At 62.6% G+C, this 112,119-nt stretch carries 110 protein-coding genes, 1 pseudogene and 2 riboswitches (1 of these 113 cut by a window edge); of the genes and pseudogenes, 41 read left to right on the top strand and 70 right to left on the bottom strand.

Annotated features, from left to right (window positions below):
* Positions 1–22 precede the first annotated feature (22 nt).
* The 17 genes from era to ASN89_RS26205 form a co-directional block, all read right to left on the bottom strand.
* On the bottom strand, positions 23–925 hold the full coding sequence (era, locus tag ASN89_RS26285; protein WP_046683972.1) for a GTPase Era: 903 nt from the start codon (positions 923–925) through the stop codon (positions 23–25).
* Position 926: 1 nt separating this feature from the next.
* Positions 927–1,742, bottom strand: coding sequence for a ribonuclease III (rnc, locus tag ASN89_RS26280; RefSeq protein ID WP_046683971.1), 816 nt, complete (start codon positions 1,740–1,742; stop codon positions 927–929).
* A gap of 74 nt (positions 1,743–1,816) precedes the next feature.
* Positions 1,817–2,734, bottom strand: a complete 918-nt coding sequence (gene lepB, locus ASN89_RS26275) for a signal peptidase I (RefSeq protein WP_058051300.1) — start codon at positions 2,732–2,734, stop codon at positions 1,817–1,819.
* Positions 2,735–2,737: 3 nt separating this feature from the next.
* Positions 2,738–4,528 carry a translation elongation factor 4 gene (gene lepA / locus ASN89_RS26270; RefSeq protein WP_058051299.1) on the bottom strand — a complete coding sequence of 597 codons (1,791 nt, stop codon included), beginning with the start codon at positions 4,526–4,528 and terminating at the stop codon, positions 2,738–2,740.
* A gap of 303 nt (positions 4,529–4,831) precedes the next feature.
* Positions 4,832–5,077 carry a glutaredoxin family protein gene (locus tag ASN89_RS26265; RefSeq protein WP_058051298.1) on the bottom strand — a complete coding sequence of 82 codons (246 nt, stop codon included), beginning with the start codon at positions 5,075–5,077 and terminating at the stop codon, positions 4,832–4,834.
* Between the two features lie 54 nt (positions 5,078–5,131).
* A complete protein-coding gene (locus ASN89_RS26260; RefSeq protein WP_058051297.1) occupies positions 5,132–6,628 on the bottom strand; it encodes a DegQ family serine endoprotease in 1,497 nt (498 codons plus the stop codon).
* Positions 6,629–6,871: 243 nt separating this feature from the next.
* Positions 6,872–7,207 carry a sigma-E factor negative regulatory protein gene (locus tag ASN89_RS26255; RefSeq protein ID WP_058051329.1) on the bottom strand — a complete coding sequence of 112 codons (336 nt, stop codon included), beginning with the start codon at positions 7,205–7,207 and terminating at the stop codon, positions 6,872–6,874.
* Positions 7,208–7,279: 72 nt separating this feature from the next.
* The gene (gene rpoE / locus ASN89_RS26250) at positions 7,280–7,903 is read right to left on the bottom strand and encodes an RNA polymerase sigma factor RpoE (RefSeq protein ID WP_058051296.1); all 624 of its coding nucleotides are present in this window, start codon (positions 7,901–7,903) and stop codon (positions 7,280–7,282) included.
* Between the two features lie 76 nt (positions 7,904–7,979).
* Positions 7,980–8,489, bottom strand: coding sequence for a hypothetical protein (locus ASN89_RS26245; protein ID WP_058051295.1), 510 nt, complete (start codon positions 8,487–8,489; stop codon positions 7,980–7,982).
* Between the two features lie 151 nt (positions 8,490–8,640).
* Complete coding sequence (gene fabF / locus ASN89_RS26240; RefSeq protein ID WP_034749634.1) at positions 8,641–9,891, bottom strand: beta-ketoacyl-ACP synthase II; 1,251 nt, start codon at positions 9,889–9,891, stop codon at positions 8,641–8,643.
* Between the two features lie 29 nt (positions 9,892–9,920).
* Positions 9,921–10,160 (bottom strand): acyl carrier protein, encoded by a 240-nt coding sequence (gene acpP / locus ASN89_RS26235; RefSeq protein WP_008449912.1) that lies wholly within the window; start codon positions 10,158–10,160, stop codon positions 9,921–9,923.
* Between the two features lie 178 nt (positions 10,161–10,338).
* A complete protein-coding gene (gene fabG, locus ASN89_RS26230; protein ID WP_034749638.1) occupies positions 10,339–11,082 on the bottom strand; it encodes a 3-oxoacyl-ACP reductase FabG in 744 nt (247 codons plus the stop codon).
* A gap of 49 nt (positions 11,083–11,131) precedes the next feature.
* Positions 11,132–12,073, bottom strand: coding sequence for an ACP S-malonyltransferase (gene fabD / locus ASN89_RS26225; RefSeq protein ID WP_058051294.1), 942 nt, complete (start codon positions 12,071–12,073; stop codon positions 11,132–11,134).
* A 93-nt stretch (positions 12,074–12,166) separates the two neighbouring features.
* Positions 12,167–13,165 (bottom strand): beta-ketoacyl-ACP synthase III, encoded by a 999-nt coding sequence (locus ASN89_RS26220; protein ID WP_034749645.1) that lies wholly within the window; start codon positions 13,163–13,165, stop codon positions 12,167–12,169.
* 15 nt (positions 13,166–13,180) lie between these two features.
* Complete coding sequence (gene plsX / locus ASN89_RS26215; protein WP_034749647.1) at positions 13,181–14,248, bottom strand: phosphate acyltransferase PlsX; 1,068 nt, start codon at positions 14,246–14,248, stop codon at positions 13,181–13,183.
* A gap of 210 nt (positions 14,249–14,458) precedes the next feature.
* A complete protein-coding gene (rpmF, locus tag ASN89_RS26210; protein ID WP_034749653.1) occupies positions 14,459–14,641 on the bottom strand; it encodes a 50S ribosomal protein L32 in 183 nt (60 codons plus the stop codon).
* A 202-nt stretch (positions 14,642–14,843) separates the two neighbouring features.
* Positions 14,844–15,341, bottom strand: a complete 498-nt coding sequence (locus tag ASN89_RS26205) for a YceD family protein (RefSeq protein ID WP_058051293.1) — start codon at positions 15,339–15,341, stop codon at positions 14,844–14,846.
* 223 nt (positions 15,342–15,564) lie between these two features.
* On the opposite strand from ASN89_RS26205, the gene ASN89_RS26200 reads away from it, so the two are divergent.
* A complete protein-coding gene (locus tag ASN89_RS26200; RefSeq protein ID WP_058051328.1) occupies positions 15,565–16,173 on the top strand; it encodes a Maf-like protein in 609 nt (202 codons plus the stop codon).
* A 17-nt stretch (positions 16,174–16,190) separates the two neighbouring features.
* The gene (locus tag ASN89_RS26195) at positions 16,191–16,940 is read left to right on the top strand and encodes an SAM-dependent methyltransferase (protein WP_058051292.1); all 750 of its coding nucleotides are present in this window, start codon (positions 16,191–16,193) and stop codon (positions 16,938–16,940) included.
* A 69-nt stretch (positions 16,941–17,009) separates the two neighbouring features.
* Here the strand turns inward: ASN89_RS26195 and ASN89_RS26190 are convergent, their stop codons facing one another.
* The gene (locus ASN89_RS26190; protein ID WP_034749665.1) at positions 17,010–17,927 is read right to left on the bottom strand and encodes a 23S rRNA (adenine(2030)-N(6))-methyltransferase RlmJ; all 918 of its coding nucleotides are present in this window, start codon (positions 17,925–17,927) and stop codon (positions 17,010–17,012) included.
* Between the two features lie 275 nt (positions 17,928–18,202).
* Here ASN89_RS26190 and ASN89_RS26185 point away from each other — a divergent pair, with 275 nt between their 5' ends.
* Positions 18,203–18,631 (top strand): thioredoxin family protein, encoded by a 429-nt coding sequence (locus ASN89_RS26185; protein ID WP_058051291.1) that lies wholly within the window; start codon positions 18,203–18,205, stop codon positions 18,629–18,631.
* A 6-nt stretch (positions 18,632–18,637) separates the two neighbouring features.
* Here the strand turns inward: ASN89_RS26185 and ASN89_RS26180 are convergent, their stop codons facing one another.
* Together ASN89_RS26180 and ASN89_RS26175 are read right to left on the bottom strand one after the other, a co-directional pair.
* Positions 18,638–20,911, bottom strand: coding sequence for a xanthine dehydrogenase family protein molybdopterin-binding subunit (locus ASN89_RS26180; protein WP_058051290.1), 2,274 nt, complete (start codon positions 20,909–20,911; stop codon positions 18,638–18,640).
* 17 nt (positions 20,912–20,928) lie between these two features.
* Entirely contained in the window at positions 20,929–24,045 is a 3,117-nt protein-coding gene (locus ASN89_RS26175; RefSeq protein ID WP_058051289.1) for an EAL domain-containing protein, read from the bottom strand.
* Between the two features lie 261 nt (positions 24,046–24,306).
* On the opposite strand from ASN89_RS26175, the gene ASN89_RS26170 reads away from it, so the two are divergent.
* Complete coding sequence (locus tag ASN89_RS26170; RefSeq protein WP_034749677.1) at positions 24,307–24,813, top strand: DUF1993 family protein; 507 nt, start codon at positions 24,307–24,309, stop codon at positions 24,811–24,813.
* Between the two features lie 105 nt (positions 24,814–24,918).
* Here ASN89_RS26170 and ASN89_RS26165 read toward each other — a convergent pair whose 3' ends face one another.
* Positions 24,919–25,113: a DUF1289 domain-containing protein gene (locus tag ASN89_RS26165; RefSeq protein ID WP_034749680.1), complete on the bottom strand. Its 195-nt coding sequence runs from the start codon at positions 25,111–25,113 to the stop codon at positions 24,919–24,921.
* On the bottom strand, positions 25,113–25,685 hold the full coding sequence (locus ASN89_RS26160; RefSeq protein ID WP_058051288.1) for a DUF1415 domain-containing protein: 573 nt from the start codon (positions 25,683–25,685) through the stop codon (positions 25,113–25,115). The genes ASN89_RS26165 and ASN89_RS26160 overlap by 1 nt, the downstream gene beginning before the upstream one ends.
* A 327-nt stretch (positions 25,686–26,012) precedes the next feature.
* Between ASN89_RS26160 and ASN89_RS26155 the strand changes: the two genes are divergently transcribed.
* From ASN89_RS26155 to ASN89_RS26140, 5 genes and pseudogenes are all read left to right on the top strand, one after another.
* The gene (locus tag ASN89_RS26155) at positions 26,013–27,425 is read left to right on the top strand and encodes a transglycosylase SLT domain-containing protein (protein ID WP_058051287.1); all 1,413 of its coding nucleotides are present in this window, start codon (positions 26,013–26,015) and stop codon (positions 27,423–27,425) included.
* A gap of 103 nt (positions 27,426–27,528) precedes the next feature.
* Complete coding sequence (gene fabI / locus ASN89_RS26150; protein ID WP_058051286.1) at positions 27,529–28,317, top strand: enoyl-ACP reductase FabI; 789 nt, start codon at positions 27,529–27,531, stop codon at positions 28,315–28,317.
* Positions 28,318–28,389: 72 nt separating this feature from the next.
* Positions 28,390–28,667, top strand: a pseudogene (locus tag ASN89_RS29615) (hypothetical protein).
* A 5-nt stretch (positions 28,668–28,672) separates the two neighbouring features.
* On the top strand, positions 28,673–29,230 hold the full coding sequence (locus ASN89_RS26145; protein ID WP_058051285.1) for a helix-turn-helix transcriptional regulator: 558 nt from the start codon (positions 28,673–28,675) through the stop codon (positions 29,228–29,230).
* Positions 29,231–29,571: 341 nt separating this feature from the next.
* Positions 29,572–30,978, top strand: coding sequence for a DEAD/DEAH box helicase (locus tag ASN89_RS26140; RefSeq protein WP_035820280.1), 1,407 nt, complete (start codon positions 29,572–29,574; stop codon positions 30,976–30,978).
* A gap of 87 nt (positions 30,979–31,065) precedes the next feature.
* On the opposite strand, the gene ASN89_RS26135 is transcribed toward ASN89_RS26140, so the two are convergent.
* The 4 genes from ASN89_RS26135 to ASN89_RS29350 all read right to left on the bottom strand — a co-directional run bounded on the left by ASN89_RS26135 (position 31,066) and on the right by ASN89_RS29350 (position 32,654).
* On the bottom strand, positions 31,066–31,524 hold the full coding sequence (locus ASN89_RS26135; RefSeq protein ID WP_034750191.1) for an acyl-CoA thioesterase: 459 nt from the start codon (positions 31,522–31,524) through the stop codon (positions 31,066–31,068).
* 81 nt (positions 31,525–31,605) lie between these two features.
* Positions 31,606–31,974: a hypothetical protein gene (locus ASN89_RS26130; RefSeq protein WP_034749696.1), complete on the bottom strand. Its 369-nt coding sequence runs from the start codon at positions 31,972–31,974 to the stop codon at positions 31,606–31,608.
* 129 nt (positions 31,975–32,103) lie between these two features.
* Complete coding sequence (locus ASN89_RS29355) at positions 32,104–32,241, bottom strand: hypothetical protein (RefSeq protein WP_162995739.1); 138 nt, start codon at positions 32,239–32,241, stop codon at positions 32,104–32,106.
* 239 nt (positions 32,242–32,480) lie between these two features.
* On the bottom strand, positions 32,481–32,654 hold the full coding sequence (locus ASN89_RS29350; RefSeq protein WP_200969130.1) for a hypothetical protein: 174 nt from the start codon (positions 32,652–32,654) through the stop codon (positions 32,481–32,483).
* A 136-nt stretch (positions 32,655–32,790) separates the two neighbouring features.
* On the opposite strand from ASN89_RS29350, the gene ASN89_RS26125 reads away from it, so the two are divergent.
* The 3 genes from ASN89_RS26125 to ASN89_RS26115 all read left to right on the top strand — a co-directional run bounded on the left by ASN89_RS26125 (position 32,791) and on the right by ASN89_RS26115 (position 36,296).
* Positions 32,791–34,023, top strand: a complete 1,233-nt coding sequence (locus ASN89_RS26125; RefSeq protein ID WP_058051284.1) for a glycosyltransferase — start codon at positions 32,791–32,793, stop codon at positions 34,021–34,023.
* A 188-nt stretch (positions 34,024–34,211) separates the two neighbouring features.
* Positions 34,212–35,195, top strand: coding sequence for an EDSAP-1 family PEP-CTERM protein (locus tag ASN89_RS26120; RefSeq protein ID WP_046683953.1), 984 nt, complete (start codon positions 34,212–34,214; stop codon positions 35,193–35,195).
* Positions 35,196–35,303: 108 nt separating this feature from the next.
* Positions 35,304–36,296, top strand: coding sequence for an EDSAP-1 family PEP-CTERM protein (locus ASN89_RS26115; protein ID WP_082654761.1), 993 nt, complete (start codon positions 35,304–35,306; stop codon positions 36,294–36,296).
* Between the two features lie 15 nt (positions 36,297–36,311).
* On the opposite strand, the gene ASN89_RS26110 is transcribed toward ASN89_RS26115, so the two are convergent.
* From ASN89_RS26110 to ASN89_RS26090, 5 genes are all read right to left on the bottom strand, one after another.
* The gene (locus tag ASN89_RS26110; RefSeq protein ID WP_058051282.1) at positions 36,312–37,412 is read right to left on the bottom strand and encodes a nitroreductase family protein; all 1,101 of its coding nucleotides are present in this window, start codon (positions 37,410–37,412) and stop codon (positions 36,312–36,314) included.
* On the bottom strand, positions 37,413–38,282 hold the full coding sequence (locus ASN89_RS26105; protein WP_058051281.1) for a ThiF family adenylyltransferase: 870 nt from the start codon (positions 38,280–38,282) through the stop codon (positions 37,413–37,415).
* Between the two features lie 82 nt (positions 38,283–38,364).
* Complete coding sequence (locus ASN89_RS26100; protein WP_058051280.1) at positions 38,365–39,939, bottom strand: methyl-accepting chemotaxis protein; 1,575 nt, start codon at positions 39,937–39,939, stop codon at positions 38,365–38,367.
* A gap of 122 nt (positions 39,940–40,061) precedes the next feature.
* A complete protein-coding gene (locus ASN89_RS26095; protein WP_010399555.1) occupies positions 40,062–40,259 on the bottom strand; it encodes a hypothetical protein in 198 nt (65 codons plus the stop codon).
* A 95-nt stretch (positions 40,260–40,354) separates the two neighbouring features.
* Positions 40,355–43,198 carry a M16 family metallopeptidase gene (locus ASN89_RS26090; RefSeq protein ID WP_058051279.1) on the bottom strand — a complete coding sequence of 948 codons (2,844 nt, stop codon included), beginning with the start codon at positions 43,196–43,198 and terminating at the stop codon, positions 40,355–40,357.
* Positions 43,199–43,383: 185 nt separating this feature from the next.
* Positions 43,384–43,534: riboswitch (FMN riboswitch) on the top strand.
* A 95-nt stretch (positions 43,535–43,629) separates the two neighbouring features.
* Between ASN89_RS26090 and ribB the strand changes: the two genes are divergently transcribed.
* On the top strand, positions 43,630–44,277 hold the full coding sequence (ribB, locus tag ASN89_RS26085) for a 3,4-dihydroxy-2-butanone-4-phosphate synthase (protein ID WP_046683947.1): 648 nt from the start codon (positions 43,630–43,632) through the stop codon (positions 44,275–44,277).
* Between the two features lie 4 nt (positions 44,278–44,281).
* On the opposite strand, the gene ASN89_RS26080 is transcribed toward ribB, so the two are convergent.
* Positions 44,282–45,652 carry an MFS transporter gene (locus ASN89_RS26080; protein WP_082654760.1) on the bottom strand — a complete coding sequence of 457 codons (1,371 nt, stop codon included), beginning with the start codon at positions 45,650–45,652 and terminating at the stop codon, positions 44,282–44,284.
* A gap of 119 nt (positions 45,653–45,771) precedes the next feature.
* Here ASN89_RS26080 and ASN89_RS26075 point away from each other — a divergent pair, with 119 nt between their 5' ends.
* The 5 genes from ASN89_RS26075 (at position 45,772) to ASN89_RS26055 (ending at position 50,674) form a co-directional block, all read left to right on the top strand.
* On the top strand, positions 45,772–46,647 hold the full coding sequence (locus ASN89_RS26075) for a LysR family transcriptional regulator (protein WP_058051278.1): 876 nt from the start codon (positions 45,772–45,774) through the stop codon (positions 46,645–46,647).
* Between the two features lie 64 nt (positions 46,648–46,711).
* Complete coding sequence (locus ASN89_RS26070; RefSeq protein WP_046684585.1) at positions 46,712–47,527, top strand: MlaE family ABC transporter permease; 816 nt, start codon at positions 46,712–46,714, stop codon at positions 47,525–47,527.
* A 52-nt stretch (positions 47,528–47,579) separates the two neighbouring features.
* Positions 47,580–48,590 carry an MlaD family protein gene (locus tag ASN89_RS26065; RefSeq protein WP_046683945.1) on the top strand — a complete coding sequence of 337 codons (1,011 nt, stop codon included), beginning with the start codon at positions 47,580–47,582 and terminating at the stop codon, positions 48,588–48,590.
* Positions 48,587–49,258, top strand: coding sequence for a hypothetical protein (locus ASN89_RS26060; RefSeq protein WP_058051277.1), 672 nt, complete (start codon positions 48,587–48,589; stop codon positions 49,256–49,258). The genes ASN89_RS26065 and ASN89_RS26060 overlap by 4 nt, the downstream gene beginning before the upstream one ends.
* An 87-nt stretch (positions 49,259–49,345) precedes the next feature.
* Positions 49,346–50,674, top strand: a complete 1,329-nt coding sequence (locus tag ASN89_RS26055; RefSeq protein ID WP_046683944.1) for an ATP-binding protein — start codon at positions 49,346–49,348, stop codon at positions 50,672–50,674.
* On the opposite strand, the gene ASN89_RS26050 is transcribed toward ASN89_RS26055, so the two are convergent.
* From ASN89_RS26050 to ASN89_RS26015, 8 genes are all read right to left on the bottom strand, one after another.
* On the bottom strand, positions 50,671–52,014 hold the full coding sequence (locus ASN89_RS26050) for an HD domain-containing phosphohydrolase (RefSeq protein ID WP_235502088.1): 1,344 nt from the start codon (positions 52,012–52,014) through the stop codon (positions 50,671–50,673). The two genes, ASN89_RS26055 and ASN89_RS26050, sit on opposite strands and share 4 nt — an antisense overlap.
* A complete protein-coding gene (locus ASN89_RS26045; RefSeq protein WP_058051325.1) occupies positions 52,011–53,474 on the bottom strand; it encodes an ATP-binding protein in 1,464 nt (487 codons plus the stop codon). Before ASN89_RS26045 ends, ASN89_RS26050 begins: the two co-directional genes overlap by 4 nt.
* A gap of 14 nt (positions 53,475–53,488) precedes the next feature.
* Positions 53,489–54,328 carry an HDOD domain-containing protein gene (locus ASN89_RS26040; protein WP_058051276.1) on the bottom strand — a complete coding sequence of 280 codons (840 nt, stop codon included), beginning with the start codon at positions 54,326–54,328 and terminating at the stop codon, positions 53,489–53,491.
* On the bottom strand, positions 54,325–54,657 hold the full coding sequence (locus ASN89_RS26035; RefSeq protein WP_058051275.1) for a hypothetical protein: 333 nt from the start codon (positions 54,655–54,657) through the stop codon (positions 54,325–54,327). The genes ASN89_RS26040 and ASN89_RS26035 overlap by 4 nt, the downstream gene beginning before the upstream one ends.
* Positions 54,654–55,520, bottom strand: coding sequence for a response regulator (locus tag ASN89_RS26030; RefSeq protein WP_052755757.1), 867 nt, complete (start codon positions 55,518–55,520; stop codon positions 54,654–54,656). Before ASN89_RS26030 ends, ASN89_RS26035 begins: the two co-directional genes overlap by 4 nt.
* 147 nt (positions 55,521–55,667) lie before the next feature.
* On the bottom strand, positions 55,668–56,132 hold the full coding sequence (locus tag ASN89_RS26025) for a hypothetical protein (protein ID WP_058051274.1): 465 nt from the start codon (positions 56,130–56,132) through the stop codon (positions 55,668–55,670).
* 81 nt (positions 56,133–56,213) lie between these two features.
* Positions 56,214–57,467, bottom strand: a complete 1,254-nt coding sequence (locus ASN89_RS26020; protein ID WP_058051273.1) for a DEAD/DEAH box helicase — start codon at positions 57,465–57,467, stop codon at positions 56,214–56,216.
* Between the two features lie 80 nt (positions 57,468–57,547).
* Positions 57,548–58,606: a DUF4105 domain-containing protein gene (locus tag ASN89_RS26015; RefSeq protein WP_052755756.1), complete on the bottom strand. Its 1,059-nt coding sequence runs from the start codon at positions 58,604–58,606 to the stop codon at positions 57,548–57,550.
* A gap of 165 nt (positions 58,607–58,771) precedes the next feature.
* Between ASN89_RS26015 and ASN89_RS26010 the strand changes: the two genes are divergently transcribed.
* Together ASN89_RS26010 and ASN89_RS26005 are read left to right on the top strand one after the other, a co-directional pair.
* Positions 58,772–59,476 carry a hypothetical protein gene (locus ASN89_RS26010; RefSeq protein WP_058051272.1) on the top strand — a complete coding sequence of 235 codons (705 nt, stop codon included), beginning with the start codon at positions 58,772–58,774 and terminating at the stop codon, positions 59,474–59,476.
* A 40-nt stretch (positions 59,477–59,516) separates the two neighbouring features.
* Positions 59,517–59,873 (top strand): glyoxalase superfamily protein, encoded by a 357-nt coding sequence (locus ASN89_RS26005; RefSeq protein WP_058051271.1) that lies wholly within the window; start codon positions 59,517–59,519, stop codon positions 59,871–59,873.
* Between the two features lie 3 nt (positions 59,874–59,876).
* Here ASN89_RS26005 and ASN89_RS26000 read toward each other — a convergent pair whose 3' ends face one another.
* A complete protein-coding gene (locus ASN89_RS26000; RefSeq protein ID WP_058051270.1) occupies positions 59,877–61,046 on the bottom strand; it encodes a mandelate racemase/muconate lactonizing enzyme family protein in 1,170 nt (389 codons plus the stop codon).
* A 99-nt stretch (positions 61,047–61,145) separates the two neighbouring features.
* On the opposite strand from ASN89_RS26000, the gene ASN89_RS25995 reads away from it, so the two are divergent.
* Positions 61,146–62,060 carry a LysR family transcriptional regulator gene (locus ASN89_RS25995; RefSeq protein ID WP_058051269.1) on the top strand — a complete coding sequence of 305 codons (915 nt, stop codon included), beginning with the start codon at positions 61,146–61,148 and terminating at the stop codon, positions 62,058–62,060.
* Positions 62,061–62,108: 48 nt separating this feature from the next.
* The gene (motA, locus tag ASN89_RS25990) at positions 62,109–62,972 is read left to right on the top strand and encodes a flagellar motor stator protein MotA (protein WP_034749759.1); all 864 of its coding nucleotides are present in this window, start codon (positions 62,109–62,111) and stop codon (positions 62,970–62,972) included.
* A gap of 15 nt (positions 62,973–62,987) precedes the next feature.
* On the opposite strand, the gene ASN89_RS25985 is transcribed toward motA, so the two are convergent.
* From ASN89_RS25985 to ASN89_RS25965, 6 genes are all read right to left on the bottom strand, one after another.
* Complete coding sequence (locus tag ASN89_RS25985; RefSeq protein ID WP_058051268.1) at positions 62,988–63,386, bottom strand: VOC family protein; 399 nt, start codon at positions 63,384–63,386, stop codon at positions 62,988–62,990.
* A gap of 58 nt (positions 63,387–63,444) precedes the next feature.
* A complete protein-coding gene (locus ASN89_RS25980) occupies positions 63,445–64,887 on the bottom strand; it encodes a PLP-dependent aminotransferase family protein (RefSeq protein WP_046683933.1) in 1,443 nt (480 codons plus the stop codon).
* A gap of 10 nt (positions 64,888–64,897) precedes the next feature.
* Entirely contained in the window at positions 64,898–65,482 is a 585-nt protein-coding gene (locus ASN89_RS25975; RefSeq protein ID WP_058051267.1) for a LysE family translocator, read from the bottom strand.
* A gap of 199 nt (positions 65,483–65,681) precedes the next feature.
* Entirely contained in the window at positions 65,682–66,062 is a 381-nt protein-coding gene (locus tag ASN89_RS28855; protein ID WP_152988701.1) for a hypothetical protein, read from the bottom strand.
* A 547-nt stretch (positions 66,063–66,609) separates the two neighbouring features.
* Complete coding sequence (locus ASN89_RS25970) at positions 66,610–68,427, bottom strand: DUF4153 domain-containing protein (RefSeq protein ID WP_152988700.1); 1,818 nt, start codon at positions 68,425–68,427, stop codon at positions 66,610–66,612.
* A gap of 89 nt (positions 68,428–68,516) precedes the next feature.
* The gene (locus ASN89_RS25965; protein WP_058051266.1) at positions 68,517–68,954 is read right to left on the bottom strand and encodes a hypothetical protein; all 438 of its coding nucleotides are present in this window, start codon (positions 68,952–68,954) and stop codon (positions 68,517–68,519) included.
* A gap of 83 nt (positions 68,955–69,037) precedes the next feature.
* Between ASN89_RS25965 and ASN89_RS25960 the strand changes: the two genes are divergently transcribed.
* Together ASN89_RS25960 and ASN89_RS25955 are read left to right on the top strand one after the other, a co-directional pair.
* The gene (locus tag ASN89_RS25960) at positions 69,038–69,421 is read left to right on the top strand and encodes a MerR family transcriptional regulator (RefSeq protein WP_058051265.1); all 384 of its coding nucleotides are present in this window, start codon (positions 69,038–69,040) and stop codon (positions 69,419–69,421) included.
* A complete protein-coding gene (locus ASN89_RS25955) occupies positions 69,408–69,836 on the top strand; it encodes a DUF4952 domain-containing protein (RefSeq protein ID WP_058051264.1) in 429 nt (142 codons plus the stop codon). Before ASN89_RS25960 ends, ASN89_RS25955 begins: the two co-directional genes overlap by 14 nt.
* A 57-nt stretch (positions 69,837–69,893) precedes the next feature.
* Here ASN89_RS25955 and ASN89_RS25950 read toward each other — a convergent pair whose 3' ends face one another.
* The 3 genes from ASN89_RS25950 to ASN89_RS25940 form a co-directional block, all read right to left on the bottom strand.
* On the bottom strand, positions 69,894–70,535 hold the full coding sequence (locus ASN89_RS25950) for a choice-of-anchor C family PEP-CTERM protein (RefSeq protein WP_058051263.1): 642 nt from the start codon (positions 70,533–70,535) through the stop codon (positions 69,894–69,896).
* A gap of 130 nt (positions 70,536–70,665) precedes the next feature.
* Positions 70,666–71,160 carry a ribonuclease E activity regulator RraA gene (gene rraA / locus ASN89_RS25945; protein ID WP_058051262.1) on the bottom strand — a complete coding sequence of 165 codons (495 nt, stop codon included), beginning with the start codon at positions 71,158–71,160 and terminating at the stop codon, positions 70,666–70,668.
* A gap of 32 nt (positions 71,161–71,192) precedes the next feature.
* Positions 71,193–72,428 (bottom strand): MFS transporter, encoded by a 1,236-nt coding sequence (locus ASN89_RS25940; RefSeq protein WP_058051261.1) that lies wholly within the window; start codon positions 72,426–72,428, stop codon positions 71,193–71,195.
* Between the two features lie 100 nt (positions 72,429–72,528).
* Between ASN89_RS25940 and ASN89_RS25935 the strand changes: the two genes are divergently transcribed.
* The gene (locus tag ASN89_RS25935) at positions 72,529–73,329 is read left to right on the top strand and encodes an AraC family transcriptional regulator (protein ID WP_046683925.1); all 801 of its coding nucleotides are present in this window, start codon (positions 72,529–72,531) and stop codon (positions 73,327–73,329) included.
* Here the strand turns inward: ASN89_RS25935 and fliD are convergent.
* The 4 genes from fliD to alr all read right to left on the bottom strand — a co-directional run bounded on the left by fliD (position 73,326) and on the right by alr (position 77,928).
* The gene (fliD, locus tag ASN89_RS25930; protein WP_058051260.1) at positions 73,326–74,711 is read right to left on the bottom strand and encodes a flagellar filament capping protein FliD; all 1,386 of its coding nucleotides are present in this window, start codon (positions 74,709–74,711) and stop codon (positions 73,326–73,328) included. The genes ASN89_RS25935 and fliD overlap by 4 nt on opposite strands.
* Before the next feature lie 229 nt (positions 74,712–74,940).
* Positions 74,941–75,285, bottom strand: a complete 345-nt coding sequence (locus ASN89_RS25925; protein ID WP_268766408.1) for a PilZ domain-containing protein — start codon at positions 75,283–75,285, stop codon at positions 74,941–74,943.
* Between the two features lie 105 nt (positions 75,286–75,390).
* Positions 75,391–76,767 (bottom strand): DNA repair protein RadA, encoded by a 1,377-nt coding sequence (radA, locus tag ASN89_RS25920; RefSeq protein WP_046683923.1) that lies wholly within the window; start codon positions 76,765–76,767, stop codon positions 75,391–75,393.
* Positions 76,768–76,836: 69 nt separating this feature from the next.
* Complete coding sequence (alr, locus tag ASN89_RS25915) at positions 76,837–77,928, bottom strand: alanine racemase (protein ID WP_058051258.1); 1,092 nt, start codon at positions 77,926–77,928, stop codon at positions 76,837–76,839.
* Between the two features lie 247 nt (positions 77,929–78,175).
* Between alr and lplT the strand changes: the two genes are divergently transcribed.
* Positions 78,176–79,438, top strand: a complete 1,263-nt coding sequence (gene lplT, locus ASN89_RS25910; protein ID WP_046683921.1) for a lysophospholipid transporter LplT — start codon at positions 78,176–78,178, stop codon at positions 79,436–79,438.
* A gap of 48 nt (positions 79,439–79,486) precedes the next feature.
* On the opposite strand, the gene ASN89_RS25905 is transcribed toward lplT, so the two are convergent.
* From ASN89_RS25905 to tsaB, 4 genes are read right to left on the bottom strand one after another with little or no spacing between them, the layout of a single operon-like run.
* Complete coding sequence (locus ASN89_RS25905) at positions 79,487–80,425, bottom strand: DUF1853 family protein (RefSeq protein WP_058051257.1); 939 nt, start codon at positions 80,423–80,425, stop codon at positions 79,487–79,489.
* Positions 80,418–81,344, bottom strand: coding sequence for a uracil-DNA glycosylase (locus ASN89_RS25900; RefSeq protein ID WP_058051256.1), 927 nt, complete (start codon positions 81,342–81,344; stop codon positions 80,418–80,420). The genes ASN89_RS25905 and ASN89_RS25900 overlap by 8 nt, the downstream gene beginning before the upstream one ends.
* Positions 81,341–81,838: a ribosomal protein S18-alanine N-acetyltransferase gene (gene rimI, locus ASN89_RS25895; protein ID WP_058051255.1), complete on the bottom strand. Its 498-nt coding sequence runs from the start codon at positions 81,836–81,838 to the stop codon at positions 81,341–81,343. The genes ASN89_RS25900 and rimI overlap by 4 nt, the downstream gene beginning before the upstream one ends.
* The gene (tsaB, locus tag ASN89_RS25890; RefSeq protein WP_058051254.1) at positions 81,835–82,560 is read right to left on the bottom strand and encodes a tRNA (adenosine(37)-N6)-threonylcarbamoyltransferase complex dimerization subunit type 1 TsaB; all 726 of its coding nucleotides are present in this window, start codon (positions 82,558–82,560) and stop codon (positions 81,835–81,837) included. The genes rimI and tsaB overlap by 4 nt, the downstream gene beginning before the upstream one ends.
* A 186-nt stretch (positions 82,561–82,746) precedes the next feature.
* On the opposite strand from tsaB, the gene dapC reads away from it, so the two are divergent.
* From dapC to ASN89_RS25855, 7 genes are all read left to right on the top strand, one after another.
* Complete coding sequence (dapC, locus tag ASN89_RS25885; RefSeq protein ID WP_046684580.1) at positions 82,747–83,976, top strand: succinyldiaminopimelate transaminase; 1,230 nt, start codon at positions 82,747–82,749, stop codon at positions 83,974–83,976.
* Between the two features lie 17 nt (positions 83,977–83,993).
* Positions 83,994–84,821 carry a 2,3,4,5-tetrahydropyridine-2,6-dicarboxylate N-succinyltransferase gene (dapD, locus tag ASN89_RS25880; protein WP_046683916.1) on the top strand — a complete coding sequence of 276 codons (828 nt, stop codon included), beginning with the start codon at positions 83,994–83,996 and terminating at the stop codon, positions 84,819–84,821.
* Between the two features lie 121 nt (positions 84,822–84,942).
* The gene (locus ASN89_RS25875; protein ID WP_058051253.1) at positions 84,943–86,490 is read left to right on the top strand and encodes an FAD-dependent oxidoreductase; all 1,548 of its coding nucleotides are present in this window, start codon (positions 84,943–84,945) and stop codon (positions 86,488–86,490) included.
* A gap of 133 nt (positions 86,491–86,623) precedes the next feature.
* Complete coding sequence (locus ASN89_RS25870) at positions 86,624–86,980, top strand: ArsC family reductase (protein WP_046683914.1); 357 nt, start codon at positions 86,624–86,626, stop codon at positions 86,978–86,980.
* 46 nt (positions 86,981–87,026) lie between these two features.
* Positions 87,027–88,163, top strand: coding sequence for a succinyl-diaminopimelate desuccinylase (gene dapE / locus ASN89_RS25865; RefSeq protein ID WP_058051252.1), 1,137 nt, complete (start codon positions 87,027–87,029; stop codon positions 88,161–88,163).
* A gap of 56 nt (positions 88,164–88,219) precedes the next feature.
* Positions 88,220–89,110, top strand: a complete 891-nt coding sequence (gene prmB, locus ASN89_RS25860; RefSeq protein WP_058051251.1) for a 50S ribosomal protein L3 N(5)-glutamine methyltransferase — start codon at positions 88,220–88,222, stop codon at positions 89,108–89,110.
* A gap of 94 nt (positions 89,111–89,204) precedes the next feature.
* The gene (locus tag ASN89_RS25855) at positions 89,205–91,193 is read left to right on the top strand and encodes an ATP-binding cassette domain-containing protein (protein ID WP_046683911.1); all 1,989 of its coding nucleotides are present in this window, start codon (positions 89,205–89,207) and stop codon (positions 91,191–91,193) included.
* A gap of 40 nt (positions 91,194–91,233) precedes the next feature.
* On the opposite strand, the gene ASN89_RS25850 is transcribed toward ASN89_RS25855, so the two are convergent.
* Positions 91,234–91,716, bottom strand: a complete 483-nt coding sequence (locus ASN89_RS25850; RefSeq protein ID WP_058051250.1) for a chemotaxis protein CheW — start codon at positions 91,714–91,716, stop codon at positions 91,234–91,236.
* Positions 91,717–91,910: 194 nt separating this feature from the next.
* On the opposite strand from ASN89_RS25850, the gene arfB reads away from it, so the two are divergent.
* The gene (gene arfB, locus ASN89_RS25845; RefSeq protein ID WP_034749850.1) at positions 91,911–92,309 is read left to right on the top strand and encodes an alternative ribosome rescue aminoacyl-tRNA hydrolase ArfB; all 399 of its coding nucleotides are present in this window, start codon (positions 91,911–91,913) and stop codon (positions 92,307–92,309) included.
* A 3-nt stretch (positions 92,310–92,312) separates the two neighbouring features.
* Here arfB and ASN89_RS25840 read toward each other — a convergent pair whose 3' ends face one another.
* Positions 92,313–94,172 (bottom strand): flagellar assembly protein A, encoded by a 1,860-nt coding sequence (locus ASN89_RS25840; protein WP_058051249.1) that lies wholly within the window; start codon positions 94,170–94,172, stop codon positions 92,313–92,315.
* A gap of 155 nt (positions 94,173–94,327) precedes the next feature.
* On the bottom strand, positions 94,328–94,612 hold the full coding sequence (locus tag ASN89_RS25835; protein WP_235502085.1) for a hypothetical protein: 285 nt from the start codon (positions 94,610–94,612) through the stop codon (positions 94,328–94,330).
* Positions 94,613–94,980: 368 nt separating this feature from the next.
* Between ASN89_RS25835 and ompR the strand changes: the two genes are divergently transcribed.
* Positions 94,981–95,682, top strand: coding sequence for a two-component system response regulator OmpR (ompR, locus tag ASN89_RS25830; protein ID WP_223278807.1), 702 nt, complete (start codon positions 94,981–94,983; stop codon positions 95,680–95,682).
* 13 nt (positions 95,683–95,695) lie between these two features.
* A complete protein-coding gene (locus ASN89_RS25825) occupies positions 95,696–97,054 on the top strand; it encodes a sensor histidine kinase (protein WP_046683908.1) in 1,359 nt (452 codons plus the stop codon).
* A gap of 132 nt (positions 97,055–97,186) precedes the next feature.
* Here ASN89_RS25825 and ASN89_RS25820 read toward each other — a convergent pair whose 3' ends face one another.
* Entirely contained in the window at positions 97,187–97,666 is a 480-nt protein-coding gene (locus tag ASN89_RS25820; protein ID WP_046683907.1) for an Imm26 family immunity protein, read from the bottom strand.
* 93 nt (positions 97,667–97,759) lie between these two features.
* On the bottom strand, positions 97,760–98,065 hold the full coding sequence (locus ASN89_RS25815) for a hypothetical protein (RefSeq protein ID WP_034750230.1): 306 nt from the start codon (positions 98,063–98,065) through the stop codon (positions 97,760–97,762).
* 142 nt (positions 98,066–98,207) lie between these two features.
* Here ASN89_RS25815 and ASN89_RS25810 point away from each other — a divergent pair, with 142 nt between their 5' ends.
* Complete coding sequence (locus tag ASN89_RS25810; protein ID WP_058051247.1) at positions 98,208–99,365, top strand: iron-containing alcohol dehydrogenase; 1,158 nt, start codon at positions 98,208–98,210, stop codon at positions 99,363–99,365.
* A gap of 67 nt (positions 99,366–99,432) precedes the next feature.
* Positions 99,433–99,530: riboswitch (TPP riboswitch) on the top strand.
* 87 nt (positions 99,531–99,617) lie between these two features.
* A complete protein-coding gene (locus tag ASN89_RS25805) occupies positions 99,618–101,765 on the top strand; it encodes a TonB-dependent siderophore receptor (protein WP_058051246.1) in 2,148 nt (715 codons plus the stop codon).
* Here ASN89_RS25805 and ASN89_RS25800 read toward each other — a convergent pair.
* The 3 genes from ASN89_RS25800 to ASN89_RS25790 form a co-directional block, all read right to left on the bottom strand.
* On the bottom strand, positions 101,762–102,310 hold the full coding sequence (locus ASN89_RS25800) for an AAA family ATPase (protein WP_058051245.1): 549 nt from the start codon (positions 102,308–102,310) through the stop codon (positions 101,762–101,764). The genes ASN89_RS25805 and ASN89_RS25800 overlap by 4 nt on opposite strands.
* Positions 102,310–102,921 carry a nicotinamide riboside transporter PnuC gene (pnuC, locus tag ASN89_RS25795; protein ID WP_046684578.1) on the bottom strand — a complete coding sequence of 204 codons (612 nt, stop codon included), beginning with the start codon at positions 102,919–102,921 and terminating at the stop codon, positions 102,310–102,312. The genes ASN89_RS25800 and pnuC overlap by 1 nt, the downstream gene beginning before the upstream one ends.
* 95 nt (positions 102,922–103,016) lie before the next feature.
* Positions 103,017–103,535 (bottom strand): DUF2867 domain-containing protein, encoded by a 519-nt coding sequence (locus ASN89_RS25790; RefSeq protein ID WP_058051244.1) that lies wholly within the window; start codon positions 103,533–103,535, stop codon positions 103,017–103,019.
* 67 nt (positions 103,536–103,602) lie between these two features.
* Here ASN89_RS25790 and ASN89_RS25785 point away from each other — a divergent pair, with 67 nt between their 5' ends.
* The 3 genes from ASN89_RS25785 (at position 103,603) to ASN89_RS25775 (ending at position 105,470) form a co-directional block, all read left to right on the top strand.
* On the top strand, positions 103,603–104,238 hold the full coding sequence (locus tag ASN89_RS25785) for a TetR/AcrR family transcriptional regulator (protein ID WP_052755754.1): 636 nt from the start codon (positions 103,603–103,605) through the stop codon (positions 104,236–104,238).
* Between the two features lie 40 nt (positions 104,239–104,278).
* Positions 104,279–104,893 (top strand): class I SAM-dependent methyltransferase, encoded by a 615-nt coding sequence (locus ASN89_RS25780; RefSeq protein ID WP_058051324.1) that lies wholly within the window; start codon positions 104,279–104,281, stop codon positions 104,891–104,893.
* A gap of 67 nt (positions 104,894–104,960) precedes the next feature.
* A complete protein-coding gene (locus ASN89_RS25775; RefSeq protein ID WP_152988699.1) occupies positions 104,961–105,470 on the top strand; it encodes a hypothetical protein in 510 nt (169 codons plus the stop codon).
* Between the two features lie 11 nt (positions 105,471–105,481).
* Here the strand turns inward: ASN89_RS25775 and ASN89_RS25770 are convergent, their stop codons facing one another.
* The 4 genes from ASN89_RS25770 to ASN89_RS25750 form a co-directional block, all read right to left on the bottom strand.
* Positions 105,482–106,024, bottom strand: a complete 543-nt coding sequence (locus ASN89_RS25770) for a hypothetical protein (RefSeq protein WP_058051242.1) — start codon at positions 106,022–106,024, stop codon at positions 105,482–105,484.
* A gap of 311 nt (positions 106,025–106,335) precedes the next feature.
* Positions 106,336–107,934 carry a tetratricopeptide repeat protein gene (locus ASN89_RS28850; RefSeq protein WP_152988698.1) on the bottom strand — a complete coding sequence of 533 codons (1,599 nt, stop codon included), beginning with the start codon at positions 107,932–107,934 and terminating at the stop codon, positions 106,336–106,338.
* A gap of 2 nt (positions 107,935–107,936) precedes the next feature.
* Positions 107,937–109,991, bottom strand: coding sequence for a phospholipase D-like domain-containing protein (locus ASN89_RS25755; RefSeq protein WP_058051239.1), 2,055 nt, complete (start codon positions 109,989–109,991; stop codon positions 107,937–107,939).
* A gap of 25 nt (positions 109,992–110,016) precedes the next feature.
* Positions 110,017–112,119: the 3' portion of a type VI secretion system Vgr family protein gene (locus ASN89_RS25750; RefSeq protein ID WP_235502083.1), read on the bottom strand. 591 nt of this gene lie beyond the right edge of the window; the window shows 2,103 of its 2,694 coding nt (coding positions 592–2,694); its start codon lies off the right edge, out of view — the gene reads right to left on this strand; its stop codon occupies positions 110,017–110,019.

Genomic DNA, 112,119 nt, shown 5'->3' with positions numbered 1-112,119 from the left:
GGCGTCGCCCCCGGGTTGCGGATTACTCGTAGCCGTAGGCGCGCAAGCCCGCCTCGTTGTCGGCCCAGCCCGACTTGACCTTGACCCAGATTTCCAGGTATACGGGGCCGCCGAACAGCTTTTCCATATCCAGGCGGGCCTGGGTGGAGACTTCCTTCAGGCGCGCGCCCTTGTTGCCGATAATCATGGACTTGTGCGTATCGCGCTCGACCAGGATGGCGGCGAACACGCGGCGCAGGTCGCCTTCCTGCTCGAATTTCTCGATCAGGACGGTGCTCGTGTACGGCAGTTCGTCGCCGACAAAGCGGAACAGTTTTTCGCGCACGATTTCCGAGGCGAGGAATTTCTCGCTGCGGTCCGTGATGTCGTCCGGTCCGAAGATGGGCTGGTTTTCCGGCAGGAAGCGCTTGATTTCGTTCTGCAAGCCTTCCAGCTGGAAGTGCAGCTTGGCGGAGACGGGCACGATGGCGGCGAAGTCGCGCATGGCGGCGACCTTTTGCGCGAACGGCAGCAGCACGGCCTTGTCTTTCACGCGGTCCGATTTATTGATGACGAGAATGCACGGCACTTCCTTCGGCAGCAGGTCCATCACTTGCTGGTCGGCCGGGCCAAACGTGCCCGCCTCGATCACGTACAAAATCACGTCCGAAGAAATCAGGGTGTTCGTGACGGTCTTATTCAGCGTCTTGTTCAGCGCGTTCGAGTGGCGCGTCTGGAAACCAGGCGTGTCGACGTAGATGAATTGCGCGTCCGGCACCGTCTGGATGCCCGTGATGCGGTGGCGCGTGGTTTGCGCCTTGCGCGAAGTGATGCTGACCTTCGCGCCGATCAGCACGTTCATCAGGGTCGATTTGCCCACGTTCGGGCGGCCCACGATGGCGATATAGCCGCAGCGGAAGTTGTCGGGCATTTTGGTGGCTGTCATGCTAGTGTCGATTCTGTTTAGTGTGAGCGGCGATCGCCGGGGCTGCAGGAGCTGGCGCGTCGTCGCTCTGGATGGTGGCAATGCCGGCCAGCTTGAGCTGGGCGGCGCGCGGTTTGGGCTTGCGGCTGGCGGCAGGCGACTTCAGCAGCGCCTGCTCGGCCACGTCCAGCGCCAGTTTGGCGGCGGCTTGCTCACCGGCGCGGCGGCTTCCGCCACGGCCGTAAACCTGGATGTTCAATTTCGGCACCAGGCATTCGATCTCGAATTCCTGGCTGTGGGCGGCGCCGTGGGTGGCCACCACGTTGTACTGTGGCAGCGAAATTTTCTTGCTTTGCAAAAACTCCTGCAGCAGGGTCTTGGCATCCTTGCCCAAGGTTTGCGGATCGACCGAGTCGAGGATGGGAATGTAGAACGCGCGGATCACCGTGCTGGCCGCATCGAAGCCCGTGTCGAGGAAAATGGCGCCCAGCAAGGCTTCCAGAGTATCGGCGAGGATCGATGGACGGCGGAAGCCGCCCGATTTCAGTTCGCCTTCGCCCAGGCGCAAAAATTGCGACAATTCCAGCTTTTGCGCGATTTCATACAGCGACTGCTGCTTGACCAGATTGGCGCGCAGGCGCGACAGATCGCCTTCATCGATGGACTTGAAGCGTTCGTACAGGATGGAAGCGACCACGCAGTTGAGGATGGAGTCGCCGAGGAATTCCAGCCGCTCGTTATGCAAACTGCTGTGGCTACGATGCGTCAAGGCTTGCTGCAACAGGCCAGCATCCTGGAACGTATAGCCTAAACGGGTTTGCAATAGCTGAAGATTCATTGTTGTTTCTGTGTCATCTGAGTAATTCGGCTGGCCGCCGCGCGGGGAATCGGCACGGCAGCCATAGGGACGGCCTAGTGTATGCCGCCCACACGTTTCGGATTGCTGAAGTTCATCCACACGAGGAAAGCCTTGCCGACGATGTTTTCGTTCGGCACGAAGCCCCAGTAGCGGCTGTCCGCGCTATTGTCGCGGTTGTCACCCATCATGAAGTAATTGCCTTGTGGCACTACACACGTAAAACCGTCTTCGTTGTAGTCGCACGCATCCTTGTGGGGGAAATCCTTCACTTCGCGCAAGTTCAACGTTGGAGCAGGCTCGTCGTTGAGGATGCGGTGGCTCACGCCCGTCAGGTTTTCTTCCAGCTGCTTGTGGTAGACGGTGCTTTCATCGTCCAGGTAGTCGTCCAGCGGCGTGTACGCCACTTCCTTGCCGTTGACCGTCAAGCGCTTGTTTTCATAGGTGATTTTATCACCGGGCACACCGATCACGCGCTTGATATAGTCTTGCGACATATCTTTCGGATACTTGAACACCATCACGTCACCGCGCTGCGGATCATTGACTTCAATGATGCGCTTGTTGACGATCGGCAAACGAATGCCATAGGTGAACTTGTTCACCAGGATCAGATCGCCCACCAGCAAGGTCGGCACCATCGAGCTCGACGGGATCTTGAACGGCTCGTACAGGAACGAGCGCAGGCAGAACACGAGCGCGATGACGGGGAAGAAGCTGCCCGAATACTCGACCCAGGTCGGCTGGCGCAACAGGGCCGCCTCGATGCTGGCCCGGCTGCCGCCCGCATCGGACTTGATGCCCTCGGCGGCCAGCTTGGACTGGCGCGCATCGAATTCAGCCAGGGCGCGGTCGGCCGCCTTGCGGCGCTGCTTGGACAGATAAAACACATCCAGGCACCAGACCAGCCCCGTCAACACCATCAGCACAAACAGGATTAAAGCGAAATTTCCTAAAATCACTTGCAGGTTCATTGATTAACCATCCACTTGTAAAATTGCCAGGAATGCTTCTTGCGGGATCTCCACGGAACCCACTTGCTTCATGCGTTTCTTGCCCGCTTTTTGTTTTTCCAGCAATTTTTTCTTGCGGCTGATGTCGCCGCCATAGCACTTGGCCAAGACGTTCTTGCGCAAGGCTTTTACGTTCTCGCGCGAAATGATGTTCGCGCCGATAGTCGCTTGGATGGCCACGTCGAACATCTGGCGCGGGATCAGTTCACGCATCTTGGCGGCCACCTGACGGCCACGGTACTGGCTGTTCGAACGGTGGACGATGATGGCCAGCGCATCGACTTTTTCGCTGTTGATCAGCATGTCGACCTTGACCACATCGGCCGCGCGGTATTCCTTGAACTCGTAATCCATCGAGGCATAGCCGCGCGACGTCGATTTTAGGCGGTCGAAGAAGTCCAGCACGATCTCGGCCATCGGCATTTCATACACGAGCTTGACCTGGCGGCCGTGGTAGCTCATATCCATCTGGATGCCGCGCTTGCCGATACACAAGGTGATCACGGAGCCCACGTATTCCTGCGGCATGTACAGATTGACCGTGACGATAGGCTCGCGCACTTCCTCGATGCGCGAGGGATCGGGCATCTTCGACGGATTGTCGACGTTGATCATGGTGCCGTCGCGCTGGATCACTTCGTACACCACGGTAGGCGCCGTGGTGATCAGGTCCATGTCGAATTCACGCTCGAGGCGCTCCTGCACGATTTCCATGTGCAGCAAGCCCAGGAAGCCGCAGCGGAAGCCGAAGCCCAGCGCCTGCGACACTTCCGGCTCGTACATCAGGGCCGCGTCATTCAGTTTCAGCTTTTCCAGCGAGTCGCGCAGCGCGTCATACTGGTTCGCTTCCACAGGGAACAGGCCGGCGAACACTTGCGGCTGCACTTCCTTGAAGCCAGGCAATGGCGCAGCGGCAGGACGGTTGGCCAGGGTGACGGTGTCACCCACTTTCGCCGCTTTCAATTCCTTGATGCCGGCGATGATGAAGCCCACCTGGCCTGCCGACAATTGCGGCAAGGATTGCGAACGGGGAGAAAACACGCCGATGTCTTCCACCAGCTGCACCGAATCGGTGGCCATCAGGCGAATCTTGTCTTTCGGTTTCAGGGTGCCGTTGATGACGCGCACCAGCATGACCACGCCCACATAGGCGTCATACCAGGAGTCGACGATCAGCGCCTGCAGCGGCGCCTCGGGGTCGCCCTTCGGTGGCGGCACCTTGACGATCAGTTGCTCGAGCACGTCCAGCACGCCGAAGCCCGTCTTGGCCGAGCAATGCACGGCGTCACCGGCGTCGATGCCGATCACGTCTTCGATCTCGGCAATCGCGCTCGGTGGGTCCGCGTTCGGCAAGTCGATCTTGTTCAGGACGGGCACCACTTCCACGCCCAGGTCCAGCGCCGTGTAGCAGTTGGCCACCGTTTGCGCTTCCACGCCTTGCGACGCGTCCACGACCAGCAGCGCGCCTTCGCACGCCGACAGCGAGCGCGACACTTCATAGCTGAAGTCGACGTGGCCCGGCGTATCGATCAGGTTCAGGTTATATATCTGGCCATCGCGCGCCTTGTAGTGCAGGGCCGCCGTTTGCGCCTTGATGGTAATGCCGCGCTCGCGCTCCAGATCCATCGAATCGAGCACCTGCGCCTCCATCTCGCGGTCGGACAAGCCGCCGCACAATTGAATGATGCGGTCAGCCAGGGTCGATTTACCGTGGTCAATATGGGCGATGATGGAGAAATTGCGTATGTTGTTCATTAACTAATATATGTGCGAGTGACGACACTGCTTAACAGGAATCAAGGGGATCATGCCCGGGCCAAACCAGGCACCCCGCTCATGATGAAAAAAGCGCTCCGAGCAGGACATCTGCATGCCCAAGCGAGCGCTTTTGAAGCGACAGAAGCTGCTGCCTCGGACAGTAGCTTTTTCGACCTCCCCATTTTACCGGATTTCAGAGTAGAAAGCCCGTCTTATGAGGCCGGCACCGGGGCAAGCCGACATTTTCAGCTGTTTTCAGCACCAGAATGGTGCAATGCAGTGTCAATATTGACAATCAAACTACACCAGGCAGCGCCGCACGGCCGCCTCGTCAAGGAAATAATGGCAGAGCTCAGGCTGCGCCAGGTCGCCAAACAGCACCGGCACCAGCTCGTCGAAACGCGCCAGCAGCGAGGCGTCGGGCGAGGCATCGATATCGATCACGTCCACCGTGAACGGTTTTTCGGGCGGCTGCAGCAGGAGCAAGGCGTCCAGCATGTCCTGGCAAAGGTGGCAATAAATGCGGGAATAGAGGGTAAAGTGCATGGCGGGCAGGATACCGCATCCCGGCCGCGGCCGGAATGCGGGATGATCACATGGTTACTTCGCCGACGGGCGCAGCGAAACGAATTGCGCCGTATCGCCACGGCGCACCAGCATGGCCGACGTCTTCTTCGGATCGAGCTTGGCGACCAGGGCATTGAACTGTTTGGCATCTTTCACGGCAACGTTATTCAGTTGCAAGATCACATCGCCAGGCTGCAGGCCGGCCAGGGCCGCCACCCCATCGGCCTCGTCGACCAGCACGCCCGCGTCGATCTTCAGCTCCTGTTTCTTCGCGGCCGGCACGTCGCTGACCTTCAATCCCAGTGCATTGACGGCTTGCGCTTCCGGCTCCTTGGCGCTCTTCTTCGCCGTTTTCTCGCTTTCCAGCTCGACGACGGTGACGGGGATGTCCTGCTGCGCACCCTTGCGCCACACGGTCAGCGTGGACTTGCCGTTGACGGCGGCGCCACCCACCAGGCGCGGCAGGTCGGAAGAGCGCTCGATCTGGGCACCGTTGAATTTCAGGATGATGTCGCCCGGCTTGATGCCCGCCTTGTCGGCCGGACCGCCCGGCTCCACCATCGACACTTGCGCGCCCTTGGCATTCGGCAAGCCCAGCGATTCCGCCACGTCCTTGCTCACTTCGCCGATCTGCACGCCGATACGCCCGCGCACGACTTTACCCGTCTTTTTCAGCTGCTCGCCCACGCGCATGGCTTCATCTATGGGCACGGCGAACGAGATGCCGTTATACGCGCCGGACAGGGTGGCGATCTGCGAATTGATGCCGATCACTTCGCCGCGCATATTGATCAGCGGACCGCCCGAGTTGCCGGGGTTGACGGCCACGTCGCTCTGGATCAGGGGCAAATAGTCGCCCGTGTCGCGCGACTTGGCGGAAATAATGCCGGAAGTCACCGTGTTTTCCAGGTTGAACGGCGAGCCGATGGCGATGACCCACTCGCCCACGCGTATCTTGTTGGAGTCGCCGATGGTCAGACGCGGCAGATTGCCGCCTTCGATTTTCAGCAGCGCCACGTCGGTACGCGCATCGGCGCCGATCACCTTAGCCTTGAATTCGCGCTTGTCCGTCAGGGTCACGTAGACTTCATCGGCGCCATCGACCACGTGGGCATTGCTCAGCACGTAGCCATCGGCAGAAATGATGAAGCCGGAACCGACGCCGCGCTGCACTTCCTGTTCCTGCGGCACGGCGCGGCGGCCGCCGCGTGGCGCCTGCTGGCGCGGTGTCGGCATGGCGCCGCCAAAGAAGCGGCGCAGGAACTCCTGCATTTCCTGCTCATCCTGGCTGCCGGCACCGGGGCCGCTCATCTTCAGGCGCTCGGTGGTGCGGATATTCACGACGGCCGGGCCGACGGCGTCGACCAGGTCAGAAAAATCAGGCAGTTTCACGGCCGGCACGGCGGCCTGCGCCTGTGGCGCCAGGCCCAGCATGGTGGGAGCAAAAAAAACGCCAGCCGTACCGAACAATAAGGCGGAAAGTGTCTTCACTGAAAACGACTTGCTGGCAGCACACATGTTTTTTTTCATGGAATGGATCTTCTCGAATATATAAACGGATCAAAACGGGGATCAGGCGATTTCCTGCTGCATGCTTGGCCGTCACGACGACATCCCAGGGGCAAACCCACCTGGCAGCGTGCATGGCAAACAATGCAACAATATATCGCAAAAGCAAGATATTGCCTGCGCACAGTGTCAATCGTACCGAAGGCCAGTGTCAAGGGGGCGACGGGGACGTTAAGCCTGGTATAAGATGGCGCAGCGGCAACGCTAACGCTGCGCCAGCGGTCCCGCTTCCAGCGGCTCGGCTGTGTTCGGCGGCACGATGGCGGCGGACAAGGGCAGCGACGGCTCCGCAGCGGCAGCCGGCCCCTCTGGCGCCGCCTCGGCGGCCAGGCAACTGGCCAGGCGGGCATCGAACTGGGCGCTCAATGCATGGCCGTACTGCTCCGAGCGCAGCACGTCACCGATATGGCGATAGGCATCCCAGGCCTGCCGTCCCTCATCCGTATCGAGGGCGGCAAAAGCCAGTTCGAGTTCGCTCGCCGCCAGCTCGCCATCGGCCAGGGCGGAAATAGTCTCGTGCAATCGTGTGTGCGTATCCATGATGGGTCCTGCCATTTCAAAAGGATCGGTGCGGAAACCGGACGCAGCCATGCCAGCCTCATACTCCCCAGATTACCAGCGCTTGTCAATCGGCATGTCCAGCAACGGTTTCAATTTCTCCGCAATCACTTCGCGCGCGCGAAAAATCCGGCTGCGCACGGTGCCGATGGGGCACGCCATGATTTCCGATATTTCTTCATAGCTCAGGCCCTCGATCTCGCGCAGCACGATGGCGGTGCGCAATTCGATGGGCAGCACATCCATGGCCGCATTGACGGTGGCCGCAATCTGCTTGCTGGCCAGCACCGATTCCGGCGTATTGTTGTCGCGCAATTTATTGCCATCATCGAAGGACTCCGCCTGCTCGGCGTCGGTATCGCTGGACGTAGAGGCGCGGCGCCCCTGCATGACAAGATAATTCTTGGCCGTATTGATGCCGATGCGGTACAGCCAGGTATAAAAGGCGGCATCGCCGCGAAAATGGCGCAGCGCCCGGTATGCCTTGATAAAGGTTTCCTGCACCACATCTTCGGCCTCCGCCGGGTCATGCACAAGGCGCGACACGAGGCGCATCAAGCGGCGCTGGTATTTCGATACCAGCACATCGAATGCCCGTTTGTCGCCAGCCTGCACCCGCTCGACCAGTAACTGATCATACTCGCGCTCTGTCCTCACGCCCAATGCCCCTGTAGTCATGCAGCGTGGGCGCCTGTATGGATATAGAGTTGGCCCGCTGCAAGAAGTTCAGTGTTCGCCCCACATTTATTCTTCCCTACCCCCGCGCCGCGATGGCCCGGCACGCCACGGCCAACGGGCGGAAGGCGGCGCAGCTGCTGCCGCGCTGCACCAGCACATCCGCGCGCCGCCCTGCGGCATCTGCCAGGCACAGCACCAGCAGCGCCGGCCACAACGTCGAGCCCGGCAACAGGCGCAGCCCCGGGGGCACCAACGGCGCCGGCCCAGCCGGCTCCGCCACCCCGTTGGCACCCATCCCCGACGCCCCGCCACGCTCCAGATATACCGCCAGCCGCAACTGGCCAACCGGCGAAATATCAAGCGTCTGCGGCTTTCTGCGCTTGCGCAGCAAAGCAAGCAAAAACATGCCGCCAACCGCACTCAACAGCGCACCGCTCGAGCCCAGCGCATACCCGCCCACCATCTGGCTGTGGCCAAGGCCGGGGCCGGACAGGGCCGCAACGCGCCACGCGCCGCTCAAGGGCCAGGCGGCCAGCAAGGCGCACAGTCCCAGCACCGCTTGCAACAGGCGCAAACAGACAGGCATGCGGATGACAGCCGCTACTGCAATTGACATACTTCATGGGAGAAAAAAGGCGCGCCGGCAACATGCCGGGCAAATTCAGGCGCCAACGAACGTTGGCGCCGAATCAGCGCTCACTACAGTTTGACCGTAGCGAGCGCTTGAAAGTTCCTGCTTATTTCGCTTTACCGAAAATCAGCGTGCCATTCGTTCCGCCGAAGCCGAACGAATTCTTCACTGCATAATCGATCTTCATATCCCGCGCCGTATTGGCACAGAAATCGAGATCGCAAGCCGGATCCTGGTTGAAGATGTTGATGGTCGGTGGCGACACCTGATGGTGCAATGCCAGGACCGTAAACACCGCTTCCAGACCGCCCGCGCCGCCCAGCAAATGGCCCGTCATCGACTTGGTCGAGTTGACAACCAGATTCTTGGCGTGCTCGCCGAAGGTGCGTTTGATGCCCATCACTTCCGCCACGTCGCCTTGCGGGGTCGACGTGCCGTGCGCGTTCAGGTACTGAATCTGATCCGCGTTCAAGCCAGCGTTGTTGAGGGCCGCGATCACCGATTTGCTGCCGCCGCTACCATCTTCCAGCGGCGAGGTCATGTGATAAGCATCTGCGCTCATCCCGAAACCATGCACTTCGGCATAGATCTTGGCACCACGGGCCACCGCGTGCTCGTACTCTTCCAGCACCATGACGCCAGCGCCCTCGCCCAGCACGAAGCCGTCGCGGTCGGTATCCCACGGACGCGATGCCGTTGCCGGATCGTCGTTGCGGGTCGACAAGGCACGTGCCGAAGCGAAACCGCCCAGGCCCAGTGGCGACACGGTCGATTCAGCACCGCCGGCGATCATGACGTCGGCATCGCCGTACTCGATCATGCGCGCTGCGGCACCGATGCTGTGCAAACCGGTGGTACACGCAGTAACGATCGCCAGGTTCGGGCCCTTCAGACCATATTTGATCGAAAGGTTGCCAGAAATCATGTTAATGATCGAGGCAGGCACGAAAAATGGCGAGATACGGCGCGGACCGCGCTTTTCGTACTCGGACTTGGTTTCCTCGATCAGCGGCAAGCCGCCGATACCGGAACCGATGATCACGCCGATGCGCTCGGCGTTTTCTTCGGTCACTTCCAGGCCGGAGTCCTGCATCGCCTGGATGCCCGCAGCCATGCCGTAATGGATAAAGGTATCCATGTGGCGGGCTTCCTTACCGGAGATATACTCTTCGATATTGAAGCCTTTGACTTCACCAGCGAAATGCGTGGTGAATGGCTGTGCATCAAACTTGGTAATCGTGGCAATGCCGGATTTACCTTCAATGATTGCGCCCCACGCCTCGGCAATAGTATTGCCGACAGGTGAAACGCAGCCCAGGCCGGTGACAACAACACGACGGTTTTTAGAACGGCTCAAGCGATTCTCCTGAAGTCGGTCAGACAGGCTTAGGCCTTGACGTGTGCAGTGGCGTAGTCGATCGCCTGTTGCACGGTGGTGATTTTTTCAGCTTGTTCGTCAGGGATTTCCATTTCGAATTCGTCTTCCAGGGCCATGACCAGTTCCACGGTGTCCAGGGAATCGGCGCCGAGATCGTCGACGAAGGAGGATTCGATTTTGATGTCTGCTTCTGCAACGCCCAGTTGCTCAGCGACGATTTTCTTAACGCGTTGTTCGATATCCGACATGTTATGGCTCCAAAGTGTGTGTTACGGAAAGTGCGCGCATTTTATCAGGTTTGCGCGTCCGAATACTAATTTCGGTGTCTGCTGCTAATTCGACCGAAGCTGCTGCTAAAAGATGCGATTATAGACAAAAACGGCCGTTGAATCATGCCACAAACGCCCGTCCCGTCTAGCTTTCACATCAATTCATGTACATCCCACCGTTCACGTGCAGGGTCGTGCCCGTGATATAGGCCGCTTGCGGCGAGGCCAAAAAGGCCACGGCCGCTGCCACGTCTTCCGGCTTGCCCAGACGGGACAGGGGAATTTGCGTCAACAGGGCCGCGTGCTGCTCTTCGCTCAGCGCCTTGGTCATGTCGGTATCGATGAAGCCCGGCGCGATGCAGTTCACGGTAATGTTGCGGCTGCCGATTTCGCGCGCCAGGGCGCGGCTCATGCCTTCCACGCCGGCCTTGGCCGCCGCGTAATTCATTTGCCCCGGATTGCCCGACGACGCCACCACCGACGTGATATTAATGATACGCCCAGTTTTGGCTTTCATCATGCCGCGCAACACGGCGCGCGACAGGCGGCCGACGGCCGACAGGTTGGTGGAAATGACGCTGTCCCACTCTTCATCCTTCATGCGCATGGCCAGCTGGTCTTGCGTGATGCCCGCATTGTTGACCAGGATCGACAGGCTGCCGTAGGTTTTCTGCACTTCGTCGACGACGGCCGCGCAGCGCGCCGCATCGGTGACGTTCAGGACCAGGCCCTTGCCCGTCACGCCTTCGGCGGCCAGGTAATCGGTGATCGCTTGCGCGCCGCTTTCCGAGGTGGCGGTGCCAACGACGGTAGCGCCCTGTTTGCCCAGTTCGGTGGCGATGGCGCGGCCGATGCCGCGCGAGGCGCCCGTGACCAGCACGACTTGATTTGCTAAATTCATGAGTATCCTTAAGAGCAAGCGCGGCAGGCAAGCTGCCGCGATCTGATGTTTATTTGAGCTGCGTCAAAATGCGTTCCAGCGATGCCTGGTCGACGATGGCGTCGCCCACCAGCACGGGATCGATGCGCTTGGCCAGGCCCATCAGGACCTTGCCCGGACCGCATTCGATCACTTGCGTGATGCCGTCGGCCGCCACTTTTTGCATGGTTTCCACCCAGCGCACGGGGCTGGCCGCCTGGCGCACGAGCGCATCCTTGATGCCGGTCACATCGTTGACGATGGCCACGTCGACGTTGTTGATCAGGGCGATTTGCGGCGCCGAGAACGTCAAGCCGGCCATGTATTCGCGCAAACGGTCCGAGGCCGGTTTCAGCAGCGACGAGTGGAATGGCGCGGAAACGGGCAGCTTCATGGCGCGCTTGGCGCCCTTGGCCTTGGCCAGTTCGCAGGCGCGCTCGACGGCAGCCGTATGGCCGGCGATGACCACTTGCGCTGGCGCATTGAAATTGACGGGCTCGACCACCAGGGCCGGGTTTTCCGCCGCCGCTTCCGCACAGGCGGCGCGCACGTCGTCATCCGATAGGCCCAGCACGACAGCCATCGTGCCCTGCCCCACGGGCACGGCTTCCTGCATGGCTTGCGCGCGGAAACGCACGAGCGGCACGGCATCCGTGAACGAGATGACGCCGGCGGCGACCAGCGCCGAGTATTCACCGAGGCTGTGACCGGCCACGACCGTCGGCACGGGACCGCCGGCCGCCAGCCAGGCGCGATAGAACGCTACGGCCGCCGTCAGCATCACCGGTTGCGTATTGGTGGTGAGATCCAGTTCTTCCTTAGGACCTTCGGCGATCAGCTTGCCCAGGTCGAATTGCAGGGCATCCGACGCTTCGGCCACGGTCTGCGCAACCACGGGGTTGCCGGCGAAACCGTCGAGCATCGCAATCGCTTGCGAGCCTTGGCCTGGGAAAACAAATGCAAATTGTGTCATATCGACTCCGTTTTTTACTATTTATTCAGAGAACCAAATGCAACTGCTGGGGTACGACCCGGCGGGTCGGACCCCGAAATCAGCCTTCGGCCATCACATCTTTGCCAGCACGGCGCCCCATGTAAAGCCGCCGCCCACGCCTTCCATCATGACGTTGTCGCCCTTCTTGACACGGCCATCGCGCACGGCGATGTCGAGCGCCAGCGGGATCGAGGCGGCCGAGGTATTGCCATGCTGGTCGACGGTGACCACCATCTTTTCCAGCGGCAAGCCGAGTTTCTTGGCCGTACTGTTCATGATGCGGATGTTCGCCTGGTGCGGGATCAGCCAGTCGATCTGGTCCGATGTCATGTTGGCGTGTTCCAAGGCTTCGTGCGCGACTTTTTCCAGCACGGACACGGCCAGCTTGAACACGGCCGGGCCATCCATGTACAGGAAGGCGCTACCGTCGAGCGCGCCGCCAGCCAGGCTGCCCGGCACGCTGAGGATGTTCGAGTGGCGGCCGTCCGCGTGCAGCTTGGTGGCCAGGATGCCCGGCTCTTTTGACGCCGTCATGACGATGGCGCCGGCGCCGTCGCCGAACAGCACGCAGGTGCCGCGGTCGTCGAAATTGAGGATGCGCGAAAACACTTCGGCGCCGATCACCAGCACGTTCTTGTGCATGCCCGACTGGATGAAGCTGTCGGCCGTGGCCACCGCATACACGAAACCGCTGCAGACGGCTTGCACGTCGACGGCGGCGCAGTTGTTCGTGATGCCCAGCTTGTTTTGCACGATGCAGGCCGTGCTGGGGAAGCTGCCGAAGAAATCGGGAGTCGAGCTGGCGACGATGATCAGATCGAGGTCGTTGCCGTTCAGGCCAGCCATTTCCAGGGCCTTCTTGGCCGCCTCCACGCCCAGGTCCGAGGAATTTTGCGTTGGCGCCGCGTAATGGCGCGCCGAAATGCCGCTGCGCGAGACGATCCATTCATCCGACGTCTCGATGCCCTTGGCGGCGAGCTGTTCGGTCAAGTCCTGGTTGGTGACGCGCTTCTCCGGCAGGTAGCTGCCGGTACCGATAATTTTGCTGTAAGTTTTGCTAAAAACAGTCATGCAAGTACCCGTCCACTAAATGGTAGAGCTTGTTGATGTAGGTTCATCCGGAACTGGCGTGCGCGGCATCAGCTCGGCGATCATGCTGGCCAAGTGCGCTTGCACGTCATTTTTTGCCGCATCAAAAGCGCGGCGCAAGGCCCATTCGAAGGAATAGGCATCGGCGCTGCCATGGCTCTTGAAGACGAGGCCACGCAAGCCCAGCAGGCTGGCACCGTTGTAACGCGAAGGATTCAAGCGGTTGCCGATGGCTTTCAGGGCCCCGCGGGCGATCAGCGCGCCCAGCATGGTGATCGGATTGCGCTTGAATTCGGAAGTGAGCACGTCTTTCATGAAGCGCGCCAGGCCTTCGATGGCTTTCAGGGTGACGTTGCCGACGAAACCGTCGCAGACGACGATGTCGGTCGTGCCCTTGAAGATATCGTTGCCTTCCACGTTGCCGTAGAAGTTCAGCGCGCCACGCTCGTGGTCGGCCTGCAGCAGCTTCGAGGTGAGTTTCACCACTTCATTGCCCTTGATATCTTCCGTGCCCACGTTCAGCAAGCCGATCGTCGGGCGTTCGATGCCTTCCATGGCGGAAACGAGCACGGAACCCATGATGGCGAACTGATGCAAGTGATGCGGTTCGCAATCGACGTTGGCACCCAGGTCCAGCATGTAAGTGGGGCCGTTCTTTTGATTCGGCAAGATGCTGCAGATGGCAGGGCGGTCGACGCCGGACATGGTTTTCAATACATAGCGCGACACGGCCATCAGGGCTGCCGTATTACCGGCGGAAACGGAGGCTTGCGCCACGCCGTTCTTGACCTGTTCGATGGCCACGCGCATGGAGGAGTCCTTCTTGCGGCGCAGGGCCACTTCCAGAGGGTCGTCCATGGTAACTTGTTCGGAGGCATGCAATACCGACAGGCGCGGATGCGTGTCGGCTTTATGTTTCTTCAGTTCGGCACGGATCACGTCTTCCAATCCAACAAGGATCAGTTCGGCTTCAGGCTCATGTTTTACGAAGGAAATTGCTGCGGGGATAGTAACTGAGGGACCGTGATCTCCGCCCATGCAGTCGATAGAAATTTTGATTGTCATTTGTGTTGATTCAATACCGCTGCGGGCGTGCGGCAAGATGTGAATCGGACTGGAGCATATGCAGGGTGCAGCATGTCATGCACAGGCCTGGACAGCGTGATTCAAAATGACGGGTGTGCAAGATGAATTGCAGCCGATAAAAAAGAAGAAGCGGCGCCACGCCGAATAACCACGCAACACCGCTTTCATCTTACCCAACAAAAACGTCGATTACTCGTCGTTTTTGGTCTTCAACACTTTACGGCCACGATAGAAGCCGTTAGGGCTGATATGGTGACGCATGTGTGTTTCGCCGGTAACTGGCTCGACGCTCAATTGCGGCGCGACCAGGAAGTCGTGCGAACGGTGCATGCCGCGCTTGGAAGGGGTTTTCTTGTTCTGTTGAACTGCCATGATGACTCCTAATACATAAGTTCTAAAATTTTAGCACAATCGATTGGCAAATACATGCGAATCGAGTATCCCAGCGGCAAAGACTACCCGAAAATAGCCCGGACCGACATCGTTTATTACAATTACATTTCACTACACTTGCCATACTCGATTACAACACGCGTTTGACACGTTCTTTGATGGGGAAAACCCCTTTACCACTTTATTCTGGCTTCAAGTCTTTCAGTGCCGCAAACGGCGACTTCTTTTCAGTCTTGAGAGCATCGAGCTGCGCCGTATCGGGGCAGACGTCGTGTTTGGGTACCTGCGGCAGGGCCAGCAAGGCTTCATCTTCGATCAGGGCCGCGGCATCCATGTTGCGGCTGCCGACGATCACGTCGATCGATTCATCGTTGATGATTTCTTCGATCTCGTCCGCGTGCTCGTCATCCTTGCCCAGCATCAGAGTGGTCGTCGAATCTATTGCGTAAGCATACGGAGTCAGGCAGCGCTGGCAAACCAGCTGAACGGTGCCGTTGACCGACAAGGTCAGTTGTGGGTAGCCCAGCTTGCTGGTGCCGCCGACGATTTTCCAGGCGATCTCGCCGGAACTATCTGCACAATCCTTGGTCAACCGGGTCATTTCAGCGACAGGAGTTACACCCTCGCGGCTCCCGCTGATACGACAAAAATCAAAGGCGTCGATCACAAAAGCATCCATTGGTAGAAAATTTCCCCGGAAAACCTGCGATAATAACAGGGTTTTTAGCACGGAGTCAAAGGCTAAGCATCTTTTTTGACGCAATCATTGCCATCAACATGACAACTTCATCAACACCGTCATGCCGCATGGAGCCTCAGTTATGGGCTCTGCGCCTTGGAATTTGCGTGAAATTCCACTGACATCGACCAGCGCGGCCATGCCGGCCGCCATCCACTACCGAATGATACCAACTTCCGCCCCATCGCGCTTGATTCTTGCATCGAGTTCGACCTACCGCAAGGAATTGCTGGAACGCCTGCGCCTGCCTTTCGAGGTGGCCGTGCCCGATCTCGACGAAAGCCCCCTGCCGGGCGAAAGCCCCAGCGCCACGGCCCTGCGGCTGGCGCAGGCCAAGGCGCAGGCCGTGCTCGACCGCTATCCTGGCAGCCTCGTCATTGGTTCCGACCAGGTCGCCACACTCGACGGCGCACAGATCGGCAAGCCCGGCAACCATGCCAATGCCTTGCTGCAACTACAAACCATGCGCGGGCGCCAGACTGTGTTCCACACGGCACTGTGCCTGCTCGATGGTCGCCAGTCGCCCGCCGTAGCCCAAGTGGAAGATATCCAGACCCTCGTCACCGTGCGCGACCTGCCCGACGCGGAACTGGACGCCTACCTGCGCATCGAGCAGCCATACGATTGCGCCGGCAGTGCCAAGAACGAAGGCCTGGGCATCGCCCTGCTCGAACGCATAGCCACCACCGACCCGACCGCCCTGACCGGCTTGCCGCTGATCGCCCTCACGGGCATGCTGCGCAAGGCAGGCGTGGCGTTTTTCACCATTTAATTACCGACAAGAAGAATATGACCGGCACCCTGTACCTGATCCCCAACCACCTTGGCCTGTCCGACGGCGCAAGCGACCCGCTGGCCCACATCATTCCAGAGCAAGTACGGCAGATCACGTCGCAGCTCGATTATTTCGTCGCGGAAAACGCCAAGACGGCGCGCGCCTTCCTGAAATTGATCGGCAACCAGCATCCGCTGGCCAAGCCGCTGCAGGAAATCACGATTTCCGAACTGAACGTGAATACCCCGGCGCAAGCGCTGGCCGGCTTGCTGGCGCCGCTGCTGGCGGGACGCGATGCGGGCCTCGTGTCGGAAGCGGGCGTGCCCGCCGTGGCCGACCCGGGCGCCGACCTCGTGCGCCTGGCGCATCAGCACGGCATCAAAGTGCGTCCGCTGGTGGGCCCGTCATCGATCCTGCTGGCCGTGATGGCCAGCGGCTTGAACGGCCAGAGCTTTGCCTTCAACGGCTACCTGCCTACGGACGCGGCACTGCGCGCCAAGCGCATCAAGGAACTGGAAAGCCGCTCGCGCAATGAAAAGCAGACCCAACTGTTCATCGAAACGCCGTACCGCAACGCCGCCATGCTGGAAGCCCTCGTGGCGCAATGCGCGCCTTCGACGCTGATCTGCGTCGCCACCGACCTGAGCCTGGACACGGAAAGCGTGCAGACGTGGAATGGCGGACAGTGGAAGAAACAATTGGCCGCCGGCAAGGCGCCCGACTTCCACAAGAAACCGACCGTGTTCCTGTTGCTGGGACAGTAATCGTTCTCCCATAAAAAACGCCACGGTCGACTGCACTGTGGCGTTTGCATTATTTCACTACGACAATCATTACACGCGACGGGTACCAGTATTTTTCTGTCCGCCCTTGCCCGTTTCCAATACAAACTTCGCGCCATCGTCGCGGCCCAGCACCTTCACCAGGTAGGGCATGACTTCGCGCAGCATCGGCTCCAGGGTGTACGGCGGGTTCAGGATGAACATGCCGCTGCTGTGCAAGCCGAAACCGTCAGGCGACGGGGTGTTGACCGTCAGGGTCACGTGCAGCCAGTCCGAGCTGGGCAGCTGCTTGAGCTTGTCGGCGAACTGGCGCGATTCCATGCGCTGCAGCACCGGGTACCAGACGGCATACATGCCCGACGGGAAACGCACGAGGGCGTCGGCCAGGGTGTCCTTGACCTTGCGGTAGTCCATCTTGTCTTCATACGGCGGGTCGATCAGCACCAGCGCGCGGCGCGATGGCGGCGGCAGCAGGGCTTTCAGGCTCTGGAAGCCGTCAGCCTTGGTGATGAGCACGCGCTTGCCGCGCACGGTCGGACGCTCGCCCTGGGCCAGCGCATGCGCCTCGACCTTGCGGAAGTTGTCTGCCAGAATCTTGGCATCGGCAGGATGCAGCTCGAACAGGCGCAGACGGTCTTGCTCACGGCTGACCTTGTCGGCGCAGTACGGCGAACCCGGGTAGTAGCGCATCTTTCCGCTCGGATTCATTTCCTTGATCAGTTTCATGTACTCGGCCAGCGAGGCAGGCAAGTCAGTACGGTCCCATAGGGGCGCGATGCCCGTTTCGTACTCGGCGTTTTTCGAGGCATAACCACCGTCGAGCGCATACACGCCCGCGCCGGAATGGGTATCGATATAACTATAGGCGGTATCTTTTTGATTCAGATATTGCAACAACTGAATCTGCACATAATGTTTCAACACATCGGCGTGATTACCCGCGTGAAAGGCGTGGCGGTAACTCAACATAAGCTGGCTAATTCCATAATAAAAATAAATAAAGGCGGGAGCGCTGACACCGGGCAGGGCATGAAAACAGACTGGAGGGGTCAGGCTGCGGGGCCAGGAAACAGCATGGACCAGCGTAATCAGCGCGCAATTACCAGCATTATCCACCAGAAAGGTGGATTGCATCAAAAAACACGGCTAAACAAGCCCATGCATTCCCGGGACTGGCGTCGCCGGGCGCGGTAGAATACGCGCATCGGGCGCCCGCGCCCATCCGCCTACCAATAGAAACGACCATGCACAGCCTGACCCTCACGACCGATAACCGCGCCGACGTCGCGGCAACCCTGGCCGGCCCGCGCTGGACGGTGGCCTGCCTGTGCGCGCTGTGGTGCGGCACTTGCGGCAGCTACCGCGCCACGTTCGAGGAACTGGCCGCGCGCCACCCGGACACCGTCTTTGTCTGGATCGACATCGAAGACCAGGCCGACGTGGTGGGCGACCTCGACATCGACAACTTCCCCACCCTGCTGATACAGCGCGAAGACAACGTGGCCTTCTTCGGCACCGTGCTGCCGGACGGCGGCCTGGCGCACCGCATGGTGCAGGCGCAGCAGGCGCTCAGCGCCGAGGAACTGGCCGCGCTGGCCAGCAGCACGCAGGAGCGGCGCGACTGGCAGCGCGACTGCAATCTGCGTCACATGCTGGCCGCCACCCTGGCCTGATCCACATCAAGCCAGGCGCAGCGGCAGGTTGCGCAGCCTTTTCCCCGTCAGACTGAACACGGCGTTGGCAACAGCTGGCGCAATCGGCGGCGTGCCCGGTTCGCCCACGCCTTCCGGATGCTCGGCGCTGGCGATGATGACGGTTTCCACCTCGGGCGTTTGCCCCATGCGCAGCACGGGATAGTCGTGGAAGTTGCCCTGCTCGACTTGCCCCTCCTTGAAGGTGATCTCGCCGCCCAGCGCCGCCGACAGGCCGAACAGCACGGCCGACTCCATCTGCTGGGCGATGATGTTCGGATTGACGGCGATGCCGCAATCGATGGCGCACACGACGCGCTGCACGCGAATTTCGCCGTTTTCCACGGACACCTGCGCCACTTGCGCGACGATGCTGCCGAACGACTGGTGCAAGGCCACGCCATGCGCATGGCCGGGCGGAGGAGTTCCGGCCTTGGCAACTGCCGCATCGAGCACGGCCAGGTGGCGCGGATGCCGCACCAGCATGGCGCGGCGGAAGGCGATGCCGTCCTGCCCCGCCGCGTGCGCCAGTTCGTCGATAAAGCTTTCCTTGAAAAAGGCGTTGTGCGAATGCCCGACCGAGCGCCAGTAGCCGATGGGAACAGCGCTATCGGCGATCACGTGGGCGATGCGCTGATTGGCGATTTCATACGGCATGTCAAATTCGCCTTCGGCCGTCGTCTTGTCCGGCCCCGCACCGGGCAGGCCGAAATTGCGGTGCAGGTACTGGTGCGTGATGGAGCCGCTGACGGATTTGTTGTCCCAGGAAGCGATGCGGCCATGTTCGTCGAGGCGGGCGGCAAAGCGGGCCAGCGCGGCGGGACGGTACATATCGTGCTTTGTGTCCTGCTCGCGCGTCCACACCAGCTGCACGGGCGCGCCATCGCACTGCAGCGCGATGGCCACGGCTTGCGCGATCATGTCCACTTCCAGGCGGCGGCCGAAACCGCCACCGAGCAGCAGCACTTCGATGCTGACGTCCTTCGCATCGACGCCGGCCACTTTCGCCGCCACGTCGACGGCGATGCCAGGCGCCTGCGTCGAGGCCCACAGCATCACCTTGCCATTTTTCACCTGCGCGGTGCAGTTGACGGGTTCCATGGCGGCGTGCGCGAGAAACGGCGCGCGGTACTCGGCGCTGACCTGTCGCATGCCCTGCACGGCTTTGCTTTCCACCTCGCCGCTGGCGTGATACGCATAGCCTGCCTCACTGTCGAGCAGGCGGGCAAACTCCGCGTAGACGGCGGCGCTGGACAGGTTCGCCTGCGGTCCAGCCTTCCACTGCGTCGGCAAGGCGGCCGCCGCCTGCTTGGCCCGCCACCAGGTGTCGGCCACCACGGCGGCGCACGAGACGCTGCGCCGCGCCAGTTGCGGCGTCAGGTCCAGCACCTTTTTCACGCCGGGCATGGCGAGTATGGGCGCCGCGTCGAACGCGGACAGGGTATCGCCCAGGCGCGGCGGCAGATGCAGGGCTGCATACAGCATGCCGGGCGGACGCGCATCGATGCCGAAACGCGCGCTGCCATTGACTTTCGACGGCGTGTCGCGGCGCGGCGCCGGCTGGCCGATCAGCTTGAAATCCTTGGGCAGTTTCAGCACGGGCGTGCCGGGGTCGATGCTGGCGGCGCGCTGCGCCAGGCTGGCGTAGCTGGCGCGCCGGCCGTCCGGGTGGATCACTGCGCCATCCTGCGTGCGGCACTGCGCGGCCGGCACCTGCCACAACGCGGCGGCGGCGCCTACCAGCATGGCGCGCGCGGAAGCGCCCGCCTCGCGCATGGGCCCCCAGCCATCCTTCACGCTGGACGAACCGCCCGTGACGATCACGCCCAGTTCGCGCGCCGCCTTGGCGACCGTCCACTGCGCCAGCGCCTTCAAGCGTCCCTGGTCGTCCGGATGGAAAGGCAGGCTGTCCTTGAGCATGGCGACATTGCCGAAGATCTTATCGTTCGGCGCCTGGATCAGTTTGACGCTGGCCAGCGGCACGTCGAGCTCCTCGGCCACCAGCATCGGCAAGGCCGTATGCACGCCCTGCCCCATCTCGCTGCGCGGCATGGCCAGGAGGACACTGCCATCAGCTTGAATAGCCAGCCAGCCGTTCAAGGCCACGGCGCCGTCGACCAAAGGCAGCGGCGCGCTGCCATGCAGGCGCTGGCGCGGCGGCAGCACGCCCCAGCCCAGCACCAGGGCGCCCACGCCGGCCACGCCGAGACCCAGGCCGCCGAGCAGGAAACGGCGGCGCGACGTGTTTTTTTCTGCGGCCATGGAATACCCTTTATCAGTTAATGATCGATCCAGCGCTCCAGCATATCCTGAGCCAGCACCGGACGGCTATAAAAATAACCTTGCGCCAGCTTGCAGCCATGGCGCAGCAGGAAGGCGGCCTGCTCTTCCGTCTCCACGCCTTCGGCGATCACCGATAATTGCATGCTCTTGCCCAGCTGGATGATGGCAATCGCAATGGCTTCGTCGTTGACGTCCGTCGAGATATCCTTGATGAAGGAACGGTCGATCTTCAGGGTCTGCACGGGCAGCTGCTTCAGATACGCGAGCGAGGAATAGCCTGTGCCGAAATCGTCGATGGCCAGGCCCACGCCGATGGCGTGCAAGTCGTTGATGAAACCGAGGGCGTCGCCCGTGTTCATGATGACGGATTCCGTCACTTCCAGTTGCAGGCGCTGCGGCTGGAGGCCTGTCTCCTTCAATATGGCGGCCACCATGCCGGCGATGCTGCCCCGCTCGAACTGTTTTACCGACAGATTCACGGCCATCTTCGGCACGTGCAAGCCCTGCGCCTGCCAGCGCATCATCTGGCGGCACGCTTCGTCGAGCACCCATTTGCCCAGCTGGTTGATGAAACCGCTGTCTTCGGCCAACGGGATGAAGCGGGCCGGCGGCACCAGGCCCAGTTCCGGGTGGTTCCAGCGCACCAGGGCCTCGACGCCAACCAGGCGGCCCGTTTCGATTTCCACCTGCGGCTGGTAATTGAGGAACATCTCGTTCTTCTCGATCGAGCGGCGCAAAAAGGTTTCCAGGCGCAGCCGCTCGACGCCCTCGCCCGTCATCGACGGCGCATAGAAACGGTAGCCATTGCGTCCGCGCGCCTTCGCCTGGTACATGGCCACGTCGGCATTCCGGATCAGCATGTTCAAGTCCAGCGCATCGTCCGGGTACAGGCTGATACCCACGCTGCAGGTAACGAACAGCTCGTGGCCGGCCACCGTGAACGGCTGGTCGAACATGGTCATCAGCTTTTCCGCCACCTGCGTGGCGCCATATTCGCCGTCGATGCGTTCGAGCAGGACGATGAACTCGTCGCCACCCAGGCGCGCCAGGGTATCGCCTTCGCGCAGGCGGGCCGCCAGCTGGCCGGCCACCTTTTGCAGCAGTTCGTCGCCCACATGGTGGCCCAGGGTGTCGTTGACGTTCTTGAAGCGGTCCAGGTCGATGAACAGCACGGCCAGCTGCTCCTGGTCGCGCGCGGCGCGCAGCAAGGCGTGCTGCAGACGGTCGTGGAACAGCAGCCGGTTCGGCAGCGCCGTCAACGGGTCGTGGTGGGCCATGTGGTCGAGCTTTTCCTGCGACTCCTTGATCAGAGTGATATCGCTGAACACGCCCACGTAATGCGTGGTGCCGGCGCGCGCGTCGCGCACGGCGCTGATGGTCAGCCACTCCAGATACAGCTCGCCGTTCTTGCGCTGGTGCCAGATCTCGCCGCGCCAGAAACCGCTGGTCTTCAATTCGTCCCACATAGCCTGGTAGAACGCCGCATCGTGGCGCGCCGAGCGTGTCAGAGAAGAGTGCTGGCCGACCGCTTCGGCTTCGGCGTAGCCCGTGATTTGCGTGAATGCGGGATTGACGGTAACGATGATGCCATCGGCATCGACCACCATCACGCCGTCGGCGATGTGTTCGAGCACCGTGGCCGACAAACGCAGTTTTTCTTCGGCTTCCTTGCGCGCCGTGATATCGGCGTACACCCAGATGCTGCCCTCGTTGGGGCGCAGCGGATCGAGCGCGCAGCCGCTCACCAGCGCCCAGAACAGGCTGCCGTCGCGGCGCTTGTACTGGCGCTCCTCGCTGAAATCGCCGCCCGCGGCCAGCGCCGGATACTGGCGCTCGCCCGCCTCCTCGAAGTCATACGAACTGGTAAACACGATGGCGGTGGAATTGCCCGTCATCTCGGCATGGCCGTAGCCAAACAGTTCCTCGCAGCGGCGGTTGACGGAAATGATGCGGCGGTGGCGCACGAACATCACGCCGAACATCACGTTGTCGAGGATCGCGCTCTGCTCCGTCAGCAGCGCTTCGATGCGCATCTCGTGGTGCTTGCGCTGGCTGATGTCGGCGATGATGCCGTCGATCCAGATGACGCCCTGCTCGCCCGCCTGCGGCTGGCCATTCTCGGCCACCCAGCGCTCGATGCCGAAAGCGTCGATGATGCGGTATTCCAGCGCATACGGCCGCCCGTCATGCACGGCCTGGCGGACGGCGCGGCGATGCTCGCGGCGGTCTTCCGGGCAAATCAGGTCGGCCCAGGCATGCGTGGTGCCGCGCATGAACTGGCGCGCCGAATAGCCGGAAATGTCTTCGATGGCGTCGCTGACAAAATCGATGGGGCCGTCGGGCCGGTAGCGGAAGACGGCGCCCGGCACTTGCGTGACGATGGTGCGGAAACGCTCTTCGCGCTGACCCACATCCTCGAACAGCTGGCCGATGGCGGCGCGCATTTGCTCGAGCTGGGCCGTCAGGCGACCCAGTTCGTCATTGCCGTGCGAGGCCAGGGGCGTGTCGAAATCGCCGTGCGACAGACGGTCGGAAAAGCGCGTCAGGCGGCGCAGGGGCTTGAGCAGGCGGCGGTTCAGGAACAGCACGATCAGCGCCATCGACACGGCCAGCTGCGCGCCCAGCACGAAAATATACGACATCTGCTTTTCGCGCAGTTCCTGCTGGCTGCGCGCATCGTCCATCTCGACGACGACGTGGCCGATGCGTTCGCCGCGCACGAGAATGTCGCGCCCGGCGCGGTACAGATTGCCCACGGGCCGCTGCGGCGCCTGCAGGCTGATGAATTCCGTGTCGCCCTGCCCCAGCACTTTCACCAGCAGCACGGAACGGTCGCGCATCACCGACTCGACCAGCGAATGGGCCGATTCCGCATTCATGTTCCACAGCGACTCCTGCATGCCCAGCGCCAGGATGTCGACATTGCGCTGCAAGGCCTCGTTCAGGCTGGTGCGCGCCGACTGGCGCTCATGCACGCCGACGAGCACGTAGCTGCCGAAGATGGCGGGAACGACGAGGCCGCCAAATACCACCAGCAGCAAGGCGCCATAGATCGATGAGCCATACAGCACGCGCAGGCTGGCGCGCAGGCGCTGGTAAGGTGAATTAAACATGCGGCAACAGGGCAACAGGGATCAGGCGGGCGATCATTGAACTCTACAGGGGAAGTCAGGTGGTCAGGCGGGAAGAAACTTTATGAGGAGCAATTATGCATGGAAAAAGCGGGGTAAGTCACCAATAAACACGCGCCAGCGGTGTCCTCATGTCATATAAACAGGGTTGAAAAGCCACACGCTGGCCGGCGCGCCCGGCCGGCGCCAGCAGAAAAACGCGCAGCTTGCTATCATCGCGCCACTTTACCTAGAGGAACCACCATGACCTTCTCCATCTACTCCGCTTCGATCCCCGTCTTCAAACAGATCCTGGGCAGCCTGGCCGCCATCCTGGACAAGGCGGAAACGCACGCGCAAGACAAGAAAATCGACCCGAACGCCCTGCTGCAATTCCGCTTGTTCCCGGACATGCTGCCGTTCGTGCGCCAGATCCAGATCGCCACCGACTTCGCCAAGGGCTGCGGCGCGCGCCTGGCCGGCGTAGCCGTGCCTCCGTACGAAGACAGCGAACAGAGCTTTGCTGAACTGAAAGCGCGCATCGTGAAAACCATCGCTTTCCTGGACAGCCTGCCGCAAGCGGACATCGACGGCAGCGAAACGCGCGCCATCACCACCGGCAGCGGCGAAAAGACCAAGCACTTCACGGGCCAGACCTATCTGTTCCACTACGCACTGCCGCACTTCTTCTTCCACGCGACGACGGCGTACGACATCCTGCGCCACAATGGTATCGAAGTCGGCAAGAAAGATTTCATCGGCAGCTATTAATCGTTAGCGTCAACAGTACCGGGGTCAGACCCTCGCGGCCGCCAACGCTGAGCTCTGCGTTAGCGTCCTTGGGGGTCTGACCCCTGCAGTTGCAGTTGGGTTAAATCAGGTATTCCTGCGCGGATACCCTTGCGCCAATATCCTCACCCACACCACTTCCTTCTCTTCATCCGTCATCGACACCCAGTGGGCCACTTCCACCACGGTGCGGCCGCAGCCGCGGCAGATTTCATCGAACGTCGTCGAGCACACGGCCACGCAGGGCGTGTCTGGACGCGGCGGCAATTCCTTGTCAGCCATCAGGATACCTTCGGCAAGCCAAGCTTTTCCCAACCTTCGGCGCCCAGCGCTTCCAGGGTGGCGATATTCTTGTCGAAGATTTCCGACGCTTCCGGGAAGGCCTCGACGGCGCGCTCGATGCTGTCTTCGCGCAGCAGGTGCAGGGTCGGGTACGGCGAGCGGTTGGTGTAGTTGCTGATGTCGTCCTCGAACGTCTCGGCAAACTGGTAGTTCGGGTGGAAACTGGCCACTTGCAGTTCGCCGGCCAGATGCATGTCTTCCACTGCCGCGTCGGCCACGTCGAGGAACTCGTTGTAGTCGAGGAAATCGTTCAAGGTGTACGGGTGGATCAGCAAGGTCGTGTCGATCTGCTCGGGATCCGTGTCGGCCAGGGTTTGCAGCTCGTCCATCAGCATCGCCAGCAAATCTTCGGGATTGCTCGATTCGCATACCACATAGCGTATCTGCTTCTTGACGTGCACGGCCTTGGCGAACGGGCACAGATTCAGGCCGATCACGGCCTTTTCCAGCCAGGCAACGGTATTGGCGATGATGACGGCGTTGTCGTCGTCGTGGCGCGGCGGGGTGTTCATATACTTGACTCTCTATCAATAAAGCGACCGGCGACTGAATGGCCAGCCAAAGCCAAATTGTACGCACTTTTGCGCAGCCTCATAACGGGCCCCATCCAGTCTTGCGCCATACCCCTGCCCATGTATGCTATAACAGCGGCCGAATCGCACATCTGGCAAATTAAATTTGTCATAATTGCATTATTAGCGACTGGAAACATCGCTATTGACGCCTATGTGCTGTCATCATGCTGACATAATTCTTGACTCCGGCATGTGGATATACGTACACTCGCAGCTTAATCATGGGTCTGTCCGATGTTTCTCCGACGACAACAATGGAACACTATGCACGAAAACTCCTTTAAATCTACCGTCCTGGCGGCGTTGGCCCTGGCGCTTGCGCCCGCCCTCAGCCAGGCGTACGAAGCCGGTGTTGAGAGCGATAACGCGCCAGTCGCCGCCGCCACGCCCGCCCTGATCCCGATGACCGCCCAGGTCACGGCGAAACTCCCCACCCTCGACAACCGCCTGCAAAAGACCGATCGTCTGCTGAAAAACCTCAGCGACAATTCCGATCCGCTGCGCGAAGCCGACGTCTGGGGCCGCATCCGCAGCGGCTATGCGATTCCCGACATCAACAACCAGCTGGTAGCGAATCACGTCAACTGGTACGCCACCCGCCCCGACTACATCGCCCGCACCACGGCGCGCGCCTCGCGCTACATCTTCCACGTGGTGCAGGAACTGGAAAAACGCGGCATGCCGACGGAACTGGCCTTGCTGCCGTTCATCGAGTCCGCCTTCAACCCGCAAGCGTTCTCGAGCGCCAATGCGGCCGGCATGTGGCAATTCGTGCCCGCCACGGGACGCGATTTCAACCTCAAGCAAAACATGTTCAAGGACGAGCGCCGCGGCGTGCTGGCCTCGACCGATGCGGCCCTGACGTATCTGCAGCGCCTGTATGACATGTTTGGCGATTGGCAACTGGCCCTGGCCGCCTACAACTGGGGCGAAGGCTCGGTGCAGCGCGCCATCAAGAAAAACCAGGCGCTGGGCAAGCCGACCGACTTCGAAAGCCTGGCCGACCTGATGCCGGCCGAAACGCGCAACTACGTGCCGAAATTGCAAGCGGTGAAAAACATCATCGCCAATCCGGCCCAGTTCGGCCTGACCCTGCCCGTGGTCGACAACCAGCCCTACTTCACTGCCATCGACAAGACCAGCGACATCGACATCACTGTCGCCGCCCAGCTGGCCGAACTGTCGATGGATGAATTCAAGGCCTTGAATCCGCAATTTAACCGCCCCGTCATCATCGGTGACGAAAAGACGAAGATTCTGCTGCCGCAGGAAAACGCCGCCAAGTTCACCACCAACCTGGCGCAATGGGGCCATGCCTTGTCGAGCTGGACCACGCACAAGATCACCAATGCGCGCGAACGCATCGAAACGCTGGCGTCGAAATTCGGCACCACGGCCGACGTGCTGCGCCAGGCCAACAACATTCCCCAGCGCACGCGTTTGCGCGCCGGCTCCACCATCCTCGTGCCGAAAACTTCGGCCACGATGAACAACGACATCACCCAGGAAATCGCCGACAGCGCCACCATGCTGCTGGAAGCGGACCGTCCTGAACGGGTCGCCAAAGCCGTGCGCCGCGTCACCAAGGGCGGCAAGGTGCAAGCCGCGCCAATTTCCCTGGTGAAACCACGCATCCAGCGCGGCGGCGGTAACAGCCGAGCCAAGGCCCGTCACTGATCGCCTGATCTGTATAGAGTGACCTCACCGGCCGCCACAGCTTTGCTGTCGCGGCCGGTTGCACATCCGCCTTACCCGCCCACCTACCCAGACAGGAGTCGTCATGGCTTTCTTGCAAGGCAAAAAAATCCTCATCACGGGCTTGCTGTCGAACCGCTCCATCGCCTATGGCATCGCCAAGGCTTGCCACCGCGAGGGCGCCACCCTCGCCTTCACGTATGTGGGTGACCGCTTCAAGGAGCGCATCACGGAGTTTGCGGCGGAATTTGGCAGCGAACTGGTATTTGACTGCGACGTTTCCAGCGACGAACAGATCAGCGCCGTCTTCAGCGACCTGGCGCGCCACTGGGATCAATTGGACGGCCTGGTGCACGCCATCGGCTTTGCGCCGCGCGAAGCGATCGCCGGCGATTTCCTCGACGGCCTGTCGCGCGACAGTTTCCGCATCGCGCACGACATTTCCGCCTACAGTTTCCCCGCCATGACCAAGGCCGCCCTGCCCCTGCTGCATCCGGGCGCGTCAGTCCTGACCCTGACCTACCTGGGCGCCGTGCGTGCCGTGCCCTACTACAACACCATGGGCCTGGCCAAGGCGTCGCTGGAAGCGTCCGTGCGCTACCTGGCCGAATCGCTGGGTCCGCGCGGCATCCGCGCCAACGGCATTTCCGCCGGCCCCATCAAGACCCTGGCCGCTTCCGGCATCAAGGATTTCAGTAAACTGCTGGGCTTTGTGGCCGAGCACGCCCCGCTGCGGCGCAATGTCACCATCGAAGAGGTCGGCAACACGGCCGCCTTTCTGCTGTCCGACCTGGCCTCCGGCATCACGGGCGAGATTACCTACGTCGATGGCGGCTTTTCGCAAGTGATGGCCGTTAATCCCGAAGTAGAGTGATGCGGTGATGGTCGATTTTTATCGGTTGTCACTTGACAACCTATAAAAATCGACCTACATTGGAGGCATCGCATGGCGCGCTCCTCGCATCCCAAGAAAGAAATCGAAGCGGCGCTGCGCCATGCGGAAAGCCAGGGCTGGCGAGTGGAAATGGGCGGCAGCCATGCCTGGGGCAAGATCTATTGCCCCTACAATGACGACGGCTGTCGCTGTGGAGAAGTTGCATCGCCTGCATCTGGAGCACGCCAAAAAACCCGGGCAACCACGCGCGGGCGATCCGCCGGGTGGTCGATAATTGCACTTTCAATAAACTGCTGCACGACTGCATGCGACGCAAATCCAGGGAATAACCATCATGGATTACATCTTTACTCTCAAGTACCGCCTGCCCGACCACGAACACGACCTCGACGCGCTGGCCGAGCGCCTGGGCGGCGGCGGTTGCGACGACGCCTTGGTCGGCATCGGGCAAGCGGGACGCCTGGCGCTGGAATTCACGCGCGAGGCCAGCAATGCCAACGCAGCGCTGCTCAGCGCCATGGCCGACGTCAAGGCCATCGTGCCCGATGCCGTGCTGGTCGAGGCTTCGCCCGACTTCGTGGGCCTGACCGATGTGGCGCAGGTGCTGGGCCTCTCGCGGCAAAACCTGCATAAGCTGATGAGCAAATACCGCCACAGCTTCCCCCTGCCCGTGCATGAAGGCAGCGCCACCATCTGGCACCTGGCCGACGTACTGGCATGGCTGCACGCAAAGGGAACGTATCAGCTCGAACACAGCCTGGTCGAACTGGCGCAGGTCACCCGGCAAATCAATCTGGCCAGGGAAACGCGACAGGCGCCGCCGCTGCCCGCCGACATCGTGGCCATGCTCACAAACGAGAGAAAACTACGTACTCCTACTGATTTCACATAGGAAACATGTTCAAAACGTGGTAGGACTTTCGTTTCTTCCCATTTAGCCCGTGCAAAACGGCGTCAAATACGGTATAGTGTCGTTGTGCGCTGCAATATGTTCCCTTGAAGCGATGGCAACACCGCAGTCATGCACTACAAACTTAGCAGCTTCGCAAGCCTTAGCGCATCCACAGGATGCCGCTTATAAAGCCCTCCCGCCTTGTGTGTCGCACCTGACACCGTCCCGGCGCAAAGCTTTTGTGCCGAAATTTCTTTCTAGTTGAGTCATTTCGTTTTGGTTGGCGTTGCTATTTTGCGTTCTGCTTTTTGCAAGAACGCTGATTTTTACGAAAGAAAAGAATGACATTTGAATCCTTAGGCCTGCATCCGTCCATCATCGCCGCTCTGACCGAATCGGGCTACACCGCGCCAACCGCGGTACAGTCGCAAGCGATTCCAGCCGCGATCGAAGGCCGTGACCTGCTGGTCTCGTCGCAGACCGGTTCGGGCAAGACCGCAGCTTTCATGCTGCCGTCGCTGCACAAACTGGCCAGCGCCGAACAAAGCGCCGCCGGCAAGACGCCAAACCAGGAAATGCAAGCATCGCGCGCCCGCGGCGAGCGCCCACGTTTCAAGGCTGCCCAGCCAAAAATGCTGGTGCTGACGCCAACGCGCGAACTGGCCCTGCAAGTAACCACCAACACCGACAAGTACAGCACCGGCATCCGCCGCATCAAGGCTGTGTCGATTCTGGGCGGCATGCCTTACCCTAAACAGATGCAATTGCTGGCCAAGAATCCTGAGATTCTGGTCGCGACCCCTGGCCGTCTGATCGACCACATGGACTCGGGCAAGATCGACTTCTCGCAACTGGAAATCCTGGTGCTGGACGAAGCCGACCGCATGCTGGACATGGGTTTCATCGACGACATCGAAAAAATCGTGGAAGCGACGCCAGAAGGCCGTCAAACCATGCTGTTCTCGGCAACCCTGGACGGCGTCGTTGGCAACATGGCGCGCCGCATCACGAAGAACCCGCTGGTCATCCAAGTGGCAAGCTCGAGCAACAAGCATGAAAACATCACCCAGCGCGTTCACTTCGTCGACGACCTGTCGCACAAGAATCGCCTGCTGGACCACCTGCTGCGCGACGAATCGCTGGACCAGGCTGTTGTGTTCACCGCCACCAAGCGTGACGCCGACACCATCGCCGACCGTCTGAACATCGCCGGTTTCTCGGCTGCCGCCTTGCACGGCGACATGCATCAGGGCGCGCGTAACCGCACCCTGGACGGCATGCGCCGCGGCCAGGTCAAAGTGCTGGTTGCCACCGACGTTGCCGCCCGCGGTATCGACGTGCCAACGATCACCCACGTGTTCAACTACGATCTGCCGAAGTTCCCGGAAGACTACGTCCACCGCATCGGCCGTACCGGCCGCGCTGGCCGCAACGGCCTGGCCATCTCGCTGGTGAACCACGCTGAAGGCATGAACGTCAAGCGCATCGAACGCTTCACCAAGCAATTGATCCCGGTCAATGTCATCGAAGGTTTCGAGCCGAAGAAAACGGCATCGGCACCACGTTCGAGCGCCCGTCCAGGCGGCTGGAAACCAGGCGACAACCGTGGCGGCGCCAAGCCAGGCCAACGCACGTTCAGCAAGCCAGGCGCACCACGCAAAGACGGCGCACCGAGCACCGGCGGCGGCTACAAGGGTTCCAACCCGCGCAGCACCGACGGCGCACGCCGCAGCTACGGCGACCGTTAATCACGGCGCCATGCCGCCAACAGCCGGCAAGCAATAAAAAACGGCCACCAGATCGCTCTGGTGGCCGTTTTTTCATGTCCGCCACATTTATTTTTTCGACACCTTCTGGCGCGACAGCTTGCGCAGCTTGGCCTGCTCGAAGCGCGCGTGCTGCTCCGGCGTCTCGAGCACCAGCGGCGGCACGGCCACCGGCTTGCGGTTGGCGTCCACGGCCACCATCGTGAAATAGCAGCTGTTGGCGTGACGCACCAGGCGCTGCTGGATGTTTTCCGTCACCACGCGAATACCCACTTCCATCGACGTCGTGCCCGTGTAATTGATCGAGGCGAGGAACGTCACCAGTTCGCCCACGTGGATAGGCTGCAGGAACATCACCTGGTCCACGGACAAGGTCACCACGTAGCTGCCCGAATAGCGGCTGGCGCAGGCGTAGGCCACGCTGTCGAGGTATTTCAGGATGGTGCCGCCGTGCACGTTGCCGGAAAAGTTGGCCATATCGGGCGTCATCAAGACCGTCATCGTCAGTTCGTGGGCCGACCAGTTCATCGCGCTGTCCAAAGTGTTCTCCAAGGGGGAATAAAAGTGAGGGGAATGTGAAAACCGGCCCCAGGGGCCGGTTGGTGAGCCTTACAGGCCCAGGGTGTCGATATCGGCCAGCGACTCGCGGCCCTTGTCGGAAATGTCGTGGCCTTCGCCTTCGGCACGCGCCACGATGTGGGCTTTCTTGCCCAGGAAATACGCCACGTCCGTATCGAGCTTGGTCAGCGGATCGGTGGCGACAGCGCGCAAACCCATGATGCAGCGGCGCAGGAACAGCAGTTGTTGTGCTTTCTCGGTGATGGACAGACGGCCGTCGCGTGCATAGCTGAGCAGCTTCAGGCCGGACAGGCGCTTGGCATTGCGGGCAACGCAAGCACTGGGGCGCTCGGTCTTGATGCCGCGTGCAACTTGCTCCAGCGCGTCATATTCATCGGTTGTTAATTTCTCGTTCTTCATTACTTTTCCATAAAAGGCCAGGTGTTCGGCCCCCATGGTACGCGCCCCGCTGCGCATCGGCAACAGGCAACGTGAATCTACCGCCGCCAGCCAGGCGGCCAGGCGGCGGAAACACGGGCGTGATGAGCGTTATTTGTAGCTGCGCAGCAGCAGCCATGCCAGGCCGCAACCAGCCACGGCGCCCGCCAGGGCCAGCGCCACGAGGTGTTTGCTGGTGATCACAGGCCGCCGGCCCAGGTAGATTTTGTTATGCAAGGAATTGCCCACGATGGTCTCCTGTACAAGAATTTTTATGATGTCTCATTATAAGAACAGAATCGTGACGGCCGCATGACACTCGACAGTTGGCGCTAAATTTGTATCCACTCGGCAACATTTATGCGCATTTTTGTTGTTTAAATGGCGTGCCCCTGGCGAGGCTCGCGCCTCCCATTTCCGATTGGAAATAAACATGGCATCCGTCCGCCCACCGCAGGCCATGGCGCGGCGCCACGGTCCGAAGCCAATCAATGCATTTTCACGGGCGGCGGCGGCGGCGTTGGTTCCTCGACCGGTACAGGGTCGATGTGCGGCGGCTGTTCCGGCGGCGGCGTGAGGGGATCGCCTTCCGGCGGTGGCGGCATATCGGGTTCGGGCGTGCTGTGCGCACGCAACTGGGCAAGATGGAATTGTGGCTGCATGGTGGCCTCCTTTGCCCGACTGTAGCCGATACGGCCAAATCCTGGCGCCCGCCACTGGCACGCTGCGGGGAACTAAACGGCGTGGCGCCACTCCAACTTCGCAGGCATCCCTCCAGCACGAGTGCAAGCGATCTCCATGGCGCGCAAGAAAATCCTCTTTATGGCCGAGGCAGTGACTCTGGCCCATGTTGGCCGTCCCCTGAGTCTGGCCCAGGGCCTGGACGAGGAAGAATACGAGGTGCATTTTGCCTGCGCCGATGGGTATGACTTTTGTTTCAAGCAAGCCCCCTTCCGCCGCTGGCGCATCGACAGTATTTCATCGCTGCAATTTCTGCAGGCGCTGGCGCACGGCAAGCCCGTGTATACGGAAAGCACCCTGCACGCCTATGTGGAAGACGACCTGCGCCTGCTCAATGCCGTCCAGCCCGATCTCGTGATCGGCGACTTCCGTTTGTCGCTATCGGTCAGCGCGCGCCTGCAGCGCATTCCCTACATGACCGTCAGCAATGCCTATTGGAGCCCCTGGGTGCGCCAGCACTATACGGTGCCCAGCCTGCCCCTGACGGGCGTGCTGCCCGTCTGGCTGGCCGATCCCCTGTTCCGCCTGATCCGCCCGCTGGCCTTCGCCTCGCACGCCGTGCCCCTGAACCGCGTGCGCCGCCGCCATGGTCTGCCATCGCTGGGCAGCGACCTGCGGCGCATCTATACGGATGCCGACCGCACCTTGTATGCGGATATTCCGCAACTGTTCCCGCCGCACGGCATGCCGTCCACGCACGACTACCTGGGTCCCATCATCTGGGCGCCGCCGCTCGACTTGCCGGACTGGTGGCAGCGCCCGGAACTGAGCAGCGGACGGCCCATCATCTATGTCACCCTGGGCAGTTCCGGTCAGGGAACATTGCTGCCGCGCGTGCTGCGCGCGCTGGCGCCCCTGCCCGTCACCGTATTGGCGGCCACAGCCGGCACCATCCGCGTCGACGCCGTGCCGCCGAATGCCTATGTCGCGCCCTTTCTGCCGGGCGACGCGGCCGCCCGGCGCGCCAGCCTGGTGATCTGCAACGGCGGCAGCCCCACCAGCCAGCAGGCGCTGGCGGCAGGCGTGCCCGTCATCGGCATCGCCGGCAACCTCGACCAATTCCTCAACATGCACGGCATCGTGGGTGCCGGCGCCGGCCTGCTGCTGCGCGCCGACCGCTTCCAGGAAACCACTCTGCGCCATGCCGCCACGCGCATGCTCGACGATGGCCGGGCCAAGCTGGCGGCGCGTCAGCTGGCCACGGCCATGCGCGACTATGTTCCAGGGCAACGCTTGCTGCCGCATATACACGTCCTGCTGGGCTCGTTGCCACAAGGCGGACAGCCTTGAAGGGCGGCGTCGGTTTTTCTTACAGCGTGTCTAGCAAAGCCTGCACAGCGTCAACAAAAGCACGCCAAGTCATTGATTTCAAAAGAACCTCATGCGTTGGCATGGAAGTCGCTAGGTACTGGCCATGAGCACCTGCCGACAGGTCTCAGGCAAGACTTCCAGACTCACTCAACCACGAGGTGAATACAATGAAACTCTCGAAACTGAAACTGCTCCCGGCCACAGCGGCACTGGCCCTGCTGTGCGCCGCCGGTAGCGCACAGGCGGGCGCCTACGGCTATTCGTACAACAACATCTTCGGCCTGGTGATCGCCGTGCCGACGGGCCAGATCACGGTAGCCAACAGCACCACCATCTCGCGCAGCACGGCCACCCTGAATGGCGTGAGCGTCATCAATGGCGGCGCCGGTTCGCTCGATGCCCCACGCGCCAACGTCGGCCCTGTCATCAAGGGCGAAAACGACTTCACGCAACAAGGCCCAGCAGGCAACTATTCACGCGGCGATGCGCAAATCGTCAGCACACAGTTCCCTTCGTTCCCCCCGGGCTCCACCTCCACCCAGGCAGTGAACGTGGCCGAAGCTCACCTTGACGGACCTGCCGGCACGGCCGATGCGTCCGGGCGCAACGGTTCGACCACGGGCTTCTCGGTCGATTTCGTCGTCGGCTCGCCCACGGCAACCTTGAGCTTTGATTTCCTGGCGTCGCCCTTCATGCAGGTCTTCCTGCAAAGTACGGTCGGGCAGCTGTCCACCGCCACGGCCAACCTGGTCGTCACCTTCACCATCACGGACGCGGCCGGCCTGACGGTGTTCAACTGGACGCCAGACGGCGTGATCGGCTCGGGCATCTTCGGCGGCACGGAAAACGCCGATGGCGCCAACCTGAACACCAGCCTGGCGACCAACTTCCTGACGCGCGGCAACCTGTTCACCTACGACCCTTCCGGCTGCGGCACGCCCACGGGCACCGGCGTGGGGACGGCCTGCGGCAGCAACTTCAGCTCCGTCAGCAATGCTTTAACGGCCGGCAACTACACCTTGACCTTGAATGCAGTGGAAAGCGTGGACTTGGTGAAACAGGCGGCAACACCAGAACCAGGCACCTTGGCCTTGCTGGGCCTGGGCCTGGCTGGCCTGGGCTATGCCCGTCGCCGCAAAGTTGCCGCCTGAACCAGGCAACAGGGGGGATTTACAGGCGAGGGAGTCTCCTCGCCTTTTTTATGTGGCAAGCCTGTCGGTTTTCCTTACAACGCGGCCGACCAGGAGAAGAGGATTTTCATGACTACATTTTTTTGTACCCGACTACCCATGGCCCTGCTGGCATTGCTGTTGCTGGCCGGCAGCGGCACTGCCGGCGCCGCCGCCTACGGTTATTCCTACACCAGCGTCTTTGGCCTGGTCATCAGCAATCCCACCGGTTCCACCACCTTGATCAGCAACATCGACCTGTCCCGCACCACCGCCACGCTCAACGGCAGCAGCGTCATCAACGGCGGCAGCAATGAGATCGACGCGCCGCAAGCGACACGCGGCGCCGTCACCAAGGGACAAAATGATTTTACCCAGCAAGGCATGGGCAACGCCGCGTACGCGCGCGGCGAGGCGCAAATCATCAGCTCGCAAATCCCCCCGTTTCCGCCAAGCTCAACCAGCACACACACGGTGAATGCGGCGGAAACCTTCCTGACGGGCGGCGGCAGCGCGGATGCCTCGGGACGCAACGGTTCCAGCACGGCCCTGGCCATCAATTTCGTCGTCGGCCAGCCGGGCGCGACCCTGGCCTTCGACTTCCGGGCCATGCCTTTCATGCAGCTGTACCTGGACGCCCTGGCCGGCACGGGCTCGGCGGCCACGACAAATATGGCGATGACGTTCAGCATCATCGATGACAATGGCCAGATCGTCTTCAACTGGGCGCCCGACGGCAGCCTCGGCTCCGGCATCCTGGGCGGCACCGAACTGGCCGATGCCGCCAACCTCAATGCGGGCTATGCGCAAACGCCGCTCACCAGCGGCAGCGTATTCACCTACGACCCCAGCGGCTGCGGCGCGCCCACGGGCACCGGCACCGGAAAGACATGCGGCGGGCAATATGGCGCCGTCACGGACAATCTGGTGGCGGGCAACTACACCCTCGTGTTGAACATGCTGAACAGTTCCGAACTGGCCTACGTGCCTGGCGTTACGCCCGTGTCGCTGCCGGGCACCTTGCCGCTGCTGGCGGCGGGTCTGGCAGCGCTGGCTTGCATGGCGCCAAGGCGGCGCCGCTGAGCCCGGCTGCTAGCCTTATGGCCCCGCCGTGGGCGCCACCAGCAAGTCTTGCAGCGGACGGCGCAGCGAGCGCGCACTGGCCGCCGGCCCCGCGCCGATGCGCCCGAGGAACACGGCCCGCTCGACCGCCGTGACGCCCAGCACAGCCTGGCATTGCACGGCCAGCTCCTGCGCCATTTCCTGCATGCCATCGGTGCGCGAAAAGGTGTGCCGTTCACGCACGTAGCGGGCAAAGATCAGTGGCGTCAGTTCCGGCTGCAATTGCAAGCCCAGCTGCGTGGCCGTCAGCCAGAAGCGCTGCATGGCGCGGCCGGCCGCCACGTAATCGTCGATATGGCGCGGCGGCGCATCGGCCAGCAGCGCGAAATGCGCGGCGCAATACAGGCCCGGCAGCAAGTCCATCTGCAGCCGCGGAGCAATGGTGCCCCCCAGCCAGGTATTGAAAAAATCCACGCGGCGCCAGCTGTGCATGACCCAGCGCATCAGCCGCGCCGTCATCGCATCGACGCCGAGCGCCTGCTCCGGGATGCGGTCGCTGCTGAAGCGCGCCCCCCATTCGATCACGTCGCGGTGCACCTTGTGCGCTTCGGGCATGGTCAGGCGCAGCTTCGCATTATCGAACATCAGCCGCGCGCAGGCCAGGCGCGCGCGCCCGCCTTCGAACCACTGCACGCCGTAACCGGGCGGCAAGCTGGCCGCCAGCGCCGCCTTTTCGCTGGCGCGCAGGCTGCGCGTGCTGAGCCGGCGCCGCTGCACGCTGCGCTGCGGCAAGAAGGCCGCCAGCGGATCGGGCTGCATGCCGGGGTTGTCGATCAGGTGCACATCGAAGGTGGGCAGGGTGTCGGGCATGGACAGGCGCCGGCGCGCTTCCATGCGCAAGCCGTGGCAGCTGGCCGCCATTGCCATGCTTTCAAGCAAGGCGCCCAGCGACAGCTGGCTGGGATGGCCGTCGAGGTCGTACACGCAGTGGCTGCGCGTATCGAAACCATGTACCACCACGTGCCGCGGGTCCACGACTTCAAAGCGCCACGGTTGCGTATTGTCGCCGCTGGGCGCCCAGCGCGCCTGGTCGAGGATGTTTTCCAGCACGGGATCGTTCAACAGTGCTTGCGCCATTTATGCCCCCTGCGCGGCGCGGCGCCGCTTGATGATGGCCATCGTCAGGCGCTGCAGCGGATGACGGTTGCCGCCGGGACGCCATGTATGCACGAGCTTGTTACGGTAGGCGTCGAAATGCACGCCGTGCGGCGCCGCCATCACCTTGCCGCGTTTCAACAAAATTTTCAAGGCTTCCGTGGCGGCCGCGCCCGCGCACAGCTGGCAGCCCATGATGGTCGACGGCCCGCGCCGCTCCTTCAGGTTGATGGCGGACGGGTCGACCAGGTAGGGGCCGTGCAAGCCGGCCGGCGCCAGACCGACGAGAAAGCGCAAGGCCTTCTCTTCTTCAGGCAAGTCGCCCCAGCCAAAATACTCTTCGAACGTCATGCCGCCCGGCATGAAGCTGAGCACGGCCGTGCCCATGCCCAGCGGCGCAGCCGTGATGGCGGGAATGCCCAGGCGGGCGCAAGCGGCGAAGGTGGCCTGGCGCGCGGGGAAAGCGAAGAAATCCAGGCCGTCCACGTACAGGTCGACACCGGCAAAGAACTCGGCCAGGTTGCTGTCGTGTATGCCGTCGGGAAACTGCTTGATGTCCAGTTCAGGATTGATGTCGCGCGCCATCTGCGCCAGCACGGCCACCTTGGGCTGGCCCAGGGTGGAGACCATGGCACCGGCCTGGCGGTTGAAGTTGGCAATGTCAAAGGTGTCGAAATCGGCGATGTGGAAAGCGCCGATACCCAGCCGCGCCAGGGTCAGCAAGTGCACACCGCCAACGCCGCCCATGCCGGCGATGGCCACGCGCTTGCCGCGTAAGCTGTTTTGCTCCGCTTGCGTGACCCAGCCCAGGTTGCGGGCAAATGCCGCGTGATAGGAAAAACCATCTGTCATGCTTACCTCTACTGTACGTCCGCTAAGGACCAAGAAGAGTTTGACAGATGGCCAGGCGAGAAGTTCCCGCTATGACGAAAACTTAGCGGGCCAGCCGGCGCTGGGCCGCTGGCGCCGGGCGCGGCGCTGCCGTCACTGCGCCGACCTTGAACACGCTGACGATCTGCGCCAGACCAGCCGCCTGCTCGTTCATCGCCTGCGCCGCCGCCGACGCCTGCTCGACGAGGGCCGAGTTTTGCTGCGTCATGTTGTCCATCTCGACGATGGCCTGGTTGATCTGTTCGATACCGGCGCTTTGCTCGGCGCTGGCCGAGGAAATCTCGGCCACGATATCGGTCACGTGCTGCACGCTGGAGACGACTTTTTCCATCGTCTCGCCCGCCAGCGCCACCAGTTTTTCACCGGCACCCACTTGCTCGGCGGAACTGTCGATCAATTGCTTGATCTCCTTGGCGGCCGCGGCCGAACGCTGCGCCAGGTTGCGCACTTCGGACGCTACCACGGCAAAGCCCCTGCCCTGTTCGCCCGCGCGCGCCGCTTCCACTGCCGCGTTCAGGGCCAAGATATTCGTCTGGAAAGCGATGCCGTCGATGACGGCGATGATGTCGCCGATCTTTTTCGACGAGGCATTGATGGCGCCCATGGTGTCGACCACCTGACTCACCACGCCGCCCGCCTGCGTCGCCACTTGCGAGGCGGAAATGGCCAGCTGATTGGCCTGGCGCGCATTGTCCGCATTCTGGCGCACGGTCGAGGTCATCTCTTCCATCGTCGACGCCGTTTCTTCCAGCGATCCCGCCTGCTGCTCCGTGCGTGCCGACAGGTCGTGGTTGCCCGAGGCGATCTCGCCCGACGCCGTGGAAATCGATTCCGCATCAGTGCGCACTTGGCTCACCAGATGGGCCAGGTTGTCGCGCATGGCCTTGATCGCCATCAGCAAACTGGACGTATCGCCGGGGCGCGTATCGATCTGCGTGGTCAGGTCGCCCTGGGCGATTTGCGCCACGATGGCCGCTGCATAGTCGGGTTCGCCACCGAGCTGGGCCAGGATGCGGCGCAGCATCAGGGCCGCCAGCGCGCCCACCACCAGCATCAGCGCGCCGCCGATGGCCAGCAGCACGCCCGCCTGGGCCCAGAACTTGTGGTTGATGTCATCGATATACGTGCCCGTGCCGATCAGCCAGTCCCACGGCGCAAATTTCACCACGGCATACATCTTCGCCACAGGGTCAGGCACGCCGGGACGCGTACCGTCCGCCTGCACGAAGCCGATGCGGCTGGTAGCCAGGGCCGCGCGGTAGCGGTCGCCCGACTGCTTCATGTTCTTTTGCGGCACGCCGATGCGCGACGCATTCGGGTGCACGTACAGCAAGTCCGTGCTGAAGTCGCGCACAAAATAATACATCTCGTCCTTGGCAAAGCTGCCGATGGCCAGCTTGGCTTGCTGCTGGGCCTGCTCACGCGTGAGCTTGCCCGACTGTTCCAGCGCATACGCCTTTTCCACGGACGCGTTAGCCAGCTCGACCAGCACCGTCAATTGCTCGACCCTTTCCGCCATCATGGTCTGGCGCAGGGAATACAGGGAGAATGAAGCGATGAGAACGATGCCCAGCAAGGTGCTGAAACACAAGAGGAGAATGCGCGAACGGAGTGTCATGGGTGCCTGGAAATAAATAGAGAATTAATTGCCCAATGGAAATCTTTTCAGAAAAGCAAAACGGGCGGCGCTACCGGGCTGTGCCCGGCAGGCACCGCCCGCTGTAAGTCGTGTTGAGAAGGTCAGGCCAAGGCTTCCTTGGCTGCCTCTTCCGGCGTCAAGCCGTCGTAGAACTGGTCGGTAAACCACTCGACCTGCTCTTCGATATGGTCCTGCGCCTGCGCCACGGTGGCGCCGCCAGCCACGAGGAAGCCTTCGACCTCGATACACCAGTTGATCAACTCCAGGGTTTCCGGATCGAGCTCTTCTTTCTTAGCCATCGTATTTCCTTGCTTGTTAAATTGCGATATCACATCAATAAGCGGCAGTTTAACAGCTTCGCCACGCTGCCGCCCATGCAGATCAAACACGAGGGTTACTTGGCTGCAACGTTTTTGCGTTCCGGATACAGCACCACCTGCACATAATTGTGCATGTCCAGATAGCGTTGCGCCGCCAGCTTGACGGCTTGCGGCGTGATGGCGCGCACGCGCTGCTCGTAGCGTAGGATGTGCGCGGGGTCGCGTCCCTGCGTCACCGAACCCATCAACTGGCTCATCCAGTAGCGGTTTTCCCGTAGCGACTTTTGCTGGCGCGTGATCCAGTTCAGCTTGACCTTTTCCAGGTCGGCCGCGGATGGCCCGTCCGTTTTCATCTTGTTGATTTCGGCAAAGGCGGCGGCGATCACCTTGTCCACGTTTTCGGGTCCCGTCGGCAAGTTCAAGGCCACCGAATAATGGCCGTACGGATGCTGGCCCATCGAGGTTTCAAAGCCGCCGCCGTAGATCATGCTCATCTTTTCACGCAGCACTTCGATGACTTTCAGGTTCAGCACCTCGCCCAGTGCCTGCAAGGTGAGCTTTTGCTCGTCCGAATACGCCACGTCGCCATTGAAGGTGATGGAAATCGTGCTCTTGGGCTCGCTACCCATGTAGATATCCTTCTTGACTACGCCGGTTACCGGGCGCATGCCCACGTCGCGGTAGGCATGCGGCACGTCGCCCACGGGCAAGGTCCCCAGATAGCTGGCGATCAGCGGCTTGATCTTGTCGAGCTCGAAGCTGCCCGCAAAGATGAAGGTCATGTCGCGCGCGCTGGAAAAGCGCTGGCGGAAGATGTCCAGCGAGCGGTCCAGGCCCACCTTGTCGAAGTCGGCCACGCGCGGCACGCCGTCGACGCGCGGATTGTCGCCAAACATGGCGTGCTGGATGGCGTCGTAAAACACGGCTTCCGGCTGCGCCATGCTGTTTTTCGCCAAGTCCTGCTGCTTGCCGATGAAGGACTGGTACAGGCCCGCATCCTTGCGCACGTCGTTGAAATACAAATACACCAGTTGCAGCATGGCTTCCACGTCGGCGCTGCTGGCCGAGCCGCCAAAGCCTTCGCTCAGCTCGCCCAGCGACGCGCCCACGTTGACCGTCTTGCCGGCCAACACTTTTTGCAAGTCCAGCGGCGCCAGGTCCTTCAAGCCCATGCTACCGACCACGGCGCTGGCGTAGCGGGCGTTGTAGATGTCGGCGTCGCCAAACAGCGACTGGCCGCCAAAGCGCGTCGAGCCCATCAGCACTTGGTCATTCTTGAAGTCCGTCGGTTTCAGCAGCACGCGCACGCCGTTGCCCAGGGTCAGTTCCGTCACGCCGATGGCGCTGTTCAACTTTTCGGAAACGATGCTGCCGCCGGCCGGCGGGCCATCCATCAGCTTGCTGGCCAGGACTTTTTCCGTGCGCGGCTCGACCTTCTGCTGCTCGGCCTTCGCCACGGCGTCGAGCAATTGTTGCTGCGTCGGCACAGTCGAGGCCGCACCGCCCGCCTTCGGCTCGGCACCCATGAAGACCACCAGTTTCTTTTGCTGGTCGGGAATCACCTTGGCCACCGTCTCATTGATTTCCTGCAGCGTTACCTGCGGCAAGAGTTCCTGCGCGTACAGCAATTCATTGGCGATGCCGGGGATGGCTTCCTGCTCCAGGAAGTTGCGCGAATACTCGGCCACGAAACCGGCTGAATCGGATTTGTCGCGTTCGCTGTATGCGCGCTCGTAATTGCGCAGCATGTCCTTGCGCGCGCGGTCCAGCTCATCCTGGCTGAAACCGAAGCGGCGCGCCCGCTCGTCTTCCTGCACCAGCGCGTCGACGGCCGGCTGCACGCCACCCTTGCCCAGCAAGGCATACGCGCTGAACGATTCATAGCCGCGCACCAGCTTGCCCATGCTGCTGCCGCCCTGGATGAACGGCGGATTGGCTTGCTGCGTCAATTCCTGCATGCGCGCGCTGAGCATTTGCCCGTACAGGTTTTCGATCATCTGGCGGCGATAGTCGGCAATGGTGACGGGCTCCTGCGCGGCGCGGATCGGGTAGCGGATGAAGACGGTGTCGTCAGGCGCCTCCTTGTCGGTGATCACCAGCGCTTCCGTTTGAGAGCGCTGCGGCACTTCCGCATACAGGCGCGGACGCGGTTTCGCGGGGTTTTTCAGCTTGCCGAAATGTTGCTGGATCAGCTTTTCAGCCTGTTTCGGCTCCACGTCGCCGACCACCATCACGGCCATCAGGTCGGGACGGTACCAGTCTTTATAGAAACGCTTGATGGCTTCCGGCTTGAAGGTTTTCAGCACGGACTCCTTGCCAATCGGCATGCGTTCCGCATAGCGCGAACCGTTCAGCAGCTTCGGATATAAAACCTTGTTCATGCGGTCGCTGGCGCCCTTGCCCAGGCGCGCCTCTTCCAGCACGATGCCGCGCTCGCTGTTGATGTCGGCTGGGTTGAATTTCAAGCCATGCGCCCAGTCTTCCAGTACGAGAAAACCTTTTTCCAGGTTTTCCTTCTTGTTCGTGGGAATCGGCAGCACGTACACGGTTTCATCGAAGCTCGTGTAGGCGTTCAAGTCGGCGCCGAACTTCACGCCAATCGATTGCAGATACGAAATGAGTTCATTGCGCTTGAAATGCGTGGAGCCATTGAAGGCCATGTGTTCCGTGAAGTGAGCCAGGCCTTGCTGGTCGTCATCTTCCAGGATGGAACCGGCTTTCACCACCAGGCGCAATTCCACTTTCTGCGCGGGACGGGCATTTTTCTTGATGTAATAAGTCAAGCCGTTCGGCAGTTTTCCGACGGTAACTTCTGGTGCCAGCGGCAAGGGATCGCTCAAACGGATTTCTGCTTGCGCCATGCAGGCGCACGCCAGCAAGACGGAGCCCGAGATCAGGCGTAATTTACTCAGCTTCATGTATTCTCAACGGTAAGATTCAGTAAGCGTACCTTACACTGAAATCCTGTTTCCGCCATTAAAAACAGCTTAGGAAAAGCTGCTTTCCCCAGGCAACTTTGCCGAATAACAAACTCAGCAGTGCTCTGCCGGCTTTTTTCAGTTGTGCTAAAGTATTGCCGCCGGTCATGTGGACCGGCACAACAATACGTCTTCGGGGCGGGGTGCGATTCCCCACCGGCGGTAAGACCGGCAACGGTCAAGCCCGCGAGCGCCTGTCCAACTTCGTTTGGCAGGGTCAGCAGATCTAGTGTGAACCTAGAGCCGACGGTATAGTCCGGATGAAAGAAGATGTGCAGTAAACGCGATGTCCGCTCGACCTGTCGATGCGGCCGGCTGCGTCTATTCGCTTGCCCTGCAGCGTTTTTCGCCTATGCGAGGAGCGTTTCACCATGTTAGTCAACAGCTATACCCTGCTTTCCAACGACCTGGAAGGTCGCATCCAGTCCGCCCTGGCCGCCATGCGCGCCGGCATTCCCGTCATCCTGCTCGACGATTTCGACCGTGAAAACGAAGCCGACCTGATCCTGTCTGCCGAAAAACTCACGCACGAAACCATGGCTTTGCTGATCCGCGAATGCAGCGGCATCGTCTGCCTGTGCCTGCCGACGGACGTCGTCAGCGCGCTGGAATTGCCGCCCATGTCGTCCGACAACGGCAGCCGCTACGGCACGCCGTTCACCGTCTCCATCGAGGCGCGCGACGGCGTCACGACGGGCGTGTCGGCCGCCGACAGGGTCACCACCATCCGCGCCGCCATCGCGCCGAACGCCAAGCCCGCCGACCTGGTGCGCCCCGGCCACGTGTTCCCCCTGCGCGCCGCGCCCGGTGGCGTGCTCGAGCGCCGCGGCCATACGGAAGGTTCCGTCGACCTGTCGCGCATGGCGGGCCTGAACCCGGCTGCCGTGCTGTGCGAGCTGATGAATCCGGACGGCACCATGATGCGCGGCGACGATATCGAACGCTTCGCCGAACTGCATGGCATGCCGATTCTCACCATCGAAGAACTGGTGGAATGGCGCAGCACGCGCGAGCAATAAACTCTCAGGCGGCCACGGCCTTCGGCAAATGTACATGCTTGTACACGAGGCCCGCCGCCAGGCCATACGCGACGGCAATCGTCGCGTAGGCCAGCGGCAAGCGCAGCGACCAGTCCTGCACCATGTGCAGGATGCTGCCGATCAGGGCCACGCCCACCAGGGCGCCGATTTGCCGGTTGGCATTCAGGGCCGCCGCCGCGCTGTTCGCATGCTGCTTGCCGGCCACCCGCATCACGGTGGCCGTCATGGCGGGAATGGCGATGCCAATGGCCACGTTCATGATGGCCGTGCCCAGCGCCAGCAAGCCATAGGACGTGCCCGGGCGCAAGCCCATCAGCAATAGCGCCATCACGGCCCCCACCAGCAAACCGGCCAGCATGGGCAGACGCGTGCCATGACGGGCTGCAATACTCCCCGCTAGAAAATTACCAACCGTATAGGCCGCCATCATGGGCAGCAGGCGCAAGCCCGACTGCAAGGCGTCGGCGCCGCCCGATTGCTGCAGGAACAGGCTCAATAAGAACAGCTGGCCGAAGACGCAGAAATTGATCAAAAAACCCACGCCGTTGGCCGCGCCAAAGCTACTGCTGTGAAACAGTGCGCGCGGCAACAGCGGATGGCTGCCGCTGCGCTCGCGGCGCAGCAATTGGCCGGCCGACAGCACCGTCAATGCGACCGCCGCCAGCACACCAGGCGACAGCCAGCCCAGCACGGGCCCTTCGATCAGCACGAAACTGAGGCCCGCCAGCGCCGCCACGCCCAGCGCATGGCTGAACAGCGACAGATCGCGCGGCTGGCGCGACGGCGCGGCCAGCAGCAGCTGCGCCATGACGATGGCCGATACGCCCAGCGGCACGTTGACCCAGAACACGCTGCGCCAGCCGAACTGGTGCACGAGGATACCGCCGATCAGGGGGCCGGAAGCGCCAGCCACGCCCACCAAGGCAGACCAGGCGCCCAGCATGCGCGTGCGCTCGCGCTCGTCGTCAAAGCTGTGCGTCAACAGGCTCAATGAACTGGGCATGAACAGGGCCGCGCCCGCGCCCTGCAGCAAGCGCGCCGCTGTCAGGAAGTGGCCATCGGGCGCGGCGCCGCACAAAATCGAGCCGAGCAGGAAAACGCCCAGGCCGCCCTGGTACACGGCTTTCGGTCCGTAGCGGTCGGCCAGCGCGCCGCCAGCCAGCAGCAGCGCCGCAAACGTCAGGGTATAGCCGTCGACCACCCAGACCAGGCCCGTCAGCGGTATGGCCAGGTCCAGCGCGATATCGGACAAGGCCACGTTGACGGCCGTGACGTCGATCATCGCCATGACGAAACCGAACGCCAGGGTCAGCAGGATCAAGCCGTTGGCGCGGCGCGGTGTGGGGGCAGACATGATATTTCCTTGCAGTGACAGCGGGGCAGCCATTATGCGAGCGCTGCATGATGCAGTAAACAAGCATAATATCGGCACTTTGATGCAAAAATGCATCAACAGAAGAAAAGGACAACGCAATGGATTGGGATAACGCGCGCATCTTTCTGACCATCGGCCGGGCCGGCACCCTGCGCGGCGCGGCGGCCCTGCTGCGCATCGACCAGGCCACCTGCGGGCGCCGCCTGGCCGCGCTGGAAAGCTCGCTGGGCGCCACCCTGTTCCTGCGCACGCCGTCGGGCTACGTGCCCACACCGGCCGGCGAACTGGCGCTCACGGCCGCCGAGGCGATGGAGCGGGCGGCCGACAAGCTGCAGCGCGAGATGCAGGGCGTCGACAACCGTTTAAGCGGCCTGGTGCGCGTGGCCACCACGGACACCATGGCCAGCCATTTCGTCATCCGCGCCATGCAGCAGCTGCACGCGGCCCACCCGGACATCCGCATCGTGCTCAACGTGGCGCCCGCGCTGGCCAGCCTGACGCGGCGCGAAGCGGACCTGGCCGTGCGCGGCGTGCGCCCCACCGACCCGGACCTGATCTCGCGCCACCTCGTCAAGCGCAGCCTGGGCCTGTACGCGTCGAAAAGCTACCTGGCCGAACGGGGCGAGCCCGTGCGCGGCACGGCGCTGGCAGGGCACGACATCGTCATCTACCACCATTCCGTGACGCCGCGCCATGGCGAGAAAATCGCCGGCGAATCCGTCGCCAACGCCCGGGTCGCCATGGAAGTGAACTCGGCGGCGATGCTGCAGGAAGCCACGCGCGCAGGGCTGGGCGTGGCCGAACTGGCCACCCACCTGGGCGACATCGACCCGCAGCTCGTGCGCATCTGGCCCGAGCGGGCGGAAAGCTATGACGTGTGGCTGGTCATGCATGCGGACCTGAACCGTTCTGCCCGGGTGCGGGCGGCGGCCGACGCGATTATCCACAGCGTCGCCAGCGTGGCCGGCCAATAACGGGCCTGCCGTGCACGCCTGCAGAATCGCTTGTATCGAACGCATCCAATGTTAAGATGCCATGATGACCCTATCCGTCTCCCTCATCATCAGCCTGCGCCGCCTGCACCGGGCCACCATGGCCTGGCTGGTCAGCTGGTGGCGCATGCTGCATTTCGCCATCCTCGTGTTTTCTCTGGCCCTGTCGCCGTCGAGCTATAACCGCGACAACCGCCCCATCCTCGCGCACCGCCTCGTGACGAACACGGCGCCCAATCTCGTGTGGTTCAGCGTCGCCTGCGCGCTCGTCAGCCTGGTGCTGATACGTATCGTTGTCGTCAGCGCGCAAAGCTACGGCCTGTCGCGCTATGCGCTGGAAATGGTGGTGCGCGTGCTGGTGCTGGAACTGATACCGCTGACGGCCGCCCTGTTCGTCGCGCTGCGCCTGACCTTGCCCGACGGCATTGCGTTCGCGCAAATGCGCTCGTCCGGCATGCTCGACAAGATGCAGCGCCAGGGCGTCGACCTGCTGCGCCGCGAATACTTTCCCCGCGTCATGTCGGGCATCTTCGCCGTGTGGATGCTGGCCATCGTCAGCTGCGTCACGTCGCTGGTCCTCGCCTACATCACCATCTATGGTTTTACGCCGTGGGCGCTGCAAGGCTACACGCGCGTGGTGGGGCAGATATTCAATCCGGCTGTGGCGCTGATCCTGATGCTCAAAGTCATCTTCTTCAGCTTTGCCGTGGCCCTGATCCCGCTGGCCTCCTCCTACTATCCGGAAGAGCCGCACGGCCGGCGCAACCGGCTGTGGGCCGCGCACGGGCTGTCCGAAATGCTGCGCCTGTTTTCCGTCATCCTGCTGGTCGAAGTGGCTTCGCTGATGGGCAATTACTACTGATGCCCGCCACCGCCCAGCCAACCTTGAACCATCCATACCAGAGCCAGAAGCCATGAGCCAACCTCAAAATCCCGACCAGACCGACGTCACGGCGCCCGACGCCGTGCTGCCCGCCCCGCCGCCCGTGCGCCACGCCGAACTGAAGGCGGCCATCCTGCTCGTCTTCATGTTCGTGCTGGTGGTCGGCTCCGTCGTCTACCTGATGTATGCGCGCGGCGCCTTCGAAGCCACGCAAACCCTGGTGCTGACGGCCGACGATTCGGACGGCGTGGGCGTGGGCGCCGACCTGACCTTTTCCGGCTTTCCCATCGGCCGCGTACAGCGCATCGAGCTGGCGCCGGACGGGCGCGCGCGCGTCATCATCGACGTGCCGCGAAAAGACGCGCACTGGCTGCGCACCAGCTCCATCTTCACCCTGGAACGGGGCATCGTCGGCGGCGCCAAGCTGCGCGCCTACAGCGGCATCCTGACGGACCCGCCGCTGCCCGACGACGCCACGCGCGACTTGCTGGTGGGCGACATGGCGGCGGAAATCCCCCGCCTGCTGGCCGCCGCCAAGGACTTGCTGAACAACCTGGGCAACTTGACGGGCACCGATTCCGCGCTCGACGGCACCATGCGCAACGTGCAGGCCGTCACCGGTAAACTCAGCGGTCCGGGCGGCGCCATGGGCTTGCTGACGGGCGACGACAAGCAGTCGCGCCTGCTGATCGAACGGGCCAACGCCCTGCTGATCACGGCGGACCAGCTGGCGCGCCGCACGGACGGCCTGGTGGCCAATGCCGACACGCGCGTCTTTGGCGAAAAAGGCGTGATGACGGATGCGCAAGCGACCATCGTGCAGCTGAACGCCCTGCTGGCCGACACGCGCAACAGCCTGAAAAAAGTCGACGCCGTGCTGGTCGAGGCGCAAGCCGTGGGCGCCAACGCCAAGGCGGCAACGGCCGACCTGGGCCCGCTGCGCGCCGACGTGGAAAGCAATCTGCGCAAGGTCGAGCAGCTGGTCAATGAAATCAACCGCAAATGGCCGTTCAAGCGCAATCCGGAGATCAAACTGCCATGAGAAAACTCAACGCCACCTTGTCCGTACTGGCCATGACCGCGCTCGCCGCCTGCTCCAGCGGCCCGCCCGTGCCGGACTGGAAAATGAATGCACAAAGTTCCGTCGAACGGTTCCAATCGGCCTACCTGGGCGGCAACGCCCTCGTCGAGCAGACGGAATTCCGGCGCGCCCGCAGCCAAGTGGCCGGCACGGGCAAGCTCGAACTCGTGGCGCGCATCGAACTGCTGCGCTGCGCCGCGCGCGTAGCCAGCCTGGCCTTCGAGGACTGCGCCGGCTTTGACGCGCTGCAAGCCGACGCGACAGACGCCAACCGCGCGTATGCGGCCTACCTGGCCGGCAAGGCGCAGCCGGCCGACGTCGCCCTGCTGCCGGAAGCGCAGCGGGCCGTGGCGGGCGCCGCCTCGGACACGGCCGCCGCCAGCGCCGTGGCCGCCATCAAGGACCCGCTGTCGCAGCTGGTGGCGGCCGGCGTGCTGCTGCGCTCTGGCCGCGCCACGCCGGAACTGCTCGATACGGCCGTGGCCACCGCCTCGGACCAGGGCTGGCGCCGTCCGCTGCTGGCCTGGCTCGGTGTGCAGCGCCTGCGCGCCGAACAGGCGGGCGATGCGCAAGCTGCGCAGCACATCGCGCGGCGCATGGCGATAATCGAGCAGCCGCTGGCTCCCTGAGCGCGCCGAGGGCGGCCCAAGGCAGGCGGAATCAGGCATAATCGAGCCAGGATGACAGCTATGCCGTGCAGGCAGCGAGGTGTGACGATGCAGTTCGAGGATTTCGACCTTTCCACTCCCGATACCGGGCGGCATGCCGGGGCGGCGCCTGACGCCGACACGCCGGCCGCCACGGCCGTGCGCCTGCAATACCTGCTCGACAATACCCCGGCCATCATCTATTGCACCGTGCCCAGCGGCGACTTCAAGATGACGTTCGTCAGCAACAATGCCTTGAATGTGCTGGGCTACCAGCCAGAGGAAATGGTGGCCGACCCCAATTTCTGGTTCGACCACATCCACCCTGACGATGCGCCCGGCATCTTTTCCAGCCTGGCGCAGATCTTCGTCGAAGGCGCGCGCGCCTACGAATACCGCTTCCGCGTGCGCGACGGCAGCTATCTGTGGATGCACGACAGCCTGCGCCTCGTGCGCGACGAACACGGCGTGCCGTTCGAGGTGATCGGCTCGCTGACGGACATCACGGAACGCAAGCGCATGGAAGCGATGCTGCAGGCGCGCGGCGAAGAGCAGCAACTACTGATCAGCAAGTTGCAGGAAGCGCACGACCAGCTGCTGCAATCGGAAAAGATGGCCTCCATCGGCCAGCTGGCGGCCGGCATCGCGCATGAAATCAATAACCCGATCGGCTTCGTCAACTCCAACATGAGTTCGCTGCAAGGCTATGTCGGCACCCTGTTCGGCGTGATCGAGCAGTATGAAGCGGCGATGCGCGAAACGCTGGATGGCCCGGCCCTGGCCGCGCGCGTGGCCCAGGTGCGCGGCCAGGCCGACCTGGCCTTCCTGCAGGACGACATGGTGGACCTGGTGCGCGAATCGATGGATGGCCTCAAACGCGTGCGCGACATCGTGCAGGCGCTGAAGGATTTTTCCCACGTGGGCGAGACGGACTGGCAAGTGGCCAGCCTGCACGCGGGCCTGGACAGCACTCTCAATATCGTCGCCAACGAATTGAAATACAAGGCGCGCATCGAGAAACACTATGGCGAGCTGCCGCCGATACTGTGCCTGGCCTCGCAGCTGAACCAGGTGTTCATGAACCTGCTCGTCAACGCGGGCCAGGCCATCAGCAGCGACGGCGTGATCAGCATCCGCACCGGTCATGCGGACGGCTGGGTGTGGGTGGAGATCGGCGACACGGGCGCCGGCATCGCGCCCGAGCACCTGAACCGCATCTTCGAACCGTTCTTCACCACCAAGGCCGTGGGCAGCGGCACGGGCCTGGGCCTGTCGCTGTCGTACGGCATCGTCAACAAGCATGGCGGCCGCATCGAGGTGGCCTCGGAAGTGGGCCGCGGCACGCGCTTTACCGTGCACCTGCCCGTCTCGCCGCCGGCAGCCCAGGCAGCGCCCTAGCCTTCCTTGACGGGCGCGTACACGCGGATGCTCAGGCGTCCGCCATTCTTTCCTTCGAAGTCGAGCAGCTGGGCGATCACGCGGGCCGTCAGCACGTGTTCGGCCGCCAGCAGCATCAGGCCGTCGCGGCTGATCAGGTCACGCGACAGCACCATGCCCGGCTCCAGCTGGCCCGACAGCACCGTCAGGTCGCGCGCCGGCGGCTCCGTCTCTTCCATGATGCCGCGGAAAGCGGCCACCACGGCCGGGTCGTAGCGTTTGCCGACGCTGTCGTAGATCAGGGTGCGGGCTTCCTCGGCGCGCAGGTTACGCTGCACCATGGCGCCGATCTGCAAGCCGTCGTAGTCCGACGCCAGCGCCAGGATGCGCGCGCCCATCGGAATGGCCAGGCCCACGAGGCCATCGGGAAAGCCGCCGCCGTCGAAACGCTCGAGCTGCGAGCGCAGGATCACGGAAACGGCGCGCAGTTCGTCCAGCGCCATCAACAATTGCTCGGCGCGCAGCGGATGCTTGCGGAACGCGGCCAGCTGTTCGCCCGTCCAGGCGCTGGCTGGCAATTCCAGCACGTCGTCGCTCAAGCTGAGCTTGCCGATATCCTTGAGCAGCGCCGCGATGAACACGTCGCGCGCGTCCTGCCCTTCCAGGCCCAGCGCCTGCGCCAGCTTGCGCGACAGCTCGGCCACCCGCCGCGCATGGCCGGCCAGCTTGCCGCCGCGCATTTCGATCAGGTTGGAAAACACCTTGATGGTCGTCACGAACGTGGCCTTCAGGCGTTCATTGGCCGCCTGCACCTCATCGTGCGACTGTTTCAGCTGCTGCGTGCGCGTGGCCACCTTCGCTTCCAGGCTGGCGTTGAGCGCCTGCAGCTCCACGTTCTGGCTGGCCGTCAGCGCTTCCAGGCGCAGTTTTTCCTGCTCCAGCGCGCGCCGTTCCAGCGCGTGGCGCACCACCAGCACGATATCGTTCTCGTCCCACGGCTTGGTCACGTAGCGGTAGATCTCGCCCTGGTTGATGGCGTCGAGGATGGACTGGATGTCGGCATAGCCGGTCAGCAGCAGCCGGATGGTGCCGGGCCAACGCTGGCGCACCTGGGCCAGGAATTGCGCGCCATCCATGTGCGGCATGCGCATGTCGGAGATGACCAGGTCCACCGTCTCGCTCTCGAGCAGGGCCAGGCCGGCCGCGCCGCCATCGGCCGTCAGCACGCGGTAGCCGTGCGGGCGGAACAGGCGCCGCAGCGACGACAGGATATTCGGTTCGTCGTCGACGCACAGGATGGTGGGCGGCGCGGCCCCGGTGCTGGCGCTGGTGCTCATGTTCATGCTGTCCTGTTCGGTCATGATGCGACGGCCTGCGCCTGGCGCACGGGCAAGGTGATGCGGAAGGTGGTGCCGCTGCCGATGACGCTGCGCACATCGATGCGGCCATGGTGTTTTTGTACCGTCGTGTAGGCCAGCGACAGGCCCAGCCCCGTGCCTTTGCCGACGGCCTTGGTGGTGAAGAACGGATCGAAGATGCGCGACAGGTGTTCGGGCGCGATGCCGCCGCCCGTGTCCTCGACCTCGATCCACACTTCCGTCGCGCTGTCGCTGCCCGTGCGCAGGGTGATGCATCCGCGCGCCTCGCCCATGGCGTGGGCCGCGTTGACGACCAGGTTCATGATCACCTGGTTCAGCTCGGAAGGCTGGCATTCGATATCGGGAATGTCGCCATACTCGCGCACCACATCGGCCTTGTACTTGACCTCGTTATTCACGATATTGAGCGTGGTATCGATGCCCTGGCGCAGGTCGGCCCAGACCCACTCCTGGTGCGCATCCGTGCGCGAAAAATCCTTCAGGTCCTGCACGATGCGGCGCACGCGCGCAATGCCTTCCTTCGACTCGCCCATCAGCATGGGAATGTCGCTGCGCAGGAAGTCCAGGTCGACCTGTTCGCGCAGCGCCCGCAGGCGCGCCGCCACCACGGGGTCGGCGACGGCCGGCTCGGCTTCCTCGTAGGCGTCGAGCATGCTGAACAGGTCATCCAGATAGCCTTCCAGCGTGCCGACGTTGGAAAACACATAGCCGATGGGATTGTTGATCTCGTGCGCCACGCCGGCAGCCAGCTGGCCGATCGAGGCCAGTTTTTCCGACTGCAGCAGCTTTTGCTGGGCCAGCGACAGCTTGCTGTTCAATTCCGTCAGGGCCAGGTTACGCTCGCGCAATTCCAGGTCGGCGATCTGGCGCTGGCGGATATCGTCGGCCAGGCGCTCGTTCATGTCGGCCAGCTGGGCCGTGCGCTCGGCCACCAGGTGTTCCAGGTTGTCGTGCGCCTTGCGCAGCGCCAGTTCCGCCAGGCGCCGCTCGCTCACGTCGCGCAGGGTTTCAATGGCGCCCACGAGGCGTCCCTGGCGGTCGCGCAGGGGCGCCGCCGTGAAATGCAGCCAGTGGCCGTCAGGGCCGATATCGGCGAAGAAATCCTCGGCCTCAAAGGCGCCGGGGATCACGGAAGAGCGCTTCAGCTTGCCAAGATAGCGGTCATTTTCGCCGAGCGCGATATCGTCGGCCACCAGCAGGTCGGCCAGGCAGGCGCGCGGCTGCCGATAAAACGCCTTCCAATGGTCGCGCGTGCCGACCATCTCGGCGGCTGTAAAGCCCAGCAACTGTTCGCAGGCGCTGTTCCAGTGCGTCACCACGTGCTCCGTGTCGATGGCGAAAGTGGCCACGGGATGGCCGTCGAAAAACGCCGACAGCGCGATGCTGTCGCCCTGGCGGCGTTCCGGCGTGGCGGGCAGCACCTGCCCTGCGTCTGTTTCCATGGCCTCTTTCTTGTTCATGCCAGCATGATCCGCGACATTTCATCGAAGGTACGTTCCGTTTGCTCCAGCAGCGCCAGCCAGGCCTGCTCGTCCAGCGCGACGCTGCGCCAGCCCACAGGCGACAGGGGCGGCACCAGCGCATCGTCGACGCCGGCCAAGTCGAGCGCCAGGGCGACGGCATTGGCCAGGTGCACGGCCAGCGGCAAGCCGCCCGCCTCCAGCCGGTCGATGGCGTGGTGGTCGGCCACCGCCTGCTGTATCGTCTCGGGAAACTTCCAGTAGGCGGCCAGGGCGCTGCCCACCTGCGCATGATCGATGCCGATGACGGCCAGTTCCGCATCGGCCATCTGGCAGTCATGCGCCTGGCGGTAGCTGCGCACGAGCGCGTGCTCGGCCGGGAAACGCGTCACCAGCACCAGGGTGCCCAGGTCGTGCAGCAGGCCCGCCGTGAACGCCGTCTCGGGATTGACGCGCAAGTGCGGCGCCAGCAGGCGCGCGGCAATCGCCGTGGCCAGCGAGTGTCGCCAGAACGCCTGGAAATCGAAGCCGCCGCTGACGGGCGCGAAGCTGCCCGTCAGGGCGCAGGCCGTGACGACGGTGCGGATGCTGTGAAAACCCAGCACGGACACGGCTTGCGGGATGCTGGTGACCTTCGACTGCATGCCGTAGAACGAGGAATTGGCGATACGCAGGGTCTTCGCCGCCAGGGCCTGGTCCAGTTCGATCTTTTGCGCCAGCACGTGCACGTCCGTGTCGTCCTGGTCCATGCTCGACAGCAGTTCCAGCACCACCACGGGCAACGAAGGCAGTTCCTGGATCTGGCGGATGATGTGTTCAACACTGAGCCGTGTCATGTGGCGCCCCCTTGCCGGTAGCGCTGCAGCAGCGCCAGCAGCTCCGCCCCGGCGGAATCGGGCGGCGTGGCGCGGAACAGCACGGCCAGCCGCTCCAGGCGGCGCAAGTGTTCCTGCTCGGCGTGCGCCTGCGCGGCGGGGTCGACCGCCTCGTCCATGACGACGCGGCAGCGCTCCACATTGCGCCGGCGCAAAGCCGTCAGGTTCGCCGCCGTCAGGGTGGCGCCCTGGGCCAGCAGCACGGCGCCGCTGGCGTCGTGCAACGCCTGCGCCAGCACCATGCCTTCCTGCGCCTGCTCCATGGAAATCTCGCGTCCGCTTTCGATCATGTACCCGCTCCATGACGACTCAGGGTGACGAGGCTGCCGCGCGAGCGCGAATGCAGGCCCATCGGATGGACGGCCACGGCGTATGGCTGGCCATCGATGGCGGCCAGGCGCGGTGCGCCCTGCCCGTCGAACAGCTGCGGCAAAACGATCGCCGCCTCGTTGCCCAGCAGGGCCGCGCCCCGTTCGAACAGGTTGGCCGCCGCCGCGTTGATGAAGGCGATCATGCCGTCTTCATCGAGCCCGATCACGGGCAGCGGCAAAAATTGCAGCAGCTCGCGCGCGATGCCGAGGCTGACTTCGTCGCGGCTGATCTGGTGCTGCTGCTGGCGCACCAGCGCCTGCATGGCGGCATTCGCCGCCGCCAGCGCCTGGTTGGCCTCGCGCAGCTGCGCATTCAAGCGCACATTGTCGTCGTCGATGCCCTTCAGGCGAAACGCTTCGGCGATATGTTCGCGCAGCTGATGGTCTTCCCAGGGCTTGGTGAGGAATTTGAAAATGGCGCCCTCGTTGACGGCGTCCGTGACGGCCTGCAACTCGGTATAGCCCGACAGCATGATGCGTATGGTTTGCGGACACAGCAGCTTGGCCTTGCGCAGGAAATCGGCGCCCAGCATGCCGGGCATGCGCTGGTCCGACACGATCACGTCGACGGCGTGAATGGCCAGCACGTCCAGCCCTTCCTGGCCGCTGTTGGCCGTCAGGATATGGTAGCCATCGCGCCGCAGCAGGCGCTTGAGGGAAGCGAGGATATTCGGTTCGTCATCGACCAGCAGCAAGGTGCGCGGCGTCGCCACGGCCTGCTGCCCGGCGTCCGCTGCCAGCGCCGCAGTACCCGGCATGCCATGCTCGTCGTGCACATCCATCGGACCATCCTCTCATCGCCATGGCGATATCGGAGCTTGCCTGGAGGGGAAATCTGCCGCGCAACATAGTCTTGCGAGTCTTGCGCGGCAGCCAGCTTGCCTTGAAATTATACGACTAAATATTCCCGTATGACACTAATGCGCCACTTATCCGCGCTGTACAGGACAAGGCGTGTCGCGGTAAAACACAAAGCCGCCCAAGCCGATGGCCTTGGTGTCGGCTTTCACGCCATACACGAGCGTATTGTTTTCCGCCTCGATGCGCAGCAGGTTCATGTGTTGGACAATTTGCGCGTGCGACAGTTCCAGCGACGGCGTCGGCGCCAGCTGCAAACGCAGTTCTGACGTGGCGCCATCGTAGGCCCAGCGGCCCGGATTATAGAAGGCAAAGCCGCCGTCGAAACGCAGGCTGCCATCCTTGAACTGGGTCAGGCAAATGCCGGGGAATTCGCTGGGCGGGTTGTACCAGGTGGCGGCCACGGCGGCGTCGGCCGGCGCCTTGCCCGGCATCTGCATGCCGGTCGTGCCATTGTTACCGCCCATGCCGGCGCAACCGGCCAGCGCCAGCGCGCAAGCCAGAGCGCCCGCGCGCGTGATGAATATCCTGTGCATTGCCGTCCCCTTGCTTTATAGAAACATCATCTTAAAGCGGGACGGCCCGCCGTTCAAGCGGCTAGCGCACATAAGGGGGATTTAATTGCCCTCGGCCGCTTTCGCTGCCGCTTCGCGCAATTTGTCCTTCTTGCTCTTGCGCGCGCCCTTCACGCCGCCGTTCACCGTGTCCGTGACGGGGTTCATCGGTGCGGGCAGTTCCGTCGGCTCGAAACCGGCCACCACTTCGCGCACGATGCGCAAGTCGTTGCGGTTTTCGATCAGTCGGAAATGCGCTTCCGTATCGGCCGTCACGAAACTGATGGCCGTGCCGCTTTCGCCGGCGCGGCCCGTGCGGCCGATGCGGTGCGTGTAGTCGACAGCCGAGCGGGGCAAGTCATAGTTGACGACGGCCGGCAAACCGGCGATATCGATGCCGCGCGCCGCCACGTCGGTGGCCACCAGCACCTGCAAGCGGCACGCCTTGAAGTCGGCCAGCAGCTGGCTGCGCGTGCCCTGGCTGAATTCGCCGTGGAAGGCGCCCACGTGCAGGCCCGCGCGCTGCAGCTTGTCGGCCACGTGTTCGGCCGCGTATTTGGTGGCAACGAACACCAGCACGCGCTCCCACTGCTGCTGCAGGATCAGGTAGCGCAGCAGCTGCGTGCGGCGCGGCACGTCGACCGTGATGGCGCGCTGCACGATGTCGGGCTTGTCCTGCGGTTCGGACGCCACCTCGATGCGCACGGGCTCCTTGAGCAGGCTGTCGGCCAGCGCCTGCACGCTGTCGGGAAAGGTGGCGGAGAAAAACAGGTTTTGCCGTCTCGCTGGCAAAAGGGCCAGGATGGCATTGATTTCCTCGCTGAAACCCATATCGAGCAAACGGTCGGCCTCGTCGAGCACGCACAGCGACACGCCGCCCAGTTTGACGGCGTTCTGGCGTATCAGATCGAGCAAACGGCCCGGCGTGGCGACGACGATATCGGCGCCGCCGCGCAAGTCCATCATCTGCGGATTGATCGACACGCCGCCGAACAGCACGGAAATCTTCAATTTGATCGGCAGCGGCTTGGCCAGCGCGTGCACCGTCTGCCCCACCTGCGCCGCCAGTTCGCGCGTGGGCACGAGGATCAGCGCGCGCACCTGGCGCGGACCGGAAACGGGCGCCATCAGCGCCTGCAGCAGCGGCAGCGCATAGGCGGCCGTCTTGCCGGACCCCGTCTGGGCCGCGCCCAGCACGTCGCTGCCGCGCAGGATGGCGGGAATGGCGGCCGCCTGGATGGCCGTCGGCGCGGCATAGCCGGCCTTGTCAACGGCGCGGACCAGGGCGGGAATCAGACCCAGTGAGGAAAATGGCATAGCGGGCCTTCTTTATTCGTAAAGTGAGACCGGCCGCGAAAGGCGGCCGGTCGGATATGGCGACAGTATAAGGCAGACCGCTACTGGCGTGGCATTTGCAGCGTCGGATGGCCCGCTTCGTCATAGCCAGGCATGGCGCGGCGGATCGCGTGCGAAAAATCCGCGTCGTCGTTGGCAGCCCGTGCGCGCGCCGTGATATGGCCGCCATCGCGCAGCTGCTGGAAGGTCTGGCCGGGTACCAGGCCCTTGACGTCGAACAGGTAACGGTCCAGGTAGCCCGAGGCCATCAGCCGGTAGTCGAGCGGCAGGCCCGGCACGATGCGGCGCACCATCTCGAAGACGATGGTGGTGCAGTTGGCCGTCAGGGTGTTGTAGAACTGCGGCTGGTTCTTCAGCGATTGCGCCTCGTCCAGGTAGGCGAGGAACAGCGAGCGCATGGCCGCCTTCGGCATCATGACGCGGTACAGATGCATATCCTCGCCGCGCGCATTCGTGCGCACGCGCAGGATGTCGCGCTCGTCGGCGGCGATCAGGCTCATTTCGAAATGCTTGAAGAAGCCGCCGATGGCGGAAAAGCTCTCGCCCTTCTCCTTGCGGATCTCGATGGAAAACGTCAGGAAGCGCCCGTCCGCAAAGCCGAACGAGATCAGGGTGTGCGCGATGTACGGCCCCGTCCAGTACGACAACGCCGTGTCCACCGTGCGCAATTCGTCGAGGTCGTAGCTGCGCTGCTCCCACTTGACCGTGTAGTCGTCATCGCTGCGCCAGTCGAAATTGCGCACATTGTCCAGGGTGACGAGATTGCCTTTCACGGAGCCCGTCACATTACGCGCCACGTCGTCGGCCCACACGCGCTGCTGCTTCGGCGTGATGAAACTCCACCACACGAGCAGCAGGATAAAACCGGCCGCATACGGCAGCAGCACGCGCATGTCGCCGCGCATCCACCACAGCGCGATGCTGGCCACGCCCAGTGCGCCCCACAGCAGCGCGCCGATGCCTTGCGCCGCCGTGCCGCCGGATAGCTGGTACCACAGCGCCAGCGCGCCCCACAATGCAGTCAACAGGATAATCAGGGAAACGGCCATTTTGCCTATGCTGGCCAGCACGGAGCGGGCTTGATGTGATAATAAAGTCATGCCGTGATTATAGGGGCAAGCGGAGGAATAGGTGAGTTCAGGCAAGCATGGGCAAAGTCATCTGGGCATATAATATTGCTTGCATGGCAATTTACTTCATGAGAACATTCTGCACAAATAAAATGTATAGACAAGGCGCCCTGCCTTGCCATCCACGGAGACACCTTGCAATCGAGTTCACTGTACGCCCTCGCCGGCAGCCTCAATTCCCTCTTCATCGTCGTCAGCCTGTTTGGCTTGTGGTCGCAGCTGCAAAAAATCTGGCAGCGCAAGCGCGATACTGGTATCGGCGCCGGCAAGACGACGGACATCCTGTCCATCAACCAGTTTACCGTCAGCTTCCTCGCCTACTGCGCCTTCTTCGTGTACGGCTATTCGATCACGCCATTCAACCACTACATCGTCTGGCCCCGTTTGATCGCCTCGCTGATCGCGCTGGGCATCCTGTTCGAGATATATCGTGACCGCCGCAGCACGACATCGCGCAATGCGCTGCTGGCCTGCGCGCTGCTGCTGGGCGCGGGTGTGGCGGGGCTGGCCTTCGGCCCCACCTTCACGGATGAAAAGCGCGTGATCTCGCAAAGCCTGATCGTCGCCGTCACCGTGCTGCTGGCGCAGGGCTATGCGCACCAGATCCGTTTGATCTGGCGCTCGGGCAAGACGGGCGCCGTGTCCCTGAAAATGAGCCAGTTCATCCTGGCGATGGATGTCAGCACCATCTTCTTTGCCTGCGTCATGGGCCTGTCGACGGGCTGGCCCTTGCTGCTGCTGGCCAGCGTCAGCGCCACGACCAAGCTTGCCATCATGTGGCTGTTCCGCTGGGAGAAGACCAGCCCCGCCGCGCAGGTGAAACGCCAGGCGCCGGCCTGACGTTAAAATAATCGCTTGCCACCTTATTGAAAGCGCCGCCATGCATGCCCCCATCCCCATCCTGCGCAGCTTTTCCGAAGAAAAAGCACGCGAGTTCTACCTCGGTTTTCTCGGTTTTACCCTGGACTGGGAACATCGCTTCGAGCAGGCGGCGCCGCTGTACCTGCAGGTGACGCGCGGCGACCTGGTGCTGCACCTGTCCGAACACCACGGCGACGCCACACCGGGCGCGGCGCTCTTGATCCCCGTCGACGATATCGCCGCCCTGCACGCGGAATTGCGCGACAGGGATTATCCGTATGCGCGGCCCGGCATCCGCGACGAGGACTGGGGCCGCATCCTGGAAGTGGCCGACCCGTTCGGCAACCGGCTGCGCTTCTGGCAGCGCGGCGAATAACGCTTACTGCCCGCTCAGGGCGCGCATCTCCGCATACAGGTTCGCCTTGCCCTCGAAGCCGATGCCGACCAGGTCCGGCATGGTGATGTGGCCGTTTTCGACGCGCACGCCATCGGGAAAACCGCCGAACGGCTGGAACAGATCGGGATACGATTCATTGCCGCCCAGGCCCAGCCCGGCCGCGATATTCAGCGACATCTGGTGGCCGCCGTGCGGGATGCAGCGGCTGCGCGACCAGCCGTGCTGGTGCAGCATGTCCATGGTGCGCAAATATTCCACCAGGCCGTAGCTGAGGGCGCAATCGAACTGCAGCCAGTCGCGGTCGGCGCGCATGCCGCCGTAGCGGATCAGGTTGCGCGCATCCTGCATGGAAAACAGGTTTTCGCCCGTCGCCATCGGCTTGTCGTAATAGCTGCGCAAGGTCGCTTGCAGCTCGAAGTCGAGCGGGTCGCCCGCCTCCTCGTACCAGAACAGATCGTACTGGCGCAGCGCCTTGGCGTAGGCGATCGACGTATCGAGGTCGAAGCGGCCGTTCGCATCCACGCACAGCTTTTGCCCATCCTGCAGCACTTCCATGATGGCGTCGATGCGGCGCAAGTCCTCGTCCAGCGAAGCGCCGCCGATCTTTTTCTTGACCACCGTATAGCCGCGGTCGATGTAGCTGCGCATTTCGTCCTGCAAGGCGGACAGGCTCTGGCCCGGGTAGTAATAGCCGCCCGCCGCATACACGAACACTTTTTTGTCGGGCACGCCCGTGCCGTGGCGCTCGGCCAGCAGCTGGAACAGCGGCTTGTTCTCGATCTTCGCCACGGCGTCCCAGATGGCCATGTCGATGGTGCCGATGGCTACCGAGCGCTCGCCGTGGCCGCCCGGCTTTTCATTCGTGTACATGCAGTCCCACACCTTGTGCGGATCGAGGTTGCCGCCGTCATCCGTGACGAGCGAGGCGGGATCGGCGTCGAGGATGCGGGGAATGAAACGCTCGCGCATCAGCATGCCCTGGCCGTAGCGGCCATTCGAATTGAAGCCGTAGCCGACGACGGGCTTGCCGTCGCGCATCACGTCCGTGACGACGGCCACCAGGCTCAGGGTCATCTTGGTAAAGTCGATGTAGGCGTTGCGGATGGGGGAAGAGATGGGGATGGTCTTTTCGCGGATGTCGACGATTTTCATGCGGGTCTCCTGTGAGTGAAAACAATGACGCCAGCTTAACCGCGATAGTCAGTCGTATAATCTATATCAATTTAAACCATTCTTCACTTGAAGTTAATAATGAAGAGCGACGCCACGACGGAAATGGCCTTTTTTGTGCTGCTGGCCAAGCTGGGCAGCCTGTCGGCCACGGCGCGCGAGCTGGGCATCACGCCGCCCGCCGTCAGCAAGCGCCTGCAGCTGATGGAGCAGCGCCTGGGCGTGCGCCTGCTGAACCGCAGCACGCGGCGCATCAGCCTGACGGGCGATGGCGAAAGCTATCTGCAACAGGCGCGGCAGATCCTCGACGATATCCGCGCCATGGAAGAGTCCTTGGCCAGCGGCAGCGCGGAACCGAAAGGCTTGTTGCGCGTGAATGCCACCCTGGGTTTCGGCCGCACGGTGATCGCGCCATTGCTGTCGCAATTCGCCCTGCGCCACCCCCAACTGGAAGTGCAGCTGCAACTGACGGACAGCCCCATCAACCTGGTCGAGCAGGCCTACGACCTGGGCATCCGCTTCGGCGACTTGCCCGACACGCGTTTGTCGGCACGGCGCATCATGTCGAACCGGCGCTTCCTGTGCGCCTCGCCCGCTTACCTGCAGGCGCACGGCACGCCGCAAACGCCCGACGACCTGGCGCGGCACCGCTGCATCGTGCACCGGCAGAATGACGACGCCTACGGCATCTGGCGCCTGAGCCGTGGCCGCGCCACCCACACCGTCAAGGTGCGCGGCACGGTGGCCAGCAACGATGGCGACGTGGTGCTGGGCTGGGCGCTGGACGGGCACGGCATCCTGCTGCGCTCGGAATGGGACCTGGCCCGCTACCTCGACAGCGGCCGCCTGCGCGTGGTGCTGGAAGACTATGCGCTGGCGCCGGCCGACCTGTACGCCTATTATCCGAGCCGCCACCAGCTGCCCGCCAAAGTGCGCGCTTTTATCAATTTTCTCATCGAGCAGTTGCAGCCGGACTCGGCCAATACGGGGAAATAGGGTTACACTACAATATTGCGATATGGCAATATTATGAAGGAGTAGGTTTTGCTAGTCATACTCGGATTTCTCGTCGTGCTGTTTTCCGTCTTCGGCGGCTTCGCCATGCAGGGCGGTCACCTGGGCGCCTTGTTCCAGCCGCTGGAACTGCTGATGATCGGCGGCGCCGCACTGGGCACCTTCTTTGTCGGCAATGACGCCAAGGCCATCCGCGCCACGTTCGCCGCCCTGCCCACCCTGTTTCACGGCTCGCAATACACGAAGGCGCGCTATATGGAGCTGATGGGGCTGATGTATGAAATCCTCAGCAAGATCCGCAAGGAAGGCCTGATGTCGGTCGAGGACGATATCGACGACCCGTACCGCAGTCCCATCTTCATCAAATATCCGTATACGCTCGGTGACGAGCACATCCTGGAATTCATTACCGATTACCTGCGCCTGATGGTATCGGGCAATATGGACGCTTACCAGATCGAAAACCTGATGGATAACGAGATCGAGACGCACCATGAAGATGCGGAAATGCCGATCCAGACGATTTCTCAGCTGGCCGACGCCATGCCCGCCTTCGGCATCGTGGCCGCCGTCATGGGCGTCGTGCACACGATGGCCTCCGTCGGCTTGCCGCCGGCCGAACTGGGCGTGCTGATCGCGCAGGCGCTGGTGGGCACCTTCATCGGCATCTTGCTGGCCTACGGTTTCATCGCGCCCCTGGCCAGCTTGCTGCGCCGCAAGCACCATGAAACGGCGAAGATGTACCAGTGCGTGAAAGTGACCCTGCTGGCCAGCCTGAACGGCTATGCGCCGGCGCTGGCCGTGGAATTTGGCCGCAAGGTCATTTCCGCCACGGAACGCCCCTCGTTCAGCGAGCTGGAAAACCACGTGCGCCAGGTGCGCACGAAGAACTGATTCCAGCGGTTCGCCTCAGGCTTCCGGCGCCGTCCAGACCAGGTTCCACAGGTGGCCATCGATATCCTCGAAGCCCTGGTCGTACATGAAACCCTGGTCTTCGGGCGGATGCGGTATGCGGCCACCGGCGGCTCGGGCCTTGGCGATCAGGCCGTCCACCTCTTCCCGGCTTTCGCAACTGAGGCAAATGACGACTTCATTGGCTTGCCTGGCATCCGCCACCGGTTTGCCGATCAGTGACTGGAAGAAGGCTTCGGTCGTCAGCATGGCCTGGATGCTGCCGTCGACAATGTTCATGAACGCCGCGTTCTCGCCGCTGAAGCGGGAATCGAAAGTAAAGCCGAGAGCGGAAAAGAAGGCCTTGGATTTATCCAGGTCCTTCACGGGCAGGTTGAGAATGATCTGTTTGTGCATGGCGCTTCCTTGCTCACACGTTGACGAAAAAATCATCCCTCCAGAATACCAATAAAAGCTAAAGGAAGGCGCGGGCCAGGCTGGAGCGCGCGCCAGCCACCGCGCGCAGGCGTTCTTCAAGGTAGGCGCTCACGCGGGGATGCTGGCTGAAGGCGACGTTGAAGCGGATATGCTGGTCGGGCGTGTCGTTGGCCGAGAACGCGGCGCCGCGCATCAGCAGGATCTTGTTGCGGTAGGCGTCCTGCACCAGCAAGTCCACGTCCAGCCCTTCGGGCATGCTGCCCCACAGGAAAATGCCTGCGTCGCCGGGCTGCTCGAACAGCACGCCGGCCGCGCTCAGCTGCCGCGTGCTGGCGTTGCGCGCCACCATGATCTTGCGTTGCAGCCGCTCCAGGTGCTTGCGCAGGTTGCCGGCCTTGAGCACTTCCAGCAGCACGTATTCGTTCAGCGCAGGCAAGGTCATGATGGAATGGATCTTGGTACGCATCAGCAGCTTGAGCAAGGTGGGTGCCGCGGCCAGGTAGCCCATGCGCAGGGCCGGGCTCAGCGCCTTGCACAGGCTCGAGTAATAGATCACGCCGTCCAGTCCGGACAACGACGCCAGCCGCGTGCTGTGACCCGGCTGGAAATGGCCGTGCACGTCGTCTTCGGCGATCAGGAAGCCATATTGCTGCGCCATGATCAGCACCTTGTGCAGGTTGGCGGCGCTGCTGCTCCACCCGGTGGGATTGTGCAAAGCCGTCTGCACGAACAGCAGGCGCGGACGGTGCGCGCGGCAGGCCGCTTCCAGTTCGTCCAGGTCGAGGCCATCGGGACGGCGCTTGATGGGCACCAGGCGCACGCCATCCTGGCGCAGCCTGCCGAACATCAGGAAGTATCCGGGGTCTTCCACCAGCACCGTATCGCCGGGCTGCAGAAACGTGCGGCAGATCAGATCGATGGCATGGGTGCCGCCGAAAGTGGTGAGGATGTGGCTGGCATCCGCGGCGATGCCGATGCCGCGCAACAGCAGCGCAATCTGCTCGCGCAGTTCGGCCAGCCCTTGCGGCGGACAGCGCGAAGCCATGCCGGCCGCGCTGCGCGCCAGGCCACGTTGCACGGCGGCCGCCGGCAGCGCATCCTGCAGCCACGTGGGCGGCAAGGCGCCGCTGCTGGCCAGCAGCACGCCCGGCCGCTGGTCGTTCACTTGCTGGCTCAGCCAGACCGGTTCCTGCTCCTGGCCCGCTTCCAGCGCCACCTCGTCGGGGATGGCGCGGCTGGCGTCAGCGGGGGCGCAGACGAAGAAGCCCGTCGTGCCGTGCGTATCGATGACGCCTGCGGCCACCAGCCTGTCATACGCCACCACCACGGTGTTGGTGCTCACCGCAAGTTGCGTGGCGAGCTGGCGGATCGACGGCAGCCTCGTCCCGCCAGGCAGGACGCGTTGCGCGATCTGCTGGCGCAATGCGGCCTCGATCTGCTTGAACAGGGCGATGGGCGAGGAGCGGTCGATGGCGAACATGGGTGGCAGTCTAGCGTAAAAACGTCAGGGCGAGGACCAGCAGGATGGCGCCCATCGTCAAATTGAATATGCGCTGGTTGCGGGGCGCTTTCAGCACGCTGCGGATCGAGACGCCGAACAGCGCCCACATGGCGTTGCACGGCATGCCCACCACGGTGCCGATCAGGGACACGAGCAGCGCGCTGGCGAGCATATTGCCCTGCGCAGGCATGAAGACGGACGCCATGGTGATCGCCTTGAGCCAGCTCTTCGGGTTCAGCGCCTGAAACAGCGCCGCCTGCGCAAACGACACGGCCTTCGGTGCGCCGGCCCCCGCCACCGAAGCGCCGGCAAGCTTCCAGGCCAAAAACATCAGGTACAGCGCGCCCGCGATCCGCAGCACCTGCTGCGCCATCGGGTACGCGACGAACACGCTGCCCAGCCCCACGCACATGAGCATGGTCTGCACGAAGATGCCGACCTGGATGCCGAGGATCACCGGCAGCGCACCGCGATAGCCGAAATTGGCGCCGGTGGTGGCCAGCATGACGTTGTTCGGCCCGGGCGTGGCGGACATCACAAAGCAATAGCTCATCAGGGGCAGGAGTTCGGTCATGGCAGGCAGTCGCAGCGTGGAGAAGTCCCCAGTCTAGAAGCGCGGCACAGCGGGGACAAGGCACAAGGCGCCCAATACAAGCACATGCTGTATCAGTCGAACGACTGCTACAGCGGCGATACAGGCCGCCCCCGCGCGGACAACCATCTGGAAAGCGCTGTGTCTGTCCGGTTGCGGCCGACGGCGCCGAAGGGCATGGTCAATGTTGATAACGGACTTCAGCGTCCACCGCAGGCGCACAACGCAACTGGCGGATTGCCAGTGGGCTCAAGCGAGTCGAATTGTCATTTCGAAGGAGCTTCCACATTGGCTGGGATACCCCCCCCTTCATCAATGCCTGTCGAATAGCGCGCTCCACGACTGAGGGCGTAATGGCACGCGTAAAATTACCCAGCCAAATATCCGGACGTGCGATATCTGTTCTCACCAGAAGGGTGGTTCGGCCACCGCTTTCAGATTCAACTGCGAAAGACAGATTCGTTTCCCCCATGGCCTGTGTATAGGCAGGTAGGCTGACCGACCATCGATATGGTAAAGAATCGACAATAATCCGGCGGCTTCCTTTTCTTGCAATGGACATGACATTTCCTGTGCTTCAGTGGCAGCCTCTGGCCGGTTGCCGCCGTTGGCAGGTTACGCCCCTTTGCGGAATTTGGCGTGCTACCGATAGTAGAGCCCTGCACAGACGATTTGCGGTATATCGACTCGTACCACCTTGGGCTGTTTGCTGGCAGGCATCAGGTTGACCCGCTCGATACACGTGTAAGTGAGAATATTTTGACGTCTCTTCATGCAAGTGGTCGACGGTGCCATATCGACTGGGTCACAGGCAAATCCATTAGCCTCAAGGGTTTTTGTTGCACTTGCCATATCGAATCCAGGTTCGAGAAGCTTATGGACGTCAGTAGCAAACCGTTCATTGTTCACGGTATAGCACCCTCCCAGCCACAGCAGGCAACTCGTAATGAACACGTATCGATGCATACATTCAACCTCATAATGGATATTAGCCGTGAAAGCCCGCTCTTGGCCGATACCGCACAAACGGAATAATTCAGCGCACGAAGTTACCGCCTTCGGCGCAAGCAAGAGGTTCTGTCCGGCGCTGCAAGCCCTCTTCGTGCCACTTACGGGCCCGGCACCGTCTCATCCGGGCAGCTGACCTCGTCCTCTGGCGTATATAGGGTCATCGGTACACGCTGGCCGTCGACTTCCAGCTCGCGCACTTTCGGCGGCACCAACTGGAACTCGCCTGCCTGCAGTTTCTCGCGCAGGGGCTTGCAGCGCAGGGCATCGGTGGGGATTTGTCCGCGCGCGGTCCAGCTGCCGTCTTCCTTTTCAGCCAGCAAGACCGACGAGGCGCGCGGGTCATTGCTGATCAGCAGCACGTCCTGCTTGCCATCGTCGTCGAAATCGAGCAGATACGCGTCGCACTGCTGCCCTGCCCGCTTCAGGCAGGCGGGCAAGCGCCAGGCCGGGCCCACTTGCGTCCAGTCCTGGCGCAGGAAACTCTCCGGCAGTTTCGCCGTGGCCGGGCGCAGGGTCAGGTTGATCGACACGTCGCTCAGCGCGCCCGTCTCGTCGAGGCGATTCTGGCGCTTGAGCATGGCGTCGGCGCGGGCCCGCACGACGGCCGCGTCCGGACCCGTTGTGCGCGTCTTGAGTTCCTGCAAGGCCGCCTGGCCGTAGCGGGCACCCTGGAAGCGCAGGTATTCGAAATCGAACTTGTCCACGCCTATCTTGCCGCTGTCTAGGCGCGCCATCTGGCTGGCCACGGAAATGCGCGCCGGGTCCGCCAGCGGCGAGAACAGGGCGAACAGCACCAGCAGGGTAACAAAGGCGGTGGCCACGTTGACGTTGGAGATCAGGTGCAGCCAGTCGCCATACTTGCTGGCCGCCCACGCATAGCCGGCGGCGTAGCAGGTGGCGATCAACAAGCAGGCGGCAGCGATCAGGCGGTCCGAGGTCCAGCCATGCGACATCACGCGCAGGGTCAGCGCATAGATGGCGATGCCCACCACCCACGGCAGCAGCAGACAGGCCAGGCGCGTGCCGAGGCGGATGCCGCGCGCCACGCCATGGCCCACTTCGCCATTCTGGAAGGCCGCATTGATCAGTACCACCAGCACGCCGGCCATGCCCAGCAGCACGGACGCCGCATGTCGCGTGGCCCACAGGCGCTCGAAGCCGATGAAGGGCAAGGTCAGCAGGAAGCCTGAGACGAGCACGGCGGCGATCGGCATCAGCCACGACAGCAGCACCAGCAGCAAGGTGCGGATGCCGCGCACGATGGAGGGGCGCACATCCGTGATGTGGATGGCGAACGAAAACGCGAAGCAAATGACGGGAATCACGAACCAGGCCTGGCCCAGCAGTTTTTTCAGGAAACTCAACTTGATGAGCAGGAACAGCTGCCCGCCCAGCCACAGCACCAGCCACAGGCCCAGCACGAACAGCAGGGAAAACAGCAGCTGGATGCCGAGCTTCCAGGCGATTTCAAAATAGGTCGGGTAGCGGGCGATGCGCTGGCCATCCTGGGCGCTGGCCAGCACCAGCGCATGGGCGATATAAAAACCCACGACGCAAAAACCGAACAGCTGGGCGGAAATGACGCGCAGCGGCGCGCCCGGTTTGTAGTTGCCCCAGATCACGTGCTCGGCGCCGCGCGCCACGTCGTGCCAGGCCAGCACGGCCATCACGACGGCCGCGCCCGCCATCCACAGGCCGATGCGCTTGACCGACATGTGGCCTAGGCTGGAGACCAGCAGGATGGGCAGCAGCAAACTGATCAGCATCAGCGGCGCCAGCAGATAGGCTTCCGTGGCGGGCCACGCCTTGTCTTGCGCCGTGCTGTACAGCCAGTACAGCAGCAAGCCTTGCAGCAGGCCCGTCACCAGGCGCGTCACCGCGATGCGCGGCGCCACCACCGGATCGAGCAACGCCATGTTTTTTCCTGCGGCATCCTGCTGCATAGTCATTCCTTTAATAGTCGTTTATTGCTGTAAAGCACGGCCATTATTGCATTTCGTTATCGTCATCTCAACAACGATTCGTGCGCGCGTCCTGCCGGCGCGCCTTCGCTGCGGCGCAATGGAAAGCTTTGCGCAAGGCCCCAGGCCAGTTCCGGCACGAAGAACAGCCACAACAGCGGCTGGCCCGTCGTGAACAGCGCCCACGCCATCCAGGTGGAAAACAGGTAGCGCGCTGCCGCGTCATAGCGGCCGAAGCGCGGCTGCGGATCCAGCATGCGCAGCACGGACCAGACCATCACCACGCTGCCGAACAAGCTGCTGATGAGCAGATGAAATGGTCCGAAGACGGGCAGCGGCAGGCCGCCCAGGCTCACGTTAAGGGCGCTCAAGTGATCGTGCAGCAGCAAAAACGTCCACGGCGTGGCAAACGGGGCCGTCATGAGCACATCATAAATGGCGCTGGCGCGCACCACGCGGCGGAAAGCAGAAACGGACAACATGGGAACTCCTGTCGATGGAAAGCGCCCATGATCGAGCTTGGAGTACACTCCATGGTCAAGCATTTTATGAAAGAAAAATCACCATGCAGATCGGCGAGATGGCGCAGGCGACGGGCTTGAGCCGCGATACCCTGCGCTTTTATGAAAAGCGGGGCTTGCTGCGCGCGCGGCGCGGCGCGAACGGCTACCGCGACTACCCGCCCGAGGCGGCAGACTGGCTGCGCTACCTGCGCGCGGCGCAGCAGCTGGGCTTTACCCTGGCGGAAATCGAGGCCGACATGCCGCTACTGGCCAGTGCCGGCGATCCCGCCACGGCGGAACTGCTGCGCGCGGCGCTGGCGCGCAAGCTGGGCGAAATCGATGCGCGCATCGCGGGTTTGACGCAGTTGCGCGGGGAACTGGTGCTGCGCATGGGGCCGGCAGCGGCCGCGTGTCCCTTGCGCGGAGATGCCGATGCAAGTCAGTAAGCTCACTACACTGCTGCCGTGGCTATTCCTGCTGGGCGCGGGCGGCGCACAGGGCGCCGGGCTGGCCTGCGGCGACTTCCTGTCCCGGCTGGGCAAGAAGCCCGCCTATCTCGTCTACCAGGGTTGCCAGCAAAACAGGGAACGCCAGGACCAGCCGTTCGAAGCCCGCTACGCAGTCGATGGCAAGCATGCGCAACAGGCGGAAGCGTATCTGCGGCGCACTTACGGTTTGCCCAAGCTCAAGCGCTATTGCTGCGCCTGGGACAGTACACCCCATTCCTGGCGCGACCGCCGCACGGGCTACGGCTATGTGTTGCTCATGGCCACGGGCGAAACCTTGGTCAGGACGCGCGACGCCTGGCCGCAGATCGAGCGCTTTACGGTGCAGGTGGACGGCTACGCGCAAGACCCTTGACGTAAAAAAACCGCCTGTGCATGGCAGCAGGCGGTTTGATCTCGGACAAAATCAGGCTTACTTGGCGGCCTTGCGGCGGCGCAGGAAAGCCATCAGGCCCAGGCCGGCCAGCAGCATGGCGTAGGTTTCCGGTTCCGGTACGGCGGCCATCACGGCCACGTTGTCGATCACGGCGCCCGAGTAATTGTCGAACGGCGTGCCGGCCTGGGCGGCGCTGGCAAACGACAGGGTCGCCAGGCCGGTGGAAGCGGCCGTGAAGCTCAAGGTGTTGCTGTACAAGGTGTTCGAGGCGGCAGCCGTCGAGTAGAAATTGCCTGCCACGCCACCGAAATTGACGGCCATGCCCTGGCCGGCAGGGCCGCCGGAATTGCGCGCCATGTCAAAGCTCAGGTTGTACGTCTGGCCGGCAACGACATTGAAACTTTGCGACAGGAAACCCGGACCAGGCGTGCCCAGCATGTCGATGCTGTAGCCGTCGATGGCGTTATACGCGTTGCGGATCAGGTCGACCGAGGAAGCGCCCACCGTCCAGCCGCCGATGGCCGAGGAGCCGCCATTGACAACATGAAAGCCGCTGGAAAAAGTATAGCCGGGAGCGACCGATTCAAAATCGCCATTCGTGATCAGGTTGACGGGGCTGGCGCTGGCGGAGCCGGCGGCGAACAGGGCGACAACTGCTGCGATGGTGGCGATTTTCATGATGTGATTTCCTTGCCTTATAGGCATTAAAGTTTCCTTAAGTGAAATCATATCCCAGCCATGACAAAAATCATAGAACTTTGCAAAAATATATTTAATGTGGATAATTTGTAACGTTTTCGGTGCGCCATCAATCGAGTTCCTGGCGCGCCACCAGAATGCCGTCCGCATCGGCGTAGATCCAGTCGCCCGGATGCACGGCCACGCCGCTGATCTGCACGCGCACGTCGCGCTGGCCGGCGCCCGTCTTGTTGCTCTTGCGCGGATGCGTGGCCAGGGCGCGCACGCCGATCTGGCAGACATTGATTTCCTCGCTGTCGCGGATGCAGCCATCGACGACGATGCCGGCCCAGCCATTGCTTTCGGCCAGCACGCCCAGCTGGCCGCCCACCAGCGCGCGGCGCAGGCTGCCGCCGCCATCGATCACCAGCACGTGGCCCTGGCCCGGCGTTTCCAGGGTGCTGCGCACGAGGGCGTTGTCCTCGAACACCTGCAAGGTGGTGGCGGGCCCGCTGAAACGCACGCGCTGGCCGAAAGCGCGGTACACGGGCGGCAGCACGGCCAGGGTGCCGTCGTCGAGCATGGCCGCATAGTCGTCGCACAGGTCGGTGGTGGCAAAGGTCATGGGGATTCCTTTCGTGGCAGATGGCAACGATTCTAGGCCTTTTGCAGCGCCGCGGCACGTGTTTTGCCGCCCACGCCCACGGCCGTGGCAATCGCCAGCGCCTGGAACAGGCCGATGAACACGAACAAGAGGGCCGGATGGTCGCCATCCATCAGCGCGCCAAAGAACAGGGGGCCGACGGCCAGGCCGCTGTCGAGGCCCGAATACACGACGCCATACACGCGCCCGGTGGCATTCTTCGGCGCCGCCGCGCGTATCATCAGGTCGCGCGATGGCCCCGCCACGCCGGACGTCAAGCCGATGGCGCCCATCAGCACCACCGCGCCCCAGGCCGGTACGACGGCCATGGACAGCAGCACGGCCAGCAGCGCGGCGGCGGAAAAGGCGATCGCCACGTTGCGGTCCGGCTGCTTGCTGCGCGCGCCCACCACGCCGCCGGCCAGCATGCCCACGGCCGAGGCCAGCATATAGGCCGTGTAGGCGCTGGTGGCCAGCGCCAGGCTCATGCCGTACAGCTTGACGAGGGCCACGCTGGCAAAGCTCTGGATGCCGCCCAGGGCAATGGCCGTAATGAAGAAAAAGGCAAAGCACATCCACACGGCGGGCAGGCGCAGAAAGTCCAGCGCGCCTTCGCCGCTGGCGGCCTGGCCCGGCGCGGCCTTCTCGACCGGCTCGGGACGGATGGCGTGGCGGTTAAGGAACAGGATCAGCAGCACGCCGAACGGCAGCACGGCCGCGCATTGCAGCGCGATCCGCCAGTCATAATGGGTGGCAACGTACGTCATGAACAGCGGCGCCAGGGCCCAGCCGATATTGCCGCTGATGCCATGCACGGAAAAGCCGTAGGCCACGCGGGCCGCCGAGACGCGCTGGTTGAGGATGGTGTAGTCGGCCGGATGGAACACGCTGTTGCCCATGCCGGCCAGCATGGCGCCCAGCATCAGCGCCGCATAGCTGTGCGCGGTGGACAGGGCCAGCGCCGACACGCCCAGCAAGAAAATACCGGAAAACAACACGGCGCGGGCGCCGAAGCGGTCGACGACAAAGCCGGCCAGCGCCTGCCCCACGCCCGAGATGATGAAAAACACCGTCATCAGCAAGCCCAGCTCTGCATACGACAGGTCGAAGGCGGGCTTCAGCCAGACGAACAGGGCCGCGAGAATCAGGTGGTAGAAGTGCGACACGCCATGCGCCAGCCCCACCAGGGCGATGACGCGCGCATCGCTGCGCAAGGTAGGAAGTTCGGATGCCGAGTGAGTTGTTATCATGTCATACCCTGTCTTATACTGGTGAAGCTCAAGTGTATGCAAAATACCATCGCCTGTTTTCCGACAGGACGACATAATTTATCGAATTAAGGCCAAGCTGATGGGTGTACCTATCCTCCACCATACCCGCATGTGTCCGCCACGGGAAGCGCCCAGCGCGACCATCCCCGTGACCATGGTCGCGCGCGACCTGCAACCCGATGAATTTCTTTCGCCGCACAGCCATCCCTGGGGCCAGGTCACGATGGCGCTCGAAGGCGTGCTGCGCATCACCGCCAACAACAGCAGCTGGGTGCTGCCGCCCATGCGCGCCATCTGGATCGCGCCCAACGTGGAGCATGCCGTCACGATACTGGAAAAAACCCGCTTGCGCCCCCTGTGCATCCATGCCGCGCGCGCGCCGTTCGCGGGCAGCGACTGCAAGGTGCTGGAAGTGTCGAATCTGCTGCGCCAGCTGATCATGGCGCTGGAACAGCTGGACCCGGGACAGGAACCGGCGCGCGAGGCGCTGCTGGCCGAACTGATCCTCGATGAATTGAAACGCTCGGCCACGCGCCCCATCCGCGTCCCCTTGCCCAGCGACAAGCGTCTGAAGACCCTGTGCGACAGCCTGATCGAGAAACCGGGTTTGAACCAGACCCTGGAACACTGGGCGCAGCTGGTCGGCGCCTCGGAGCGTACCCTGGCGCGGCTGTTCGAACGGGAGTTGGGCATGAGTTTCGGCCAGTGGCGCCAGCAAGTGCGCCTGGCGCACGCGGCGCCACTGATCGCGCGCGGCGTGCCGCTGTCGCAGGTGGCCGAAGAACTGGGTTATGCCAGCCAGTCGGCGTTTTCCGCCATGTTCAAGAAGACTTTCGGCAGTTCGCCGTCAGCCTTCTTTGCCCAGGGCGAACGCTCTTAAGCCATGAAGTCGAATAAAGAGTTCTTGCCGGTATAACCCGGCAAGGCCGAGTTCGTTCCCATCTGTTCCTGGGCCGAATAGGCTTTGACCAGCGCCTGCGCCTGTGCCGTCAGCGCCTTGGCCAGCACGGCTTTCTTGTTGGTCAGGGTGGTGATGTCCTTGCCCACCGTCTGCACTTCCTTGCGGATGATGCTCGTTTCGCCCGTCAGCTCGCCGATCTTGCTGGAGAACTGGTCCGCCACGCCCTTGCCGTTATTCGTAAACAGCTTGCTGACGGCGTCCGGATCGGCCGCAATGGCGGCCTTGAGTTTTTTGTCGTCCAGCACCAGTTCGCCGCTTTTGCCCAGGGTCACGCCGGCGCTGCCCAGTACGGACGATGGCACGCCCGTGCTGGCCGTGCGCAACACTTGCTCCATCTGCGAGCGCACCTGGCCCAGGGCCGTATCGGACTTCAAATCGCCCTGCTGCAGGCTCTGCAGCTTGCTGTTGAGTTCATTGTAGGCCGTGACGAAGCTGGCCACGTTGGTCGCGATCTGGCTGCTGTCCTTGGCGATGACGAGGTCGGTCACACCCTTTTTCTTCAATTCGATGGTGGCGCCCTCGACAGCCGTCGTCAAGGTATTCGTGGCGCTCTTGATCTCCTTGCCGTCGACGGTCAGCAGCGCATCCTGCGCGGCAGCCGTTTGCTGCATGCCCTTGCCGGCGCCGGGCGCATAGCTGAGCAGATTGCTGACGGCCGCATCGCCGGACACACTGATGCGCATGCTGCTGTCGGCGCCGCTCTTGCCGTTCAGCGCCAGCGAATAGCCATCGGGGCCTTTGACCACGCTGGCGTCGATGCCCTGCTGCTTGAGCGCGGCGGCGATGCCGTCGAGGCTATTGTTGCTGCTGTCTATCGTGAGCGAGATGATCTTGCCGCTGCCGGGCGTGAATTGCTTGCCGTCGGCCGTGCCCACTTCGATCTTGACCAGCGCGGGCGCCCCAGTGCCGATCGGCGCGCTCGAGGATTTCTGCGCGCCGCTGAGCAGGGTCTGCCCCTGCGCCAGCTGCTTGACGTTCAGCTCATGGCTGCCGCTGGCGGCCTTGTCGGTGGTGGTGGCGCTCAGCACATCCTTGGCGCTCGACGTGGCCGACGTGGCCAGGCCGCTGCCGGCCATGTTCTTGGCCACGGTCTGGAATTTCGCCAGCGCCGATTGCAGCTGGCCCAGGCCGGAGAACTTAGCCTGGTCGCGCGCCAGGCTGGCGTTGAGCTTGACGACGCCCGTGTTCTGCGACTGCATCTGCCGCTCCACCTTCGCATACACATCAGCCGAGATATTGCCCTGCGTCGTCTGCTGCGTGTTGTTGGTGTAAGCCCTGCTGTTGATGGTCGAATTAAACATGGTAGGCGTTCCCGTCGGGTGTAAGGTCATGACACACGGTTCAGGTCCTGACCGTGCTGCGCAAGAAACGGACGGCAGGCGCGCGTGGCGCGGCGGCGTCCCTCTTCTGGTTGATAATTATGCAGTATTACCGGAATATCAAAACAGCGAACAGAACAAGTTTTTCCTGACTGCAAACCTATATGCACCATTCTAGCGCGTTTCACTTGCCGCTTATCGCGGGCATGCCTCAGCGCATGAATTTCGAAATGGCGCTACTGACAGCCATGTCCAGTTGCAGGAAAGTGAGTCCCACCTTGAAACCGGCACTGCTGAAAATGCAGTGCGAGACGGACACGCGCGCCTCGATGATGTGCGCCGCGCCATCGTAAAACAGCTCGAACAGCACCTTGCCCTGCTTGCCTGTCGGCACCGGCTCAGCGATGACGGCCGCCATGCCGCCCGGCCCTACATCAAGGGTACGTGCCGCCACTGGGCCCGCACCATCCATTACCAACATTGCCTTGGCACGCAATATCTTGCGTGCGCCCTGCCTTTGCTCTACTGACACTGTATTCCGCTTCTCTCTATGCATTGTCGATACGAATTCGCCATGCGAACTCATCGGACAAATATTATAGTTCCAAATGGAAATTTTGTTTGACTTGTCTCAAGCTTGGCATTTAAACCATACCAACTATTACTCCAGGTCACGGAGCTTATTGAACGCTTCATCGATGCGTTCGACGCCGATGACCTTGAGGCCCTCGATAACCTGTTTCGGCAAATTGGACTTGGGCACCACGGCCAGGGTAAAGCCCAGCTTGGCCGCTTCGCGCAAGCGCTCCTGGCCCCGTGGCGCGGGACGGATTTCGCCCGCCAGCCCCACTTCGCCAAACACGACCAATCCCCGCGGCAAGGGCTTGTTGCGCATCGACGAGTTAATCGCCAGCAACACGGCCAGGTCGGCCGCCGGTTCCGTGATCTTCACGCCGCCCACCGCGTTGATGAATACATCCTGGTCGAAGGCCGCGATGCCCGCATGGCGGTGCGCCACGGCCAGCAGCATGGCCAGACGGTTTTGTTCCAGGCCGACGGACAGCCGGCGCGCATTGGGCAAGTGGCTCGTATCGACGAGGGCCTGGATTTCCACCAGCAAGGGGCGCGTGCCTTCCTGCGTCACCATCACGCAGGAACCGGGCACCTGGTTGTCGTGCTGCGACAGGAACAGGGCCGACGGGTTCGACACCCCTTTCAAGCCCTTTTCCGTCATGGCGAACACGCCCAGCTCGTTGACGGCGCCAAAACGGTTCTTGATGGCGCGCACGAGGCGGAAGCTGGAATGGGCGTCGCCCTCGAAATACAGCACCGTATCGACGATGTGCTCGAGCACGCGGGGACCGGCCAGCGCGCCCTCTTTCGTCACATGGCCCACCAGAATGATAGTCACGCCCGTCTGCTTGGCCGCGCGCGTGAGCTGGGCCGCGCACTCGCGCACTTGCGCCACGGAACCGGGCGCCGAGCTGAGCGCGTCCGAATACACGGTCTGGATCGAGTCGATGACCACCACTTCCGGTTTCAGGTCGTTCAAGGTGGACAGGATCTTTTCCAGCTGGATCTCGGCCTGTAATTTGAGTTCCTTGGCGTCGATGACGAGGCGCTTGGCGCGCAGGGCGATCTGCGCGCCCGATTCCTCGCCACTGACGTACAGCACGCGCTTGTGGTGCGACATGTTCGCCAGCGCCTGCAGCAGCAGGGTCGACTTGCCGATGCCGGGGTCGCCGCCGATCAGCACGACGCCGCCGGCCACCATGCCGCCGCCCAGCACGCGGTCGAATTCCTCGATGCCCGTGCCGAAGCGGGGCACGTCGATGGCGTCGATATCGTCGAGCGACAGCACGGGCGCCGTCTGCGCCAGCGACATGTGCTGCGGATTCGAATAGCGGTTGTTGCCGCCCGTCTCGGGCAGGGTTTCCACCATGGTGTTCCACTGGTTGCACGAGGTGCATTGCCCCATCCATTTATTACTGATGGCGCCGCAATCGCTGCAGGTGTAGATGGTCTTGACTTTTGCCATGGTGTACTTTGCCCGGGTAAGGTGAAACTGCTGTTTATATATACAGTATATACAAACAAGGCTGCAAGGTCACGCCTCGATCACCGGAACGCGGGGCGCCAGTGCGCACATCAGCTCATAGCCGATGGTGCCGGCGGCCAGGGCCACCTCGTCGATCGGCATGCCCTGGCCCCACAGGGTGACGGCACTGCCGACTTTTGCGCCCGGCACGTGCGTCAGATCGACCATCAGCATGTCCATCGACACCCTGCCGATGAGGCCTGTGCGCACGCCGTCGACGAGCACGGGCGTGCCTTCGGGCGCGTGGCGCGGATAACCGTCCGCATAGCCGCAGGCAACTACGCCCACCTTGATATTGCCGGCCGCTTCGTAGCGGCTGCCGTAGCCCACCACTTCGCCGGCGGCGATGTCCTGGATGCCGATGATGCTGCTGCGCAAGGTCATGGTAGGCAGCAAGCCGAACGCTTGCGCGGACGTCCCGCCGGGAGCGCCGCTGGGCGTGCCGCCATACAGCATGATGCCGGGGCGCACCCAATCGCTGTCGAGCTGGTGCATCAGCACGCCGGCAGAATTGCACAGGCTGCGCGGCAAGGCAGCACCAATGCTCGCCGCGCCCGCCTCAAAACGCAGCATCTGCTGTTCCAGGGGCAAACGCGTGGGCGCCGCCTCGTCCGCATTGGCGAAATGCGTCATCAGGGTGATCGTGCCGACGTGCGGCATGGCGCGCAAGCGCGCATAGGCACTCGCCACGGCTTGCGGCGTGAAACCCAGGCGGTTCATGCCCGTGTTCATCTTCAGGTGCACGTCGATGGCGTGCGGCAAGCGCGCCGCTGCCAGCATGTCGATCTGCTCTTCGCAATGCACGCTGCCGTTCAAGCCATATTGCGCCATGACGGGCAAATCGCTGGCGTCGAAAAAACCTTCCAACAACAAGATGGGCTTGGTCCAGCCCAGCTCGCGCAAGCGCACGGCATAATCGACCTCGACCAGCGCCAGGCCATCGGCCTCGGCAAAGCCCCGCATGGCCCGCTCCAGGCCGTGGCCGTAGGCATTCGCCTTGACGACGGCCCACACGTTGGCGCTGCGGGCGCCGGCACGGGCGCGCGCCAGATTGTGTTGCATGGCATCGAGATGGATGGTGGCGATGAGGGGCCTGGGCATAAGCGTGACACACGGCAAGTGGGAAAGCCGTATTTTACCGGATGGGCCGTACGAGGACATGGCAGGCACCGCAGGTCGTGCGCATCGGACATCATTTACAAAATGCTCACATGTATGTGTATTTTTCTACGGCAGAAAAATTAAGCCGACCTTAGGCAAGCGGATGCAAAGCAGCCCCTCCCAAACTTGGGGTTTGCCGTTTTTTCGTGGTATAAAGCAAGCCAGATATGATTTCAGGCAATCCAGAATGAATCGTGGTTTTTATACCATCATGGCGGCGCAGTTCTTTTCCTCGCTGGCAGATAACGCCCTCTTTTTTGTCGCCGTCGATTTATTGGTGTCCATGAAATCCCCGGCGTGGATCACGCCGCTGCTTAAACTGTCGTTCGTGCTGTTTTACGTGCTGTTGGCCGCTTTTGTCGGCGCCTTCGCGGATGCATTGCCGAAAGGCAAGGTCATGTTCATCGCCAACATGGTCAAGATCTTCGGCTGCGCCCTCGTCTTTTTCCATGTGCATCCACTACTGGCCTACGCCGTCGTCGGTTTTGGCGCGGCCGTGTACTCGCCCGCCAAGTACGGCATCCTGACGGAACTGCTGCCGCCGGAAAAGCTGGTGGCGGCGAATGGCTGGATCGAAGGCTTGACCGTCACCTCCATCATCCTCGGCACCGTCATGGGTGGCGCGCTCGTCAGCGGCCACGTGTCCGATATGCTGCTGTCCATCGACATTCCCCTGATCGATACGGGCATCACCAGCAAGACGGAAGCGGCCTTGTGCGTGGTAGTGGGCATTTATGCGCTGGCGACGCTGGCCAACCTGAAGATTCCAGATACGGGCTGCGTGTATCCGCACCAGGAACGCAATCCTATCAAACTGATTACCGATTTTGCCAATTGCTATTCCATCCTGTGGAAAGACAAGCTGGGCCAGATCACCCTGGCCGTGACAACCCTGTTTTGGGGCGCTGGCGCCACCTTGCAGCTGATCGTGCTGGAATGGGCCAAACAATCGCTGAACATGCCGTTCGACAAGGCAACCAGCCTGGTGGGCGTGGTGGCCATCGGCGTGGCCGCCGGCGCCGTGCTGTCGGCCCGCTTCATTCCGCTGCGCAAATCGCTGACCGTCATTCCGCTCGGTATCGCCATGGGCGTGATCGTCATGATGATGACGCAAGTACATTCCGTGTGGATCGCCTACCCGCTGCTGATACTGATCGGCGCCCTGTCCGGCTTCTTCGTCGTGCCAATGAATGCCCTGCTGCAACACCGCGGCCACGTGCTGATGAGCGCAGGCCATTCCATCGCCGTGCAGAACTTCAATGAGAACCTGTCGATTCTGACCATGCTGGCAGTGTATTCGATCATGATCCGCTTGCACCTGCCGCTGAACATCATCATCACCCTGTTCGGCCTGTTCGTTGCCGGCACCATGTACATGATCATGCGCAAGCACAAGCTGAACCAGGCTGAGCATGACAATCTTTCCTTGATCGGCGAGCAGAAACATTAATTAGGGTGGTGTCGGATTACGCGCTATGCGCTAATCCGACTACGCGACCTACGCAGGTAGAGAGCCTGTTATCCGCCGCGCGGCGGCTTGCTCCGTCCAGTCATGGGGCACGACAAAACCGCGCGTGCGCTCCACTTCCCAGCCTTCGACATTGTCCACCGCTGCCACCAGCACCGGTTGCGCCAGATCAAACAATTGCGCGCGCAAGGCATCGACGTCCAGCACTTCCACGTCGCGCCCCTTGAACGGTGCCAGCCATTGCAAGCGGGGCAGCACGACGTAACGCTGCTGCGGCAATTGCGTTGGCGTGCACCAGAAGCCGTGTCCATGTTCCTGGGAAATACCGTCCATGGCGGGCGTGGCGCCTGGCGCATAGAACAACCAGCCCTTGACGAGCGCCTGCGCCGCGCGCACGGGGTGCGCCAGCAGGGTTCGCGCGGCCGGATGGCGGGACAAGGCCAGTTGCTTGTCGAGAATCTTGCGCATCTTCAAGCCCAGGGTATCGGCCAGGTTCGGACCGATCAAGTGATTGAACACGCCAGGATCGGGCGCGCCTTCGAGCAGGTAGAACTTGGTGGCGAATTCCCAGTGCAGCAGCTCACTCCCGTCACGCAGCAGGAAATCGAACTCACCCACCGTGTCGTTGCGGTTGACCTGCACTTGCAAGCCATGCGCTTGCAGCAGTCCATGCTGCTCAAAATAAAAGGCCAGCAGCTTTTCAGCGTACAGGCCCAGGCGGGAATAGAATTTCGGCCCCAGCGCCGCATCGAGCGGCGACGGATCATCCTGCAGCGCGCCCAGCCACGCCGCCACGGCAGGCGTCACGGGCACGAGGCTGGCGATGCGCCCGCCCCAGTGGGGACTGGACGGATCCAGCAAGTCGGGCGAGTCGAGCAGCCAGGCCAGCGCACGCACGCGGGGGTGCGTCAGATGGCCCCAGCGGCGCTCGAAACAGGCCTGGAAGCTGCCGACGGCCGTGTCAACCACCGTGCGTGCTTTTCGCCAGGCACAGGTCGGCCCAGGCACGGGCCTTGGCCTTGCCCGTCTCGTCCTGCAGCAACATTTCCGGATGAAAGGTGGCCACGACGGACGCATTGCCCAGCTGGCGCACCTTGCCGCGCACGGGTTTTTCGCCGGGATTGATGCCGGCGGCGGCCATGGAACCGAGGGTGACGATGGTGCGCGGTTGCAGCAGAGCCAGTTCGCGGTCGAAGTACGGGCGGCAGGCGGCGGACTCGGCCTCTGTCGGCAGACGTTCCTGCCCGGCCTCGTCGAGCGGACGGCATTTCAGCAAGTGCGTGATGTACACATCGCTGCCCGCGTCAACCTCGATGGCTTTCAGCATATTGTCGAGCAATTTTCCCTGTTCGCCCGGCAAGGCGCGCCCTTCCCGTTCTTCCGCGCGCGCGGGGCTGCTGGCCAGCATCAGCCAATCGCCCTGGCGGTCGCCGCGACCCATGACGACGCCCTTGCGCGTCTTGCACAAGTCGCAGCGCGCGCACTTGGCGACGACCGCCGTCAAGCCATCCCAGTCGAGGGCGGCAATGTCTGCGTCGCTCAGCTGTTTGGCGGGCGGCGGTGGCGGCGCATCGTCGAACCAGGCCGTGTCGTCAGGCTCGGCGGCGGGGACTGGCGCAGCGGCAACGGCGACGGGCGCTTCGGCCTTCACCTCGACCTTCGCCTCGGCAGCCATCTCGACGACGACTGCGGCGACCGCCTCGGTGACCACCTCAGCGACCTCTGTGGTCACGGCGTCAAAGGCTTCAGCCACGGGTGGCGCCACGGCGACTTCCATCTCCACGGCAGCCTCGGCGACGGCGTCAACAGCTTCGGGTGCAACACCCTGGCGCAGGCGCCACAGGGGGCCGACGCCCATTTCATCGAGGAAAACGGCGCTGCGGCTCATAAGGTATAACGCATCACGATGGCGTCCTCACGTTGCGAATTGGCGGCAGGATAATATCCCTTGCGCCGGCCTATCTGTTCAAATCCATAACGCTGGTAAATATCGAGCGCGCGCACGTTCGACGGGCGCACTTCCAGCAGCATCGATTCCATGCCCAGCTGGCGCGCGCAGGCGCAGGACTGGTTCAGCAGGAAACGGCCCAGCCCCTGTCCCTGGATGGCGCCCTCGACGGCCACGTTCAGCAAGTGCGCTTCATCGACAACCAGCATCAGCAAAAAGTAGCCAAGCAAGGTGCCATCCACGTCGCGCAGCACCCAGGCAGGGTAGCCGCTCTTGAGGGAGTCGACAAAGTTGCCATGCGTCCACGGATGCGGATACACGCGCTGTTCCAGCGCCAGCACCTCAAACAGGTCCGCTTCAACCATCGGCTGATAGTCGAGGCGCAGCAAGTCCCAAGCTGCAGCGCTGTCCTTGTCCTGGCCCCCTACACTCATTGTGCCGACTCCGCAGCGGCCTTGGCGGCCTGCATGTCGAGGCGTTCCGCGCTCGTGTAGGCGATCTTGTTGCGCAAGTACAAAGGCTGCGCCTCGGCCGCCGTCACGAACTGACCGGCCGCAAAGGCGATGCGCGCCAGCTGCGCCACTTGCACGGCATGCGGCATGATGGCCGCGTCCGCGCTGGCGGCGCATGGCAGCGCGGCCAGGGCGTCGGCATAGGCCGCAAAACCGTTGCCGCAGCCAGTAACGTCGCCTTGCGGCGCGACGCCGGCCGGCGCGCTCAGGGCCGGCGGCAGCACGGCCTGCAAGCCATCCTGGTAATCATATTGCGCCCAGTACACTTCGCCCATGCGGGCGTCGAGCACAGTGACGATGCGTTGCGCGCCATGCTGCTGGTGGCACGCGAGGGCCATGGCATCAAGCGTCACGACGGGCACGACGGGAAGATTGGCGCCGTAGGCCAGGCCTTGCGCGATGCCGCAAGCCGTGCGCACGCCCGTAAACGAGCCGGGGCCGGAGCCGTAGGCGATGGCATCGACGTCCGCCAGGGTCACGCCAGCCTCGGCCAGCAATTCCTGCACCATCGGCAAGATGGACTGGGAATGGGTGCGCACGCCCGACGAGGCGCGGGACAGGACGACATCGCCGCGCAGCAAGGCGCAGGAGGCGAGTTCGGACGACGTTTCAATAGCAAGTAAGGTGGGAAGTAAGGTAGACATAGCGTATTTTACCTTGCCAGGCCCGGGAACGGCATGCCGTGCCGGCCAACAACAGCCCACTTGCACAGGCCATGCGCGAGGACGGCTATAATAAAAGGCTAAGCTGATTGCTTGACCGGCGTCATTGCGCCATGCCTGGCAATCCATACGCGACACTATCACCCCACTCTTGCCCTGGTCCGCTCCGTGAATCCACTTCTTGCCAAACTGCAACCATATCCTTTTGAAAAGCTGCGCCAGCTGTTTGCCGGCGTAACGGTCAACCCCGAATATGCGCCCATCAGCCTGGGCATGGGCGAACCCAAGCACCCGACGCCAGCCTTCATCGAGCAGGCATTGACCGACAATATCCATGGCCTGGCCAGCTATCCGACCACCATCGGTTCAGAAGCCTTGCGCACCGCTATTGCCGGCTGGCTCGAACGCCGCTACGGCATCCCCAAGCTCAATCCTGCCACGCAAATCCTGCCCGTGAATGGTTCACGCGAAGCACTGTTTGCGCTGGCGCAAACGGTGATCGATCCGTCGGCCGGTTCGCTGGTGATCAGCCCGAATCCGTTTTACCAGATCTATGAAGGCGCGGCCTACCTGGCCGGCGCGGAACCGTATTTCGTCAATTCCGACCCGGCGCGCAATTTCGGCTGCGACTACGACAGCGTGCCTGCGTCCGTGTGGGAAAAGGTCAAGCTGCTGTTCCTGTGCTCGCCAGGCAACCCGACGGGCGCCGTGCTCACCCTGACGGACTGGGAACACCTGTTCGCCCTGTCCGAGCGCTACGACTTCGTCATCGCCGCCGACGAGTGCTATTCCGAGATTTACCACGGCGACACGCCGCCGCTGGGCGCGCTGCAGGCGGCGCACATGCTGGGCCTGTCCACCATCGAGCGCCCGTATGCGCGCCTGGTCGTGTTTTCCAGCCTGTCGAAGCGCTCGAACGTGCCGGGCATGCGCTCGGGCTTTGTGGCCGGCGACGCGGAAGTCCTGAAAAAATTCCTGCTTTACCGAACCTACCACGGCGGCGCCATGAGCCCTGCCGTGCAGGCGGCCTCCGTCGCGGCCTGGAACGACGAAACCCATGTCGAGGAAAATCGCGCCAAGTACCGCGCCAAGTTCGACGCCATCACGCCGCTGCTGCAATCGGTGATGGACGTGCAATTGCCGGACGCCGGCTTCTACCTGTGGGCCGACGTCAGCCGCACGGGACTATCCGACACCGAATTCGCGCAACGCCTGTACGCCGAATATAATGTGACGGTATTGCCTGGCAGTTACCTGGCGCGCGACGCGCACGGCATCAATCCGGGCCGCAACCGCATCCGCATGGCCCTCGTGGCCGAAACGGCCGAAGGGCTGGAAGCCGCGTTGCGCATAGTAAAATTCTGCCAGCAGCTTTCCGCATCCGCATCAACCAACTAGATAAACAAGACATCATCATGAGCCAACAACTGCAAACCATCATCGACCAGGCCTGGGAAAACCGCGCCGAGATCAATCCAGGCAACGGCACGGCCGAACTGCGCGACGCCGTCTCCCACGTCATCAATGGCCTGGATAACGGCAGCATCCGCGTGGCCGAAAAAACCACGGGCGACTGGGTTGTCAACCAGTGGGTCAAGAAAGCCGTGCTGCTGTCGTTCCGCCTGGAAGACAACGTCGTCCTGCCGTCCGACGGCACGATGCAGTTCTACGACAAGGTCCCGACCAAGTTCGCCAATTACACCAAGGAAGACTTCGCCAAGGGCGGCTTCCGCGTGGTGCCGCCAGCCGTCGCCCGCCGCGGCAGCTTCATCGCCAAAAACGTCGTGCTGATGCCGTCCTACGTCAACATCGGCGCCTACGTCGATGAAGGCGCCATGGTCGACACCTGGGCCACTGTCGGCTCCTGCGCGCAGATCGGCAAGAACGTCCACCTGTCCGGCGGCGTCGGCATCGGCGGCGTGCTGGAACCAATGCAAGCGAACCCGACCATCATCGAAGACAACTGCTTCATCGGCGCCCGTTCGGAAATCGTCGAAGGCGTCATCGTCGAAGAAAACTCGGTCATCTCGATGGGCGTGTACATCGGCCAATCGACCAAGATCTACGACCGCGCCACGGGCGAAGTCACCTACGGCCGCGTGCCAGCCGGTTCCGTCGTGGTTTCGGGCAACCTGCCTTCGGAAGACGGCAAGTACTCGCTGTACTGCGCCGTGATCGTCAAGCGCGTGGATGCAAAAACCCGCGCGAAAACGGGCATCAACGAACTGCTGCGCGGTATTTAATTAGTCGCTGCAAAGCGCACGCAGTCCCCTGAATGTCCCGCTTCGGCGGGACATTTTCATTTCCAGCTAGCAACTTCAATCGTCGCGCAGCCATCGCCCATCCTGTCCTATACTGGATGGCATGAATACTCCTCCCGTCCTGATCGTCGGCGCCGGTCCTACCGGCCTCATGCTGGCCTTGCGCCTGGCGCGCCATGGCGTCGATTGCCGCATCATCGACAAAAACAGCGGTCCGGGCCAGGCGTCGCGGGCCATGGCCGTGCATGCGCGCACGCTGGAGTTTTACCAGCAGCTGGGCTTTGCCGATGAACTGGTCAGCCTGGGCATCAAGATCAATGCCATGCACATCCACGAAGGTGGCGAGGAGCTGGTGAAACTGGCGCTGGGCGAAATCGGCGAAGGCCTGAGTCCCTACCCTTTCGTGCTGAGCCTGCCCCAGGACGAGCATGAACGTTTTCTGATCAGCAAGCTGGCGGCGGCCGGCGTGCACGTGGAATGGAATGTCGCGCTGGACCTGTGGACGCAGGACGATAGCGAAGTGCAAGCCATCCTGCTCAAGGGCGGCGAACGCCAATATTGCACGTTTAACTACATTTGCGGCTGCGACGGCGCCCGCAGCAAGGTGCGCGAGATCGCCGGTTTCGAGTTCTCTGGCGGCACCTACGACCACCTGTATTACGTGGCCGACGCGCAAGTGGCAGGCAAGAACACGGATTTGCACGCCCACCTGGGCGCGAACTCGTTTGCCTTGATGCTGCCCGTGCGCACCAGCGGCATGCAGCGCCTGATCGGCATCCTGCCCGACCGCCCCGACGGCGCGCCCGCGCCCGTCTTCGACGATGTGCGGGAATCGGTGCAAACCTTGCTGGGCATCGAAGTCGAACACGTGAACTGGTTTTCCACGTATAAAGTGCATCACCGGGTGGCCGGGCAATTCCGCGAACGGCGTTGCTTCATCCTCGGCGACGCGGCCCATTTGCACAGCCCCGTGGGCGGCCAGGGCATGAACACGGGCCTGGGCGACGCCGTCAACCTGGCGTGGAAACTGGCGCAAAAGCTGCGGGGCCAGAGCAACGACGCCCTGCTCGACACCTATGAAAGCGAGCGCATCGTGTTTGCCCGCAAGCTCGTCGACACCACCGATCGCGCCTTCAAGGCCATCGTCGCGCAGGGCATGGCCGGGCAATTCCTGCGACGCTGGCTGGTGCCGCATGCGCTGCCCTTCCTCTCGGGCTTCGCGCGGGCGCGCCGTCTGCTGTTCAAAACAGTGTCGCAAATCCAGATCAGCTACGAAGACAGCACCCTGTCCGCCGGCCATGCGGAATACCTGCGCGGCGGTGATCGCCTGCCGTGGTTTTCCGACGGCACGCAAGACAATTTTATCGCCCTGCGCAGCATGGATTGGCAATTGCACATCTATGGCGAAGCGGCGCCCGAATTGCTGGACGAAGCGCGCGTGCTGAAACTGCCCGTGCATTGCTACACCTATAACGTGGCCGCCAAGCTGGCGGGACTGGGCCGCGACGCGGCCTACCTCGTGCGCCCCGACGGCCACATCGCGCTTGCCCTGCACCTGCAGGAAAGCGGCGCCCTGCGCGCCCTGGCCTTGCGACTTGGCCTGCATTTCGGTCCGGCGGAGTCGGGCAAGGCGCCACCACGGCCTGTGTAGGGGAAATCACCGGGCTGTGTTGCACTGCCGCATCGACTGCGCATCGACTGTATAATGGCGGCTACCATCGCATTTTTCCCTGGCGCAAGCGCCGCGATCAAGCGAACCGCATTCATTCCCCTTAGCCCTACCCATGACGACCATTACACTCTACGGTATCCCCAACTGCGATACCGTCAAAAAGGCCCGCACCTGGCTGGCCGCGCAGCAACTCGATTTCACCTTCCACGACTTCAAGAAGCAGGGCCTGGAACGCGCCACGGTCGAGGCCTGGCTAGCGCAATTGCCGTGGGATGTGCTGGTCAACAAAAAAGGCACGACCTGGCGCGCCCTGTCCGACGAGCGCAAGGCGTCCATCGTTGACCCCGCCAGCGCGCTGGACCTGATGCTGGAAAACCCGTCCATCATCAAGCGCCCCGTGCTGGACAAGGATGGCCAGTTCAGCGTGGCGTTTTCGGATGCGCAGTACAAGACCATTTTCTCGTTGTAACCCCCTAGTTGACCACCGGAACGATGTTGCCGGCACGACCTTACCCATGACCACCTCCAAAACCCTCGCCCTGACCGAAAAACTGATCGCCCTGTCCTCGGTCACGCCCGACGACAAGGGCTGCCAGCAGCACCTGATCGATATCCTCACGCCGCTGGGCTTTGTCTGCGAGACGATACAGTCGAACGACGTCACCAATCTGTGGGCACGCCGCGGCACGACGTCGCCCGTGTTCGTCTTTGCCGGCCATACGGACGTGGTGCCGACCGGTCCCGTCGAGCAATGGCGCTCGCTGCCCTTCATTCCCACCCACCGCGACGGCAAGCTGTACGGCCGTGGCGCGGCCGACATGAAGACGTCGATCGCCGCCATGGTGGTCGCTTGCGAGGAATTCATCGCCGCCACGCCCGACCATACTGGTTCGATCGCCTTTCTGATCACCAGCGACGAAGAAGGCCCGGCCACGGACGGCACCGTCATCGTCTGCGACAAATTGAAAGAACGGGGCGAGCAGATCGACTATTGCCTGGTAGGCGAGCCGACGTCGAGCGCGCAGCTGGGCGACATGATCAAGAACGGCCGCCGCGGTTCGCTGTCGGGCCGTTTGACGATCAAGGGCGTGCAAGGCCATATCGCCTACCCGCACCTGGCGAAAAACCCGATCCACGAGGCGGCGCAGGCGCTGGCCGATTTGGTCGAGGAAAAATGGGATGCCGGCAACGAGTATTACCTGCCGACGTCGTGGCAAATGTCGAACATCAACGCGGGCACGGGCGCCAACAACGTGATTCCGGGCGACATGGTGATCGACTTTAACTTCCGTTTTTCCACGGCCAGCACGGCGGAAAACCTGCAGGAACGAGTCCACGCCATCCTCGACAAGCATGACTTGCAATACGATCTGCAGTGGACCCTGAGCGGCCTGCCCTTCCTCACGCCGCGCGGCACCTTGAGCGACGCGCTGTCGTCTGCCATCCTGGAAGAAACGGGCCTCACGACGGAGCTGTCGACCACGGGCGGCACCTCGGATGGCCGGTTTATCGCGCAAATCTGCCCCCAAGTGATAGAATTCGGGCCGCCCAATGCCAGTATTCACAAGATCGACGAGCACATCGAACTGCGCCACATCGATCCCCTGAAGAATATTTACCGGCGCACGCTGGAGCATTTGCTGCCCGTCTGAACCAGAATACCGAGGCCCGTCACGGCGGGCCAGAACACCGTCTTTTCGAGAATGCCATGACCCCGAACCCGTTTTCCACGCCACGCGACCTGCTGCGCTACGCCGTTACCCGTTTCAATACCGCCAAGCTGTTTTTCGGCCACGGCAGCGCCGAAGCGTTCGACGAAGCGGCCTATCTGATCCTGCACACGTTGAAGTTGCCGCTCGACAAGCTCGACCCCTTCCTCGACGCCAAGCTGCTGCCGTCGGAAGTGGCCAGCGTGATGAGCGTCATCGACCGCCGCAGCATCGACCGCGTGCCAGCCGCCTACATCACCAAGGAAGGCTGGCTGGGTACGTATAACTTCTACGTCGACGAGCGCGTGATCGTGCCCCGCTCCTTCATCGCCGAGCTGATTCCTGAATACTTCTCGCCATGGGTGGCGGAACCGGAAGCGGTGGAAAACATCCTGGAACTGTGCACCGGCTCGGGCTGCCTGTCGATCATGATGGCCGACGCCTTCCCGAACGCCGCCGTCGATGCCGTGGACATTTCCGCCGACGCGCTGGCCGTGGCCAAGCGCAACGTCGACACGTACAAACTGCAGGATCGCGTCACCCTGATCGAATCGGACCTGTACGCGAACGTGCCGGCCAAGAAATATGATTTGATCATCAGCAACCCACCATACGTGAATTCGGCGTCGATGGGCGCCCTGCCCCAGGAATACCTGGCCGAACCGCAAATCGCCCTCGACGGCGGCAGCGACGGCATGGACCTGGTGCGCAAGATCATCGCCGGCGCGGCCGAGCGCCTGACGGACGACGGCATCCTGATGATTGAAATCGGCAACGAGCGTGCATACGCGGAAGCGGCCTTCGGCGAGCTGGGCCTGACCTGGCTGACGACGAGCGCCGGCGACGACATGGTGTTCCTGCTGACGGCCGAGCAGCTCAAGCTGGCTTGATCGACTTGGCAGGTCGGATGACGCCCTTCGGGCTAATCCGACCTACCTGAATTTTACGGCGAGGGTTAACCCCCAGCCTTTACAAAGAAAAAAAATGATACGTTTCCTACAAGTAAGCCTGATGCGCGGCATCAAACCGTTGCTCGAACAAGTCGACGTCACCCTCAATCCGGGCGACAAGATCGGCCTGATCGGCGCCAATGGCGCGGGCAAATCGAGCCTGTTCGCCATGATGCGCGGCGAATTGCACCCTGACCAGGGCGAGATCGATTTCCCGGCGAAATGGCGCGTGGCTTACGTGGCGCAGGAAACGCCGCCGCTGGACCGTGCCGCGCTCGACTACGCGATCGATGGCGACATCACCCTGCGCAAACTGGAAGCGGAACTGACGCGCCTGGAATCGGAACCGGCCACGTCGGAAAACGGCATCGCCATCGGCGAAATCTACAGCGCGCTGGCCGATGCCGACGCGTATACCGTGCAGTCGCGCGGCGAGCAATTGCTGCTGGGCCTGGGCTTCACCCTGGACCAGATGCAGCAGCCGGTGGCGAGTTTCTCCGGCGGCTGGCGCATGCGTTTGAACCTGGCGCAAGCGCTGATGTGCCCATCCGACCTGCTGCTGCTCGATGAACCGACCAATCACCTGGATCTGGACGCCATCATCTGGCTGGAAGACTGGCTCAAGCGCTACGCCGGCACCTTGCTGATCATTTCCCATGACCGCGACTTCCTCGACGAAGTGGTCAACGTCGTCGTGCATATCGACGAACGCAAGCTGAAGCGCTACTCGGGCAACTACTCGAGCTTCGAGCGCCAACGCGCGGCGCAGATGATCCTGGCCGCCGGTGCGCTGGAAAAGCAGCAGCGCAAGCGCGCCCATCTGGAGTCGTTCGTCAACCGCTTCAAGGCGCAAGCGTCGAAGGCCCGCCAGGCGCAAAGCCGCATGAAGGCGCTGGCGAAGATGGAAGAGCTGGCGCCATTGCGCGCCGCCGCCGAATTCTCGTTCGAATTCCGCGAGCCGCTGAGCGCACCGAACCCGCTGCTGGTGATGGAAGACGTCGATGCGGGCTACAAGATCGAGAACGAAGCGACGGGCGAAATCACGCATAAAACCATCGTCAACGGCATCAAGTTTTCGCTGCAGATCGGCCAGCGTATCGGCTTGCTGGGCCAGAACGGCGCCGGCAAATCGACCCTGATCAAGACCATCGCCGGCGAACTGATGCCGTTGACGGGCGACGCCACCATGGGCAAGGGCCTCAACATCGGCTACTTCGCCCAGCACCAGGTGGAAATGCTGCGCCACGACGAATCGCCGCTGTGGCATCTGTCGAAGATCGCCCCGACCGTGCGCGAGCAAGAACTGCGCAACTTCCTGGGCGGCTTCAACTTCCCCGGCAACATGGTGACCGCCTCGATCGCACCGTTCTCGGGCGGCGAAAAAGCCCGTCTGGCGCTGGCCCTGATCGTCTGGCAGCGTCCGAACCTGCTGCTGCTCGATGAACCGACCAATCACCTGGATCTGGAAACGCGCGAAGCGCTGACGGAAGCGCTGGCCCAGTTCGAAGGCACCCTGGTCGTCGTGTCCCATGATCGCCACTTGCTGCGCGCCACCACAGACGAATTCATCATCGTTGCCGACGGCAAGCTGCAGCCGTTCGACGGCGACCTGGACGACTACAAGGATTGGCTGTTCAAGACCAAGCTGGGCAAAGGCACGGACGTGCTGCCGGCCGCCGGCAAGGCCAACAAGACCGACTTCCCCGTCGTGTCGCCGGTAGCGGCCGCCGCACCTGCCGCGCCCGTGCGCGACAAACGCAAGGAAGCGGAAGAGCGCCAGAAAACGGCCGCCCTGCGCAAGCCGATCGAAAACAAGATCAAGCGCCAGGAAGAGCAGATCGCCAAGCGCAATGCGCAAAAGGCGGAAACCGACGCCAAGCTGGGCGAGCCGACCATCTATGACGCCGCCAACAAGGCGAAATTGAAGCAACTGCTGGCCGACCAGACCTTCTTTACCAAGGACCTGGCGCAGCTGGAAGCGGAATGGCTCGATCTGCAGGATCAGCTGGAAAAGCTCGGCTAATTCAGTAGCGACAAAAGACGACTTTCGGGTCGTCTTTTTTTTAGGCCGCCTGCAGGGGGCTGGGGCTGCGGATCGCCATCAGGCGGTCGATGTCGACGAGGATCAGGCGGCGCCCCGCCACCGTGCCCAGGCCCAACAGGTAATCGGCTTTCGCCGCGCCCAGGCCCGACACGGCGGCGATGTCGCTTGGCGCCAGGCTGACGATATCGGTGACGCCATCGACCACCATGCCCATCACGCCATTGCTCAGCTGCAAAATGATCACGTCGGTGGCCGGGTCGGGCGCGCTCTGGGCGCCGCCGAACGCGGCGCGCATGTCGACGATGGGGATGATCACGCCGCGCGAGACGGCCACGCTGTGCAGCACTTCCCCTTCCGAGGAAAAACGGTCGAGTTCCTTCAGCGGACGCAATTCCCGCACGCAGCGGTAGTCAAGGCCGTATTCCAGGCCGCCCAGCCGGAAGCTCAAGTACTGCGTCAGGTATTGCGCGGTTGCGGCGCCAGGCGTGGTCGTGGGCTGCATGGTGTTCCTTTCATCCGGTAAGCGCTGCCAGGATGCGCAGTGGCGCAACGTTGACCCCATGCTAACCAGCATCGCCGCAAGCGGCGTTGAGAAACATCAATTTTCCCGGAAGACATCATCGGCTGGCCGCCGGGCATTGCGCCGGCGCAGCCATCTTCCCTTACAATACCCACATCATCCCCAACAGGCAGGCCATGCAACACCTCGTCAATCCCGCTGAAGTTGAATTTTCCGCCATCCGCGCCCAGGGCCCGGGCGGGCAGAACGTCAACAAGGTCTCCAGCGCCATCCATTTGCGCTTCCCCATCGCCGCCTCGTCGCTGCCGGAAGCGTACAAGGAGCGGCTGCTGGCCCTGCGCGACAGCCGCATCAGCAAGGATGGCGTGCTGGTGCTCAAGGCGCAGCAATCGCGCAGCCAAGAGCAGAACAAGGAAGAAGCGTTGCGGCGCTTGCAGGAAATCATCGACAGCGTGACCTTCCTGCCCGCCGTGCGCCGCGCCACCAAGCCCACGCGCAGTTCGCAGCGACGCCGCCTCGACAGCAAGAGCACGCACAGCGTACTCAAGCAATCTCGGGGCAAGGTCACGGATTAAATGCTACGGCGGCGGCGCATACGTCCATTCCAGGCTGCCCGTGCTGTCCGCAAACACGGCTTGCGTGGCCGGCGTGGCGCTGCGCAGCAAGGCCTTGATTTCTTTCGGCGGCCGGTCGTAGACCTTGGCTGGCCCGGGCGGCACGACCAGGGCGCGCACCGTCGTCTCGCCATCGATCAGGCCCAGGCTGCAGCGCGACTGGCCCGCCGTCGCCTGCCGCTCCTGGCGCAGTTGCGCCACCAGGGCCAGCATCTGTGCGTGCAGGATTTCCGACTGTTTGACTTCCACGCGCAGCCGCGCCACCTCTTTCAGGACGGGAGCGATGCGCGCGGCCAGCTTGTCGTACTGCACCTGCTGCGTTGGCTGCAACTGCAATTCGCCGCGCCGCAGCTGGCCCGCCAGGGTCAGGTAATTGCGCACCTCGGGCAATTGCGCGATGGCGTCGATTTCCTGCTGGCGCTTGTGCTGCACCTGCAGGAATTGCGCCGCCTTCGCCAAGCTCTCGGCGATCTTCTGTTCCAGTGCGCTCAGGTCGGGGACCAGCGGGAACAGCAGCATTTCCACCTGCTTGCGGGGACCGGCGCTGCCGATGCGGATGGTGCGCGCCGCCACGGCACAGCCTTCGGCCAGTTCGATGACGACCTCGTCGGCGATGATTTCGCAATTGCTGGCGCTGTCGATCACCACGCGCGTGCCGGCGATGACGCAGCTTTCCGCGCGCTTCACGTGTACTTCACCGCTCAGCGCCTGCAGCACGGAACCGGAAGCGACTCCCTCGACGCGCACGTCGCCGTGCTCATTGAACGCCGTGCCGCCCACCAGGTTACGGTGTAACAAGATCAAGCCGCCATGCGAGTGCAAATGGCCATATACGTCGCCATGGATGGTGATGTCGCTGCCGTCGAGCTGGCGCTGCTCCTGCACTTCGCCATACTCTTCGTAGGCGGCGCGCAGCTTCAGATTGCCCGTGGTGCGGCTGCTGACGCCTTCGCGGCTGACGATCTTGTTTTCGATCGACATCTTGCCGCTCTCATCGACATTCACATAGCCATCCTGGGTGGCCACAAGGAAATCGCCATCGCTGAAATGCTCGACCGCCGTGCCTGGCCCCGCCACCGTGGCCAGGTCCAGTTCCAGCGGCGCAGGCGGCGGCAGCGCCTTGCCGGCCAGGTCGTAGCCAGGCAAGCCGGGCGTACCGGGCAGCAGACGCAGCAGGCGCGCGTGTTTTTTCACTTGCGGAAAGCGGTTCTTGAAGCTGAGCAAATCGAGGCGGCCATCGGAGCGTTCGCGCGGCGCATCGTCGCGATGGATGCCTTGCGACACTTCGACCAGCTGGGCGTCGCGCCCCGGCTGCGGCGGCAGCACCCGCGCCACCGTGATGCGCTCGGCCTTGCCGCTGGCGAGCATGGCGCGCACGGCCACGCTATCGATGCCGTAGTGCACGCCCTTGCACCACAGGTCGGCCACCAGCTCGTCAAACTCGCGGCGCGCAGGCACCTGGCCGTCCGCGTCCGCAGGCAGGGCTTCAAAGTAAAACTCGGCGCTGTCGCCACGGATCTTGACCTGTTTGTACAGCGCGCGGCGCGGGGGCGGGAATGGCGCCACGCGCACGGCGATGCGCAGCAAGGCGTCGCCCTTGGGCGCGGCGCGGGGAGTGGGAGCATGGAACAGGGTCAGCAGGAACAAACCGTAGTCGAGGCCGGCCAGCAACTGCCCCGACTGGAACAGCTGGTCGACGGCGGCGCGCAGCTGCGCCGGCGCCAGCGACATGTCAAGGCACACGCCCTCTTCGCGCTGGACCAGGCCGAGCGGCAAGCCGCCTGCGGGAGCCGCATCAGGAACGGGTGTGTCGTCGTCGCTCACCACTTGCCTCCCCAAAAACCGAGAATTGCCTCATTGCGTTAGAACAATATCACGCGGCGGGGCCGTGTGCCTGACTGAGCAATACAAAGGGGGGAGCAAATGCAAACAGGGCCATGTCTTGCGAGATGGCCCTGTCGGATGGGGTTGTACACCGCCTAGCGGCGCGGCGGATTCGAGTAGATGTCCTGGCCCACTTCGTTGATTTGGCGGCGCAGGTCGCGGCGCTCGTCGGGCGTCATGCGGCCCGTGCGGCGCGAGGCGTCGGCGCCTTCGTTGGCGCGGCGCTGCTCTTCGGCGCGCGTGTCGAAACTGCGTGCGTCACGCTGTTCGCGCAAGCGCGTATCATTGCTGTTGCTGCGCTGAACCTGTTCATATCGCTGGGCCTGCATTTGCTGCTGGTCGTCACGGCGTGGCGGCGGCTGGTTTTGCGCTGACGCCAAGCTGGCGGCAAACACGGAACAAATGGCACATGCGGACAGCACAGTCGTACGTGCGGCAAAAGCTGCGCTGGGAGCGGCGTGAATTTTTTTAGTAAAGATATTCATTGAGTTCCTCTTCCGCGATGCCGTATAAACTAAAGCTGATTTCCACTGTGGCCCCAGTGTATGATGCTTTACACGGTGCAGTAAGAGTAATTGGGTAAAGTTTGTAACACTTTGTAATGGGTCGCCACAGCCCCTTGCCGACGCCGCGCGAGGCGTTACTATAGCAACTAATATAAGATAACACGACACCCTAAATGACCACAACCTCCACTTCCGGCAGCAATACAACAACGCAATCGATCCACGGCCACCAGGCAAAAATCATGGTGGTCGATGACGATGTGCGCCTGCGCGACCTGCTGCGGCGCTACCTGACCGAACAGGGCTTCAATGTCTTCACGGCAGAGAGCGCGACGGCCATGAACAAGCTGTGGCTGCGCGAACGCTACGACCTGCTCGTGCTCGACCTGATGCTGCCCGGTGAAGACGGCCTGTCGATCTGCCGCCGCCTACGCGGCGCGGGCGATCAGACGCCGATCATCATGCTGACGGCCAAGGGCGAGGACGTGGACCGCATCGTGGGCCTGGAAATGGGTGCCGACGACTACCTGCCGAAACCGTTCAATCCGCGCGAGCTGGTGGCCCGCATCGGCGCCGTACTGCGCCGCAAGGGTCCCGATGAAATCCCGGGCGCCCCGTCGGAAACGCCGCAAACCTTCGAATTCGGCGACTTCGTGCTGGACCTGGGCACGCGCACCCTGAAAAAGAATGGCGAAACGGTGCCGCTGACGACGGGCGAGTTTTCCGTGCTGAAAGTGTTTGCCCGCCATGCGCGCCAGCCGCTGTCGCGCGAAAAACTGATGGAACTGGCGCGCGGCCGCGAATACGAAGTGTTCGACCGCAGCCTGGACGTGCAAATCTCGCGCCTGCGCAAGCTGATCGAACCCGACCCGTCGAGCCCGCTGTTCATCCAGACCGTGTGGGGCCTCGGCTACGTCTTCATCCCGGACGGACAGCCGCGCTGATCGCAGGCGAGGCATGATGAAGCTTGTTCCCGATATCAGCCTGGCGCGGCTGAAAAGCGGCCTGTTCTGGCGTACCTTTTTGCTGCTGGGCACTTTGACCACCGTCAGCATGATCACCTGGATCGGCATGATTTCCGTCATCCAGCGCGAGCCGCAGGCGCAGCAGATTTCCGCCCAGATCATTTCCGTCGTCACCATCACGCATGCGGCCCTGACGCACTCGGCTCCCGAGCTGCGGCGCGAGCTGCTGTTCGACCTCGTCAGCAATGAAGGCATCCGCATCTTCTCGCTGGAAGAGGACGACCGCATCGAGCCGCCGCCCGACAATTACCTGATGCCCGAGATCGAGGCGCTGGTGAAGGCCAAGCTGGGCAAAGACACGCGCTTTTCCGCGCGCGTCAATGGCGTGGCCGGCTTCTGGGTCAGCTTCAAGATCGACGACGACGAGTACTGGCTGATGCTGGACCGCGAGCGCCTGCGCGGCCTGACGGGCTTCCAGTGGCTGGGCTGGGCCAGCCTGGTGTCCCTGCTGTCCCTGCTGGGGGCGGCCATCATTTCCAGCCTGATCAATCTGCCGCTGTCGCGTCTGACGGCGGCCGCGCGCGACATCGCCAAGGGCAAGCAGCCGGCGCCGCTGCCGGAAAAGGGCCCGATCGAGATCATTGAGGCGAACCGCAGCTTTAACCAGATGGTCGATGATCTGAAACAGGTGGAATCGGACCGCGCCGTGATCTTGGCGGGCATTTCGCACGACTTGCGCACGCCGCTGGCACGCATGCAGCTGGAAGTGGAGATGGCGAATCTGTCCGACGAGGCGCGCGAAGGCATCCAGTCCGATATCGGGCAGATGGACGCCATCATCGGCCAGTTCCTCGACTATGCCAAGCCGACGGAAGCGTCGAGCTTTACGGACGTCGACCTCAGTGGCTTGCTCAACGACATGACGCGCGAAGCCATGCGCCTGCCGGACGTGAAGATCAACGCCACCATCGCCGATGGCGCGCATGCGATGGGCAACCCCACCGATTTGCGCCGCGTATTGAACAACCTGATCGAGAATGCGCGCCGCTATGGCAAGACGCCGGGCGGCGACGTGACGGAAATCGACATCGCCTGCCAGGTACGCACCAGCCACGGCGCGAAAAAGGTCATCATCGAAGTGCAGGACCACGGCACGGGCGTGCCGGCGGAAAAGATCGAGCAGCTGATGAAGCCGTTTACCCGCCTCGACACGGCGCGCGGACAGGCAAATGGCGCCGGCCTGGGCCTGGCCATCGTCGACCGCGTGCTGCTGCGCCATGGCGCCGAATTGCAGGTCCGCAACCGCGAAGGCGGCGGCCTGGCGTTTCAGATCAGCTTGCCAGCGGCGTAAGCGGCGTAGGTCGGCGTAGGTCGGCTTAGCGCAAGGCGCGTAAGCCGACACCACCAGCGGCCTTGGCCAACAATGTTGTCGGATTACGCGAGGCAAGGCCTCGCTAATCCGACCTACGCCGCCGGACCGCGGTCAAGCCGACGCCTGCTCCTGCGCGAGCAATTTATTCATTAACAATTCCGTCGCCCCGTAGCCGTACAGGGAATCGCTTTCCATGCCCGGCGTGTCGAAGGGGATCGATTCCTCGCGGTTCAGCTTGGCAGGATCGGCGTCCGCATAGCTGGCGCGCCAGGCACGCTGCAAGGATTCGTTGCGGCGGATAAAGGCCGGCATGGGCCAGTCGTCGCGGTTCCAGTGGGGACTGTCGCCCAGCAGGGGCCAGCGTTCGTTGAGCAAGGCCATGTCGCCCGTGCGCAGGCGGCGTACGGCCTGTTCCGGCCGCAAGCCTTCCAGCTCTTCCAGCGCAGGCAGGCTGTCGCGCTTCGGCCCGAACATATACGCCAGCATGATGCGCCCGGCAGGCGCCCTGCGCGCCACCACGCCGACGGCATAACCGCCGCCCGGCAGGGGCACGGCAAACCAGCTGCCTTCTCGGTATGGTAATGATTTCATTTCTGCAAACTCCCCCAAAATCGTGTTCGGGGCACAGTCTACGCGAAGCGATGCGAAAGTGGCGCATGGTACGCCACAACAACAAACCAATAGTTACAATATTTTCTCGTCATAGTGATACTGGGCAACAATCGGCCCCGCCTTGAACAGCGCTTCCTTCATGGCCGTGTCCAGGCGCGCGTCGCGGCGGCGCATCCATTCGAGCAGCATGGCCGCTTCCTTGCGGCTCGTGTCGCCCGCATGCGCGAGCACGCGGCGCAGTTCCGGGTCCGTGCACGCTTCGAAACGCTGGCTGTTCAAGTCCAGCGCCTGCAGCGCGGCGATGGTGGCGCCGATGGCGCGGTGCATGTCGAGCGCGGTGGCCGGCAGGCCGGATTCTTCCAGTGGGACGGTGGTCATGCGCATTCCTTTTCGCGTGGTGGTGACATCGACTGCATTCTCCACCGCGCGGGCGAAAAGCTCAAGCGTCCACGACACGTTTCCACCCGTTCGGCCATAATCATGGCTCAGCAATAGCCTAAACCTCAGCGGCAGGAGCCCCATGTTCAATTTCGACTTTTACAATCCGACGCAAATCCTCTTCGGCCAGGGCCAGATCGCCGCCATCACGGCGCTGATCCCGCCGCAGGCCAGGGTGCTCATGACGTATGGCGGCGGCAGCATCAAGCAGAACGGCGTCTACGATGATGTCAGGGCGGCGCTGGCCGGGCATACGATGATCGAGTTTGCCGGCATCGAACCCAATCCCAGCTATGAAACCCTGATGCAGGCCGTGGCCCTCGTGAAAAGCGAGCGCATCGATTTCCTGCTGGCCGTCGGCGGCGGTTCCGTGGTCGATGGCACCAAGTTCATCGCCGCCGCCGCCCTGCACGAGGGCGAGGCGTGGGACATCCTGGCCAAGGGCGGCAAGATCGTCGAGGCCGCCCTGCCCTTCGGCACCGTATTGACCTTGCCGGCCACGGGGTCCGAAATGAATGGCTCGGCCGTGATCACGCGCAAGGCCACGCAGGAAAAGCGCTCGTTCATGAGCCGCAAGGTGTATCCGAAATTCTCCGTGCTGGACCCGTCGAAAACGTTCACCTTGCCGCTGCGCCAGGTTGGCAATGGCGTCGTCGACGCGTTTGCGCATGTGATGGAGCAATACCTGACCTATCCCGTGAACGCCTCCGTGCAGGACCGCTTTGCCGAAGGCATCCTGCTGACCCTGATCGAGGAAGGCCCGAAAGCGCTGTCGCACCCCGATGACTACGACGTGCGCGCCAATGTGATGTGGAGCGCCACCCTGGCCTTGAACGGCCTGATCGGCGTGGGCGTGCCGCAGGACTGGTCCACGCACGCCATCGGCCATGAATTGACGGCCTTGTACGAGCTCGACCACGCGCAAACCCTGGCCATCATCCTGCCCAGCATGCTGCGCGTGCGCAAGCAGGCCAAGCGCGCCAAGCTGCTGCAATACGCGGCCCGCGTCTGGGGCCTGGATGGCGGCGACGAGGATGGCCGCATCGAGGCCGCCATCGCGCGCACGGAATTCTTCTTCCGCCACATGGGCGTCAAGACGCGTCTGGCCGACTATGGCCTGAACCATGCCAGCGTGGATGCAGTCGTGTCCGCCCTGGAAGCGCACGGCATGACGGCGCTGGGCGAACAGCGTGAAATCACGCCCGCCATCAGCCGCAAGGTGCTGGAACTGAGCCTGTAGATTCGCACCACACTGTTGTAAAACGGTCAGCCGGGTGGGACAGCTGGCCGTGCTTCATGCTAAGCTGTCATTTCGCTAGGGGTCCTGGAGCAGTCATCCGGGTGAGAGATACCCTTCGTACCTGATCTGGATAATGCCAGCGAAGGAAAGCGCAAAGTACCTCCCTCCTTTGATAGCTCCTGCGTTGGCGCCAGCCGAACAAGCAGCCTGCCGTGCTCTTCTTAAAGAGACGGCTTGAACCACGAGCAATCTATGTCCACACCGAATTTATCCGTTTCTGTTTTGACCCTGGCGATCCTGCACGCGTTTGCCGCACCGGCCTTTGCCGCGAACGACGGCGCCGAAGCCGCCGACCCGCAGGCCCAGAGCATGGCCGAAGTCGTCGTCACGGCCAGCAAGGCGCCGGCTGCCAAGCGCGCCTCCGTGGGCGGCTTTTCCGACGCGCCGCTGCTGCAGACGCCGGCGTCCGTCACCGTCATTTCGCAAAAAGACATGCAGGACTTGCAGATCCGCAATCTCAGCGATGCCGTCAAGCTCGACACCAGCATCAACGACGCCTACAACGCCGTCGGCTATGCGGAACAGTTTTCCATCCGCGGCTTCAAGCTCGACAACAATTCCAGCTACCGCAAGGATGGCGTGGCCATTCCTGGCGATACGCAAATTCCGCTGGAAAACAAGGAACGCATCGAAGTGCTGAAAGGCCTGGCCGGCTTGCAGGCAGGCGTGGCCGCGCCGGGCGGCGTGGTCGACTTCATCGTCAAGCGCCCCACCGCCGCACCGCTGCGCACCGTCACCGTGGAAACGCGCGAGCGGGGCACCCTGTACGGCGCCGTCGACCTGGGCGGCCGCTTGGAAGACACGCGCTTCGGCTACCGCGTCAACGTGGCGGCCGAGCGCCTGCGCTCCTACATCAAGGGCGCGGACGGCAACCGCAAGTTCATTTCCGGCGCCTTCGACTGGCAAATCTCGCCGCAAGCGCTGCTGCAGATCGATGCCGACTACCAGGACAAGGCGCAGGCGACGGCGCCCGGCTTCCAGCTGCTGAACAACAAGACCCTACCGACCGGCATCAGCGCCGACGCCATGCTCAACCTGCAGCCATGGACGCGCCCCGTGGAAACCATCACCGGCAATATCGGCCTGCGCTTCCAGTACGCGTTCAATGACGACTGGCACGCCACCCTGTCGGCCAACCAGCACTCGTTCAAGCGCGACGACTACACGGCCTTCCCGTACGGCTGCAGCGCGCAAGACCTGTACCCTGGCTTCTGCGGCAATGGCGACTACGACGTGTATGACTACCGCAGCCTGGGCGAAACGAAAAAGCCGCTGAGCGCGCAAGCCATGATCCAGGGCAAGTTCGCCACCGGTTCCCTGCGCCATGAATTCACGGCCGGCGTCTCGACCTTCCGCCGCAAGGACCGCGCGGGCCTGTACGTGTACGAATGGGCTGGCGTGAGCAATATCTACCACCCGCAGATCGTCGACATGTCGACGGGTGTGCAAGGCCCGGTGCGCCTGGTGCGCAAGGACACGGAAAACTCCGTCTTCGTGCAGGATATCGTCAGCCTGGCCCAAAACTGGAAGCTGCATGGCGGCTTGCGCCATATCGACGTCGACGGCTACCAGTATGTGCTGAAGGCCGACAAGGAAATCCGCGCCAAGCACGATTTCCTGCTGCCCAACGTGTCGCTCGTCTACACCCCGCTCGACAATGTGTCCGTGTACGCGGCCTATTCGCAGGGCATGGAACATGGCGGCACGGCCGACCGCAAGGCGATGAATGCCAACGAGGAACTCACGCCCAGCCGCGCCAAGCAGATCGAGCTTGGCGCGAAGATGGATGTGACGCCGGACTTCATGGTGGCGGCCAGCCTGTTCCAGATCCGCAAGGGCCTGGAATTCCAGAATGCCGCAGGCTACTTCGTGCGCGAAGGCCAGGCCCAGCAACGTGGCCTGGAATTGTCGGCCCAGGGCAAAGCATCGTCCAACCTGAGCCTGGGCGCCTCCGTGACAGCCCTGAACAGCCAGCAATCAGGCACGGGCAATGCCGACCTCGATGGCAAGCGCGTGCCCAACGTGCCGGCCTTCAAGGCAGCCGTGCATGCGGACTACGCCGTGCAGCAGGTGGCAGGCTTGAGCGTGAATGGCAGCTGGGAATTTGCGGGCAAGAAAGCGTTTGAGTACAACAACACGACCTTCGTGCCGTCGTACAACGTGTTCAACCTGGGCGCCGCCTGGGCAACGCGCATCGCCGGCACGCGCGCCGTGCTGCGCGCCAGCGTCAACAACGTGGCCGACAAGTTCTACTGGCGCGACGTGACGCCGGAATCGGACGGCTATCTGTATCCGGGCGCCAGCCGCACCTTCAAGGTGTCGGCACAGTTTGATTTTTAATTGAGGGAAATGGCAGACGCTGCAGCCAGCGCCTGCCGCAGCAAAGGCGCCGCCTGTTCCAGGCGCGCCGCCAGGCTGTCGCGCAGCACGTGGTACACAATGCCGCGCGCGTCGAGCTCGTCGAGCAGGTAGCGGTAGATCAGCTGGCGCACAGCTTCCGACTCACGCTGCAAGCCGTCGGCCACCCACGGGCTGTCGGGCGCCGTCACTAACGTCAAATCGTACTGCGTGGCATCGGCCAGCGCCGCCAGCGGTGCATCGGCGCCATCGAAATAATGGCGACTGTAGACGACCGTCATCAACGGCGTCGTGTCGCAAAACAGGAAGTTGCGCGCTTGCGCGGCGGCTGCCGCCTCGCGTTCGACTTGCGTGCGCGCAATGCCATACTGGTCGGCCGCGACGGGCACCCTGCCCTGCGTCTCGACAAATTCCCGTAAATACTCGGGCACCCAGACGGTGCCGTAGCGCTCGGCCAGGGCGGCCGCCAGGGTCGACTTGCCCGACGACTCCGCGCCCAGGATGGCTACGCGCACGCAATGGCCCATCACTTGAGGACCATCGCATCGGGCGCGGCCGGCGCCGACTTTCTCCACGCCAGCAAGCCGATGATGGCCATCACGACGAAGAACGCATACAGCACGGCCGTCAGGGTCAGGCCCTTGTGCACATACAGCCACACGTACAGCACGTCGACGATGATCCAGGCGATCCAATTTTCCAGCTTCTTGCGCGACAGCAGGAATTGGCCCACCAGGCTGCCTGCCGTGAGGAAACCGTCCGCGTGCGGCACGTCCGTGTCCGTCGTCGTCAGCAGCCAAGCGATCAGCAGGAAGCCGACCAGCCAGCCTACGGCGCAAGCCAGCCAGCCGCGGCCATCGAGGCGCGTGACGGGCAAGGTCTTGCCGCCACTGGCCGGATGCAGCCACTGGTACCAGCCCCAGAATGAGACGCTGATGAACAGCAGTTGCAAGGCCATGTCGCCATACAGGCGCGACTCGAAAAACACGAAACCGTAGGCGGCCGAGGAAATGATGGCGAACAGCCACGCCCAGTGATTCTGGCGGATGTTCAGCGCAACGGTTGTCAATGCCAGGACAAAGGAAATCAGTTCAAGCGGCGTGGTGGCAAAACCCAGCAGGAGAAGCGTATCGTTCATGGGAATCGTGATGAGGCTGGTGGTGCAGTATGCAATACCGGCAATGAATAAGCAAGATTGCCCGCAGCGTCACGCCCCTTCCCCGTTCAACCCGCTCAGGCAAAGCCTTCCTTGACGGCGCGCGCCAGCGAACGCCGCACGATCAGCTTGTGGAAAGGCCGGATCACCAGGATGTAGGCGCGTCCCACCGCATTATGGCAATGCACGACACTGGACAGGGTCACGCTGCCATGCGGCCCCGCGTCGCGGTGGCGCAGCACCGACAGGCGGAAGTCCAGGTGGCTGTCGTCCTCGCCCACGATGATCTCATCGTCGCTGACGGCAAAGATGCGGAAGATGCCGATGCGCTTGCCGGGCCGCGCTTCCATCTGCTTTGCCGTCCGGATGCCGAAGCGCGCCACGATGGCGTCGCGCACCACCATCAGCTTGCGCGCCCAGCCCGGCTGACTGCCCAGCAGCGCGCGCGCCAGGTTTTCCATGTCCATCTGGCGCGCCTGCGCAGTCGGCAGCGCGACGGCATACGCGTCGGCCAGGTTGCTGCCCGGGTACAAGGGGGCGATGCTGGCACCGGGCGGCAAAGCCACGGCGCGTACCACGTTGCTTATCTCTTGCATGTGCTCTCCATGTTTTCAGTGATAACATGACCATCATACACGACAATGTGAACAGCGATAACATAGAATGACAATAACGACTACCTATCATCACGGCAACCTGCGCGACACCCTGGTCGCCGCCACCATCGCGCAACTGGCGCAGCAGCACGACGCCACCCTCTCGCTGCGCGAACTGGCGCGCACGGTGGGCGTGTCGATCGCCGCCGTGTACCGCCACTTCCCCAGCAAGGAAGCCTTGCTGGCCGACGTGGCGGCCGCCGGTTTCGCCAGCCTGATCGCCAAATGGGAAGCGGAATTGCCGCCGCAGGGCAGCCTGCCCTCCGAACAGCGGTTTCAGCTGCTGGGCCAGCAATACATCGAATTCGCCCTGGCCGCGCCCGCCCACTACCGGCTGATGTTCGAGCACCAGGACGTGCGCCAGTTCCCCGCCCTGCTGGAAGCGGCGCAAGCGTGCTTCCAGTACGTGCTGCAGACGGCCGGCGCGGCCGTGCGCGAAGCGGGCCTCGACCCGCGCTGGGACAAGGCCGCCGCCAGCGCCGGCTGGTCGCTGGGCCACGGCTACGTGATGCTGCTGCTGAGCGGCCGCCTGGCCATGGCGGACGGCGGCGACGACTTGTCCCCCGCGATGGTGCCGCGTTTTTTCCAGTTGCCCGTGGAGGCCTTGCGGCAGGCGCGTCAGCAAGCGGGAGAACAGCCATGATGACCATCGCCAGATGCGCCCGCTGATCATGCAGGAACCCATGGCCCCATCCACTGTCCCGGGCACCGAGGGCTATGCAGAAAATGCAGGGCGGCTCATCTCCCGATATGACAGCGTTGCCTTCCTGGATAAATACCGCCCCGTTGCTCATCTTTTGCCGACGCGATCAGGCACCGTGCTCGACATCGGTGCCGGCACAGGCGGCGACGCGGCGTGGCTGGCAAGCCTGGGCCACACGGTGATCGCGCTTGAGCCCGTTGCCGCCTTCCGCGCGGCGGGCATGAAGGCACATGCCCTGGCCAACCTTGAATGGATCAACGATAGCCTGCCCGCCCTGTCCACGATAGGCGCGCGCCAAACAAGGTATGACCTGATTGTCGTCGCTGCCGTCTGGATGCATCTGACAGCGGAAGAAAGGATGGAGGCGATGGGCAATATCAGCGCATTGCTCAAGCCGGGCGCAATGCTCGTCATTTCCTTGAGGCATGGTCCGGCCCCGGAAGGCCGCCGCATCTTTGACGTATCCGCTGGTGAAACGGCAGACCTGGCGATGCGGCATGGACTCAAGGTCATGCTGAGCACGCAGGCGCCATCCGTCCAGCTACAGAACCGCCAGGCCGGCGTGAGCTGGTCCTGGCTTGTCTTTGAGAAATGAATCAAGCTGAACCGGCGTGCGCCAGGGAGCTGAGAGGCGCGCACTTAGCCGAGGCTAGCCATTATTTTTGAAACGCCATCAATTTATGCACAATATATCGATAGACACTCTCTCCGTGATTGCCAGGCAATGCATTGCCGTGACGTGCCTGCAGCGCTTTTGCCAGCGGCATGCCCTTCATCATCAGGCACTGTCCGCGTTCGCCGAACACATCTGGCAAGTGACGCAGGTCGGGCCTGGGGATTTTGCTGCCTGGGAAAGCGGCTTTGCTTCCCTGGCTGTGACGGGCATGGGCGATCCCTGGCCGGACGACATCCGCATGGCCATACCCGGGCACCTGCTAGGCACGCTGGAGCGACTTGTTCAGCATGTGCTGGAAACGAGCGCCTGCACCTGGTATGGCAATGACCTTCCGGAAAGCCGGCGCCAGCTGGAAGCCGTGCTTGAGCTCTGTGCCCGGCATGACGTGGCGATACCGCAGCTGGCGCACTATGTGCAGCACGATGCTGCCCTGCGCGGCGGCTGGGGGCCGGCGCTCACGGACGAAGAAGTCAGGGCCTGGAAAGCCCTGATATAGCAGTCAGCCCCTCATGCATGGCTGGCCAATGCCGCCAGCCGCACCTGCTCGAGCAGCCGCTCCTCTTCATCCGTATCGGCGTCGATTTGCGTGACCACGGTCCAGAAGTGCGCGCATATTTTGATTTGCTCGAAAGCATGGCTCGTTTCAAGCCGCACCATGGTTTTCCTCAGGCTGTGCAGATAGCCTTCCTCGATGGCATCGAGCAAGTCGTCATCGGCAGCGTCGATCAGCTCGATCAGCGCGCCTTCTATCGTTGCATGCCCCTCTTCCCACAGCTGGCCGATTTCCGGCACATCGACTTCCATGCACTCGTTCGACCAGTCCGGCGGATAGTCACCACGCGCCCGGCTATCGGGGTCGGTGTCAAAGCTCAGCGAAAGGGACGGAAACGATACGGCGTTGAAGGCAAACGCTGAAAATTCCTGGTCCTTGAATGGGGAGGCGCCCAGCAGTGCCAGCGATGCAGTGGCCAGCCTGAGCCAGGTCTCTTCAACGGCGTATGCCGCTTCAAACGTTTGCCAGTCAGGCAGCGAATCGGGAGTCAGGGACATGGTGGGCCTGTCGGAAAAGAATAAAGTTGAATAGGAATTATACGTCGCGCAGCCCATGCGGCAGGCGCGGCCGTACGCGAAGCGGGCCTCGATCCCAGCTGGGACACGGCCACCGCCAACGCCGGCTGGTAACTGAGCCACGGCTAAGTGATGCTGCTGAGCGGCCGCCTGGCCATAACGGAGAGCGGCGACGACCTGTCGCCAGCCATGATGCCGCGCTTTTTTCAGTTGCCGGTGGAGGCGTTGACGCCAGCACAGCTGTCCTGAATCCTAGACATATTCGTTATGAGAGATATCGGGAACGTTAAGCGTTAGCCGGGATCGGCAATGGACGCATCCATTAAATGCCACGTCACGTCGTCATCTGGCAAATCGAGCAGCCAGTCGCGGCGCGGTCGCGGGAACGGCGCGCCCTGGTTCAGCCACGCCTGGCGCCAGTACTGGTTGACGATGGCCTGCAGCGGATGGTCGGCCGCTACCCACGGTTGCCAGACGCCGCTGACCGGACAGGCCTGGTCGCAAGCGCAGCTCAACCATGGCTCAGGCCGCGCCACCTCGCGCAGCAAGCCGCGCGCCGCGCGCGGCTCCACTGCACCATGGTTGTGCCGTATCGTCAGGTACTGTTCCCATGTCACGCGGCCATAACGACTCTTGTCATCGGCATCGAGCACGCTGAAATGGCGGAACTCTTCATCTTTACGGAACAGCCGGGCCGGCTCCGTCAACCCTTGCCCAGCGACAGGTTGCCAGTATGCGGAAAATGGCGCAGTCGGCGCGTCGCTGTGCAAGCCGGTGGGATGCAGCGCATAGTCGGCGGCCAGGAAATACGGTTTTTGTAACAGCGAGGCTGCGCTTGGCTTCGGGATCGCTGGCGGCGGACGGACGCCCATGGCAGCGTCGAGCAGGCTCTTTCGTTGGCCATCCCACGGCGGTAGATCGGCCGGTGGCAATGGCAGAATTTTATCGAGGTTGGGGAAGCGGCGATTGGGGTTGAAGCCGAGGGCGTTACTAAGCATACGATATCGCGCTCCACGAGCCTTATCCACATATGGCGCCAGCATATCGGCAAGATCAAAAGGCGAACCGAATTCAATTGCCAAGGCATTTGCACAATCCTCACAACCAAACTTTACACCTTCATGCAATACCTTTAATGCACGATTTTTTGTTTCAGCGTTACGCGAGCCATTTATTTTCCCATTGGAAGCCCGTGGAGACACATACAAATAATGCAAATCAAATGCTGCGGGACCATATCCTTGCCCAAATGCACATTCCAGCATTTTTGTCGCTACCGGAATATTGGACCAATAGCCTGCCCCTTCACTGGCGGGTCCAACATTTAATTTATCCGCCAAAAATGCCATCGCCTGATGATTTCCCATGACAGCAGCCTTTTGCCAGAATGCATAGGCGCGAGTGATGTCGCCGTCAACGCCAGTGCTATTAGCATAAAACGTCCCCATCCGGTCATAAGCTGCGGGTATGCCGAGCCGCATCCCCTTTTCCACCAGTTGCACGGCTTCTTCCTCCCCATGCAAGGGATCGCGCCCTTCCACATACAAGCTGGCCAAATTGAGCATCGCCTTCCAGTGCAATCGCTGCGCCGCTTGACGCGTCAGATCGACGATTTTTTTGTAATCGCGGTCTTCCACGAAAATTTCAGGGTCTTCCATGGCGCGCGCTTCGAGGAACCAGTCCTCGGCTTGCGCATCGATGGATGGCACCTTGCTCGCCTCGGCTTCACAGATAAAATCCGCGACATGCGGATTGAAAAGTGGCAGGCTTTGGTTGCGCGGCAGGACTTCTTTCGTGTCGTTTGACATTTTGCAGGCGCCTAAAGTGAAAATCAGGAAAACTGCCAAGATAAAAAAAGGCAGGGGAAGTGGGAAATTTTTATACTTTTTCATGCTCATCCCAAACGTATCGTGGAGCTGCGTTTATCTTCCAATGGCAGCAAAAAGCCAGTCATTTTTTTATCTGCAGAATTTTCAGAATACGAATTTTTTTTCCCTCGATTATCTTTCATTAATTTCACCCAGTTCCCGTAAGCATCCACAATCTCCGCCTTCGTCCCGCCCCCTCCATCGACCAGTCCCCCGCTATGCATGCGCCACACCCGCTTGCGCAAATCGTGGGCCACGCGGCGGTCGATGGTGGCGATATTGATTTCGCTGTCGACGGCCATGCTGCGTTGGTTCAGGTTGGCGCTGCCCAAGGTCATGAACACATCGTCGACCAGCATCAATTTGGAATGGATGTAGATTTCACGGTAGCGCCAGCGGTTGGTGTCAAACGCGCTGACATTGAGCATGGCCACCGACACCTTCAGTCCGAATTCGCTTTCAAGCGTCATCGCGCCGGGCTTGTTGATGCCGTTGGAGTGCCGCACCACGTCTGGCAACTGGACTTCCGCCTCGGTGGAGATGCCTAATCTGCCTGTGATACGCCGGGTTTTCGGTCGCTTGTTGTAGTCATCGATCATGCTGTTTTGCCCCGTCATGCCAGCGTGCTGCCCCAGCGCCGCCAGCGTATCGTGGGTGCGCGGCACCATCTGTGCGCGCTCCGGCACGGGAATGACGATGAATACGTGCATGACCGGCATATCTTCAAGACTCTTGCCCGCCTTGACACTGCCGGCCTTCCAGGCGGCGACCACCTTCTTGCGTTCGGCCAGCAAATGCCGGGCCCAATCTTCATACTGGAAATACTGGTTTTCCACGTACAGGTAGCCGGCCGCCAGGCTGGCTTGGGTCACGGCGCGAAAGTAGGTTTCCTTGATCGTCTTGTCCTGCTCCTCGGGCTGGGTCAGGACGATCTGCACGGTGGAGTCATCCGGCCCGGCCTCGCGCAACAGCTGGGCCGGCGGGTTTTTACATGACGAATACCAACTCACGCATTCCCCGGCGGCCTGATGCGTGCGGTCGTCGATCGCGCGGTCCCATGCCTTCACGAAATTGTTGTACAGCGCGATCAATGCCTTGCCACCGTCGATGCGGCAGGCATAATCCTGGTACGGTTTCAAGGTGGCGAACCCGCCGTCCGCGGCCATTCCCTGCAAACACTCGCGCCGCTCGTTGGCACCGCCCTGTTCGCGGCGCGTGTCGTCGAGCAGATGGGCCGTCGTATCCCAATAATCGGTCACCGAATTCAGGCCCATCACGTAACCGACGGCCTTCGCCCCCTCTTCGTGGGAGAAATCGATCAGGATCGTCTTCTGGTGATGCGTGCCCAAGTAGCTCATGCCAGGCTTTTCAATTTCCCCCATCGTCAGGCCGTGCGGCTGGTTGATTTCGGTCGCGATACTCTTGCCTATCGCATGGCTGTTGCCGTGCCGCAGGTGAATCGTCAGGCGCCCCAACAAGCCATGGAACGCGGCCGCATACCAGCTGTGGCAATATTCTTCACGCGCCAGCATCGGGATATCCTCAGGCCGGACGATATCGCCCCTGAAAGCACTGCTTAAAACAAGTTTTTTCCTGACTGCCTCCTGCAACATCGCCAGGCTGGCTTTTGCACTGATATCGTCGGCGCGCTGTCCACCGGTTTTCCATGGCGAGGTGCCGTGCGAATGGCCCGGCATACTGCGCACCATCGGCGAACCGATACGGTCATGCCAGATCAGCAGGCGCACCCTGACGTGACGCCGTGCGGCGGCGATCAGCAAGTCGCCAAAAGTGTCGCCACGCGGCCAGGTGCCGCTGTTGCCGCGCACCAGTTCCATGCCCGGGTCGAAACCCCAGCAGCACAGGTCGATTGAATGTTTAGCCTTGGCGATCTCGCCGGCGATGTCGGCGAACCCTTCCTGTCCGCAAATGAACAGTGTCAGCTTGTTGTTATGCGTAATCGGATGAGTGGCCTTGCCCTTCAGGTTGCGGTTTTCCAGCAGCCACTGGAGCGAACTGGTCGCAGTACGGCCAACCTCGTCGATGTGGGTGGTTTCGATACGGCCGCTCGATTCCGGCATGGCGCTCTCCAGTCAGTGTCGTGCATCATTGAACCCAGCGGCCATCGGCAGTGTCGTCGAACGCGCGCAAACCGCGGTTCGATAGCTTCTGTTCGCCGTCCGGCGCCGCGTTCGGGTCGAAGCGTGCGCTCGCCTGCAATGAAAACTCTTCCCCATTGCCAAGGATGACACGGTAGCGCGGCGTGCCGTCCTGATGCGCGATGAGGATGCGGCCGAATTCGTCGGTCAAGCCGCGTTCGACTTCGGCGTCCCCCTTGTACAGCGTGTACGGCACCAGTGCGTATTGACCGCCATCCGCATGGGCCTGGATCGTATGCTGCAACTGCCCTTCGACGGGTCCGATGGCAGGCTCCAGATCCGGTTGCGGCCGGTTTTTGGGCGCCAGCGTTTCCAGGTTGCCATGGAACAGTGTCGGCGACGCGGTAAAAAACTGCACCTTGTCGCTAATTTCAAGCATGCAATTGGCGCCATGCAGGCGCACGCCTTTGCGGCCGCGAATATTCACCCAGTCGGTCTGGCTGATCAATTCTAGAACCTTGTTGGCGACGATATCGACCGCATCGGTTTGCGCCGCGATCTGCACCGGGCCAGCTGCGGCGATCAGTTTCATGCCCGCCTTGTGGACGAACAGGCGAAACGCCGCGCCGATGCTGGCGAACAGGCCGCCGCCGGCCGCCAGCGACAAGTCGCACCCGGCCGTCAGCGCGGTGTGCTCGGCGCTGGCGATGTGCGTCGATTGCGCGGTCGTCGTTTCGATACCAGCCGGACTGGCCAGCACCAGATGCGGCTTTGATAATTCGGGAAATGCGTTTTCGCCACTGCCGGCACCGCCCTTGATCCCGGCATGCTGGGCTTTCAGCACATCGGCGGCGGCGCCCTGCTGGTCGGCACTTTCTTGCGCACCGTAATGCTGCGCCAAGGCGGCAAGCGCCTTGTGCCGTTCAGCAGCCTCGACCAACCGGCGCAAGGTTTCATCCATGCTCTTGATATGCGAGGCGGCGCCAGGGCGCGCTTCGGTGGTCAGCAACATGCCGCGGCCGGCGCGCGCCACGCCCCAGGCGTCTGACGCCAGTTCCCAGCCCTCGCCACGCGCATCCTTGCGCCCGCTGGCGTCTTCGATGCGGCTGATGCAGCCGAGCGACAATTGGCTGTGCTGATGATCACTTTTCAGTTGCGCCTGGATGCGCTGGTGCGTGTCGTCAAGCACCAACTGGTTACCGCGCACGCCGTAGCCGCCGCCAGGCATCAGCTCGGCGCTGCGCCAGCCCCCAAGCATGCGTTGCCCCGGCAAATTCCACGGCGGCGCATGCTTGCCGTTGTACACCGCGCCGACAATGACGGGACGGTCGATATTGCCGTCGAGAAACTGGATCAACACTTCCTGGCCAATGCGCGGCAACGCGATCTGGCCGAACGCCTGGCCCGCCCATGGCGTCATGACCCTGATCCATGGCGAACTGCCTGCGTCGAACTTGCCCAGCCGGTCCCAGTGGAATTGCACCTTCACCCGGCCCAGCGCGTCAGTATGGATGGTTTCGCCTGCCGGCCCGGTGACAATCGCCGTCTGCACGCCGGGCAACGCACAAGGCGTGCTGTTGAACTGCCGCCCCGGATACCAGCGGATGCTCTTGCGGATGCAGCTAAAACGGTTTTCATAATGCGACTTCGCGCCCGTGCCTGCCTGGTAATTGTTGCTGGCGATATGATCGACCGACAGGATCAGGTATTCGCGCGAGCCGATGTCCGGGCGCGCCGGTTCACCTCTGGCCGGCATGGATTGCTTGCCGCTGAAGTGTCCGCCCAGCGTGAAACTGCGCCCGGCCTGGACGCAGCGGTGATTGCCGCCAGCGTCGAAGTATTGCGCCCGGCAGTTATTTTCCTCCAGGCGGCGTTGCGCCAGCGCTTCGCCGTCGCCCATGTCGGCATAGCCATAGCCGGTGTTTTGATACAGTTCATGGGCAAACACGTCGCCCTGCTGGTGCAGCGCATGGCCGCTGGCGCGGCTGGCATACGGCTGCTTGTAGTTGAAGCTGGCCAGCGTGAGCGAGCCTGAAGCAATCTTTCGTATTGCCTGCCAGTCGCGTATGCCGTCGCGCTCCAGCGAACCCGCCTCGCCGCGAAACACCAT

The sequence above is a fragment of the Janthinobacterium sp. Ant5-2-1 genome (assembly GCF_001445815.1).
In the GTDB taxonomy this organism is placed as follows: Bacteria; Pseudomonadota; Gammaproteobacteria; order Burkholderiales; family Burkholderiaceae_D; genus Janthinobacterium; species Janthinobacterium lividum_E.
Note: the sequence above shows the minus strand (reverse complement) of the source record. Positions and strands in the feature narration are given on the sequence as shown.

Excerpts from the sequence above, each read along its gene's own strand:
- ASN89_RS25790 (WP_058051244.1), bottom strand. The coding sequence starts at position 103,535 with ATGCAAGAGATAAGCAACGTGGTACGCGCCGTGGCTTTGCCGCCCGGT.
- lepA (WP_058051299.1), bottom strand. The coding sequence starts at position 4,528 with ATGAACAACATACGCAATTTCTCCATCATCGCCCATATTGACCACGGT.
- ASN89_RS25995 (WP_058051269.1), top strand. The coding sequence starts at position 61,146 with ATGAAGAGCGACGCCACGACGGAAATGGCCTTTTTTGTGCTGCTGGCC.
- ASN89_RS25810 (WP_058051247.1), top strand. The coding sequence starts at position 98,208 with ATGTTCAATTTCGACTTTTACAATCCGACGCAAATCCTCTTCGGCCAG.
- ASN89_RS26110 (WP_058051282.1), bottom strand. The coding sequence starts at position 37,412 with ATGGCGCAAGCACTGTTGAACGATCCCGTGCTGGAAAACATCCTCGAC.
- rnc (WP_046683971.1), bottom strand. The coding sequence starts at position 1,742 with ATGAATCTTCAGCTATTGCAAACCCGTTTAGGCTATACGTTCCAGGAT.
- rimI (WP_058051255.1), bottom strand. The coding sequence starts at position 81,838 with ATGAGTGTAGGGGGCCAGGACAAGGACAGCGCTGCAGCTTGGGACTTG.
- lepB (WP_058051300.1), bottom strand. The coding sequence starts at position 2,734 with ATGAACCTGCAAGTGATTTTAGGAAATTTCGCTTTAATCCTGTTTGTG.
- ASN89_RS26020 (WP_058051273.1), bottom strand. The coding sequence starts at position 57,467 with ATGCCATTTTCCTCACTGGGTCTGATTCCCGCCCTGGTCCGCGCCGTT.
- ASN89_RS26055 (WP_046683944.1), top strand. The coding sequence starts at position 49,346 with ATGCAGTTCGAGGATTTCGACCTTTCCACTCCCGATACCGGGCGGCAT.
- ASN89_RS25980 (WP_046683933.1), bottom strand. The coding sequence starts at position 64,887 with ATGTTCGCCATCGACCGCTCCTCGCCCATCGCCCTGTTCAAGCAGATC.
- ASN89_RS26135 (WP_034750191.1), bottom strand. The coding sequence starts at position 31,524 with ATGAACTGGTCGGCCCACGAACTGACGATGACGGTCTTGATGACGCCC.
- rpoE (WP_058051296.1), bottom strand. The coding sequence starts at position 7,903 with ATGACTACAGGGGCATTGGGCGTGAGGACAGAGCGCGAGTATGATCAG.
- ASN89_RS25900 (WP_058051256.1), bottom strand. The coding sequence starts at position 81,344 with ATGAGCCGCAGCGCCGTTTTCCTCGATGAAATGGGCGTCGGCCCCCTG.
- ASN89_RS25755 (WP_058051239.1), bottom strand. The coding sequence starts at position 109,991 with ATGCCGGAATCGAGCGGCCGTATCGAAACCACCCACATCGACGAGGTT.
- ASN89_RS26050 (WP_235502088.1), bottom strand. The coding sequence starts at position 52,014 with ATGACCGAACAGGACAGCATGAACATGAGCACCAGCGCCAGCACCGGG.
- ASN89_RS25785 (WP_052755754.1), top strand. The coding sequence starts at position 103,603 with ATGACAATAACGACTACCTATCATCACGGCAACCTGCGCGACACCCTG.
- tsaB (WP_058051254.1), bottom strand. The coding sequence starts at position 82,560 with ATGTCTACCTTACTTCCCACCTTACTTGCTATTGAAACGTCGTCCGAA.
- lplT (WP_046683921.1), top strand. The coding sequence starts at position 78,176 with ATGAATCGTGGTTTTTATACCATCATGGCGGCGCAGTTCTTTTCCTCG.
- ASN89_RS26245 (WP_058051295.1), bottom strand. The coding sequence starts at position 8,489 with ATGCCTGTCTGTTTGCGCCTGTTGCAAGCGGTGCTGGGACTGTGCGCC.
- ASN89_RS26000 (WP_058051270.1), bottom strand. The coding sequence starts at position 61,046 with ATGAAAATCGTCGACATCCGCGAAAAGACCATCCCCATCTCTTCCCCC.
- era (WP_046683972.1), bottom strand. The coding sequence starts at position 925 with ATGACAGCCACCAAAATGCCCGACAACTTCCGCTGCGGCTATATCGCC.
- ASN89_RS28855 (WP_152988701.1), bottom strand. The coding sequence starts at position 66,062 with ATGTCCATTGCAAGAAAAGGAAGCCGCCGGATTATTGTCGATTCTTTA.
- ASN89_RS25850 (WP_058051250.1), bottom strand. The coding sequence starts at position 91,716 with ATGCAGCCCACGACCACGCCTGGCGCCGCAACCGCGCAATACCTGACG.
- ASN89_RS25955 (WP_058051264.1), top strand. The coding sequence starts at position 69,408 with ATGCAAGTCAGTAAGCTCACTACACTGCTGCCGTGGCTATTCCTGCTG.
- fabD (WP_058051294.1), bottom strand. The coding sequence starts at position 12,073 with ATGACACAATTTGCATTTGTTTTCCCAGGCCAAGGCTCGCAAGCGATT.
- ASN89_RS26255 (WP_058051329.1), bottom strand. The coding sequence starts at position 7,207 with ATGGATACGCACACACGATTGCACGAGACTATTTCCGCCCTGGCCGAT.
- ASN89_RS26090 (WP_058051279.1), bottom strand. The coding sequence starts at position 43,198 with ATGAAGCTGAGTAAATTACGCCTGATCTCGGGCTCCGTCTTGCTGGCG.
- prmB (WP_058051251.1), top strand. The coding sequence starts at position 88,220 with ATGACCCCGAACCCGTTTTCCACGCCACGCGACCTGCTGCGCTACGCC.
- ASN89_RS25855 (WP_046683911.1), top strand. The coding sequence starts at position 89,205 with ATGATACGTTTCCTACAAGTAAGCCTGATGCGCGGCATCAAACCGTTG.
- alr (WP_058051258.1), bottom strand. The coding sequence starts at position 77,928 with ATGCCCAGGCCCCTCATCGCCACCATCCATCTCGATGCCATGCAACAC.
- arfB (WP_034749850.1), top strand. The coding sequence starts at position 91,911 with ATGCAACACCTCGTCAATCCCGCTGAAGTTGAATTTTCCGCCATCCGC.
- ASN89_RS26205 (WP_058051293.1), bottom strand. The coding sequence starts at position 15,341 with ATGGATGCTTTTGTGATCGACGCCTTTGATTTTTGTCGTATCAGCGGG.
- ASN89_RS26120 (WP_046683953.1), top strand. The coding sequence starts at position 34,212 with ATGAAACTCTCGAAACTGAAACTGCTCCCGGCCACAGCGGCACTGGCC.
- ASN89_RS25870 (WP_046683914.1), top strand. The coding sequence starts at position 86,624 with ATGACGACCATTACACTCTACGGTATCCCCAACTGCGATACCGTCAAA.
- ASN89_RS25825 (WP_046683908.1), top strand. The coding sequence starts at position 95,696 with ATGATGAAGCTTGTTCCCGATATCAGCCTGGCGCGGCTGAAAAGCGGC.
- ASN89_RS25800 (WP_058051245.1), bottom strand. The coding sequence starts at position 102,310 with ATGGGCCATTGCGTGCGCGTAGCCATCCTGGGCGCGGAGTCGTCGGGC.
- ASN89_RS26060 (WP_058051277.1), top strand. The coding sequence starts at position 48,587 with ATGAGAAAACTCAACGCCACCTTGTCCGTACTGGCCATGACCGCGCTC.
- radA (WP_046683923.1), bottom strand. The coding sequence starts at position 76,767 with ATGGCAAAAGTCAAGACCATCTACACCTGCAGCGATTGCGGCGCCATC.
- ASN89_RS25925 (WP_268766408.1), bottom strand. The coding sequence starts at position 75,285 with ATGCATAGAGAGAAGCGGAATACAGTGTCAGTAGAGCAAAGGCAGGGC.
- ASN89_RS26175 (WP_058051289.1), bottom strand. The coding sequence starts at position 24,045 with ATGTTTAATTCACCTTACCAGCGCCTGCGCGCCAGCCTGCGCGTGCTG.
- ASN89_RS26105 (WP_058051281.1), bottom strand. The coding sequence starts at position 38,282 with ATGACAGATGGTTTTTCCTATCACGCGGCATTTGCCCGCAACCTGGGC.
- ASN89_RS25960 (WP_058051265.1), top strand. The coding sequence starts at position 69,038 with ATGCAGATCGGCGAGATGGCGCAGGCGACGGGCTTGAGCCGCGATACC.
- pnuC (WP_046684578.1), bottom strand. The coding sequence starts at position 102,921 with ATGAACGATACGCTTCTCCTGCTGGGTTTTGCCACCACGCCGCTTGAA.
- ASN89_RS26195 (WP_058051292.1), top strand. The coding sequence starts at position 16,191 with ATGACCGGCACCCTGTACCTGATCCCCAACCACCTTGGCCTGTCCGAC.
- ASN89_RS26005 (WP_058051271.1), top strand. The coding sequence starts at position 59,517 with ATGCATGCCCCCATCCCCATCCTGCGCAGCTTTTCCGAAGAAAAAGCA.
- ASN89_RS25940 (WP_058051261.1), bottom strand. The coding sequence starts at position 72,428 with ATGATAACAACTCACTCGGCATCCGAACTTCCTACCTTGCGCAGCGAT.
- ASN89_RS26130 (WP_034749696.1), bottom strand. The coding sequence starts at position 31,974 with ATGAAGAACGAGAAATTAACAACCGATGAATATGACGCGCTGGAGCAA.
- ASN89_RS26185 (WP_058051291.1), top strand. The coding sequence starts at position 18,203 with ATGCACAGCCTGACCCTCACGACCGATAACCGCGCCGACGTCGCGGCA.
- ASN89_RS26040 (WP_058051276.1), bottom strand. The coding sequence starts at position 54,328 with ATGACACGGCTCAGTGTTGAACACATCATCCGCCAGATCCAGGAACTG.
- dapE (WP_058051252.1), top strand. The coding sequence starts at position 87,027 with ATGACCACCTCCAAAACCCTCGCCCTGACCGAAAAACTGATCGCCCTG.
- ribB (WP_046683947.1), top strand. The coding sequence starts at position 43,630 with ATGTTAGTCAACAGCTATACCCTGCTTTCCAACGACCTGGAAGGTCGC.
- dapD (WP_046683916.1), top strand. The coding sequence starts at position 83,994 with ATGAGCCAACAACTGCAAACCATCATCGACCAGGCCTGGGAAAACCGC.
- ASN89_RS26145 (WP_058051285.1), top strand. The coding sequence starts at position 28,673 with ATGGATTACATCTTTACTCTCAAGTACCGCCTGCCCGACCACGAACAC.
- ASN89_RS26045 (WP_058051325.1), bottom strand. The coding sequence starts at position 53,474 with ATGGAAACAGACGCAGGGCAGGTGCTGCCCGCCACGCCGGAACGCCGC.
- ASN89_RS26180 (WP_058051290.1), bottom strand. The coding sequence starts at position 20,911 with ATGGCCGCAGAAAAAAACACGTCGCGCCGCCGTTTCCTGCTCGGCGGC.
- ASN89_RS26070 (WP_046684585.1), top strand. The coding sequence starts at position 46,712 with ATGACCCTATCCGTCTCCCTCATCATCAGCCTGCGCCGCCTGCACCGG.
- ASN89_RS26200 (WP_058051328.1), top strand. The coding sequence starts at position 15,565 with ATGATACCAACTTCCGCCCCATCGCGCTTGATTCTTGCATCGAGTTCG.
- plsX (WP_034749647.1), bottom strand. The coding sequence starts at position 14,248 with ATGACAATCAAAATTTCTATCGACTGCATGGGCGGAGATCACGGTCCC.
- ASN89_RS25770 (WP_058051242.1), bottom strand. The coding sequence starts at position 106,024 with ATGTCCCTGACTCCCGATTCGCTGCCTGACTGGCAAACGTTTGAAGCG.
- ASN89_RS25970 (WP_152988700.1), bottom strand. The coding sequence starts at position 68,427 with ATGGCGTTGCTCGATCCGGTGGTGGCGCCGCGCATCGCGGTGACGCGC.
- fabG (WP_034749638.1), bottom strand. The coding sequence starts at position 11,082 with ATGAATTTAGCAAATCAAGTCGTGCTGGTCACGGGCGCCTCGCGCGGC.
- ASN89_RS25965 (WP_058051266.1), bottom strand. The coding sequence starts at position 68,954 with ATGTTGTCCGTTTCTGCTTTCCGCCGCGTGGTGCGCGCCAGCGCCATT.
- ASN89_RS26220 (WP_034749645.1), bottom strand. The coding sequence starts at position 13,165 with ATGACTGTTTTTAGCAAAACTTACAGCAAAATTATCGGTACCGGCAGC.
- ASN89_RS25875 (WP_058051253.1), top strand. The coding sequence starts at position 84,943 with ATGAATACTCCTCCCGTCCTGATCGTCGGCGCCGGTCCTACCGGCCTC.
- ompR (WP_223278807.1), top strand. The coding sequence starts at position 94,981 with ATGGTGGTCGATGACGATGTGCGCCTGCGCGACCTGCTGCGGCGCTAC.
- ASN89_RS26075 (WP_058051278.1), top strand. The coding sequence starts at position 45,772 with ATGGATTGGGATAACGCGCGCATCTTTCTGACCATCGGCCGGGCCGGC.
- ASN89_RS25950 (WP_058051263.1), bottom strand. The coding sequence starts at position 70,535 with ATGAAAATCGCCACCATCGCAGCAGTTGTCGCCCTGTTCGCCGCCGGC.
- ASN89_RS25935 (WP_046683925.1), top strand. The coding sequence starts at position 72,529 with ATGGGTGTACCTATCCTCCACCATACCCGCATGTGTCCGCCACGGGAA.
- ASN89_RS25985 (WP_058051268.1), bottom strand. The coding sequence starts at position 63,386 with ATGCACAAACAGATCATTCTCAACCTGCCCGTGAAGGACCTGGATAAA.
- ASN89_RS25820 (WP_046683907.1), bottom strand. The coding sequence starts at position 97,666 with ATGAAATCATTACCATACCGAGAAGGCAGCTGGTTTGCCGTGCCCCTG.
- ASN89_RS26035 (WP_058051275.1), bottom strand. The coding sequence starts at position 54,657 with ATGATCGAAAGCGGACGCGAGATTTCCATGGAGCAGGCGCAGGAAGGC.
- ASN89_RS26190 (WP_034749665.1), bottom strand. The coding sequence starts at position 17,927 with ATGTTGAGTTACCGCCACGCCTTTCACGCGGGTAATCACGCCGATGTG.
- ASN89_RS28850 (WP_152988698.1), bottom strand. The coding sequence starts at position 107,934 with ATGAAAAAGTATAAAAATTTCCCACTTCCCCTGCCTTTTTTTATCTTG.
- ASN89_RS26260 (WP_058051297.1), bottom strand. The coding sequence starts at position 6,628 with ATGAAAAAAAACATGTGTGCTGCCAGCAAGTCGTTTTCAGTGAAGACA.
- ASN89_RS26100 (WP_058051280.1), bottom strand. The coding sequence starts at position 39,939 with ATGACACTCCGTTCGCGCATTCTCCTCTTGTGTTTCAGCACCTTGCTG.
- ASN89_RS26065 (WP_046683945.1), top strand. The coding sequence starts at position 47,580 with ATGAGCCAACCTCAAAATCCCGACCAGACCGACGTCACGGCGCCCGAC.
- ASN89_RS26025 (WP_058051274.1), bottom strand. The coding sequence starts at position 56,132 with ATGCACAGGATATTCATCACGCGCGCGGGCGCTCTGGCTTGCGCGCTG.
- ASN89_RS26165 (WP_034749680.1), bottom strand. The coding sequence starts at position 25,113 with ATGGCTGACAAGGAATTGCCGCCGCGTCCAGACACGCCCTGCGTGGCC.
- ASN89_RS26155 (WP_058051287.1), top strand. The coding sequence starts at position 26,013 with ATGCACGAAAACTCCTTTAAATCTACCGTCCTGGCGGCGTTGGCCCTG.
- fabI (WP_058051286.1), top strand. The coding sequence starts at position 27,529 with ATGGCTTTCTTGCAAGGCAAAAAAATCCTCATCACGGGCTTGCTGTCG.
- fliD (WP_058051260.1), bottom strand. The coding sequence starts at position 74,711 with ATGTTTAATTCGACCATCAACAGCAGGGCTTACACCAACAACACGCAG.
- rpmF (WP_034749653.1), bottom strand. The coding sequence starts at position 14,641 with ATGGCAGTTCAACAGAACAAGAAAACCCCTTCCAAGCGCGGCATGCAC.
- ASN89_RS26170 (WP_034749677.1), top strand. The coding sequence starts at position 24,307 with ATGACCTTCTCCATCTACTCCGCTTCGATCCCCGTCTTCAAACAGATC.
- ASN89_RS26095 (WP_010399555.1), bottom strand. The coding sequence starts at position 40,259 with ATGGCTAAGAAAGAAGAGCTCGATCCGGAAACCCTGGAGTTGATCAAC.
- ASN89_RS26160 (WP_058051288.1), bottom strand. The coding sequence starts at position 25,685 with ATGAACACCCCGCCGCGCCACGACGACGACAACGCCGTCATCATCGCC.
- ASN89_RS25805 (WP_058051246.1), top strand. The coding sequence starts at position 99,618 with ATGTCCACACCGAATTTATCCGTTTCTGTTTTGACCCTGGCGATCCTG.
- ASN89_RS25975 (WP_058051267.1), bottom strand. The coding sequence starts at position 65,482 with ATGACCGAACTCCTGCCCCTGATGAGCTATTGCTTTGTGATGTCCGCC.
- ASN89_RS26080 (WP_082654760.1), bottom strand. The coding sequence starts at position 45,652 with ATGTCTGCCCCCACACCGCGCCGCGCCAACGGCTTGATCCTGCTGACC.
- ASN89_RS26030 (WP_052755757.1), bottom strand. The coding sequence starts at position 55,520 with ATGGATGTGCACGACGAGCATGGCATGCCGGGTACTGCGGCGCTGGCA.
- ASN89_RS29350 (WP_200969130.1), bottom strand. The coding sequence starts at position 32,654 with ATGCAGCCACAATTCCATCTTGCCCAGTTGCGTGCGCACAGCACGCCC.
- ASN89_RS26115 (WP_082654761.1), top strand. The coding sequence starts at position 35,304 with ATGACTACATTTTTTTGTACCCGACTACCCATGGCCCTGCTGGCATTG.
- ASN89_RS26140 (WP_035820280.1), top strand. The coding sequence starts at position 29,572 with ATGACATTTGAATCCTTAGGCCTGCATCCGTCCATCATCGCCGCTCTG.
- ASN89_RS26265 (WP_058051298.1), bottom strand. The coding sequence starts at position 5,077 with ATGCACTTTACCCTCTATTCCCGCATTTATTGCCACCTTTGCCAGGAC.
- ASN89_RS25780 (WP_058051324.1), top strand. The coding sequence starts at position 104,279 with ATGGCCCCATCCACTGTCCCGGGCACCGAGGGCTATGCAGAAAATGCA.
- acpP (WP_008449912.1), bottom strand. The coding sequence starts at position 10,160 with ATGTCGGATATCGAACAACGCGTTAAGAAAATCGTCGCTGAGCAACTG.
- ASN89_RS26125 (WP_058051284.1), top strand. The coding sequence starts at position 32,791 with ATGGCGCGCAAGAAAATCCTCTTTATGGCCGAGGCAGTGACTCTGGCC.
- ASN89_RS25815 (WP_034750230.1), bottom strand. The coding sequence starts at position 98,065 with ATGACCACCGTCCCACTGGAAGAATCCGGCCTGCCGGCCACCGCGCTC.
- ASN89_RS26015 (WP_052755756.1), bottom strand. The coding sequence starts at position 58,606 with ATGACTTTATTATCACATCAAGCCCGCTCCGTGCTGGCCAGCATAGGC.
- rraA (WP_058051262.1), bottom strand. The coding sequence starts at position 71,160 with ATGACCTTTGCCACCACCGACCTGTGCGACGACTATGCGGCCATGCTC.